We start from the raw sequence: 106,276 nt of genomic DNA, 5'->3' as shown, positions 1-106,276 counted from the left end.
CTTAGAATTTTCAGGGTTTTACATACTGTTCAGTTTTCAAGGTTCTTTGTTGTCTCAGCGACAGCTCATATATTTTATCATAAGCATTCTTGCTTGTCAACAACTTTTTTTAATTTATTTTTTGTTTTTCTTTTTCAAAAGCGCCGTTTCTTCAACAGCTCAGCTAGTTTATCACGAAAACTCATCAGTGTCAAGCACTTTTTTGTTTTTATTTTTTCTAGCTTTTTTAAAAAAAGAAACGGAGAAAGAGGGATTTGAACCCTCGCGCCGGTTGCCCGACCTACACCCTTAGCAGGGGCGCCTCTTCGGCCTCTTGAGTATTTCTCCGCAGTAATAAAAAAAATATTCAATTGCATCTTAACGCATTTCTTTGTCAGACGCGTATCTCATTGTATCAAAGAAAATTTAAAATGTCAAGCAAATTTATCCAAGTTTTTTCTTTTTTTTTATTTCCTTTAAACCACCATTTTTCAATATATTTTATGATATGATACTATAGATGTTTTGGCGGATTGCAGGAGTGCACCGCATCGCACGCAGCAATCCAGATTAGGATTCAGAAAGGAGTTTTTTTATGAATTTAAAATATATGATCCTGGGAGCCGGCGGTACTGGTGGAATTCTTGGCTCTGCTCTTACAAAAGCTGGAAAGGATGTTACATTCATTGCCCGTGGTTCCAACCTTGATGCTATGCGTAATAACGGTCTCATCATTCGTCATCTCTGGGATCAGACGGAAGAACATCTTGAGGTTCGTGCATTATCCATGGAAAAATCCTGTGCTCTTTCCCTGGCTCCGGAGGTTATCTTTATATGCGTAAAAGAATATTCCCTTGATTCCGTCCTTCCTTTTATCCGACAGACCGCTGGTCCCCGCACAATTATTATTCCCATCTTAAATATATATGGAACCGGTGCCAGGGTGCAGAAAGAATTACCGGATTGTACCGTTCTGGATGGATGCATCTATGTTTCTGCATCCTTAGAACATCCCGGTGTTCTGGTTCAGCACGGTCCTATCTTAAGGGTTGTCTTCGGTCCCAGGGATCCTTCCTATATTTCTCCGATTTTATCAGCCATTCAATCGGATCTTTGCGAAAGCGGTATCGATGGAGTTTTATCCACCCATATCCAAAGGGATGCTTTGGAGAAATTTTCCTATGTCTCCCCTATCGGAGCTGCTGGAGTCTACCTTCATGCCGTGGCCGGAGATTTTCAAAAGGAAGGACCTGCCCGTGAATTATTTAAATCCATGATTCGTGAAATCAGCGCTCTGGCTGCTGCCATGGGATATCCCTTTGAAAAAGACTATGTAAAAATAAATCTGGAGATTCTTTCCAACTTATCTGCCGATGCCACCACTTCCATGCAGCGTGACATAATGGAAGGAAAACCATCGGAACTGGACGGACTTGTCATGGAGCCACTCCGACTTGCAAAAAAATATTCTGTCTCTATGCCCTGTTATGAGGAGGTAGCAAAAGTATTATGTCCATTGGAATTTTAGTTGGTAAAATTGCGGCATTATTTATCATCATGTTTTTAGGCTTTGTTTTGGTAAAGACTGGCATTTGCCGCTCAGATGACAGCCGCATTCTTTCACGCCTGTCTGTCTATATCGTAGTCCCCTGTTCGATTTTATCTGCTTTTCAGGTCAGCTGCAGCCCTTCCATCCTAAATGGGCTTCTTTTGGCGGTGGCTGCTGCTGTATTGATCCATCTCATCCTGATTGTCCTTTTTTACTTTATAGGACCTCTTCTTCATCTTAACGGAGTCGAAAAAGCCTCTATCATCTACTCTAATGCAGGAAATCTTGTTATACCGCTTGTTTCCTCTATTCTAGGACCAGACTGGGTTATTTATTCCAGCGCCTACGTCTCTGTACAGCTTTTTCTTCTCTGGAGTCATGGCAAAATGATGATCTGTGAAGAAAAAAAGCCTGATTTTAAAAAAATCATAACAAATACAAATATGATTGCCATTTTATTCGGTATTTTTCTATTCTTGGCACAGATTTCACTTCCCGGTCCAGTGGACAGCGCTGTCCGCTCCCTGGGAAGCATGATTGGTCCTTTGGCCATGCTGATCTCAGGAATGCTGATTGCCGGAACCACGCCCCAGGAAATTCTGTCTTTTCCCCATATTGGACTTGTCACGATTCTGCGGCTCATCGGTGTACCGTTTTTGACAATTTTACTTCTTAAATTCAGCGGCCTTGCTTCTTTTGCTGAGAATGGTTCACAAATTCTGCTTGTCACCCTGTTAGCCACAATCACCCCATCCGCCTCCACAATCACGCAGATGGCCCAGGTATATGGAAAAGATGCCCGCTATGCTGGTGCCATTAACGTAATTACCACTCTGCTTTGTATGATAACCATGCCAATCATGGTTTATCTCTATCAATTATAACTTTATTCTTCACGACAAAAGAGAGGTTATTTGCAAAACAGCCAATAACCTCTCTTCATAAAACTCTAAAATGCATCTGCATTCTTGCTGCGGGATGGGAGTTATCTCACATCTGATATCTTATTATTCTATCTCTGATATTCCTTTACTGCGGTCTCGTAAAGATTGTTTCCTTCGGAATCAATTACCACGATCATAGGCATATTTTCTACCGTCAATTTTCGGATCGCCTCTGTTCCCAGATCGTCGTATGCAATCACTTCCGATTCCTTAATGCACTTTGAAAGAATTGCTCCGGCTCCGCCCACTGCCGCAAAATAAACGGCACCATTGCGAACGATGGCATCGATGACTGCCTGGCTTCTCTTTCCTTTTCCGATCATGGCTCCCATGCCGAGATCCAGAAGTCTTGGAGTATATTTATCCATACGGCTGGCTGTGGTCGGACCTGCAGAACCAATCGGACGGCCCTCTCTGGCCGGTGACGGTCCCATATAATAAATTACATTATCTTTCAGATCAAGGGGAAGTTCTCTTCCTTCATCCAGTGTCTCTATCATGCGCTTATGAGCTGCATCACGTGCCGTATAGATGGTTCCGCTTATATATACATAATCACCTGCATGCAGGCTTTTTAATGTCTCCCTGTCAATTGGAGCTGTGATTGTTCTATCCATATTTTCCTCCAAATCTATCTTATGTGCTCTCGGTATCCTTTTGTGCAGGAAAGACTCCGAGAGTACATTCTTTATACTATCAAACGATGTTTGGGTCACAAGAGATTTTTCCCCTTTTGATACCGGATTGCTATGTGCTTCGCACTTTCGCAATCCTAAAAATATTCATCAAATCACTCTGTGCGCATGACGGTTTACATGACAGCAGATATTGATGCCTACCGGCAGCCCTGCAATATGGGTCGGGTAGGTTTCAATATTGACAGCCAGGGCGGTTGTCCGTCCGCCTAAACCGCCAGGACCGATCCCAAGGTTATTGATCGTTTCAAGCATTTCTTTTTCCAGATCACGCACATACTCAACCGGTGATTCCTCTTCCAGATTTCTGGTCAGCGCGTGCTTCGCCATCTCTGCACACTTTTCAAAGGTTCCACCGATTCCAACGCCTACTACCATCGGAGGACAGGCATTCGGTCCCGCATCCCGCACCGCTGTCAGAATAGCATCCTTGACTCCTTCGATTCCATCTGCCGGTTTCAGCATGAACACACGGCTCATATTTTCACTTCCAAATCCCTTCGGAGCCACCGTGATCTCTACCTGCTCACCCTCTACGATCTCATAATGAATGATAGCCGGTGTATTATCCTTCGTATTCTCACGGTAAATCGGATCCTTAACCACGGATTTACGGAGATATCCGTCTACATATCCCTGGCGCACGCCCTCATTGATAGCATCAGTCAGAGAACCGCCGATCAGATGTACATCCTGTCCTACCTTGATAAACACAACTGCCATTCCGGTATCCTGGCAGATCGGAATCATCTCCTCACCAGCGATACATAAGTTTTCTTCCAGCTGGCCTAAAATCTGACGTCCCAATGGAGATTCTTCACTCGCTGCCGCCTCATCAAACACCTTTTTCATATCCGGTGACAGAAAATGGTTGGCCTCAATGCACATTTCTTTGATATTCTGTGTAATGGTTTCAACATTGATTCTTCTCATTTGAAAACTACCCTTCTTCCATGAAATTTTTATCTGCCCCTGCTGACAGAACCGCATCTATTAATTATTAATGACTCTTATATCATCATAATAGAAATTAAATAATCTTGCAATCATTTCTGAATAGATGTAATAAAAATACCCCCTGAATAGATTTTGATCTCATGCGCAGTGATTCTGATAGGAATATGCCAGCTTTGCTGACCAGAATCACGCGCCAAGTCTCACGGACGTTCGACTTGAATTTATCTCTATCTGTTCAGGAGGTATTATATTGTTACAGTTCAGCCATGACATCTTCTTGTTTCCATATTCATTCAAACCAGCGCATGGCTGAACTGTAACATCATATTATCTTGAAATTTCTCTTGTCACATGTTTTAACCACTCTTTTTCTTCTTCATTCATGTACGGAGAAATGGTTTCGTATACGTCTTTATGGTATGTATTTAAGCGCTCGATATCCGCGTCATCCATGAAACGTGTATCCAGTGCCTCTAAGTCGATGGGAGCCTTGGTCAGGAATTCGAACTTCAGGAACTGTCCGTACTCATTTTTCTCATCCTCGACACATAAGATCAGGTTCTCTGTTCTGGTTCCGAAATCGCCAGCAAAGTACAGACCCGGCTCATCGGAGCAGATCATGCCCGGCTCGATCACAGCGCTGTCCTGACGCTCCGGAACAACCTTCCAGCGCAGTCCGTTCGGTCTCTCATGTACGTTAGAAAGATATCCAACACCATGTCCGGTACCATGTGCAAAATCAAGACCACGTTTCCAGAATGCTTCACGAATGGTGTAGTCTAAGTTGATTCCCCGGCAGCCGTGAAGGAACTTCATGGTTGATACCTTCAGCATAGCGGCTGCTACGATTGTGTAGTACTCTTTTTCCTTCTCGGTCAGAGATCCTAACGCATAGGTTCTTGTGATATCAGTAGTTCCCTCTAAATACTGTCCTCCGGAATCTACCAGCAGAAGACCTTCCGGTTTTAATTTCTTGCATACCTCATCGCTTGGATGATAATGGCACATTGCTGCATTTTCCTTGTAAGCTGCAATGGTTACGAAACTTGGCTCGATATAATTGCCCTGCTCTGCTCGCAGTTCTTCAATTTTATGAGCCGCTGTCATCTCTGTCATATCGCAGGTTCCGATGGTATGCTTCAGCCAGTACATAAACTTGGTAACAGCTATACCATCTTTTAAATGGGCCTTACGCATATTTTCGATCTCGGTTGCATTCTTAACAGCCTTCATGGTCGCACAAGGATTCATCTCATCTATGATACGGCAGGAAGCATCAATGCTCTCGCATACAGCAAAGCTTGCTTTCTTGCGTTCCAGAAGAATCTTCTCATTCTTCAGGGCTGCCACATCCTGTAAGAATTCCGCATACTCTTTTACCTGAACCTTTGCCTCAGCTAAAGCCGCACAAACCTCTTTTCCCATCTTAGTATCTTCTTTGATGGCTTCTTTCTGTACGTATAAATAAGCTTCATCCTGTGTAATAAGTGCGTAGGACAGAAATACCGGGTTATTTACAATATCGTTTCCACGGAGATTGAATAACCATGCGATTTCATCCAGGGCCGTCATCAGATGAATCTGTGCTTTATTTTTCTTCATGGCATCACGAAGATCAGAAAGTTTCTCTACGGTACTCTTTCCGGCATATTTTACATCCAGGCTCCAGATAGGCTCGCAGGACATAGCCGGACGGGAAGTCCAGATCTCACCTACCAGATCCTTGCTGCAGTTGATTGTTACATTTTTTTCCTGCAGTAAGTTCTGAAGACCATACCCCAGCTCAGAGTTTACAACACGGCCGTCAAATCCAAGGCATCCATCAACCGGAAGCTCCTCCTCTAAAAACTCGTCCAGAGTCGGGAATTCAGGTTCACCCATGCGGTATAATTTGATCTCACTGCCTGAAAGCTGCTCTTCTGCCTGTACAAAGTATCTTCCGTCTGTCCAGAGTCCGGCTTTGTCCATAGTGATAACAGCCGTTCCAGCGGTTCCGTTGAAACCGGTCAGGAAGTGACGGCATTTAAAGAATTCGCCTACATACTCAGATTCATGAAAATCCGCAGTCGGAACCAGGTATGCATCGATTCCCAGTTCTTTCATGCGATCTCTTAATTGTCCAATTTTTACATTTGTCTGGTTCATTATTTCCTCCTTCATACGATTTTTTTGAAAAAATATGTACTCCTGGAATGTCTATGCATTCCGCATAAAACATTCCCAGAGTACATCTTAATTCTAGTTATTTAAATTATCGTAACGATTCAACCCCATTAGCCAAGAAACATTCCAACGCCCGGTCCTAACGGAAGGTTAAGTACGATCCATAATACTAACAGGATACTCCATCCAATCAGGAAGCATATACTGTACGGAAGCATGGTGGAAACCAGAGTTCCAATACCAGCCTCTTTATCGTATTTCTTCATGAATACGATAATCATTGCGAAATAGGACATCATCGGAGTGATAACGTTTGTACAGGAGTCACCGATACGGTAAGCAACCTGAGCGAACTCCGGTGTATAACCTAACAGCATGAACATCGGTACGAATACCGGAGCGATCAGAGCCCATTTTGCAGATGCAGAACCCATGAACAGGTTGATGAATGCTGCAAAAAGAACGAATAAGATCATGGTCGGGATAGTTCCAATACCAGAGTTTCTAAAGAACTCAGCTCCCTTTAATGCAAGGATCGTTCCTAATTTGGTATAACCAAAGAAGTTAATAAACTGTGCTGCCACAAAGGTCAGAGCGATGTAGGAGCTCATGGTTCCCATGGCACGTCCCATAGCGTTGCAGACATCCTTCTCTCCGTGGTATACACCAGTCATATGACCATATACAACAGACGGTACGAAGAAAAGTACAGTGATAATCGGGATGATGCCCTCCATAAACGGAGAGTTTCCTAACAGTGTTCCATCCTCAGCTCTCATAACAGAGTTAGCCGGGAGACAGAAAGCTACCAGAACCAGAATCATAACCAGTAAGGTTAAACCAGCTACTTTCAGAGCTTTTCTTTCCTGGTCGTTTAATTTATATTCAGAGCTTGTTTCATTCTCTTCCCCATTGCCGTGATACTCACCAAAACGCGGTGCAACGACTTTCTCAGTGATGATAGTACCTAAAATTGTGATCAGGAAGGTAGACACCATCATGAAGTACCAGTTTCCGGTCGGCTCAACTACATAAGTCGGGTCTACCATCTTTACAGCCTCGTTGGTAATACCGCAAAGAAGCGGATCCAGAGTACCGATTAATAAGTTTGCAGAGAAACCACCGGATACACCTGCAAATGCTGCAGCCATACCAACTACCGGATGACGATTGTATGCCATGAACATCAGTGCTGCGATCGGAATCAGAACGATGTATCCAACTGCATCGGCCAGGTTGGACATAACGCCTAAGAATACGATCATCGGAGTAATTAACTTAGCCGGAGTAACCTCTACAGCAGACTTTAATGCGCCTCCGATTAAACCACTGTCCTCCAGAAGTCCGATACCAAACATAGCTACCAGGACAACTCCCAAAGGAGCGAATCCTGTAAAGTTAGTGATTGCATGTGTCAGCATATACACAAGCCCCTCACCATTCAAAAGGCTGACAGCCTGAACCGTCTGAGTCTCTACGACTCCCTTAGAACGGTTAACCAGTTCACCTGTTGCCGAAACTCCAGCCATCTCACAGACAGCAGAAAGAACGATAACAAAGAGAACTAAAATTGCAAAAATAGAAATCGGATGCGGAAGTTTATTTCCGACTTTCTCAATTCCGTTCAGCCAGCGGTTTAATAACGAAGGCTTATCTTTTGCTTGTTCGTTTGCTTTTCCCATTTTTTCCTCCATTCCTAGCTTATACGTATAAGTTAATTTTATGTTGTTAGAATATCACAAAAGGATCGGCATTTCAATTATTTTTTTAGCAATATTAAATTATTGTGTATTTTAGTGAATTTCTATAGACATTTTTAGAGAAATTTAATAAACTGTAAAAGTGTTATAAGGAGTCTACAAAATTATGAAAAAAAATGTTACTGCAAAAGACATCGCAAAACTCTGCGGAGTCTCTCAGGCGACTGTATCTTATGTGATCAATAATCGCCAGAATCAGAAGATCAGTGAGGAAACCAGACGCAAGGTTTTAGATGCCGTTGAAGCACTTCACTACTATCCCAATGCTTCCGCCAAAAGCATGCGGACCAAAAACTGTACATCCATCGGAATTGTATGTGCAAAGGATTACAGCCGCCAGGCTTTCTTAAATGCTTTTACTGGAATCAGCCAGTACCTGTCCCAGATCGACTATACCATCACGATTTTCAATGAAATGGATGATATAGATTCTTCTCCGGATTATGTCAAAAGCTATTATTCCAACGTGATCGATGGACTCATTTTTATTTCCAACGATGATCACGCTGCTTTTACAAAACCGGCCGATGAAAATCATATTCCTTATGTGGTTATCTGTATGGACGGGGTTTTCTCAAAAAAAACACCGTTCCCCCATGCATTTGAATATGCCCTGCAGGAATGTGCCTCCTTCTGTCTGGAAAAGGGAATCCACGAAGTGCGGTATTTTTCCATCAGCAATGACGGTCTTTTAGTTAATAATAAATATCCGCTTTTTGAATCCCTGCTTCGCCGGACGGCACCGAACTGCCATCTGGAGCACGTGATCTGCCCTATCAAGGATCGTGATCTGATTCATTTGCAGCAATTTTTAGCTAAATACATGGAAAACCGCAGTTTTGATCTTGCCATTTCTCAAAACTACGACATTGGACTGCTGCTGCAGCGTGAAATATTAAAAACAGGCTTTTCCATCCCTCAGAGAATTCGCCATATCTTCCTGAACGAGGTGAATTTCTATGAAATGGACTATCCTTCTATCAGCGGCATTGATATTCCCTACGATCAAATGGGCGAGTATGCTGCCAAACTTCTTCTTGCTATAATCGAAAACCGTGAATCTGAATTTACCTACCAGGAATTCAAGTGCCGCCTTATTCAGAGAGAAACGACGCTGTGACACTGTTAAAATACTGCGCCTCATAAAGATCAAAAAGAGAACACCCGCTAATTCCAGTTTATGAATTGCCGGATGTTCTCTTTTTTATGATTTTCTTTTCAAAGATCAAGGATATCTGATCTTTTTTACTTTTTATTCGTTACAGTTCAGCCATGACATCTTCTTGTTTCCATATTCATGAAAACAAGAAGCATGGTGGGTCCACCATATGCTGATTTGGATGAAAAAGTGCTTATGCAAGCAAGCTTGCAACACTCTTTCTCATTCAAACCAGCGCATGGCTGAACTGTAACTTTTATTCTTCCGTATTCTCAGATTCGGTTTCTTCTCCGTCCTGTTCCTCCAGAAATTCGTCTTCTTCATCCTCATCCTTGTCGCTCTCCCGCACCTTGGCGATGCTTGCAACTGCTATGCCGGATTCAGCATCAATACTCATCAGCTTCACACCGGAGGTATTGCGTCCGATAATCGAGATGTCGCTGACTGCCATCTTGATGATGATGCCTTCATTGGTAATCAGCATGATCTTGCGCTCATTATCTACCAGCTTTGCACCCACCAAATCACCGGTTTTGTCGATGATCTTATAGCAGCGCACGCCCTTGCCGCCTCGGTTCTGGGCTGTAAATTCATCAATCGGAGTGCGTTTTCCATAACCATTTTCCGATACTACCAGCAGGCATTCTCCCTGGCTGGCCATCTGCATACCGATGACTTCATCGCCTTCATCAAACTTCATGCCGATAACCCCCATGGAAACACGGCCTGTCACGCGGACATCGGTCTCATGGAATCGGATACACATACCTTTCTTTGTGATCAGGAAAATATCTTCGGTATTATCGGTAGCCTTAACTTCGATCAATTCATCGTCATCACGAAGTACAATCGCCTGAAGACCGTTCTTGCGGACATTGCTGTATTCCTTCATCGGAGTCTTCTTAACCATACCATTGCGGGTTGCCATGAAGAGATATTTCTCATCATCGATCTCCTTCATAGGAACGATGGATGTGATCTTCTCGCCTGGCATCAGCGGAAGCAGATTCACGATGGCAGTACCTCTGGCAGTGCGTCCTGCCTCCGGAATCTCGTATCCCTTCAGACGGTATACGCGTCCCTTGTTGGTAAAGAACATCACATAATGATGGGTTGTGGTCATCAGCAGATCTTCGATATAATCTTCCTCAATAGTCTGCATGCCCTTGATTCCCTTGCCTCCGCGGTTCTGGCTCTTGAAATTATCGCTGGACATTCTCTTAATATAGCCAAAATTGGTCATGGTCACAACGATATCGTCATCCGGGATCAAATCCTCCGCAGACATATCGTATTCATCATATCCGATGGCGGTACGGCGGTCATCTCCGTATTTATCAGCGATGAGGGAGATCTCCTCCTTGATAACACACAAAAGTTTCTTCTCATCTGCCAGAATCGCTTTCAACTCTGCAATCTTTGCCTCCAGCTCTTTATATTCATTTTCCAGTTTCTCGCGTTCCAGACCGGTCAGAGCACGCAGACGCATATCTACGATGGCCTGTGCCTGTGCATCCGAAAGATCAAAACGCTCCATTAACTGAGCTTTCGCCGCCTGAACATTGGCAGAACCGCGGATGATCTTAATAACCTCATCGATATGATCCAGTGCCTTTAAAAGACCTTCCAAAATATGGGCTCTCTCTTCTGCCTTGTTCAGATCATATTTGGTTCTTCTGGTTACCACATCCTCCTGGTGCTTTAAGTAATATTCCAGGATCTGCTGCAGATTTAAGATACGCGGCTCATTATTAACCAGCGCCAGCATAATCACACCAAAGGTGTCCTGCAGCTGTGTATGCTTCAGCAGACGGTTCATGATGACATTGGCATTCACATCACGGCGCAGTTCAATGCAGATCCGAAGTCCCTCACGGTTGGATTCATCACGCAGATCCGTGATTCCATCAAGCTTTTTATCCTTTACAAGCTCTGCGATCTTTTCGATCAAACGAGCCTTATTCACTGCATAAGGAAGCTCTGTCACGATGATACGGCTCTTGCCATTTGCCATGGCCTCGATATTGTATACAGCCCGTACACGGATCTTGCCGCGTCCGGTTCTGTACGCTTCTTCGATGCCTGCTTTTCCAAGGATGGTTGCTCCTGTCGGGAAATCAGGTCCCTTTACGATCTCCATCAGTTCTTCGATGGTAGTCGGGCGGTCTTCCTCCACCCGGTTGTCTATGATCTTGACAACGGCAGCAATCACCTCACGCAGGTTGTGAGGCGGAATATTCGTTGCCATACCAACGGCGATACCGGTGCCGCCATTTACCAGAATATTGGGAAAACGAGCCGGAAGAACCGTCGGTTCTTTCTCAGTCTCATCAAAGTTCGGCATGAAATCAACGGTATTCTTGCCAATATCCGCCAGCATCTCCATGGAAATACGGCTCAGTCTTGCCTCGGTGTATCGCATCGCTGCGGCGCCGTCGCCGTCCATGGAACCGAAGTTTCCATGTCCATCTACAAGCGGGTAACGGGTAGCCCATTTCTGAGCCATATTTACCAACGCACCATAGATTGAACTGTCACCATGTGGGTGGTATTTACCCATTGTATCACCGACGATACGGGCTGACTTACGGTGGGGCTTATCCGGTCCATTATTCAGCTCAACCATCGAATAAAGCACTCGTCTCTGCACCGGTTTCAAGCCATCCCGCACATCCGGAAGTGCACGGGCAGCAATAACGCTCATCGCATAATCGATGTAAGACGTTTCCATTGTCTTTTTCAGATCAATGTCATGAATTTTGTCAAATATATTTGGTTCCATCTATACTCCTTTCGTCCTCAAAAGGATTTAAGTGACTTAAATTTAATTAAATATCCAGGTTCTTTACGTACTTCGCATTTGCCTCGATAAACTCACGGCGCGGCTCAACCTGATCCCCCATCAGGGTAGCAAATGTCAGATCAACCTCCGAAGCAGTCTCACTGTCGATCTGGACACGGAGAAGAATTCGGCGCTCCGGATCCATGGTAGTCTCCCAAAGCTGTTCCGCGTCCATCTCACCCAGACCTTTATAACGCTGGATCTTATTGTTGTTGTCACGGCCAATCTCAGTCAGAATCGAATTCAGCTCATCATCGCTGTATGCATACCAGACACGCTTATTCTTCTCGATCTTATAAAGCGGCGGCTGTGCCAGATATACATGTCCTTCCCGGATCAAATCCGGCATAAAACGATACAGGAACGTCAGAAGCAGGGTACTGATATGTGCACCATCCACATCGGCATCGGTCATGATAATGATCTTGTTGTAACGAAGTTTTGAAATATCAAAATCTTCATGAATACCGGTACCAAATGCCGTGATCATCGCACGGATCTCCGCATTGCCGTAAATTCGATCCAGTCTTGCTTTTTCTACGTTTAAGATCTTGCCTCGAAGAGGCAGAATAGCCTGATTGGATTTATTTCTAGCCTCTTTCGCAGAACCACCCGCGGAATCTCCCTCTACGATGTAGATCTCGCAGTTTTCCGGATTCTTGTCGGAACAATCGGCTAATTTTCCTGGAAGCGCCATGCCGTCAAGCGCTGATTTACGTCTCGTCATCTCGCGGGCCTTGCGGGCTGCGTCGCGGGCTCTCTTGGCAAGAATTGATTTCTCACAGATGATCTTGGCAACCGTTGGATTCTGCTCCAGGAAATATGTCAGCTGCTCGCTCACGATCGCATCGACCGCCGCGCGGGCCTCGCTGTTGCCGAGTTTCTGCTTCGTCTGTCCCTCAAACTGCGGCTCCTCGATCTTAACGCTGATGATCGCTGTAAGGCCCTCGCGGATATCCTCACCGCTGAGTGCCGGCTCATTTTCCTTCAGAAGCTTATTTTTCTTCGCATAGTCATTAAAAGTCTTCGTCAGAGCACTCTTAAAGCCGGCCAGATGGGTACCGCCCTCCGGTGTATTGATATTATTGACGAAGGTGTAGATATTTTCCGTGTAGGAATCGTTATGCTGCATCGCCACCTCGACAAATACCTTGTCCTTGATGCCCTCGCAGTAGATAACCGGTTCATAGAGCTTCTCATTGCTCCGGTTCAAGTAGGTGACAAATTCCTTGATACCGCCCTCATAGTGAAAGGTCTTCTCATGCTTCACTTCTCTGTCATCCCGCAGGGTGATCTTTAAGTTTTTCGTCAGGAATGCCGTCTCACGCAGGCGTACTTTTAACGTATCATAGTCGTAGACCGTTTCCTCGAAAATCTCCTTATCCGGCAGGAATACGACCCGTGTGCCGTGCTTATCCGGAGCACACTCACCGACTACTTTCAGCGGATACATCGTTTTGCCGCGCTCATAGCGCTGTTTATATACCTTTCCATCGCGGCAGATCTCAACCTCCAGCCACTCGGAAAGAGCATTTACAACCGATGCGCCTACGCCGTGCAGACCGCCGGATACCTTGTATCCGCCGCCGCCGAACTTGCCGCCCGCATGCAGGATCGTAAATACGACCTCAACCGCCGGAAGTCCGGCTTTTTTCTGAGTATCAACCGGGATACCACGACCGTCATCCTGTACCGTGATGGAATTGTCCGCATTGATCTGCACCTCGATGTGACTGCAGAATCCGGCTAACGCCTCATCCACGGAGTTGTCTACTATCTCATACACCAGGTGATGGAGGCCTCTTACAGATGTGCTGCCTATATACATACCAGGACGCTTTCTGACCGCCTCCAATCCCTCCAATATCTGTATTTGATCTGCACTGTATTCTGAACCCATAGTTCCTCCTTCACTTGCTGTTTTATGTCTGACTAGTTGTCTTGTTTGGACGTTCACAGGTGACCGTCCCGCTCACGACCCGAAAGGTCTTATCTATCTGGAAGCTGTGGCTGATAAAATCATCCAAGCCCGTACAGGTAATGATCGTCTGTATGTGGCGGATGCTGGCGAGCAGATGATCCTGCCGTTTTCCATCTAACTCCGACAAAACATCGTCGAGAAGCAGGATCGGATACTCCTTTTTGATCTTTTTAACCAGCTCAATCTCCGCCAGTTTGAGCGATAATGCCGCCGTTCTCTGCTGTCCCTGTGAACCGAAGCGCCGGATGTCAATTCCGTTGACATAGAAACTTAAGTCATCCCGGTGTGGTCCGACCAGCGTCGTCTTCTGCTTCCGGTCCGCCTCGCGGCTCTTTTTGACTGCCGCTTCCAACTGATCCGCCTCCGTGTTCGGCTCATACTGGATGACGAGTTCTTCCTTTCCACCCGACAATTTCTGATGGATCGGACGGATCAATTCGTTTAATTCACCGATAAATTCCCGCCGGTACTGGCTCACCTCCCGCCCATAGGAAGCAAGCTGCATATCCCATATATCCAGCATCTCCTCGTACTCGGGATGGAAAAACAGCTCCTTTAAGAGCTTATTTCTCTGTATCACCACCCGGTTGTACTGCACCAGCGAATGGACGTAGAGCCGGTTTAACTGGCATAATTCCAGATCAATAAAACGGCGCCGATCCGCCGGTCCGTTCTTAATGAGATTCAGATCTTCCGGCGAAAAAAACACCACGTTAACAATGCCGAAAAGCTCGCTCGCCCGCCGGATCGGAATCCCGTTGACCGCCACGCCCTTCGTCTTATTTTTCTTTAGATGCATGTCAATCCGGTACGGCACATCGTCCTTGCGAAGCTGCATCTTGATGTGGGACTCGTCCTCTCCGAATTCGATGATCTCCCTGTCCTTGCTGCCGCGGTGGGACTTGGTCGTCGCACACACGTAGACCGCTTCAAGGATATTGGTTTTACCCTGCGCGTTGTCCCCGTAGAGAACATTCGTCCCCGGATCAAAATCCATATGTAATTCCCCGTAATTGCGGTAATTTTTGAGTTCGATCGATTCGATAAACATGAAACCATCCTTTATTTGGTGATTGTTACGGTCTCTCCGTCATACTCGACTTTGTCCCCGTCGTAAAGCTTCTTGCCGCGCTGCATTTCCACCGCGCCATTGACCTTCACAAGCCCGTCCTGAATCGCAAATTTAGCATCCACGCCGGACTCTACCAGACCAGCTGCCTTAAGCGCCTGACCCAGTTTTATAAATTCATCTCTCAGTTTTATCTCCATCTTATTTCAGATCCTTTCTGTCACTGTCTGCCTGCACCTGCCATGTCTAAAAATGGCAGGTTAGATCGCTGCCGCATTGAAATTGACCGGCAGGATCAGATAGATGTAAGTCTCCTCCTCGTCCCGGATAAAGCACGGGGATTTCGGATTCATCATGTACAGAGTCACTTCCTCATCATCGATGATTCGCAGCGCATCACCCAAAAACTTCGGGTTGAAGCCGATCATCAGGTCTTTTCCAAACTTGGTAATCGCCAGACGGGCATCCATCGTACCGAAGGCGGAATGCATCTTTAACTCCATTTCTTCATCGGTAAAGTTTAAGATCAAAGGTTTCTTATCATTTTCACGGACGAGAATGCTCGCACGGTCGATCGCATCCATGAAATCGCGGCGGTTCAAGGTAACTTTCGTCTCATAATCGGAGGAAAGCATCTGATTGATCCGGAAATACTCGCCCTCAATCAGGCGGGATAACACGATCGTGTCGTCAAATTCAAACATGATGTGGTTGGTGCTGAAGAAAATCTGTACCTCAGAGTCGTTGTCACCGTTTAAGATCTTGCTGATCTCACCTAAAGTCTTGCCAGGAACGATGACTTTTATATCACTGTACTGTTCTTTTAATGCAACTTTGCGGATCGACATGCGGTGTCCGTCGAGGGAAACGAGCTTAAGTTCATTGCCGGTGACCTCCATCAGCTCACCGGTCATCATCTTGTTGCTGTCGTTCGGCGAGATCGAGAAGATCGTCTGGCGAATGATCTCTTTTAAGGTAAACTGGGAAAGTGTGATGAATTTATCCCGCTCAATGTGGGGAATATAGGAAAATTCATCGCCGTCCTTGCCCTGAATCTGGAAAATAGCCTTGTCACAGGTGATCGTCGTGTTGTATTTTTCATCCGATTCGATCGTGATCGTAGAATTTTCGCCGGAGAGCTTGCGGATAATATCGGAAAAAAGCTTGGCATCAAGAGCGATTTTTCCACGTTCCAGGATCGTTCCTTCGACCTTCGTCTCAATTCCCAGCTCCATATCGTTGCCGGTCAGTTTGATCTCATCCGAAACAGCATCGATCAGGATGCATTCGAGAATCGGCATGGTGGTTTTGGAAGGAACGGCCTTTAGAACAATGTTGATGCCGTTCATTAAATGATCTTTTTCAAATGAAAGCTTCATGTTTGTTGATAACTCCTTTGCTAAAAATAACGTGGAACGGAAAGAAAAGATATATATAAATTTCGTCGCAATCGTAGTAGGGGCTGTGAATATGTGGAATTCTCCGGACAGTCTTGAAAATACAGGGGTTCAGACTCCTTTTGAATGGTTAAAAAGGCTGTGTAAAACTGTCCGGAACCGGCTGGATAACTTTTGAATTATCCACAGCCCTGAAATGGAGCAAAATGTGGGAAAAGTTATCCACAGGTTTTCAACCACTTTTCCACGCGAAATTGTGGAAGAAACCTACTGTGGGCTGATCTTTTTCATTAAGATTTCCACGGTATTGCGAAGCGATTCGTTTTTCTCCATATCGGCAGCGATCTTGTCGTGACCGTGGATGATCGTCGTGTGATCCCGACCGCCTAAATATTTGCCGATATTCTGCAGGGAAGTTCCGAGCATCGAACGGCAGATATACATCACGATCTGGCGCGGGAATACGATCTCCTTGTTGCGCTTCTGGGAGGAAATGTCAAGCGGAGTGATACCGAAATGATCGGCAACGACCTGGATGATCAGCTCCGGGGTCACTTCCTTCTCCGCGTTCGGGGAAATGAGATCCTTGAGCGCTTCCTCCGCCAGCTCCGTCGTGATCTCCTTGTTATTTAACTTGGAAAGGGCGACGATCTTGGTGAGGGCGCCCTCGAGCTCACGGATGTTGGACTTGACGTTGGTGGCGATGTACTTGATCACTTCATTATCTATATTGTAGCCCTCGAGTTCCTCTTTTTTGCGGAGGATCGCCATACGGGTTTCATAATCCGGCGACTGGATATCGACGGTCAAGCCCCATTCGAAACGGGAACGAAGCCGTTCTTCCAGCGTCTCGATCTCTTTCGGCGGCTTATCTGAGGAGATAATGATCTGTTTTTTCGCTTCATAGAGTGCGTTGAAGGTATGGAAAAATTCTTCCTGTGTCGATTCCTTACCGATAATAAACTGGATATCATCGATGAGGAGGACGTCGTTGTTTCTGTATTTTTCACGGAACTCCGTGGTGGAAATATTGTTTTTGTTCCGGATCGCATCGATCAGTTCGTTCGTAAACTTCTCACTTGTAACGTAGAGAACCTTCGCTTTTGGATTGTTTTTTAAGATAAAATGTCCGATCGAGTGCATAAGATGCGTTTTTCCCAGACCTACACCCCCGTAAATGAAGAGAGGGTTGTAGATCTCACCCGGAGATTCTGCCACGGCGAGGGAAGCGGCGTGCGCTAAGTTATTGTTTGCGCCGACGACGAAGGTGTCGAATGTGTAGCGCGGATTTAAGTTCGCATCCTGGATGAGCTGGCGGCTGACTTCGGACGGGCGGTTGATCAGATGGCTTTTGTCCGTCTCTTTTTGCGGCTCATCGACCTGTTCGATGGTGACAAAATCGACCTCACACTCGATTCCGGTTAGTTCTTCGATGGTAATCTGGATCAAAAGTCCGTATTTTTTTTTGATATAGCCGAGAAACTGCACATCCGGAACCAGGATCTGAAGGGTGCCGTCTTTCATGGAATAAGGCTGCGTCGGAAGCAGCCATGTTTTGAAAGAAACGTCCGTCAGTTCGTGTTCTTCTTTAATATGGAGGAGAATTTCATCCCATTTTTCCTTAATTTTCTCTATCATACTGTGTCTCCTAAACGTAAAAAGCAGCCAAAACTGCAAAATAACCCAATCTAAGTTCTATTCTACATGATTTGTCCACATTTTTCAATAAAAACCCGCAATGTGAATAAGTGAAATTCAGTTATCCACGTGGAAAAAACGCCGAAAAATAAGGCTTTTTGGTGAATGGGTGTGAACAATCAGAAGCTTATCCAGATCGTATTCCACGGCTTTTCCACAAGTTATCCCCAAAATGTGGATAAGTGGAGGATAAGCTGTGAATAGGTGGCTGGAATGCTGATAAAATAAGGATTTTTTTATCCACAAAATGGAAATGTCCCGGTGTGTATACTGTATATAATAAGGTGCCTCGACAGCAATCGACGATCGATCTGTGGGGACGCAGGATCGAAATGGTGGAAAAACCACAGAAATTCCTTGTTCTATGGGGATTAAAAAGATCAAAATAGTGGTTGACGAATGCGGAATTCTTCTATATAATGGAGAAGATGTTTAATTACAATAGTCTAACTATGTTGAGAAGAATACGGATTTCGGCGTGAGCCGGAGGAAGCGTGGATTTCTCTTACTATATTATGGATGAGGAGGTGTATGCAGACATGAAGATGACATTTCAGCCGAAGAAAAGACAGAGAGCAAAAGTTCATGGATTCCGTGCGAGAATGAGCAGCGCAGGTGGAAGAAAAGTTCTGGCTGCCAGAAGAGCAAAAGGTAGAGCAAAATTATCTGCTTAATGAACGAGGCCGCAATCGAGTTATAGATTGTGGCCTTTCTTAATATTCATAGAAAAAGTTCTATGAAATTAAGAAAAGCTCTGCGATGCACACTCGGTGCAGGGGAAAATGATTGCTAATGCAATCGCACCTCGGTGCGTGAATCCGGCGAGCCGGATTCTATTTTATATTATTTATCATTGGTGATTTTAATGAAGCGTTTTAATTCAATTAAGAAGAACAGCGAATTTCAAAAGGTTTACAAGACAGGGAAATCCTATGCCAATAAGCTTCTGGTTATGTACGTGAAGCGGGTGGATGACGGGAAGGAGCCTCGGATCGGTATCTCCGTCAGCAAAAAGGTTGGAAACAGCGTGGTCCGCCATCATGTGACAAGGTTGGTACGGGAGAGCTATCGGTTAAATAAGGACAGAGTCAGACTCGGATTAGACATCGTAGTCGTTGCCAGACCGGCAGCGAAAGAAGCAGACTTCAAAAAAATTGAGAGTGCATACCTGCACTTATGCGGACTGCATAACATTCTGGAGAATCGAAGTGAGAATATTGATTAAGAAGATCTTGATAAAGATGATTCGGGAATATCAGCTCTATATTTCCCCTATGACAGGACCTCACTGCAAGTACACGCCGACGTGCTCGGAGTACGCCATCCAGGCACTTAAAAAGTACGGCGCTGTAAAAGGTATGATTTTGGCATGTAAGCGGATTCTTCGCTGTAATCCATTTGCAGAAGGCGGTTATGATCCAGTTCCGTAAAGGATGAGGAGGTAGTTCATTGGACGTTAGCGTTTTAGTTGCGACAAAGGCAGGTTCGATCATGGGACCGATCGCCAGCGTGTTTGGTTATATCATGGACTTTTTATTCCGGATTACCAGCAGCATGGGGATCATGAATATCGGTCTGTGTATCATCCTGTTTACCATTATCACAAAGTTACTGTTATTTCCTCTGACGATCAAACAGCAGGAATCGTCAAAACTTATGTCGCTTATGAACCCTGAAATCAAGGCGGTTCAGAATAGGTATAAGGGAAAAACCGATCAGGCATCGATGGCTAAACAACAGGTCGAGATGCAGGCAGTCTATGAGAAATATGGCTCGAATCCGATGGCAGGATGTCTGCCGATGGCGATTCAGCTTCCGATTATCTTCGCTTTGTACCGGGTTATCTACAACATTCCGGCATACGTACCGTCAGTACGTGTCTTTTTTGACAACGTAGCGAACCCGCTGATGGAGCAGCCGGATTACGTCAACAAGATTTCCGAGCTGGCAAGCGGTGTCGGCATGGCGGTGGACAAGGTAGACTACACCGTGGCAAACAAAGTCGTAGATATGTTATATAAGTTGACACCGGCTGGATGGGATACGCTGGAAAGTTTATTCCCGCAGATCTCTTCGACGATCGCAGAAAATGCGGGCAAGATTGAGCAGATGAACTATTTCTTCGGCATCAATCTGGCAACTCCGCCGTTTACCGGTTTTAACCACATCACGATCGCATGGATCATCCCGATCCTCGCAGGTCTGACCCAGTGGCTCTCCACCAAGCTGATTTCCAATTTACAGCAGGTGGATCAGGACGCGCCGGGCGCGAGCATGATGAACAGCATGATGATCACGATGCCGCTGATGTCCGTATTCTTCTGTTTCTCCCTGCCGTCCGCGATCGGTATCTACTGGGTCGTTCAGGGTGCATTCCAGCTCGTTCAGCAGCTGATCGTAAATGCACATATGAACAAGATCGATGTCGATGATCTGATCCGCCGCAACGTGGAGAAGATGAACAAGAAGAGAGCGAGAAAAGGTCTGCCGCCGGCCAATGTCAGCGAGAAGGCAAGCGTGAATTTAAAGGCGCTTCAGGCACGCGAGGATGCGGAAAGCAAGGCGAAAGAGGACAAGATCTCCCGCAATAAAAAGCAGATGGAGGCGTCTGAAGCATTTTACAATTCCGATCCGAAGCCGGGCAGTCTGGCTTCCAAGGCCAAGATGGTGCAGAAGTACAACGATAAGCACGCGAAAAAATAGAAGGAGGGCGCAGGATGGATATGATTACGGTTACCGCTAAGACAGTCGATGAGGCAGTAACAAAGGCACTGATTGAACTGGAAACCACCAGTGATAAATTAGAGTACGAAGTGGTCGAAAAAGGAAGCGCCGGATTTCTGGGGATCGGCGCGAAACCGGCGATCATCCGTGCTAAGAAAAAAGAGACGCTCGAGGATCGTGCGATCGACTTTTTAAGCCAGGTATTTGATGCGATGAACTTAGATGTGAAGATCGCAGCGGCTTTCAATGAGGAAGAGTGCGAGATGAACATTGACCTCTCCGGCGAGGACATGGGTATTTTGATCGGTAAGAGAGGTCAGACCCTGGATTCTCTCCAGTATCTGGTCAGCCTGGTTGTCAACAAGAAGAGCGAGAATTACGTCCGCGTGAAGCTCGATACCGAGAATTACCGCGAGAGACGGAAAGAGACGCTTGAGACACTGGCAAAGAACATTGCTTACAAGGTAAAGAGAACGAAACGTTCCGTATCTTTGGAGCCGATGAACCCGTATGAGAGACGGATCATTCATGCAGCGCTGCAGAATGACAAGTATGTCACCACCCGCAGCGAGGGCGAGGATCCGTTCCGGCATGTGATTATTTCGCTGAAGCGTGAGGGCAGACGCGAGAGAAGTGACGGGTATGGGAGATATGAGAAGTAAATAAGTATGACGAAGAAGGTCTGGAGGTATCTAGACCTTCTTTTTTGTGGGGGATCGAGCGCGAGAGGTTTATCGTGAAAACATAAAAAAAGAAATAAATATTAGACTAGATTTGTAAATAAAGATGGGAAAATGCTTCCATATGGTATAGAATAAGAAGATAAAAAGCAAGGAAGGATTTATATATATATGGTATATACAGATACAATCGCCGCGATCGCGACGGCGCTTTCGAGTTCGGGGATTGGGATTATCCGGATTAGCGGTTCGGACGCTGTGGCGGTGGCGGAGCGGATGTTTGAACCGGCGGTGGCGGGGAAGAGGCTTTCAGAGCAGAAAACGTATACGATTCATTATGGATATATTCGGGATGGAGAGGAACGGATCGATGAAGTGCTGCTTCTTTTGATGCGCGGTCCGCACAGTTATACGGCGGAGGACACGGTAGAGATTGACTGTCACGGAGGCGTGCTGGTGATGAAGCGGATTCTGGAGCTGGCGGTAAAATGTGGGGCGCGGCTGGCGGAACCAGGCGAATTTACGAAGCGGGCGTTTTTAAATGGCAGAATTGATCTTTCGCAGGCGGAAGCCGTGATCGATGTGATCCAGTCGAAAAATGAGTATGCGCTGCAGTCTTCGGTCAGCCAGTTGAGCGGTTCAATGTCGCGGAAAGTGCGGGAACTTCGCGAAAAACTAATCTATGAGATTGCCTTTATTGAGTCCGCACTTGATGATCCGGAGCATATTTCTCTGGACGGATATCCGGAGCGCCTTCGGGAGACGCTGCAGCCGATAGAGATGGAACTGGAGGCGTCGATCGGGACGTTTGACAACGGGCGTATCATGACGGAGGGGATCAAAACCGTGATCTTAGGTAAGCCGAATGCAGGAAAATCGTCCCTGATGAATGTACTGTTGGGAGAGGAGCGCGCGATTGTGACAGAGATCGCCGGTACGACACGCGATACGCTGGAGGAAAATATCCGTCTGCGCGGGCTTAGCTTAAATTTGATCGATACGGCGGGCATCCGGGAAACGGAGGATATCGTTGAAAAGATTGGCGTGGAACGGGCGAGAAAGATTGCGGATGAGGCAGATTTGATCTTGTATGTGGTCGATGGATCAAGGGAGCTGGATGAAAATGACCGTCAGATCCTCGATTTGATCCGGGGACGGAAGGTGATCGTCCTCTTAAATAAGACAGATCTGGAACCGGTTCTCACAGAAGAAGCGCTTCGCGAAGCGTGCGGGCAGGAAGTGATTCCGGTATCGGCGAAGGAACAGCAGGGAATTGATCGATTGGAGGAAAAAATTCAGACGATGTTCTTGCAGGGAAACCTGAATTTCAACGATCAGGTCATGCTGACAAACGTCCGTCACAAGACGGCGATGGAGCAGGCGCTGAAAAGCCTGCGTCTGGTCGAGACAAGCATCGACAATGCGATGCCGGAGGATTTTTTCTCGATTGATCTGATGGATGCCTATGAACATCTTGGAACGATCCTTGGGGAATCACTGGAAGAGGATCTGGTGAATGAGATTTTCAGCCATTTTTGTATGGGGAAATAGATCAATTTTTTTGCAAGGTTTCTTTCCTTGTGGTATGATAGGGTGGATCTGAAAACAAGAAAGAATATAAGGCGTTTGATCGAATTGAAATGTGCAGCTGCAGTAAAATCGGCTGCGAAACATACGGCGCATGAGCCGCAGCGTTTATCTCAGTCGAGAAGACTCCCACCTCTTCAGGTGGTGAGTAATAGCAAATTTGTCTCAGAGGAAGCCTTGTCTCCGACTGAGATAAACGCTCCGCGAGGATGCGCAGTGATGCTGTAAAGAATATGTCAGCTTACGCTGACCAGAATCACGCGCCAAGTCTCACGGACGTTCGACTTGAATAGAACGCAGAGATAGAGAGGAAAGAGGAAACATGCCCTGTTTAACAGAAAATTATGATGTAGCGGTCGTCGGGGCGGGACACGCCGGCTGTGAGGCGGCGCTGGCAAGCGCGAGACTGGGACTCGAGACGATCGTGTTTACCGTCAGCGTGGACAGCATCGCCCTGATGCCGTGCAACCCGAATGTCGGCGGAAGCTCGAAGGGCCACTTGGTGCGCGAGCTGGATGCGCTCGGCGGCGAGATGGGAAAAAATATAGATAAAACCTTTATACAGTCCAAGATGCTCAACCAGTCTAAGGGACCGGCGGTGCATTCGCTCCGCGCGCAGGCGGACAAGCAGGAATATACCCGCCAGATGCGCCGTACCATGGAAAATACCGATCACCTGACGATCCGTCAGGGAGAGGTGGCAGAGCTGATCGTGGAAGAAGGTCAGATCAAAGGACTGAAAACGTACTCCGGCGCGACGTATTACTGCAAGGCGGTGGTGCTGGCAACGGGAACGTACCTGAAAGCGAGATGTATCTATGGCGATGTGAGCAATCCGACCGGACCGAATGGTCTGCAGGCGGCAAACCATCTGACAGACTCCCTGAAAAAGCTGGGAATCGAGATGTTCCGTTTCAAGACGGGCACACCGGCGCGTGTCGATAAGCGCAGCATCGATTTTTCTAAGATGGAAGAGCAGTTCGGCGATGAGAGGATTGTGCCATTTTCTTTTTCCACCGATCCGGAGTCGGTGCAGAAGGAGCAGGTGTCCTGCTGGCTGACCTATACCAATGAGAAAACACATGAGATCATCCGCAACAACCTGGATCGATCGCCCCTCTTTTCGGGCGCGATCGAGGGAACAGGTCCGCGTTACTGTCCATCGATCGAGGATAAGGTGGTAAAATTTCCAGATAAGAACCGTCATCAGGTTTTTGTCGAGCCGGAGGGAATTTATACGAATGAAATGTATCTGGGCGGTATGTCCAGTTCCCTGCCGGAGGATGTGCAGTACGCGATGTACCGTACCGTTCCGGGACTCGAAAATGTAAAAATTGTTCGAAATGCATATGCAATTGAGTACGATTGTATCAATGCACGCCAGTTAAAGGCATCGCTGGAATTTAAGGCGATCCGGGGATTGTTCAGCGGCGGTCAGTTTAACGGAAGCTCCGGTTATGAGGAAGCGGCGGTACAGGGCTTTATGGCGGGTGTCAATGCGGCGCGCGAAGTGCTGGGAAAAGAACCGATCATCCTCGACCGTTCCCAGGCGTATATCGGTGTCTTGATCGACGATCTGGTTACCAAAGAAAACCATGAACCGTACCGGATGATGACGTCGCGTGCGGAATACCGCCTGCTTTTGCGTCAGGACAACGCGGATCTGCGTCTTTCCCCGATCGGGCATGAGATTGGACTGGTCAGTGATGCGATGTATGAGCGTGTTCTCTGGAAAGAAAACATAATCGAGGAAGAGGCAAAGCGTCTGGAGAAGATCAACATTGGCGCTGGAAAAGAAGTGCAGGAATTTTTAGAGCGCCACGGAAGCACCCCGCTCAAGACCGCGGCAACGCTGGCAGAGCTGGTACGCCGTCCGGAGTTAAGCTATGAAGCACTGGCAGAACTGGATCCGAACCGTCCGGAACTTCCGGAAGATGTGATCGAGCAGATCAACATCAACATCAAGTATGACGGCTATATCCGCCGCCAGCTGCAGCAGGTTGCACAGTTCAAGAAGATGGAGAGCCGGAAGCTGGATGAAAACTTCGACTATTCCACGGTCGGAAGCCTGCGCCGTGAGGCAGTACAGAAATTAAATCTCTATAAACCGGCAAATATCGGTCAGGCATCCCGAATCGCGGGCGTGTCACCGGCGGACATTTCGGTGCTGCTGGTACACTTAGAGCAGAGCCGCCATGCGGGACATGGGGAAGAGAAGAAAGAACTGTAAATATAGAAACGAGCGGATTCAGAGACTGCATGGAAACAGGTAAACGCATTGCAGAAACTCAAAATGTAAGATAGATAAGAACCTGAGAAAAAATAGAACATATCATAAAGGATATATTTATGGCAGAAGAAAATAAAGTAGAAAGCGGTGTGGTTCTGCCTCCGGCAGACTTTACCGAGCAGCTTCAGAAAGAAGCGCAGGAGATGGGCGTCACGTTAAATGAACACCAGATCAAGCAGTTCTACGATTACTATGAACTGTTGATTCATTGGAATACGATGGTGAATCTGACAGCGATCACGGAACAGAAGGAAGTTGTGACCAAACATTTTTCGGATAGTCTGGCACTTGTGAAAGCGGTGCCGGATCTGGCAGAGAAAGAGTATACGTTGATCGATGTTGGAACGGGAGCTGGATTTCCGGGTATCCCGTTAAAGATTGCATTTCCAAATTTAAAGGTCACGCTTCTCGATTCTTTAAATAAGCGGATCAACTTTCTGAACGAGGTAATTCAGGCATTGGAACTGGAAAAAATTCAGGCGGTTCACGGACGGGCGGAAGATGCGGCACATGATAATGTTTCACGTGAAACATTTGATTTCTGCGTTTCACGCGCGGTGGCAAATCTGTCCACGCTGTCGGAATACTGCCTGCCATTTGTCAAGGTGGGAGGCTGGTTTGTACCGTACAAATCAGGCAAACTGGAGGAAGAGATGAAGACGGGAAAAGGTGCGATCCGCAAGCTGGGCGGCGAGCTGGAGGATGTGATTTCCTTCCACCTTGCCAATGAGGATGAGCGTAACCTGGTCCGGATTCATAAGACAGAGAGGACGGGAAAGAAGTATCCGAGAAAAGCGGGAACGCCATCGCGGGAGCCGCTGAAATAAAGCAATCAAAAGGTAGAAAGAGAAAGACTGTATATGGAACACGTAGGGTATGCAGTCTTTCTTTTTCATATAGGCGGGGTTTAAACAAAAATGTATGACTGAATATTTGTCCTGGAAGATTGTGTTCCAGAAGCCGTATCAGGCATATGACAGAGGAAATCTGGAGAAACAGGTAGAGGCGATGGCAGAGCTGAAGATAATAGGAAAAATTTATAAAATTTGAGTTTTCGTTACAGAATATAGTTTTTTGTGCGAAAGCCGAGGAGATCGAGTGGGAATAATGTAGAATAAAGAGGAGCATTCCGGGGGTTTTGTTTGTATATAGATAGTGCGGCGGGACCTGGATGAAACATTAGGACCGTTCCTATCAAGAAGAAACAAACAAGGCGCACGGAAGGATGACGCTGTGAATATGAAAGATACTGGAAAATGGTATCTGCATCATGGTATGAGTATGAAAAAGCAATTTTTATGGAGATGTGGGAAAGAGAGAGTAACTGTTCGCGGGTAGGCACTGTTGGAACCGAAAGTGCCGTAAGAAAACGTGGTGGCAGCAGGAATTTGCCGTATTTAAATGCGAAGCCACGGCAAATTCCGTTACTGGGCACGTATGCATGAACAGTAATAAGCTTCGTCCTATGACGAAAAAACGCTCCGCGGTATGCATACGCATTATCCTTTTTTAAGAAAAAAACATATGGATCGCATCCATCACGGCATCCGGCTGTTCTAACTGCGGCAGATGTTTGGTCTTTGGGATGATAGAGGACTCGATTGCGGAATTATAAATCTTGTAATCCTGAATCGTCGCCTCGATCATCGGTTCCTCGGAACCGCCGATGATGAAGATGCTGTTGTCGATCTTCCTGAGAGCATTGGAAATATTGCACTTGGTATAGCGGCATTCAATACTGGAGAAGATCGCTTTCGGACATTCGCCGAGATGTGCGGCTTCGTGGCTGCGGTCGATCTGAACCGGTTTTACGGTATACGGATTGTAAAAATATTTGGTGCGGAATGCCTCTTCGATCATAGAGCGGCTGCACGCAATGTGGTAAATGAGCGTTCCAGCCAGCGGGAGATCCAGAAGAAGCTTATAAAGCTTGGCATTTTTACCCGGAAGCTGACAACAGTCGGTAAGGCTGCTCGGGTTGATGAGCATGATCTGATCAAACAGTTCTGGAGAGTTGCTGCACGCCATGATAGACAGTGCCGCTGAATCACCGGTGGAGAGAATGTTGGTCCGATGTCCGATCTCAGATTTGATAAAATCACAGATCAGCTGGACAAACAGGTAATTTGTGTAGGTCAGGTTCGGCTTCTCGGAACGTCCGCAGCCGAGAAGGTCGAGCGTGTAGACGGTGTAGGAGTGGCTGAGCTGTTCGCGGATGGATTCCCACTCATAGCCGCTCGATGCAAAGTGCAGATCGTGAATCAACAGAAGCGGTTTGCCGGAACCGCATTTTGTATAGTAGATATTTCCCAGCCGCCATTTGTAGCAGAGAGAATTCTCTTCCCGGGTCAGACCGCGGGAGGTGGCAGAAAATTGAATATATTTATTTAAAAGTGCCAGTGAAACTGCGCCGCCGGCGGACAGCATCAGGCAGGTCATGATCTTGTTTTTTGTGTTCATATAGAAAGCTCCTTTTGAATCGAAAAATTAAACTTGAAAATATCTCATCAAGTAATTCTATTATACCATAAATACTAAATTCAGCTATCGCCTTTGGCTTGGCTTCATTAAGTATTTAGGTATGACTCGCACTAGGATCGAAAACACCTCGCTAAGTGCTCATATTATATCATATTTTCCTGTATTCCAGTTCAGCTATTTCCAGCGTTTTTTCACAGAATATCTGTTCACAGATGTGTGCCCAAGTAACGGGATTTTGCCGATGCTTCGCATTTCAAATCGGAAAAATCTGCAACCAGAATTGTAGCGTTCGGAATTTTCAGTTCAGAAAATTTCTACCTGTGAACAGTTATGAACATGCCATTTTATGTAAACAAAATTTCATTGAAAATCGATATTAAATTCATTATAATGTTCACGTATCAAAAAATCAATCGATGGGGAAAGAAATGCGCGATATGATAAAGAAGGAAAATAAGTTATGCTTTCGGCATCGTATGGAACGGAAGACAGAGAAATCTTTTCAGTTGTCGGCGGGCAGGCAGCGGCTGCTGGCGGAAACGATACGCGAACTGAAGCAGGAAGGGCGCTTAGACGAGGAGAAGCTGGCGATGCAGCATGGTACGACATCCATTTACCGCCACAGCCTCAATGTTGCCTACACAAGCCTTTGGATGATGGAACGGTGGCAGATTCGCTTGGAACCAAAATCACTTGTGAGAGGGGCACTGCTGCACGATTATTTTTTGTATGACTGGCATCAGAAGGATTCCTCGCACCGCCTGCACGGCTTCCGTCACCCGAAAACAGCGCTTGGAAATGCACAGAGAGATTACCATTTAAATTGGAAGGAAAAAAATATCATCGCACGTCATATGTTTCCGCTGATACCGGTGCCGCCTCAGTGCCGCGAGGCATGGATTGTGTGTCTGGCAGATAAATGGTGTGCTCTAGGGGAGACGGTGGAGCCGATGTTTCACGTGAAACATTTTAAATGAAATTTTTCTAAAAAAGTAGGAAATGAGTTTTAAGTGTGTTATACTATTAGGCAAGACAAGAACGGGAAAAAGCTGGAAATCGCTGTGCGTATGCCTGCGGGAAGGCTTTTTCCTGTCTTTCATGTGAGATAAAACCGAGGAAATGGAAGGAATACGGTATGGGACGAACGATTGCGATTGCAAATCAGAAGGGCGGCGTAGGTAAAACGACAACGGCGATCAACCTGTCGGCATGCCTGGCAGAGGCGGGACAGAGGGTTCTGACGATCGATTTTGATCCGCAGGGAAATGCAACCACTGGTTTGGGATTGGAAAAAGAACAGATTGAAGATACAGTCTATGAGCTGCTTTTGGGCGATTGCACACTGGAGGACTGTCTGATGCGCGATGTTCAGGAAAATCTGGATGTTCTTCCTTCGGATTCGAATCTGGCAGGAGCTGAGATTGAACTTCTGGATGTGGAAAATAAAGAGTCGGTGTTAAACGGTTATCTGGAGACAATCCGCGATCAGTATGATTTTATTATCATCGACTGCCCGCCGTCGCTGAGTCTTTTGACGATCAATGCGCTGGTAGCGGCAGATACGGTGCTGGTGCCAATCCAGTGCGAATATTATGCGCTGGAAGGACTGAGCCAGGTACTCCGGACGATCGGTTTGGTCCGGAAAAAGATGAATCCGTCGCTGGAGCTGGAGGGCGTGGTATTTACCATGTATGATGCGAGAACGAATCTCTCCCTGCAGGTCGTAGAGAATGTAAAACAGAACTTAAATGAGCGGATTTACAAGACGATCATACCGAGAAATGTGCGACTGGCGGAGGCGCCGAGCCACGGAATGCCGATCAACCTGTACGACAGCCGTTCGACTGGTGCAGAGAGCTACCGTCTGCTGGCAGCAGAGGTGATCAGCCGGGGAGAAGAGCTGTAGGCAGGAAAATAACGGTGAAGTGAAATTCAGAAAGGATGCCTGCCGGGGCGTCGGGAGGTTCGTGAGGAGGAAGGAAATGTCAAAGAGAACGGGGCTTGGCAGAGGACTGGGAGCTTTTTTTGGAAATGATTACGAGAATGCAGAAGCGGGAAAAAGCAGCGCAAAGCCATCGGATGAAGCCGGAAAAAAGACTTCCGTTCGTGAGACGGAACAGGAGATAGAGAAAAAGAGCCTGGAAGAGCTGGATATGGTGCTTCCGGGATCTAAAAAACAGAAAAAATCGGCGTCTGCCGGAAAGACAGCTGCGAAAACAGTGGGAAAAGGAAGCCGCGTGGGAGTTGCAAAGGCATCCGGAAAGACGACGGCAGAAGGAAAAACCCGCACAGCCGGGGAGACGGCGGCAAAATCGAAGACACAGACGGCAAAAGCGGAGCCGGTCGTAAGGATCGTCGAGGTGGAAAAAGAGAAATTTCTAAATATTTCGGAGATTGAGCCAAATGTCAGCCAGCCGCGTAAGATGTTTGATGAAGAACAGCTCGGAGAGCTGGCAGAATCCATCCGCCGTTACGGCGTGCTGCAGCCGCTTCTGGTTCAGAAAAAGGGCGATCGTTATGAGCTGATTGCCGGAGAGCGCCGGTGGAGAGCTGCCAAACTGGCAGGATTTCGGGAAGTTCCGGTGATCGTGCGCGAGTATACGAGACAGCAGACGATGGAGATCGCCCTGATCGAGAATGTACAGCGTGCAGATTTAAATCCGATTGAGGAGGCGAAAGCCTACCAGATGCTGATTCAGGAGTTTGGGCTGCGTCAGGAGGACGTGGCAGAGCGCGTAGCGAAGAACCGTGCGACGATCACGAACAGCATGCGTCTTTTGAAACTGGATGAGAGAGTGCAGGAGATGCTGATTCAGGACCGGCTTACCGGAGGTCATGCGAGAGCGCTTCTTTCGCTGGAAGATGGTGAAAAACAGTACCAGTTGGCGCTTAAAACAGTAGAAAATCATTTGAGCGTCCGCGAGGTCGAGCGTCTGGTGAAAGAGCTTTTGAAGCCGAAAAAGGCGAAAAAGAAAGCAGAGCCGGAACGCGATATGGAGGTCTTTTTCAAGGATGTGGAAGAGAAGCTGAAAGGAGTTATGGGAACGAAGGTTTCGATCAACCGCAAGGATAAGAATAAAGGCAGAATCGAGATCGAATACTATTCATCAGCGGAACTGGAACGTCTGATTGAGCTTTTGGAGTCATTAAGACAGTAATCACACAAAATTCGTCCCAGGGGACGGATGATGGGAAATGAGGAATGAAAGATGGAGAGCAGTATTTTTAGCGGGATTGGCATCGATCCGGGGGTTATCGTGATCGTTCTGGCGATCCTGACACTCATATCATTTATTGCGTCCGTCATCTGTTTTTCGCAGTATAGGAAGTTGTATCGCAGATATGATATGTTTATGCGGGGAAAAGATGCGGAGACGCTCGAAGACACGATCATGGAACTGGTGGATGAGACCGAGTATCTGCGGGCAAAGGACGGAGATACAAAACGCCTGGTGGATTCGGTTGTCTCCAAGGCGCAGGCTGGATACCAGAAAACCGGTATTGTCAAGTACAATGCGTTTAAGGGCATGGGCGGCAATCTGAGTTTTGTCATTGCCATGCTGGATGATAACAACACGGGATTTGTGCTGAATTCTGTTCACAGCCGTGAAGGCTGTTACCTGTATCTGAAGGATGTCGTAGAGGGCAAGACCGAGGTGCTTTTAGGAAGTGAAGAGAAGGAAGCACTGGAGCGTGCGCTTGGGTATAAGTAAAGAAAATAAAGGATAGAAATGAGGCGGCTGTATGTGTTGGCAGCAGCTGCGGATTGTAGTTAGAAGGAGTCAATATGCATCGTTTTTTGCGAGCTGCCGGATTTAGTATGTATCAGAAGAAGAAGGACATCCGTGCCCTGCTTCGCTGTCTGGCGAGAGAGGCGGGAACCTCCAGCTGTCTTCAGCTTGACAGGGAGACCGAATTATATGAGATCAAGACAGAAGTTGCGCCGGGGATCGGCGTGGCGATGTATGGGGAGCTGAATGAGCAGGATGAGATGGAGATAGAGTATTATTATCCCTATATCCTGAACGAGGAGGTAACCTCGCGGGCAGAATGTTCCATTCAGCGTCATACGGAGAAGGAAACCTATGCGGGGCTTCTGGATGAGTATAAGGTAGGGCTTTCGCTGATCTTTTATCTCTTGAATCCGATCGAATACAGGGAGTGTTACCGGAAAGAGCGCGAGCGCTTACAGGTGAATTCGGTTAGCCTGGCAGGATTTGCCAATCGGGGCAAGGTGCTTCTTCCGATCAAAAAGACGGCGCTGCAGATTGAAAAAGCCAAAGTGGCGGCGAAAAACCGGGATGAACTTTTGGAAGCGGCAAAAAATGGCGACGAGGATGCGATGGAGTCCTTAACAATCGAGGATCTGGATCTCTATTCGATGGCATCGCGCCGGGCGACGAGAGAGGATATTTATTCGATCGTCGATACAACTTTTATGCCAAGCGGGATCGAGTGCGATCAGTATTCGATTTTAGGCGAGATCAAAGAGGTTATATGTAAGAAAAACCGGTTTACCGGCGAGGAAATCTATGATCTCAAGGTGGAATGCAACGATCTGTATTTCCGCGTGGGTATCAATAAGATGGACCTGCTTGGAGAACCGCTTCCGGGACGTCGGTTTAAAGGAAAAATATGGATGATGGGAACGGCTCATTTTGCGTAAAGGTCTATAAAAAATCATCGGTTCCAAAAGTGCCTACCCGTGAACAGCTACACAGAAATTGCATACGGAGCATGTGAGAAGAGAAAATAGTTGCGGAACACATGAAAATGAATTATAATAAAATGCAGTATGAAAATACGATATATGTTTCACGTGAAACATATAAATCTCTGTAGCTCAGTAGGATAGAGTGTTCGCCTCCTAAGGTAGAACCATGGCGGAACCCTTTTGAAGAAAAAGGGTAGCGTTTGAGGATCACTTAAGGAAGCGAAATCTGAAAAATCAGAAGAGATAAGAAAGAGATAATTCATCACGAAAGTGATTGAGTTCATAAAGTTGGTCGCCGTGACCGAAAAGGCTGAAAAAGCCCGAAAATACGGCATTTGTTCCCATAGTTAAATGGATATAACAAGCGCCTCCTAAGGTTGTGCTCTACCAGCTGCCTTACGGGGAAAAGTGATCGTTGCCAGTCTCAATTTAATATAAGTCTCTGTAGCTCAGCAGGATAGAGCGTTCGCCTCCTAAGCGAAAGGCCGTGGGTTCGAATCCCGCCAGGGACGCCAGCAAACACGCCGAAAACCTTTGATTTATCAGGGTTTTCGGCTTTTCTTATTTCTGCGGCTTTTGTGGCTTTTTTGCAAAAAACCTTGGTTTGCTAACATTTGCTAACGAGATTTGGCCTTTTGCTAAGAAAGGCGGTAAGTCAGAGGTTCGATTTTTACCAAAGGAACTTGCAAACATTTGTTAGCAGAAATTAGAGGAAGTTGCAAACAAAATCGCGAATTTGCTAACATCGCTCAAAAATGCTTTCAGAACCTTGCTAACAAAAAAAGTGTTTGGTCACTGTGCAAAGTGGTTCAAACGAAGAAAACCTCTCACAAAGTGAGAGGCGTTCTTCTGAGGGAGGGACTTTATAAAGCTTTTGCCAGCTGCTTGAGCAGTGCGGCAGTTTCGGGATTTTTAAGCAGTTCCAGTATCTTCGCTGCATCACTTTCATCACTTTCAGTGACGGCAGTATCCGCAGTTTTAGGCTCTGTATCTTCAACAGGGTCAGGAGTCTTGGATGAGTAAAATGCTTCCTCCAATCGCTGAGCGTTTATGCAGCGATCCTCGTCGATGATGTGAGAGTAGACATCTGCAACCATTTTTACCTGAGCATGACCAGAGTCGCCCTGGACGGATTTCATATCGCCACCATTGAGTTTCAGCTTGTAGGTGATACTGGAGTGACGGAGAGAATGGAATACAACATGAGGCAGTCCGTTTTCTTTGATAAGTTTATTGAAAGCACGGTTAATCACCTGGCTTTCCATCGGACGGCCATTGCTGGAGCAAAAGACCAGGTTATTGTCGATGTATTCATCTCCAAACAGATCCATCAGCTCATCAATTTCTTTTTTTCTCTCTACCAGCATATAGGCAACTGTTTTCGGCAGGTACACGCGGCGAATACTGGTTTTGGTTTTAGGCTCTTTCAGGACCAGAGCAGTATGGGTACTGGCTATGCAAGGTGGAAACTTCTTAATAACACCTTTGTCGCTCAAATCGTCCAATGCACCTCGTGTAACCCGTTGCAGCTCTTTGTTGACGAATATATAAGCTGAACCATTTTCTATGCTCTGTGGTGCAATATCAATGCAGTCCCAGGTAAGGCCCAGCATTTCACCAATGCGTAAAGAGCAGGAGAACGCCAGATTTAAGGCAAGGGAGAGGATAGGATCATCACAGACTTCCATAGCCTTGCTCAGCGTTTCGGCAGTCCATATATCCCGTTCTTTATGTTCTTCTTTGGGAAGTGTCGCATTCAGGACAGGGTTACGGCTGATTAGTTCCCAACGCACCGCCTGATTAAAGGCACTGCGAAGTAGCTTGTGAATTTCTCTTACTGTATGCGGGGTCAGATATTCGCTTGTGGGTTTGCGGTTGTTGACGCTTACCGTTTTCACAGAGAGCAGATCACGGTAATACTTATCCATCATCCTTGGAGTGATGTCGGATAGTAACATATCTCCGATAATAGGAGTTATGTAGTTTCTCGCCAGACCACGGCGGCTTTCATATGTTGACATTGCCCAGGTATTTACACCATAGATGGACATATATTCATCGAGCAGATCGTTCAGGGTCTTTGCCGTAGGAATAAAGAAGGTTCCAGAGTCCTGCTCATACTCAATTTGCTTTTTTCGTTTTTTTGCTTCTGCATTTGTGCTGAAGGTTTCCCAACGCTGTCTGCGTTTTCCGTTTTCATCTGTGTAATCATACACCACAGAATATTTGCTTTTACGCTTCACGATAGATGCCATTTTCATTGCTCCTTTCTGAGATTTTCACATAATGAGTTTGCTTTTGATACCAGGCTTCAAAACTGCTGGTAATGATACGAATTCTTCGATCAATCAAGATCGTCTCAAAATAGCCCCTTTTAACAAGGTCATAAGCTGTGCCAGATTTCAGCCCCAAAAGATCCGCCATTTCCGGAACTGACATCGTAGTATGCCTCCATTTCTCTCCGGGCGGTGTACCATCCACTTTTTTATAGTGGAACTGGCCGGCATACCAATCTTCAAAGCTATCCAGCATAACTCTCATTCGTCCGGCCACTTGAATTGTTTTGAAATAGTTCTTTTTAACCAACCAGTAGGATTCTACTTTACCAAGCCCAAGCATTTTGCCCATCTCTGGTACAGACATACTGGTCTTTACTCTTTGTTTTTGCATGGCTTTTGCCTCCTCTATAAAGTTTTTCTTGCTATGGCCTCATTGTAAGAGAAAGCAGAAAAAAAGTTAAGGATGTCGATTTGGAGAGCGGCATCCTTGACAAATCATTCATCTGCGTGATCCAGCCAGTCATCAAAGCTCTTTTTGGAAATGCGGATATGACCGCCGACTCTGACGCTGTGGAATACACCCTGTTTTACCAGATTATATGCTGTGGGACGACTGATACCCAGAATGTCCTGAATCTCATCGACCGTATAGGTTCTTTTGTCATAGCTGACAGGATTTTGTTCATTAAAGCGGTTCAATTCCGCAATTCTTGCTTCAAACATAAAAACGCCTCCTTTATCCGGTAAGTGGCCTTACGGAGCCTCCATTTCCTCCGGAATATGAATATCTAAACTAACTTGCAGAGCATCATCAATCGCTCTCATTTCTTCGCGAGATACGCGCCCAATGTACGATAAAACACGCCTTTTATCAATCGTTTTAATTTGCTCCAGCAGAACAACAGATTTCAGTCCAAGCTCTGGAACGCTCTCCAGTGCATAGTGTGTGGGCAGCTCCTTTTTCTTAATCCATTTACTGGTGAGTGGAGCTACGATCAAAGTGGGGCAGAAAAAATTCCCCACATTGTTTTGAAGAACCAGGACAGGACGGGTGCCGCCTTGCTCTGATCCAAAATAAGGGTTCAAATTGGCATAATATAAATCCCCACGCTTATAAATCCAATCTTCTTTCATGTTCATCCTCCTATGTTTTGAGATTTGATTATGTAAGAAGGAGGCTCTGCAAATTACAGAGTCTCCTTCAATTTAGCGCCTGTTTTATCCCTTACTTGTCCACGACACCCCAGGGATTTGGGTAATCATTAAGCCGCAGGTGGCTGGCCTGCTTCTCAGGAGTTTCACCTCCACTTCGTTTGGTCTTACCCATGGCCTGCGACGGTTATTATCACGCTCGGACTATGGCTGTAAGAGAGCTTTCCTCCTTGTTATGCCATGACCGGATGCCATCCGATGTATTCCAGCCTGATATATTTCTGATAAACCGAAAACTCATCTATACAGCAAAAATGGGTTGGCCTGTTATGCGAGTGGCAGCTCTCAGAAAATATACCGCTGATGTAGCGGCTATTACGCCCAAAGAGGATCAAACTTAATGATTCGTATATGAGGTTGTCAAGGTGCAAGTGAAAGGATTTCCCTCTCACTTGCTACTGCCACTTTTTTAGAAAATCGCAACCAACTTTTTTATTTTTTCTTCGATTTTTTTCAATCGCTTATCTGCGGCTTGCCGAGTAATACCATATCGTTGGGCTAAACAAGTTGCATTTGGTATCTTCATTTCATAATAGGACAATATAAAATCTCGTTCTGCCGGACTCAGTTTCAATAGAGCTTGGTGTAAATCCTCAAGAAGTAAATTCTGAATAGCTTGTTCCGCAGTATCAACAGATTCATCCACAAACAAATCTGTATCCTGATAACCTTCCTCTGTGCCGTCACGATCTCCCACATGAGAAGCCGGGAATATAGAGCAACTTTTCTCATGTTCCTGGAGATAGCGGCTGTGGCGGTCCTCCTGCTGGTATTTTTCAAAATCTTTGCGAGAACATTCCATGATAATGCGGTCATCTTCATCACGGAACATTTTGACTGTTTCAACAAAAAAGCGCCCAGTAAAGCAACCATTGCGGCGTGCCTTACTGAACGCTGAAAAACTGATTTCCTCCCATTCCTGTGGGCTGTTATTTTTCCAAATGAATACTCTCGTCATATCCTTTCCTCCGTTCAAATTCTTGGTAGGCAGCGAATTTGAACGGTGTCATGGATATTTTGCTATGTACGCCTCCCAGCGCATACCGGCCTCCTAATACCGGGCAAAGAAAAAGGCCGGAAGTGTTTTCACCTCCAGCCATGTTCCTGCCGCCATATTGCAGCAGGAATGAAAAAAGCCCGGTTAATGCCGGGCCTTATGTAGAAAAGTATTCAATTTAGCGCATTCCTGCCACTATACCAAGTATAGCAGGTCGGAAGTCGGAAGGGAGTAGGGATTAGGTCGGGGACTTGTCGGGATTTAGTCGGAATTTAGTCGGGGCAGCTCCTCCAGGACTTCTGGAATAGAATATCCAAACAAGCAAACAGAAAATAAATAGATGGCTTCTCGTTTTCGGTCATAAAAGACACTGCGTTCTATATTTAGTTCTTCCAGCAATTCTTTCTCTGTACTGTTAAACCGATAGATGAATTGCTTAGTCAAAATTTCATAGTAAAGTTCTCCTCGATCCGGATACCGTTTCAGACGAAGGAGTGCACGGTCAATAATATTGACCAGCATTTGATTTTGAACAAGGCAGCAAACTTTTTCTTCAAAGGCTTGCAGTTCAATATCTGGTGCAAAATTTTCAAGATAGCAGAGGCCGGACTCTATATCTTGTTCTCCCATTATCCAAGCGGTTTCTTGTAATTCTTCTGCCCGCTCACTCAGAACCCAGACTACATCACGGTAAATCTTTAGAATCAGCTTACTTCTATGAAACGCAGCGTCGCTGTTAAGCCCCAAAGCTGTTAGCCTGCTGTTACATTTTTGGATTGTTGTGCTTTCTTTTCTCATAGAACATCCCTCCTTGTTCGCAATATTGCGAACATATTAGGTACAAAATAGCATAGCAGAGGAGCGTGAGAGAGGGCAGTGCCTCTCTCTATTCCCCCATTTGGTTATATCAGGTTTCTGGATTTTAGACGAATCTGCATTGCTTGCTTGGAAACCTCAAAAATATTTGCCATTTCAGCAATGAGCTGTTCATCTGTCCGGCCTATTCTAAGCCGGTAAAAACATTTTTTGATCTGCGGTAAAGGCATCAGCAGAGCAGAGGCCAGGGTATCCGCCTGACGCTCAATTATGCCATGACTTTCGTCGGAAGAAACATTTCCGTTATAAGCAGCAACATCTCCAGTACCGGAGTATAACTTCTTATGTAGTACCCAATGAGCCAGCTCATGGGCACAGGTAAAACGGAGCCGCCCTAATTTTGATGGATCACAAAGCCGTTCATCAATTAAGATTGTACCGGCTCTTACTGCAATCATTCGATACTGTCTCTGTATCTGGTCATATAAAACAACGGCACCGTCATCGAAAATTGTTTCCCCTAATATCTTGGGGTTTTTTCTTAGTGTATGAAACTCCAGGATTAGATCAAACTTTGTCTCGATAATGGTTTCGATTGGCACAGAACATGGTTGCCCGGATAGCAGAGAGGGATCATATTCCATCAGGATTTTTCGCCCTACCGCCTCGATTGCTTCTGTACGGATTTGTGGAATTGACAAAGCTATCCCCCCTATCGTTTACGCTCCTTTAGCATTTTCATAAATGTCTGCCATTCTTCATCGGTAGCGTCTACTTCTTTTGCCACACGCAAGGCTGCCCGAACAATATCTTTTTCCATGATATAGTCTGGCAAATCAGCAGATACTGTATTGCGTGATTTTGCAGCCAGATCCAAAAGCAACTCATGTTCTGATTTATCCAAATTCAGAAAGGCGGAGATGCGTTCCACAAAATCTCCATTGGGTGCAGGACGGCGGCTTTGTTCAATATCACACAGATAGCCGTAAGCAATATTCAAATGCTTGGCTGTATCGCGTAAATTGAATTTGTGCGCCTTGCGTTTCTCGGCTATAAATGATCCAAAAGTTATATTGCCCACAGCATTCACCTCTCATTTGTTCGACGAACTGCGAACATCTTGCTTATATTGTATATCGAACATCTGTTCACTTCAAGGATAAAAATTTCATTTGAAAAGAGGTGTTAAAAATCAATAACACCTCTTTTGCGCTATATAAATTCCTGAGCGATTTGCTGTATTTCTGTAATGCACTCTTTTGGGGATAGAATCTTTATTTTCCCCTTGAATTTGAATATCCAGCCATAAAAAGTTCCACTGGGGTTCACTTCAATTTTGGCTGTGAAGTGCCCGTCATCATACCTCTCAACAGGGACATCTTCTCCGTAATGGTCTATGATTACACGCATCAGTTCGTTTTCACATAACAGGGTTACTTCCTTCGATGACTCTGATGTAAACATATCAACCATTTTGTTTGTATAGGAGGCTACATCAAATCCCTCTACTGGCATAAAGCAAGTTTCAAGGTTTTCTACGCTTGTTAGCCGATCTACACGGAAGTGAGCAATTTTCTGATGCTTCAGAGAATATCCAATTAAATAATAGTGGTCATTTTTCCATTCCAGCGCATAAGGATTTACGACATAATAATATCCATCATGCTTCAAGATTTTCTTTTTTTCCTGAGTATATTCATAGTATTGGAACCGAATTTGCTGATGGTTTCCAATCGCTGTTTGGATATTGTCAATGATGTAGTAAACCTTTTCATTATGCGGTTTGACACGGCTGGATAAAGCAGCAAATTTTTGAAGCTGCTTTGCCTGATGTAGACTGGTCAGACGGCATAATTTCTGCACCAACTCCTCAGACTTCTTGGCAGAAATGATCTTCGAGGATGCTACTGCGTCTGTCAGCATTTTCAGTTCTGGATACTCAAACAGGCGGTTTCCCATAAAATATTGGTTTTGGGTACTCTTAACCACCACAATATCAATCCCCGCATCGATCAGCGCATTGGTATCTGCGTAAACAGTCTGCCGCACTGCCTGAATTCCTTTTCCATTCAGATGGGCAATGATGTCAGATACTGTGGCGGGATGGTTTTCATCGGTCCGCTCATAGAGAAACCGGAGTAATTCCAGTATCCGCATATTTGTTGAATTCTGCATACTTCACCTCCTCGATTCTTAAAATGGCCTATTTTGTATGGTGTCCAGCCCCAAAGACCAGAAGCAGGGCGACAGCACAGAGAAGCAGGCCGATCCAATTTCGATCTATAATCAGCTTGATCACCGCCACAAGCAGAAGTCCGCCTACCAGGAGCACAACGCCATTCATTCAGCGTCCTCCCGAAGCATAGTTTCCCATGTTGATGTCCAGCACCCCTCTGGGCGGCTGGATCAAGGCATCTTCATATTGGCACTTCCACTGGATCTCCCGGCACATCTGGCCATCCGCCACGCCGTCTATGGTTTCCCCATCCTCAATGGGGTTATCATGCTCCAGAATATAGGACGCTGCATTATAGGCGTGGTTTACCACCCAGTTGGGGTCCATGCCGTGGAAGTGGTACTGGAGATCCGGCAAAAACAGGGTGCTCATGCCCACCGTGTCGATGAGCATATCCTCCGTGCCCTCGATGTTGAAGAAACGGACATTGACGCCAAAGCGGATGAACCGATCCGGCCCCTCAATCTGATGGGAGCGCACATCCTCTGCCAGAAACAGCTTACCGCAGTTCTGGAAATAGAACGCCTCACAGGTGGGGTACAGCTCTGCCAGAGCCTCCAGAAAGTCGGCATCCAGGTTGGCACGCTCCAGCGCTGGAAGCGCCGCAGTCAGCATATCGGTGGCCACCACCTGATATTTGCACTCCCGGAAGATCCGGTCACGGTCCTCCTGGCAGTCCCACATCTGGCTCATCAGAAAGGCATCAAAGCCTTTGCCCTTGAACTTGTCGCATTTCATCACCATCAGCTGTACCGGGCACTTGCCGTCCTGAAATTCCGCGACATGATCCAGGGCGGCAAAGCCGGCCATTTTCTTATCATAACAGAAGCACTCTGTTGATCCGATGTGCTTCTCCATTATGGCAGTCATTTTTTCTTTATCCGGCATTTCTACCGGCTCTTTGAACAGCATCTGAATGAGATAGGGACCTCCGGGCTGGGGGCCTTTTTTGTCGTCCAGATTTTGCTGGAAAGCTTTATTGCTCATTTGGTTTCCTCCTTAATAATCAAGCAGGATAGGCACCTGCTGTTCCTCGGCAAACCGCATGGCCCGCCAGAACATGGAGAAGGCGAACTTGGCCAGGGATTGGGTGTCATACTGGGTGTGTTCCGGGATGTCTGCCTTGCTGTACTGTCCATCTGAGTCTACGGTTCCATCTACCGGGTATCCCTCCGTGTCTGCCCAGCCAAGGATGGTGTCCTCATCGGCCTGCCATGCCAGCTGGTTCAGCTTTTCCAGCTCCTTCCGCAGTCCGCCCAAGGTGGCGATAGCGGCGGTGTCATCGGTAGGCAAGGACCCTTGGAACAGAAAGCTGTCAGAAAGAGGGAGCCACCAGGTAGCCCCACGAAACAAGGACCACACCCGCTCCTCATCTGATGCAAGGCGGGCGACCAGAGGATGCTCCCCGAAGATCCAGTCCTTCTCCACGGTGGAAGGCACCGGTTCCTCGTATGTACGACAGGCGGCCACCAGCAGCATAGCGCCGAAGGCATCCCAATCCGGCTTGTCGGTGTAATAAGGTTTCTCATTATCTTCAAGCCAGGGAGCGTAGGGGGGCTGGCCCGGCTGAGAAATGGCGCTCAAGATCTGATCCCGCCAGTTCTCCACCGCCGCCTGGACCTCAGCCGGGGACATTTCTTCCTCGTTATCAGCAGGTTCCCCGTCCGGGGTGATGCGGTTGAAAGAGTATCCGTTTTCCTCCGCCCACTGCTGCACAACAGTTTTCCAGTTGTGAGAATAGTACCGGGTCAGCGTCCCGGCGTAGATGTCAAGTCCCATAGTAATGTCTCCTTTTCAATCAAAATCCATCCAGACCAGGTGTTTTCCGCAGTGGAGGCACTGGAACAGATAGCATTGCAGATGCCCGCCATTGACAGATTCCCGGATCATTTCTTTTTGCTCATCGTCCCACATCGGATCGTCCAGTACCTCCTCCAGCACACCCAGGGCCCGCAGTTCTCTGGCACCCACATGGCCCAGGTAGGCGCAGTAGTCGCCACAGTGGGCGCGCCAGTATTCCTGCTGCCAACCGGAGTAGCCGGGAGTTCGGTGGATGAGCTCGTCCAGCTTCTTCGGATCGTCTACACCATTATCCAGAGAGCAATCGTCCTGGAAGCAGCCGTCATATTTCCGGGCTGCTTCGCCACTGGAGATACACTCCGGGCACAGATACTCAATATCCTCCACAGCGTAAAAGGGGCCTGTATAGAAAATATGGGTCGTCTTGCCGCAGCAGTCGCAGACAACGCCGTCTGCGGATTCCTCAAAAGCCCCAGTTTCCAGAGGGTTTGGGTGATACCGGAAGGCGGGCAGGCCCAGCTGGGCCTGCCGTTCCTTTTCTTTCTGCTTTTCCTCCGGCGTTTTGGGCTTGGGGAGAGCATAATGATTGCCCCAGTTTTCCGCATAGTCCTTCAGCGTGCCCAGCCGCTTGAGGGTCTTTTTATCGGAACGATTTCCGATTTGGCAGAGCAGTTCGTAGGCGTCCTTCTTAAAGTCCAGCAGGTCATATACATCCACCAGCACTTCCTTGGCCTGCTGATCCTCACTCTGCTCAAGTTCTTCCTTGAAGGTATATAGAGCGCGGACACTGTCCGGACCTTCATTGGTCGCAACAAACTGTTTTTTTAGTTCGATATAGGTTTTCTGATATTCTGTCATTGGTCGCACCTCCCATCAATCCCACCAGAAATACCAGACAGTGGACTGCCACAGGACATCTGCCAAGGAGCCAATGCTTCCATCCTCATTCTGATTCAGATCTGGGCAGAAGCCATATTGCTCCACAGCCACTTCCATAGCTCTTTCCTTGGAGATCGGAGTCGGAAGTTCAAACTCCAATTCATCGTGGCTCATGGCGGCAGGGATGGCACCATGCTGCTCGAACCAGTATTTCGCCACTGCCATCAGGTCCGGCGTGTCGGGGCACTCATTCCAATTTCCAAAGGGCAGGTAGGCGAAGATCTCCCAGGGATTCTTTACCGGAATTTTAGCCAGAATGAGCGGATATGTCATTCCGGTATCATCGTTCCAATAGTTTGCGAAGCGGTCGTTGGGTTCTCCGCCCTCCATCTCGCCCAGGACTTCCTCATCCCAGTCCAGATCATCGTCCTCGGCTTCTTCCTTGCGCTGGCCGGTCAATTCCTCCAAAATCGCCTTTCCGTCCTTGATGGGAGCGGAGAGCACCTTCTTCCGGTACTCCGTTACGGTTTTGAGGTCAAATTCATAGAAGTCCGCGTCATGCTCCGAATCGGCGTTCATTACCAGACACTCCAACAGCGTTTCATCATCCGCCTGGATAAGCACGGGAACAAAGCCCTCCCGTACCCCCAGCCGCTGGGCGTAGCTGTATGCCGACATGATGGGGTCATCATCTGCCATGGATGGGAAATAGGTACACTCGCAGTCCAGATACTCCATGATGGCCTGAGCCACCTCGGAAGGCTCCAGCGTGTCCCCGTCGAAGTCCTGTCCTTGCCAGTTGGTGAAGCGTTCCTCGATCACCTCTGCCATAGCCTGATAGTAGTCCTCGTCAAAGGGGATGAACAGGTAGGCTTCATCCTGGAACTCATCGGAGTGATACCGCTCCGGGCCGAAGAAGCGGAGGGCGTTGTCGTCAACATCGGCAGGATAGTAGGGGCTGTCGCCCTCTCCGTAGTAATAGCCTGCAAAGGCACGGCCTTGCTGATTGAACAGCACAGAGAACAGACAGCCGTCCAGCTCATCCCGGATAAACTCCCTCAGATCCACATTGGCAGGATCAGCTTTGACCTGTTTGGTCACTTCGCTGTATTCTTTCAAGAAGTCCTCGCCCATCAGGTCGTGCTCCATACACCAGCGCAGGTAGATGGCCATGTGGTTATAAGCATTGATGGGGTCAATAGGCAGTTCCTTCTCCTCAATGCTCTCGATATGATAGGAAGCATCGTCCATCTCACCGTCAAAATCATCATTGGAAAGGGTGCCACGGGTGATTGCATCCTGGCGATCAGGCTCCACCACAAAGCTGATGCCGTTCATTTTGCCCAGCAGGGCGTCCGCGTCATGGGCCAGCTTATATTCCAATTCATCCCGGTAGAGAGGAATCACCTGATAGAAGTTGACCTCCTCGCCACTCGGCAGGATGCAGACCTCGCTGCCATCTTCGGTATCCTGGGGACCAGTCAGAATGGCGGCGCACAGCTTTGTGTCCTTTGCAAAATCCTCCTCATTGTCCATGGTATGGCCGAAGCCCAGCCAGGTATCGCTGGCAATGGGAAGGCGGGCCAAGGATTTCAGCAGGCGGATGGGCCAGTACCACTTTTCGTCTTTCATGGACTCCTGATCCAGCTTCCAGTCCGCAGGCAGGGCAATGGCCAGCTCCGCCCGCTCCAGCTTATATTCCGCCAGTTCCTCCGGCACATTCATCCGGTGAGCGCCCATGCCCATGGTGACCAGGGTGCAGTAGTCCCGCTCCTCAGAGGGCGGCACCACGCAGATGTCCACATGGATGTCGGGAGAAACCAGCTCATGGAACACATTCTCGAACTTGCCGAAATACTGCTCAATGTGCCCCTCGACGGCTTCCATCTCCTCCTCGGTGTAGACTTCGGGATTACTGAATTCTTCCTCATCCTGCGTGTCATCATTGTCTGAGTGGTCGCAGCTGTCATCCTCCGGATCTCCCTTTATAGGCTCGTAACCGATCTTCAGGGTCATCTGTTCCTCCGGCAGGGAGACGCCGGGGCTGCGGGTGATGGTGTGCTTATCGTCCGCAGAAAAACCGATGGTCTCGCCGTCTTGCAGTGTCACATCACACGCCAGCACATAGGAGGCAAGGCTGGCCAAAAAGTCCCGCAGTTCCTCCGGCTCAGCGTCGGTGTTCAACACCTCCATTTCCTCCTTGCCAAACACATCCATGCCGTAGGTGTAGCCGTTTAGGCCCCCCTCGCTCCGGTACAGGCCGAACCAAACCCAGTTGAAGATGGGCAGTTCGTCCTCTTTGAGCATATCGGCAAGGCCCTCATAGAAACGAGGCTCAAATACCACGCCGCTGGTGTAGACACCGGTGGCATATTTCTGCTTGCAGCACACTGCCATCGCCTTAGTGAACAGCTTACCCCGTTCCAGCAGTTTTTCCTCCTCGCCCAATACAGCCACCACGATATGGGCCTTGTGCGCTTTGGCCACCTCTACGGCCTCTGGCCACATATAGTTGTTTTCGGCGTTGATCTCCGCTTCATTGTCCGGGATGTGACCGTGGAAGAGTGTCACGATCAGCATCATGCCGCCGACCCGCATTACCACAGCGTCATCGCTGTTCTCATCATCTTCGTCGCCCTCATCCGGCTCCTCATCTACGATGCCCCATTCTTCCCGTAGATTCCGGATCAACTGCTCCTTGTTCCATTCCGCTTTGGAGAGGAGCACAGACCCGGCAAAGGAGCCCTTACGGTCAGTTTTCTCCTCGTCGGCATCATCCTCAAGATCCTCTACATCTTCATCCGGATCATAGAGGGATTCATGCTCCAGTCCGCGGACAAATTCCTCAAAGCTGTCTGCCAGATGGGTAATCTTGTAGTCGTTTTCCTGATCCACATGGACTACCGCAGGCTCTCCCTGGGGGCCACAAACCCGGTAGTCCAGGAAGATCATATCGTGTCCGGCGCTGGGACAGTCGCAGATGGCCACTCCGATGGCAGGATACTCCCACTCATCGATCATAAACTGGCTTCCCAGCTCTCCGCAGAGGGAGCAGCTCTTTTCCCGCCCGATGCCGAAAATGCCGGTGATGGCCACATGGTCTTCTGCCCAACAGGTCGGCTCATCGCAGGGATAGCAGGTATTCACCGGAATGCCGCCGTTGTGCTGCTTCATCAGCCAGATATAGGCGGCGGGCAGCTTATAGCCCAGTTCCTCCTCCACGCTGGCGATCAGCTCATCGGAAGGCGGATCGCTGACATACTCTTTCAGCGCATACCAATTATCATCCCAGAAGTTGGTGAGGTCGAAGCCCTCAAATGGAGTATCACCGGGCACGAATTTGGCCTTCTTCCGGCTGCGCTGGCGTTTCCGGATCTCCGCCTTACACTCCTGAATCACCGCCGAGGCATTTTCGTCCTCCGGGTCCAACTCTGCCCACCGCTGGGCGTAGGGAATGGCCTTTTCCTCCTGACCATAGAGATACTGATAGCCGTAGGCCATCCGCATATTCCACTCCGCCTTGTCCTGGCCTTCCTCCCGGACGGACTCCAGCACCTCGATGGCGCGGCACAGGGCCTTGTCTCCCTTATAGCGAGGGGTGCCCTCGTCATGGTCCCCGATAATGGCGTAGTTTTCTAGCGCCCGTGCCAAGGCGTAGGCGGTGCGATAGTTCCTCCAGTCCTCCGGGATGGCATTCAGTGCCTGGATACAGCGGGTGTACTCGTCTTCGTCGTTCCACTGCTCCAACTGAGCGAAGAATGCTTCGGCGTTCTGTTGGGTATAAGGAATATAGTCCATGCCCGTCAGCGCCTCGTCCAACTCGTCATCCTGATTCTCAGTTTCTGACCCAGCATCTTGTTGCTTTAGGGGTACAGAACCGGCTTCACGGCGGAAGGTGTGGAAGATGGCCCATGGGATGTCCGTGCCTTCAAAGAACTCTTTCGCCATGTTCAGCGCCTCTTGGATGTCCCAGGCGATGAAGTCCACATAGCCACAGTAGAGGCCGGTAGCCCCGCCGGTGAGAGTGAGCACTTCCGAACCATCCCCGCCGGTGAGCACTTCCTCCAGTTTGTCCCGGAAGTCGAAAATTTTCTGACTGCCTTCCTCCTCCCGCAGGGTATCCAGGGGATAGCAGAAGAAGCCCGCCACCGCGCCGTCGGCATGGAGATCGTCCATAAAATCATTGTCGGCATTCAGATAGCCGTTGATGAGCGGCACACAGCAGGTGGAACCGGCCATTACATCCAGCCGCCAATCGGCGTCCGGGTCCTGTTTGGGTTCCATTTTGTAACCAAGGTAGCTCTCCAGATAGGCTTCCGGGTCGGTGGAGAGCTCCAGGCCCTGCTCCCGCAGTTTGTCGGGCAGCTGGGACAGGAGGAAGGACGGCTCTGCCTTGGGTTCCTCCAGCACATCAAAGCTGTCTATGTATCTCATGTGGGAGATCTCGCCCAGCACTTGGTCGGTGAGGGTAGTGAGCATCCACCAGGCCCGGCCTTCTTCCTCTTGAAGCTTAGGCAGCAGCTTTTCACAGTAAGCGGAGATGGCGAAGCTGTTTTCACCCTGTTCCTCCAGCCAGATCTGCACATCCTCCCCGGAGATGTCCCAGCCATCCTCAGTACGCAGGCCGATGTTCTGGAAAGGCTGACGGCCCACAAGAATATTCCAGTGCTCCAGCACCTCCTTGGGGGCGTGCTTCTGGAAGTAGACCAGCTCAAACAGTTTGACCTTATCCCCCTCCGGGGTGAGGATCAGCTCATGCTTTTCGCCGTTGAAGCCCATCTCGAAGGAAATCTCGTCAAAAACCAAATTCAGGGTTTCCTCCATTTGGGCCACGAGTTCGGCACCGCGGGTGTGATCTTTGTCCTCATCCATCATCTGGCGCAATTCTGCTTCCATTTCCGCAAAGGTTTCCCACCAGTCCTCTGTCCGCTCCCGGAAGCACTCCCAGAACTGCGGCAGAGAAATACCCTTCTTGCACGAGTCAATTAGTTCCTCCATGTCCTGTCGGGTGTTGAGCTTCGGATCATCACCGGGATGCAGTTCCAGAGCTTTTTCAAAATGCCGCAGAGCGCGGCCCTCCTGATCCAGATAATAATAGGCATACCCCATACGGAAATTCCAGGAATAAGTATCTCCCAGTTCCTCCTCATGGGACTGCATCAGTTCCAGTGCCTGGTGAAGCAGCTTCCTTCCCTCCGGCTCGCTGGAGTCCGCCAGATTGTTGTAGGCGCGGGCCAGCTCCATATCCATTTCCGGGGTACGCTCCTCGGCAGAGATTGCCTCCAGTGCGTCAACGATTTTCTGGTGTTTGTCCTCCTCATGCCACTTCTGGCACTGCTTCAAAATATCCATATCAGGGTCCTCCTCGTCCTCATCTGGTTTCCAGTCTTTGATCTGCTGGAACACGCCATTTTCATCCCGCTCAAAGGCGCAGGGAGCGGGGGTGTTCAGCAAAGGGATGATGTCGGGATCGTCATTGCAGATCGTGTTCAGCTTGTAGATCCCGGCGTTGTTAGGGTCGTCCATGTACTCGTCGCTCTCATCACCGGCGGTAAAGCGCCAGCCGCTGTCCCAGCCGCCGTCCGGCTCCTCCCTGTAGCAGTAGCCCACCTTGCGGCCCTCTACTGTGATGCGGTTGGTGGCGATGCAGCCATCGGCACCCTTCCAGTCAGGGAGCAGAGATTTCACATCCTCCGCTTTCACATGGTAGTCCCGGTTGCGGCCAGCGGCCTCGTACAGTTCCTTCCGCAGCGCCTCCACATCCCGAGCCATCTCCTGGATCTCCTCGTTGTCCATCATCTCACTGAGGTCATATTCCAGCGGATTCTGGGCAAAATCCGCCAGTGCCTTGTTCATGGCGTCATGCTCCTCTGGCGTGACGGTGATGCGGATGCGGCGGGCAGGGGTGTTGTACTCGTCCAGATCCTGAAGGTTTACACTGCCGCTGACGCTGCACTCCAGCAGGATGGCGGCCAGATCAGTGACCACATCAATGGCGAAGTGGAAGTCCATCTCCACGCCATCGGAGTGTGTAAACTCCAGATACTCCACGGTCTGGCGGAAGTCCCAGTTTTGTTTGTCCAGCCCAATCTTGGCAAATATCTCGCTGAGGGGGATCTCCTCTTTCTTCTGGTCTTCCAAAAATGCCACAAGGTTCAGACTGTCATCGGAACCGCCAATAAAGTTGCCCCAGTATTTTTTGATATACATTTGTCGTGCCTCCTGTTCTGAATCCAGTCGATCAATGAGCTGATTCAAGTGTTCCAACCACGCAGGAGCGATCTCACCGCTGTCCTCGTTCTTCCAAAGATCCACAATCTCACGGATGCCGTCCTCGTCCGGCACCTCGTTTTTGATGTCGGTGAGCTGCCGCAGCAGGAAAGCAAGGGCTTCTTTGGATGCTGTGAAACCGGTGACTTTATCCCATATAGCTTCTTCATGATCGTAGTCCAGTTTGCTGTTATCCTTCCATTGGAAATACAGCTCCGCCAGAGCCATCGCAGTATTGTCAAAGAGGAAGTCGATTTGTGAGAAGTCAGATCCCAGCATGACTTCCTCTTTCATCAGTTCGATCATCTCGCCCAGATCCATTACCGGATGCTCCGGTACATATTCATTTTTGAGGATGTCCAGTACATCCAACCCTTCGTCACGCTCTAATGCTTTTATGCCCCATGCTCCCATGTCGGCACCTCTCTTTCTTTATTTCGTATCAAGCTTCTATTGTCAATCATAGTTCTCCAACCGAATGATAGGCCGATAAAAGTCATAATCTCCGTTTAGTTCATTGTCCTCCTGCACTTCTGGCTTACAGTGGGGCGAACAGGGTAGGAAACCGAGAAATGGGCCCAGCCCACCGCAGATATTGCATCCGCCGTCACCGCCGCAGGTGGTAAGCCTATCAGCCTGCACCACTTCCCGCATATAGGGATCGTAGGCGATGGACAGGCCGAAGAAGTTGGGCTCCTCCATGTCATAGGGCCGGTTCTCATCCTCATCCATGTTCTCAAACCAGTGCAGACGCATGGAGTAGTCTAACCCATCTCCCCATGGAAACAGGGTCCGACACCCGCCGCCACACAGGTAGGCCCACTCGTCCGCCGTGGGCAGGGAGAAGCCCCTGTTTTCCAGCATGGCAAGAAGCGCATCGTAGTCTGTGTGGTTATAGATACAGATCTGAAAGCCCTTTTCCGTCCGCTCAATGCGGGCCGACTGATGCAAGGTAAGACTGCTGCTGTCACTCCAGGCAAAATCACGGAATTCCTTCAGCCAGTCAGGGTGGACAGTCAGTCTGGGATCATCCATTTTGACTGGCTCCCAGTTAATTTCCTCCAGCTCCCGGCCCACCAGCATGGGTCCAATGGCCGCCTGCCGAACAGGAGCCATGCTTTCCCGAATCATCTCCTCCGGGTCCCGCTCCATTTCCCATTCTCGGAACAGATACTCCAATTCCTCCCGGCTCTCCTGATTCAATCCCACGGCAAACTGCTCCCAGCCCAGGGTGACGGTATCGCCGGGGACAAAGACGAACTCCCGACCATCTTTCTTGAAGATGCCGGTGGTGCAGCTCTGGCCCCAGCGGTCAAAAGTATGTAGACCGAGAAAGGTCATATCATAACGGGCAGCCAGGCTCTCCATCAGCACCTGCTTCTCGATGTTTTCCATTTGATTGAATTGGGTGCGGAATAGTCTTTTGTTCATAACAAGTCCTCCTACAGCCTATCCAGGTTTTCCTGTAAATCGCCCTGCATCAAGTGCTGGGCAATGGCTTGGTTCAGTGCCTTATGGGGGTGATAGGCTGCCTGCTCTACATCGTGCAGGCACTCCTCCATCAATGCCTCCGGAGAAATGCCTTCCCGTTTGCCATAAAGATGGCCGAAGGCATAGCACACGGACTTGAGAAAGTCGAAAATATAGTCGTGATTTCCACGCATACTGGGCAGGTCGTTGAACGAGCCCATACCTCCGTATGCCCGAAGATGGTGGGCAACCTCCCGCCGCTGGTTCCAGTCCTGAATGTCCCGCTCCAACCAGTCGATCCAGTTTTGGAACTCTGGATGGTCTGCCAGAAGGATGGAGCGCAGACAGGTCAGAGCCTCGGTATAAATATCAGACTGTTTCATTGGCCATCGCTCCCCCAAATACCTCCATAGAGCACACCATCTTTTCCAAGGAACAACATCCGGCTGCGAAGCAGGCTGCACTGCTCCACAGCGACCTTGTTTCCGTCACAGGTGGGAATAGCCTCCTGTTTTTTCCCAAGGTGATCACCATGAGCGGTAAGGAAGTAGAATTTATCCCGTTGCTGGAATCCGCCTTGAAACAGGAAGGTATTGCCGGACGGGGCAACAGAAAAAGCTCCGCTTCCTTCGATTGGCAGTTCAAATACAAAGTCCTCTTTGAAGTTCGTCCGCACCAGCCGGAATTCATCGTAATAATAAAACCACAGGTTTTCTTCTTCGTCCAGGCTGATGGCGTAGCAGTCATAGATGGAATAGTTCTCATTCTTCCAGAGAGGAGTTCCCTCCGATGTCCATGCAATCAGGCCGCAAGCACCCAGAGGTTCATCCCAACCGTAATTACCAAATACACCTTCGTCAAAGTAGCTGGTAATGATGGTGCCATCTTTTTTTACCACACAGTCTTGAATGCCATCCCCCAGGCAGAAACGGGACAGCACAGCTCCGTCCCGGCTGACGATCCAGGCGTTCTGGTCGGGGCCGTTTTCCCGATAGGCGCATCTTGCCCCCAGCAGGAGGAAGTGATCACCTGCGGGCCGCAAATAATGAAACTGGAACTTCAAGAGGCCAAGAGGAAACAGCGTCGTTTCCAGCACCCGCTGTTCCGCCCAATCCAGCTGGATTTCCACTGCGGTATAGGTGGAAGGAGTGCTGAGCCAGTCCTTACCCTGTGTTTCGGACGGCTGTTCCATGAGAAGATAGACTTTTCCATCCCTTGCCGTGAAAAAGTCTGTCACTTCTGTGCCCTCCAGATGGTTTTCCCGGCGCAGCTGGTTCAGGTCAATGATGGAGAACAACGGCAGATTTTTGGCTTTTATAGGTTTGTTCATAGTGTCTCCTCCTGGCTACTTTAACGCTCCATCATAGGTGTGGCTTTCCCAGATGGCCTCAAATTCCGCTTTCTCTATGACGCAGGCGTGGAATTCCTCGCCCCAGACATGGGCGTTCAGTTCCTCCACAGTGGGGACGGGCGTGATTTCAATAGCTCCATCGTAAAGGTCGGGTATGTTGCGGGTGCGGCCGTCCCTAAAGATGTCAATGGAGCGGAGGGCCAGCCGCTCATTTCCGGTATCCACTTCATAGAGGATCACCAATGGTTCTCCCTCCGGTGCGCCCTCCCAAAAAAGTTTGATGTACTCGATCATCTCGATTCCCTCATCGTATCATTTGAAATAATAATACCAATTCCCGCCAAATTCCCGGTCACATTCCTCCTGGGAGGCAAAGGTGCAGTCCTTGATTCCCTCAATGGGGTAATGATGCTTTATCAGCTGCCCTCTGTGATAGGAATTGATCTGTTCCGTCAGTCCGCTCCGCCGCGCCGTCTCTAATTGCGCATCGGTGGCAAAGATGTAGGACACAAAGTAGTTGTCCGGCTGGATGTAGCAGCCAAACTCAATGGCCTGCTGGATGTCATCGAAGTGGTGTTTCACATTCTCCATGCAGGCTTCTATTACTTTTTGCCATACGAACTCCTGCTCCTTATTTCTCATGTTCCACCTCTCCTTTGCCCAGATAAGTCCGCATCGTTTTTTCATTGTCACAGGCCGCTCGGATCATTTTGGACAACAGCATCAGGTCATCGATGTATTGGGAGTATACGCAGAACACATCTTCGTCGGAGTCGAAGTGAAACAGATCCACGCCGCTGTTATTTTCCTCGAACTCCTGGATCACGCCCCGGGCAAGCCGCTCCCAGTCCTCGCTGTTGCCAATCAGTCCCAGCCGACGGAATACTTCCGTCCGGAATCCATTGTTGATTTTCAGCAGAAGGGAGAGCGCATAGGGGTGGTGGGGAATGAGAAAGAATGGCGCAATCTGCTCCGGCTTCACCCAGATTTTGAAGGGCGGACGCGGGTCAGGTATCCAGGGCAAGATTTCCCATTCGTCCTTCGGCCGGTTTCCGTATTGGCAAAGGTCTTTCATAGTGTTCTCCTTTGTTCTGTCACATTTTTAATCCTGCTCTCGATAACTGGCTTCAATGTCAATGAACCGCACATACACGGCGCAGATTTTGCCCTTGGCGTCATACCCGAAGTAGACAGGATAGTAACCATCCCCCCAGCCGGAGGCAAAGATGGGCAGGTTGCAGTCCGTGCCCGGCACTGTCCAGTTGAGCCAGTCGCCGCAGTCCCCCTGATATTTGGGGTAGGCTTTGGCGTTTTCTTCCATAAGATCGCAGAACAGGTCGTTGTAGGGGTCGATGTCCGGGTCTTCTTCTAAACGCTTGGCCCAGTATGCCTTGAAGGCCGCCTGGGTCTGGATGTCCGCGACACAGCCCATCCCGGCGTCTACGCCAAAGCCAAAATACTCGTCCTCTCCCAGTTCCTCGTCCAGATCCTCGTTGCCCACCATTCCCAGCTCATAGCGGACAGGCTTTTCCTGAGAAACCTCCACCTTGACGCAGGCATAGCGGTCGCCGTATTGTTCGCTGGGCACCACGCAGATTTTTACGGGATAAGTTCCGGCGGGGATCGTTTGAAGGAACGGCAGAGTGTCCTCCAGTTCCACCAGCGGATCACAGGCGAAAATCTGCCCGGTGGGGAAATGGACGGTGCCGATGTCCAGCACATCCACCGCCATGTTCCCAATCACTTTCTCTGTGAAATGGGCCTCCAAGTCATCTTTACAGGTCAATTTATCCTTGATTGCTTCGTATTTGTTCAGCCATTCAGTTGTAGGCATATCAGTTTCCTCCTGTTGATTTGGTTTGAGCATAGGTCAGCTCTCTACGATGCGAACCTGTTTTCCTCCAATTTCAAATTCCAGCTTTACGCCATAGTCCGCCGCCCAAGCAGGGCACTTGCTGAGCAGGGCCAGGATGTGCTCATCCGGCTCCCGGCCAAGGGTCACACGCAAGATTACGGGCCAGCCACCATATTCCTTTTGAAACTCCTCACTCTGGGTGTGGTTCAGATAGCCCTCCATCTTGTCGAGCAGGGCCTTCTGCGTTTCCGGGGAGCCGTCAATAAAGCCATTGCAGACCAAAACCATTACCACTTCTCCCGTTTTGGTTTCTGCCAGAATGTCGATCTTATCCAGGTCGCCAAACATATTTTCAATGGACATTGTTTTCACCAGTCCCTTTCTCGGATGGCCTCCTCCATATCAATGGGAATGCCAAACCACTCCAGAATGTAGGCCACGGTTGCCGCGATACATTCCCGTGCCACCGTTTCGATCTCGCTGTCGTGCTCGTCAAACTCCTCCTGGAGATCATTGATGCCGCAGACCGCCTCATCCAGCGTTTCCTGCACCACTTCGGTATCGGTTTCGCCGTTCTCCAGCAGGTCGATGACCTTCTGAAGCTCGTCCTTTACCTTGTCTACCAAAAAAGCAGGATAGTAATTGTCCTGATACATCTCGTCCAGCAGTTTGTAATTGGGGTCAAATGCTTTCATAGGGATTGCTCCTTTCTTCGTGCTCGGCAGTCATGCTCAACTCGATCTCATCGTCGCTGTAAACTAAGTAGAGCCCATGAGGGGTCTTTCTATCGAAATGCAGTTCAATGTCACAATATTTGAGGATCAAAGGTTTCCCGTTGCTTCTCATGGTGGAAACAGCATCGGGATTCCCGAAGATTTCTATGACCTCATCCTGCGATATTCCGAATTTCAGCGGTGAAATGTCCCGAGGATTCTGCAATATTTGATTGCGCCAAATCGTAAAGTCCTGTTTCATAGTTTTCCGTCCAGTGCCTCAACCGTTTTCATGGCAGCGGAATCAAATTTGCACTGCCGCAGTTCCCGTTCGATCAGGGCAAACACATCCGGAAAGCACTCAATCTCATCCTGGTACTCATATTTCGCATACAATTTCCCGTACTCGGAGATCCAGACCTCCGCCGGGTAGTAGTAGCCAATATGACCGATAGGCTGGCATTTTTCACCGGCAGCCTGTTCGATCTCTGCCAGTTCACAGCCGGACATATCCCGAAAATAGGCTTCTTCCAAATGGTTTTTGATCCCGTTGACCAGGTAAGGAAACAGAGCGAATTGGAAGTCAGCCGCCCAGTTCAGTTTTTTCTGCTCCAGATACCACTCACAGCACAGGCCGAAATACTTGCGGTAAAACCGCTGGGTAGTCTTCATCATAGGGACACCATGATCGGCGTAATACTTCTCCGCAATGGAAATGTCCACTTTTCGCCCTTCCTGCCATCCGGCGTACTCCATCAGCTGCTTGACCTTGCTTTTGAGATCACCGGAGATGGGGATGCGTTCTTTGATCATGGTGGTTACCTCCATTACCAGATTTCAGACATTTACAACTCTGCCACAAACTCATAGGAAACCGCAATGATGTTGTAAACATCATCGTATGTAAACAGCCGGTAGTGCCGATAGATGTCTTTATTAAAGTCCTCCCGCACCGGCAAAGACTTCAGCCAGGTGCTATCCTCGATTAAATCAAAAGAACTGCCATCCAGATGCCCCGTTTCAGCCAGATTTTCATAGGTGTCCAATTCACAGGCAAAATAGGTCAGCACCCGCCGGAAGGTGAGTGTGTAGGGAAACCAGTCTTTTTCGTCCCTGTGCTGAGAGATCAGATGGCCATTGATGTCCCCCGTAAAGGTCAGGTTGTTCAGACCATCCTGTTTCACCTGATCCAGATAGATGCAGTCCCGTCCCTTCAAAACACCTAAGCAGGTATTAACAGCAGTCGCTTTTTCCATAGGTAACTCTCTTTCCTCAGCTCTCATAAGTAATACAGAAAATTTCCTTGTTCAAATCAAAGTAAATCACCATCAGTTCGTCGGTAATCTCCGAGTTAAAGGACAGATCCAGAATGAAAACTTGCTGGTTCATCTCGCTATCCACCAGGCTGCCAAACCGCTTGAGCCGCAAAAAGTCCACCATCTCAGTAAAGGACAGCTTGGCCGGGTCGGTTCCCGGAAAGAGTTCCGCCGCAATATCCGGGCCTACCTCGTCTCGGTGGAACTCCATGAAAAAGGTCACAACGCTATGGTAGCGGCTGTCCTCGTCCGCCAGCGCCGCTTTGATGGCGGCTTTGGCCTTTTCTGCCAGTTTTTCCGCCTCATCCAGCATTTTTCCCACCGCATCCATGGCAGCAGGATCGCCGGTCAGTTCTTCCTCTACATCGAAGATAAAGGGTAGTCCCGATTCATCGGGAAAGGCGAAGATCTCCTCGCCGGGGGTATATGTAAAATCAATGCGTTTACAGTTCAGTTTCATCTCTGCACCTCCTTATTGGTTTTCCAAATGGGGTAATGGAATTGGCGAATAGACTACGGTGTCTCCGTCATTATCCATTTTGAGAATGACAGCAAAATCCGCTACATTGCTCTCCTGTCCCCTTGGGAGAGGAAAAATCATTGGGGGGCAACGCAGGGCAGCATGGTTCGTGGTCTTATTCCAATCCTCCATGGCCGCAGATAAAATGGCGTCAATGTGTGCCAATACCTTCTCAATAGAACCCGCTGATATATTGTAAAAAGCGGGGTTTTTATGATACTGCTCTGTGATGAAGTTTTTATAGGTTTGCACTGGCATAAAGCAAAATTCCCAATCAAGGGGATGCAGCCCAAGCCAGTACTCATGCAGTTTCATAGGCGTCTCCTTACCCCTCAATCCCTCAATATTGGCAGTTTTGAGGCCCTTTTTCAAGGAGCCGTAGACAGTCACCGCATGGTCGGTGAACATCTCATCGCAGTCAAACCAGGCGGTGAAGCTGCCGCCAGAGGTGACGGACAGGCTCGTCATGCTGATTCGTCGGGCAAGTTCTTCCTCTGTGATAGGGTCTGTTTCCGGATTGCGGGGATTTTCCTCATCCTGAGAAAGCCAGTTGTTGGCCAACTCGGTCAGGTCCTTTGCTGCAAGCTCCCGCATGGCTTTGTCCCAGTTTTCGCAATCAGCCAACATCTTCTTGGCGGCACTGCGGGCACGGGTCCAGGAGGGCTTGCTTTCAGCATTGACCTCCAGAGAAAGGAGCACATCCTTTCCGCACCACTGGATTTCTCCCTCGAAGGTATCATAGTCCTTGTCCAGCTTCAGTTCACCCAGCACCTGGTCCTGGATCACCACCGGCTTGTGGTACTCGTCCAGAACGGCTTGAAGTTCCGGACAGTCCTCGTGGGCCTTGACCACCTGGGAGATACACCAGGGCCACGACACCAGATCCTTTGCCCATTCTTCTTTCATCCGGCGGATCTTCAGGCGGCAGATCTGCTCGTTTTGAAAGCGTTCCCAGCCCTTTTCGCTGTGACGCTCCTCATCGGTGACCGGCCACTCCAGCCGCTCCTCTTTGGTGCTGACCTTGCCGGTGTCACAAAATACCACGCCCAGCGTCACAACGGTCATTTCCCAAAAGTTGCCCCTGTTGTTATATCCGCCCCCGATGCAGCGATTGATCAAAGCGACCACTTCCTGCTCCTCGGACTCGTACATCTCATAAAATTCTTCAAACATAGATCATTCTCCTTATTCCTCAAACTCGCCCTCAATCATCCCGTTCAGATACCGGCCGGGATCTGCGATGAAGTCATCCCATTTGGCCAGAGAGTGGAATTCCTCATGCTCGATGTCCAGATACCACAGCTTTTTGTCCCTGGGGCTCCACAGCAGCAGGTAGTCGCTGTAATTGTCCATGGCCGCCATGAGGGAGAGCAGCTTCTTCCGTTTCCAGGTCATCTCCTGCACATCCATGTAGGCGTACAGCTCCGCCCATTTCACCCATTCCTGCTCCGGGAATTCCAAACGCAGGGGGCCGGTTTTCAAGTATTCCACCAACTTGGCGGGCAGTTTATATGGCATGAGCTGCCGGGCCTTTTCCTGTTCGTTGTGCCAGTCCTCCGGTTCCAGGGCTTTTAAGTAGTCGGCCAGCTCCTGATTTTTGTTCTGCACCGCCACGGTGTAAGGCCGGTCGCCGTATTTGTCGGCAATGGTGATGTCGGCTCCCTGTTCCACCAGCCAGCGCACCATGGAGAAATTGTTGGAGCGGGCGGCCTCGGTGACAGGGGTGGAGGCGTAAGGGAACACCATGTCCGGCTTGTGGTAATTGATGTCTGCCCCTTTTTCCAGAAGCAGTCGGGCAAGTTTGGCATTGCCCTCGGACACAGCGGCCCGGAATGCCTCGCCGCCAAACTTATCCACTGTGATCCCAGCCTGCTCCAGCACCGGGATATTCTCCGGGCGCTTGCCCCAGCGTACTTCCTGAAAGGCCCGCTCTTTCTGCTTCGGGCTGAGTTTTGCGGCCTGTCCAGCAAAGAGCGCCACCACCTCCGGCCCACAACAGCGGGCGGCAGTGAGCAGCAGGGGCTGTTCCTCTGCCAGACCGGGATCAGCTCCATGCTCCAGCAGGAAGTGGATCATGGGCACATCATTCCGAAAAACCGCGATCTCCAGTGGTGTGAGTTTGATATACTCGCTGAGCTGAATGGGGTCATCTAAATCCAGACCGCCCTGGAGCAGTACCTCCAGCTTGGAAGTGTCATAGTCACAAATGGCGGCAGCCGTTTCCGGGAGGGTCTCCCAGCGGCCAATATATGCAATTTGGTACATAAGGCACCTACTTTCGTTGTTGTTTCACTTTATAGGGAACGGTTCGGCCCAGCACCCGGCCCTTGCCAACGGCATTGGCTCCCTCATAGATCAAAAATTCCGCATTGTTTTCCAGCGGGGCATAGTCAATGGTATCTGGATATAGGGGTTGGGCATTTCCCAAAGCTGGTGTATCAAATGTACACTCGGTTCCGTCCAGAAAGCATACACCCAAATATTCTGTAGTTCCTGTGACCACAAAATGGGGACAATACTTTCCGCTGACCAGGCTGGGTGGTATTTTTCGTTTGCCGCTCCAGAAGATGACCTCCACATGGAGCACCGCCCGGTTTTCATCTGTCCCGATCACGCTGTCGCCCTCCTTTATCCCGTCATCTGGCTGCGGTATACTCAGGCCAGCTCTGCGTCCAGGATCTGGACTGGTTTTCCTTTCTCGTTCACATAGTAAAGGGCGATATAGTCGATGCCGTCCCGCTTGGCCTGCTCCCACGGCATCCGTTCACCGTTGATCAGTTCCACGGTATCCGCCTCATCCGGTTCAAAGTTCTCTTTTTCGTCCTCATAGTCAATGCTGTACCCCAGCTCCAGCACCAACTTGGAGGCGGGGATCTCATACCGCTTGAGGGGGCGGTGCTCCAGCTCGGATGGATCATGTTCATCGCAGAACATATTGTCGTAGCCATGCCGTCCACCGTCAAAGATGACGAACTCCTCGCCGCTCTCCGGGTCACGGGCTGTCACCAGTCCGGGGGCCTCGTCGCTATCTATGATATAGGATTGGGGTTCTCCTTTCACCGTGAGCAGATCTCCGTAATACCAAACCTCCAGCAGTTCATTGCCGGTGGTGGAACAAAGTATCACGGTGGGCAAACGCTTCTCCGCCCATTCTTTCACATGGCCGATGAGCCAGGTGGGATATTTCTCAGTCATCATAGTCTTTCTCCTCCTATTTCAATTTCAGCACAAATCCCCAGATACTCACCACAATCAAGAGGACACCCAGCAGAAAGAAAACCACACGCCGGTATCCTCTGCTGTGTCGATGCGCATCCCGCGTACCAGTGGGGTCGCAGAGCCAGTTCCAGTTGCGGATCGCTCCAAACAAAATCACGGCCCCGATGAGCACCGAGGCAATGTACCAATGCTCTTGTAAAAATGCTGTGATCTGTTCGCTGTTCATTTACAGATCCCCCCCTTTACATCATCGGGAGTTTCCTTTCGGATGATTTCCTCCCGCTCTTTTAAATCCAGCTCCAGAGCTTTTTCCTCCTCCAGATATTCCTCGCAGTCCCGAACCAGTTTTTGGGCGGCTGGGTCATCCGGGACCAGGGCCAGCCAGTGCTTGGCGTATTCATAGGCGGAGGCGGCGGAACGGTATGCCATCAGGCAGGAATAGCCCATCCGGGCGTTCCAGTAGGGATCGTTCTCACCCTGGGCGCGGACGGACTCCAGCAGCTCAATGGCGTGTCGGATGAGATCCCCGCCCACTTCACCGTCGGTCCCATGCTCTCCATGATCTCCCAGCACCGCCAGATTGCTGTAAGCCCGACTCAGCTTGACGGTCAGCAGATAGCCCCGCTCCTGTTCCGGGATGGCTTCGATGGCCCGGATACACCGGGAATACTCGTCCTTCTTATTCCATTGCTCAAGCTGCTCCAGCAGCTCTGCTTTTTCTGCCTGATTCATCATTTCACCGCCTTTTCCGTGTCATCCTTTGCCTTTTTTGAAGTGTCCGCTGCCTCGCCAGGTGTTGACCACACAGGTGAAGATCTGGCCGCAGTGCTTGCACCGGATCATGTGGGCCATGATTTCATCCGCCCAGCCATCCTCTGTCTTTACCTTCTCCAGTAGGCAGGTGGATTCCTCTTGCATCAGTTCAAATTCCCCCTCCGACACCAACTGCTGAATGTAAGCAATACAGGCCAGATAGTCCTTTGGGGCGTCAAATTTTCTCCATGTTTGAATGTTTCGGCAGTGCTCGCACATAGTGGACGCCTCCTTACGCAAATACCTGCTGGTATTTCTCTTTCAGTTCCTTCGGCGCCGTCTTGATGACTTTGCTGCCTCCGTTTTCGGAGGTCGTGCCCCAGATGGCCCAGAGAACATCATGCCATAGGTAGGCCAGCGCCCTTTTGTTGCTGCCGGATTCTTCCGACAGGTAATATTCCAGATGCCCCTTGATCTCCAGTAGCGCATCCAGGCTCTCCTCATTGGCGATCAGGGTGCGGAACTCCTTTGCGGGCTTCAGATTCTGCATGGACTGGACACCGTGGACCAGCACCGGCAGGGACTGAGCAGTGAACCCGTACTTCTTAAAAAAGGTGTGAATAAACTTTTCTTGCAAAGAGGAGTGCTCGTCATCACAGCGATCCAGGTAATCGCACACCAGCCGCCACCACTTCGGCCCGTCCAGTCCTAGGGCAAACACGGCAAAGGTGCCAGGCATGGCGCAGGACTCATCAGAGAGGTTGTTGTACCACTCGTCCTCCTGCATGGCCAGCCGAGCATAATTCTCCATCCGGACATGGAGACGGGGATACCGCACCGCACAGGCAAAAAGCTGATGGACACCCTTCTTGGGCAGGCCGGGGATGGGCAGGTGGATCTTCTCCGGTCCGCGAAACTCGATGGAGTAGCTGCGGGGGAACTCCGGCTGCTCCAAAATCTCAATCAGATAGCTGAGAGCCTCCTCACAGGCCCCCTCGCCGCAGTCTCTGGCGGTAATGCGGATGGTGGCGAAAGCGTCGTTAGCCGAGGCGGTCAGGTGCTTTGTTTTCCGCTTTTGGATATTAGGCGGCAATTTGCCGCTGCCATTGGTTTTCAGTTCCTTTACCATATCAGGACGAATCTGGGAAACCAGGCCAAGGATGTGTTCAGTGGTGAGGGATTCAAAACTCTGCCCATACACCGTATGGCAGATCGCCACATAGCAGGCAAAGCGCAGCAGGCCTTCATCCACATCCTCCGGCCGCAGCTCCGGCCACACAGTACAAGGCGGGTAAGGCGTAAAATCATCCTCTTTTTCTCCAGCCTCAAAATACCTTTCCTGCACCTGCTTTTCTATGTATTTCTCCAATGTATAGCAGATCTCCTGCCAGCCCACCAACCGCCGCAGGGCATCGCAGAATGTAACAGCTTCCTCATAGGGAAATCCCTTCAAAGGCAGTTTGGACAGATACCGCTCCAGGAGCTGGTTGGGAAGAAAGGGTGTCCCGTTGTGATTTCGCACCACGGTCGGGTAGGCGGAGTGATTTTCACGAGCGGTTCCGTTCAGCACATCCTGAATGCAGAGATCCGCCTCCGCCAGCACCTCCGGGGAAGTGTCCGGCTTGTGGATCAGATAGTAGCGGTCATGTACGCCATCACGCTTTGGCAAACTCATGCTTGATCACCTCTTTTCAGACAATAAAAAAGCCCCACGCCGCACTGTCATAAAGACAGGCTGACGCAGGACATGAAGAAGCCGCGTTGAAGGAGCCGCATCCACCAGCAGATGTAGTTTCTTCAACAACCAAAATATTTTTTTCGTATCTTAAAGCAGCAAATTGCTGTCCAATATATTTGTTCATAGCGGCACCATTTGTTCTGAGCGTAGTTTTATATTTTATTATATCACAGCACCCCTTCAATGAAAATATTTTGTTGGAAATGCTAATGAAAAATTTTTGTGAATTTGTTAAGGCGCAGGGGCTGTTATCTCCATAGTGTCTGGATGGATCAGAGTGATTACTTTTCCCTGATGCAAGGCATAGTTGACTGTCTGTGCTGTACCTGAGCGCAGCTTTTTCTGATTATCAAACACACCGATGATGTACTCTGCATGATCGACCATATAGTAATTCCTTTTTTTATAACTGGAAACATCCGCAGAATGTGAAATAACAATGGAATCGTTTGCGTTTTGGATCAGCTTTTTCAATCTATGTCTACTCTGATCCGGCCATTTAGAGTCATAACCGATGAAGGGAACTACAACGACAATTTTAATATCTTCGTATCCCGTTTGTGCCCTCAATGTCAGCAGCTGTTCTCCAGCCCACATATCCACACCAAGAGCACCGCCGACAAAAAAAGTACGGACAAATTTCTCGTCATGAAGTATCCGAAACTGCTCCAGGAGACATTCTTTTAATTTTTGGCATAGGGGATCTTCCTCATTATATCCAAAGCAAAATCTTGTTGGTCGGTGGCCGGTAATGGCGCAGGCATACTGATTCATATAAATCGCCCTTGATAACTGCCTTGATTACGCATATAAAGCAAAAATAACGCAAATAATAATGCGTATAAAGGTTGTATTATAAAATTATAACACAATACATACGAAGTATCAAGAATTGCTTTCTGCTATGCTAAAAGAGCAGAGAGGTGAGCGTATGGACGAAGAATTTATCCGCAATCGGATCACAGAATTGCGATTGAAAAAAGGTGTTTCAGAATATCAGATGAGCATGGAGTTAGGGCAGAACAGAAGCTATATTCAGGCGATTTCCTCTGGGCGTTCTATGCCGTCTATGAAGCAGTTCCTCAACATCTGTGAGTATTTTGAAATCACACCGCTTCAATTTTTTGATGCACAGGAAAATAACCCTCAGCTTATCAAGAAGGCTTTGGACGGAATGAGAAAGATGTCAGATGACGATTTGATTATGCTGATTGGTTTTATAAGTCGCTTAAACACAGAAAACTAACGATAGGAGGCAGTAAGCGTCCCGTCGTTAGTTTTTCATTTTATGCGCAGCATATTGTGGCAAGCAATGCTTGTGGCTATCCATTTCGCCACAAACTGCTTGTTGAGGGCAGTGCCCCCAAGCCCCTTTGAACACAGAATTTCATTCTGTGGCTGCGCGTTCTACGAACGCTTTTGACCGGGACCAGCTTATCGCTGGCCGTGGTCTTTTTCTTTTTCAACATCCTGTTCTACCTCCATTTTCAGCACTCGATCCACATTGGCCTTTGCCGTTAAAAGCTCCCGCATTTCCTCACGGGAACGCCGGTACTCGGCATAGGTCTTTTTCTTTTCTTCCAGCAATTTCGCGTACTCCGTCTGTAACTCTTTGACCTTGGGCAGCTTCTTGACGCCCATCTCATCAAAGGCATTCTTAGCAGCCTGGTGGAGCAGAATTTCTTCCTCATGTTCCTCCCGGAATTTCTTAGAGTAGCCTGCCTTGCGGTATGCCACATAGACCTCACGGGTCTTGGCATAATTTACAATGTGAGTACGCAGAACAGCAATCTCTGCCATGCGCTTTTCAGCCGCTTTGATCTGCGCCGAAAGCTCATTGTGATGTGCCGTGGCAGCCGCAGCCTTTTCTTCCAAAACCGCATACTCCAGCAGGTTATTCTCTGACAAGTAATTCATGGTCTGCGCCATCTGCTTGAGGTTGAACACCTTGGCCCATCGAGCATAGCCAGCACCTTTTCCAGCCTGCAATTTTGCCTGAATGTCCACCAGCAGATTGACCTTCTGCGTCTCTGCCTGTGTAACTATTTTCTTTCGTGGGGTATGCGCTTTCTTCCCGGAGAGAACCGCCTGCAAATCATCTAATCCATATCCTTCGCCCAGGCTGTCCATTCGGGCGGCTTTCTCCCAACCGGGGAGCTTCAGGCGATATGATTTTCCGCGCTTTGATACCTCACAGCCGGACTCTTGCAGCAGCCTCAGCAGCTCTTCAAAGTCAGCAGGACTTTGTGATAATGCATTGTCAATCGCCACACGAAGCAGCTCTCGGTGAGAGGGCTTTGCCTGATCGCCCAGCCATTTGTTATAGCTCTTTCCGTGAGGTTTCGGGTTCTCTACAATAGACAGTCCGTTTTCGATGCAGATGGTGTCGCTCAACTGACGGACCGCCTTGGTGCTGCCCCAAAAGTTTCGGAATTTCCGGTCATATTCTAAGCTGACCGATGACCAGATAATGTGATTATGAATGTGCGATTTGTCTATATGAGTGCAGACCACAAAGGCATGATTGCCCTTGGTAAAACGCTTGGCAAATTCCACACCCAGCCAGTTCGCTTCTTCCGGAGTGATCTCACCGGGGCGGAAGGACTGGCGCACATGATAGGCGATCACATCATCCGCGCCGCGCACTCGTCCGGTAGCGGCAATGTACTGCCGCTTTGCCAGAAGGAACTCCGCATCCACAGTCCTGCTGTCACACGCATAGCCGGTAATGAGCCTGCCATTATCTGTTTTTTTGGGATTGGCCACATAGTCGATGATGTCACTGATCGCCCGACTTTCTGTGCGGCCCTTGCCGACATGAAGCGGCATGATTCTTGTGGTTGCCATAGGTCAGACCTCCTTCCCGAAAAGAAAACGGCCTGCCATAGCAGACCGCTTTCACTATTCTATAAAACTTTCTTCATCGAAAAAATTGAACTCATCATCTTCTAAGTGTCTTGGTGGAAATCTCATTTCATATTGCTCTTGCGCCAATGCACGGACATCAGGCCGCCTATCCTTTAGTCGATTTTTCAGCCAGGACAACTGCTCTTTCGATAGCCTCCATGGAAGATTCAAAAGACGATTCAGTGTCATCAGTTCAGCCTGCGTTTCTGCTGGTAGCGAAGCACAGGATTTACAAATGTGGGATGCATGACCTTTGCCTGAAAATTTTTCGTTGGCTTTGTATTCACCACAAACTTTACAATAGTGTCCATGCTTTTTCATAAGCTGATGCCCTTCTCGCAAAGAACATATAACCTGCGAATTACTTTCATAATCACATCCCATTCCAAATCAGAAGCATAAGAAAACTTTTTACGGTATGCCTCCCAAAGTTTTTGCATAACCGAATCATTTTCCACTTCGTCAAAAACTTCTTCAGCCTGGTTAAGATACTTCTCCGATCCCCGTTTATGAGCAGTTGCCAGAAGCGCATCATGTAAAATTTTCGGGTTCAGCGTGGTTCCATGCAGCTGTTCTAAAATGTAAATATCGTAGAAATCTCTCATGCGGGTATTGGTTGTGGTTCTGGTAATAATGGTTTCCAGTTTTTCTGCCAGCACAGTTTCTAAATTATAAGCCCAAATATCAATGGAGCGATCTTCCAGCATAAGTTTGAATGAATACCGAACCTCTCTTGGAGTGATTGCATCTCCCGTAGAAATATCAATTTTCAAAGGGGTCACTACACCATCGAATGTTGTACTCATGCTGACACGAATCCCCGGATACTCTGCTTCATCCATAATCTCCGAAATACTTTTCAGCTGAAATTTAACACCATCATCAATCGGAACAGTTACGATTGATGAAATTAGATTCTCAATATCCTCCACATTAACATTAGCTCCTTTTATGGTTGCATCCAAATCCATCGTAGAGCGGGCATCCAATCCAACCATAGCCGCTACCAACATACCACCCTTCAAGATAAACTTATCACGATACTCAGAAAGAGAAATACGCTCCAAAAAACGCTCCATCATGTAGTTCCTCATTAAAATCTGAGCATCTGCGGATTTTTCTCTGGAAAGGTTTCGTATTAAATCTTTAAGCTGCCTTGCTGTTTTTATCATAAAAGTACCTCCAAATACTGTCGTAAAATTTTTTCCACCTTGAACATCCCAGCATATTGCATTAAAGCTCGCAGGTTCTTATCTTTTCTACGGGCATACGCTTTCAGTGCTCCCTGAAAGGTCTGAATTTCAATTCTGCTACGGCTTCTGAGCAAATCACAGATCGTTCGCTCCATATCATAAACCGGCACAGTATGCCCGAACGGAGTTTTCGCTGTTGTAAGTCCTACATCATGTAAGTCTGCTTTAATCGTAAAAACTTGAATGCCTTCTGCTTTCATTTTGCTTGGATTGCATCCAGTTTTGACCGTAACTGTATATTCTATTGGTTCACGGTCTGTCAGATCGTGAAAAAATAAAGCTGTTTCATGTGAAAATACTGCTTGTTCAAATCGCAAATGAAGCAGATACATGGCATCCACCCAGGAATCTTTGGACAGATAAATCCCATGTGCAACTCTATCCAAATCTCGTGAACGCACATAATCATAAAATACCGGCTTTGAAATTCCAGAGGATACGACCTGTGATGTTCGCAGCATTCCTTCTTGTGCTGTTAGCATCTGATCCAGCTGTTCAAATTGTCCCATCATGTCACTTCCTTTCGTACTAATATTATATTCAATATTAGTTCAAAAGTAAAGTTGTGGATATATAGTTTCTCTTTCCAAATTTAACAGACGGTGTTTGGCATTTTGTGGCTTTGCGTATTTTTTATCCATAAACCCAATCCTGAATGGCAAATTTCAAACTCTGCACCTTACCCATCAGCCAGATTGCAGCCAACGGCAGCCCCATAGGGCTAATCAAAAATGCCATAACCAGCAAAATCACACCATTCTGCGGGGAATAGGTAATAAGCACAGCCACGCCAAGCAGAGCAATTACAGTGCTGAGCAGACCAAGCACCAGACCGGATATGTAGATCAGCCCCGTGCAGAGCCAGACAAAAAGCGTCAGCACCAAAATGACCGGTGCAGTTATAATCATCAAAAGCCCTTTCAAAATCTTCATGTCATTTCCTCCTTGCAGCGTTCTTGGTATCTTTTCTAATCATATTATCCGGCATGGGCAGGCAAAAGACAAGGATACCGATAAAAAGAAAAAGCGGAGAGAGGAGCAGCGAAGTAATGCCGTTCCTCCCTCCGCAAATGGAGTATCTATCCCTGTTATAAAAGTTTGGAAAGCTGAGTAAGGATTTCCTCTACGCCCTCCCATAACTGTTCCTGCCGCTGGGATATATCCTCCAAGTCAGCATCATAAACCCGCCCAGTCTCATGCACTTTACGGGTCAGCTGGTTTAAGTTGTTGCTGCTTCGGCGCATCAGGGAAACAAGCTCCTTCAGCTCCGGCAGCTCCAGCTTGACTACATACCCATCCAGCGCCATTTTTCTTAGATAGGCTTCACGGTTGGAGGTTCCAAACTGAGACATTTTTTGCTCAATCACAGCAAGCTCCTCCGCTGAAACTCTAAAGTTTAATTGCATATCCCGCTTACGCTTTGCCATAGTTATCGCTCCGGCTCCCGTTTCTTCGGGGCGGCAGGCTTATGGGCAGGCAGCTCCTGTTTGAGCTTATCCCGTACTGAGGGGCGGGACGGTTGCAGTTTTTCTCCCTGAGTACGGCTACGCTGCTGTTCTTCTCGCACCAGATCAATAAAGCCATCCAGCACAGCAGGGTGGCTGTTCAGGACATAACCACAACGGACGGTTTCGGGGTTCTCGTTGGGAATGGTCTTAGCCCATTCCTTATTGCGTCGGGAGTAGCGCCCATCCCAGTCCTGAAGCTGAACGGTGTTAGCCAGAACCATAGCCACACGCTCCATGCCATAGGTCTCGATCACACCCTTTGCCGCATCGTGACTGAGATACATTCCGTCGAAGTGTTCCCGCACCGCCGCTTCAATGGACTCCTTGCATTGGAGATTTGCATTGTTGGAAGCCCGGTACTGCTCCAGCTCCCCATGTTCTCTCGCATAGGCGGCAGAGTGGGGATAGACCGGTGTTGTTCGCAGTTCCTCTTTAGCTCTGCACACATCGTCGGCACGGTTCTCAATACTGTCCCGGATCACATCCATGTAGCCGGTCTCCAGCTTTTCAAAATAGCGGTACACATCCGCCAATGGAGAGGGAGATTCCAAAAGTGCCTTGGCCTGGGCGTCGGTCAGCTCCAGCTCCTCCATCGCCATCACAATATCCTCACGGACAGTATATTCATAGGTGTGGTGCAGGATTTCTTCCGGGGGCTGGCTTTTCAGCCAGTCCCGGAACTTATCCTGTTCGGCAGCCATCTTTTCATAAAGGGCTGTATTCAGATCGTTAGTATTCATGTTATCGCACCTCCTCATGCTGTTTTGGTTTCTTGTCTGTACTGCGGGGTGGCACCGGGCGTTTTAGGTTATCCAGCACCGAAGGCCGTGTGCTTTTGGCAACAACAGACTCGGTGTGTGCCGGTCCCTTTCCGTCGATGTTGAGCAGGGTATCCAGCTCCACCAGACGGGCGTTTTTGCTTCTCAGTTCTTCTTCATAAAGAAATGGCTTTCCGACTTCCTCCTTTGCGGCAGCCTGTTGCTGATAGAGGTTATCCAGCTGGGCCTTTGCCGCCTCCAGACGCTGGGGCATCTGAGCAAGGGCATTGTCGATACGGGTAAGATTTCCGCGAGGGTCTGTACCAAGGGTTGCCCGGTGGGTCATCTGTCCTTTCAGCAGGAGCGTATACTCCTGTTTCCAAGCGGAAAATTCCACGGACATGGCATACCCCCGGTAGTTGCCGATCTGCACCGGATCGGAGGTTTTAACCTCCTTGCAGGCATCCAAAAGGGCTGCACCGGCGTTCTCCTTATCGGTCAGCAGGTCTCCACGAATCTCCATACCGGCAAAGCCGTCCTCCGGGTGCGGGTGAGCTGCCAAAACCTCCAGGTCAGATTCAAAGCCCTTGATAAAGCCCTTGTGCTTTTCAATCTCCTCTGGGAAGTATTTGAGCAGCTGGTCCTCCAGACGGTACTGCTTGCTCTGGTGGTCAGCTTTCATCAGCTTCAGGCGGGATACCTCCACATCCAAATCCATACGCTCCTTGATACGGGGATCTCCGGCACACAGAGCCTTGATCTCGGCAAAACTCAGGGCGGTTTCATCCACATCATCGCAGGAGCGAACCGGACTTTTGCTGGTCATGATCTGGCTGATAAATTTCTGCTTGTTCTCCACCGTCTGCCAGAGGTATGCGTCAAAAGTTCCTTCTGTCACATAGCGGTACACATGGACAAGGGGGTTCTGGTTGCCCTGGCGCTCGATACGGCCCTTGCGCTGGGCAAGGTCTCCCGGTCTCCACGGACAGTCCAGGTCATGAAGTGCCACCAGACGGTCCTGCACATTGGTGCCTGCGCCCATCTTGGCGGTGCTGCCCAAAAGGACACGAACCTGACCGGTACGGACTTTAGAGAACAGCTCCTTTTTCCGCACTTCGGTATTGGCTTCATGGATAAAAGCGATCTGGTCGGCAGGCATCCCCTGGGCAATGAGTTTCTGACGAATATCGTCATATACCGTAAAGACCGGTTCCTGCTCCGGCAGAGGCACAGCGCCTTCCAGTGCGTGAAGCAGTGGATTATCCAGCGTTTTCGCCGCCTTGCTTACAGGAGCTTTTGCCTGCGGGGTAGAAATGTCGCAGAACACCAGCTGGGTCAGCTTGTCAGCTTTGCCGTCCCGCCAGATCTGCATGATGTTGTCCACGCACTGATTGACCTTTGTGCCAGGTTCATCCGGCAGCATCTGGTTGACGATTCTCTGGTCAAGCCCCAGCTTGCGGCCATCCGAGGTAATCTTGAGCATATTGTCCTGAGACGGGTCAACGGTTCCGCTGTGTACCAGCGATGCACGCTCCGAAAGAGCTTTGACCATTTCCTGCTGATGTTCGGTGGGCTGCGCCACAACATTGTGGTATTCCACCTCCGGGGTAGGCAGATTCAGTTGGTCGGCGGTCTTGATGTCCGCCACTTCTTTGAACAGGTTCATCAGCTCTGGGAGGTTGAAAAACTTGCTGAATCTCGTTCTTGCCCGGTAGCCGGTTCCCTCCGGTGCCAGCTCCAATGCTGTGACGGTCTCCCCAAATCGGGAAGCCCAGCAGTCGAAGTGGGTCATGTTCAGTTCTTGCAGGCGTTCATACTGAAGATAACGCTGCATGGTGTAAAGCTCGGTCATGGAGTTGCTGACCGGCGTTCCGGTGGCAAAGATCACGCCACGGTTTCCGGTAATCTCATCCATATAGCGGCACTTGGCAAACATATCGCTGGACTTTTGGGCATCGCTGGTGGAGAGACCAGCCACATTCCGCATTTTTGTGTATAAAAACAGGTTCTTGTAGTTGTGGGCCTCGTCCACAAACAGCCGGTCCACACCCAGCTGCTCAAAAGTTACCACATCATCTTTTCGCCCCTCGGCTTGCAGCTTTTCCAGTCTGGCTTCCAGAGACTTTCTGGTACGCTCCAGCTGCTTGACGGTAAAACGCTCGCCGCCGCTGGCCTGCACCTCTGCGATGCCCTCGGTGATCTCGTCGATCTGCTCATAGAGAAGCCTTTCCTGACGCTCCCGGCTGATGGGGATACGCTCAAACTGACTGTGTCCCATGATGATGGCGTCGTAGTCACCGGTCGCAATACGGGCGCAGAACTTTTTGCGGTTATGGGTCTCAAAGTCCTTTTTGGTTGTGACTAAGATGTTGGCAGAAGGATAGAGGCGCAGAAACTCTGATGCCCACTGCTCAGTCAGGTGGTTGGGAACCACAAAGAGAGATTTCTGGCACAAGCCCAGGCGTTTGGCTTCCATCGCAGCGGCCACCATCTCAAAGGTTTTGCCCGCGCCTACTTCGTGTGCCAGCAGGGTATTTCCGCCATACAGCACATGGGCGATGGCACTTTTCTGGTGTTCCCGCAGGGTAATGGCCGGGTTCATGCCGCCAAAAGTGATATGGCTGCCATCATACTCGCGGGGACGGGTAGAGTTCATTTCTTCGTTATACTGGCGCACCAAAGTCTGGCGGCGCTCCGGGTCTCTCCAGATCCAGTCCCTAAAGGCTTCCCGGATAGCCTGCTGTTTTTGGGCAGCCAGAGTGGTCTCCTTGGCGTTTAGTACGCGGCGCTCTTTTCCGTCTGCGTCCTCTATGGTGTCATAGATACGGACATCCCGCAGGTTCAGGCTGTCCTCCAAAATCTTATAAGCATTGGCACGGCTGGTTCCATAGGTAGTGTAAGCTGCCACATCGTTGTAGGATACAGAAGATTTCCCCTTGATCTGCCATTCAGCAGTAAAGGAGGAATAGTTGACCTCAATGCTGCGCTGGAGATAAAACGGGGTGTTGAAGGTCTCGTACATAAACTGCTGGATGTACTCCTTGTCAATCCAGGTAGCGCCCAGACGCACCTCAATTTCCGACGCATCCAGGTCTTTGGGCTGGGCGGCGTTAAGAGCTTCCACATTGACTGCAAAAGAAGGGTCCTGCTGTGCCGCCCGCTGCGCCTGACGCAGTTTGCGGCGTACATTGCCGGAAAGGTATTCATCAGCAGTCACATAATGGGGTGTGCCGTCCTGTTCCAGCTGTCCCGGCACACGGAAGATCACGCCTTGCAGTTCTCCGGCCAGTGCTTCTTTTGTTTTTCCGGTAAGCCGACTCATATAGCTCATATCTACGCAGGCTTTTTCCGAGATGGACACCGCCAGTGCTTCGCTTGCCGTATCCACAGTAGCCACTGCCTGATGGGGCTTGATGGTTCGTTTGGTGAACATATCCGCCTTACGTTCCAGTTTCCCGTCCTCGTCGATGACTTCCAGCGCACAGAGCAGGTAATAGGAAGAATCATCTGCATAGGCCAGTCGGTTTGCACGGTCATTGATAAGGCCATATTTTGCAGAAAAGCTGTCATAGAGGCTGTTCAGTTCCGCCTGCTTTTGGGTAATGGTGCTGTCTGGAACCGCTGCATCCATCTGAAGGTCGATCAGTTCCTGCACACAATCACGCAGTCCCACAAGACCTTTCACACGGGCTTCGGCGGTGGCGTTGAGGTCAGGGCGCACCATGCGGCTGTTTTCCCGATAGTACACCTGCCCGTCTACAATGGCATAGGAATAGTTCTTCACATTTGGGTCGGCAGGAATGGAGGTGTCAATGGCTTCGCCTTCGCCCAGCTCCGGCAGCTCTGCCTCCTGATAAGTGCCATGAATGTACTTCACAGCATCATGCAGCTGGTCGGAAAGCTCCAGTCCCTCGATAGGGTTCACGGTGTAATCCATACCATGAGCAGTGCTTACCGGCTCCTGTCTGCCCAGCACCATTTCCGGGTGGTCGATAAAATACCGGTTGATGACAAACCCATCCTCCGTTTGTCCGGTCTGCGTCCACTCTGGTGCAATGTCCAGCGGACGGTCCCGCTTTTGGAGAAAGATGATGTCCGATACAACCTCGGCACCGGCATTCTTTTTGAACGCATCATTAGGCAGACGGATCGCTCCCAGCAGCTCGGCACGCTGGGCAAGATAGCGGCGCACGGTGGAATCCTTGGCATCCATGGTATAGCGGGAGGTCACAAAAGCTACCACACCGCCGGGACGCACCTGATCCAATGCTTTGGCGAAAAAGTAATTATGAATGTTGAAATTCAGCTTGTTGTAGGCTTTGTCATTGACCTGATACTGACCAAAAGGCACATTGCCGATGGCAAGGTCAAAGAAGTCACGCCTGTCGGTGGTCTCAAAGCCGCCTACTGTGATGTCCGCCTTGGGATAGAGTTGCTTTGCGATGCGCCCGGAAACCGGGTCCAGCTCCACGCCGTACAGACGGCTGTTTCGCATTTCCTCCGGCAGCATACCGAAGAAATTGCCTACACCCATAGATGGCTCCAGAATATTTCCGGTCTCAAATCCCATACGGCTCACCGCTTCATAGATGGCCTGAATGACCGTAGGACTGGTGTAATGGGCGTTGAGGGTGGAGCTTCTGGCGGCAGCGTATTCCGACCGGGTCAGCAGCTCTTTCAGCTGGGTATACTCGGAAGCCCATGCCGGTTTCTCCGGGTCAAACGCATCAGAGAGACCGCCCCAGCCCACATACCGGGAAAGAATCTCCTGTTGTTCGGGGCTTGCCTGCTGTCCGGCAGATTCCAGCTCTTTCAGCAAACGAATGGCATTAACATTTGCCTGGAACTTGGCTTTTGGACCGCCTTCACCCAAATACTCATCGGTAATGCGGAAGTTCTGTGCATTGCGGCGCAGGTTGTCCTTGTATTCCTTATAGGAGGCTTCCTCGGCAGCTTTGGCATTGGGGAAGGTCTGCCACTGGCCGTTGACCTGAATGGAAACCGGGTGTTCATCCAGCACTTCCTCAAAGGTTTTCTCCGGCTCTGTTACAGGGGCTGGCGGCTCCGGCTCCTCAATATGCAACCGTTCCACCACCACATCATAAGGTAGATGGTTCTTATCGCCCGGATAGACGGCCACGGTCTCGGAATGAAAGGCCGGGGATTCGGCAGACGGTTGGGGCTGTTCTTGTCCAAAGCCATCCAGCTGACGGGCATACATCCCGCGCAGCAAAGGCGCAACCTCATCCCAGCGGAAATACAGCACAGCCAGACGCTTTTCCTCTGCATCCATGACTTCCAGCTCCATGCCCTGTGTCGTGGTACGGTAATCGGCAATATCGCCGGTCTCCAGATTCAGGGTCTCAATCTCATGAGGGTAGGCTCTGCTCAGCCAGTAGGCGATCTCACTGTTGCTCCTGCCGGATTGCAGCAGCGTGGAAAGCTGCTTTTTATCCGCTTCATCCATCAGTCCATGGGCCAATACATCCCGCAGATCCTGATCTGCCTTGTCCGGGTCAATGGGAAGAAACTCGGTATAGTAAGCATTGCGGCGGTCTGCCCGAAGCAGCTGCTCGAACTGTTCTTTGCGCTCTGCCCGATAGATGGGATATACCATCCCGGTAGGCAGAAGCTGCACGGTGTCATCCCGCAGCTCGGTGATCTGATAGGCGTCATCCTCGATATACACGGTATCACCCACGGCATAAACCGGGGCGGCAGGATCATAGGAGGTTCTTTGCGGAGTCGGGCGGCGAACTGCATCATATTCCTCATCGGAAATGAAAACATCGGAAGTCTGTTCTGTCTCGGCAGCTGCGATCTGCTCTACATCCGACATTACCTGCTGGATAAATGAGGAATTGTCCAGTTTTTCCGGGTCTGCCACCTGTCCGTTGACGATCCCTCTTTCTTCCAGAGCTTCCCGGATGGCGATTGGGTCGATGTCGTCAAAACGGTCCTGTTCTTCTTCGGTATAGAACCGGTCCTCCTGAATGAGCTGGGCAAGCCTGCGCTGTACCTTCGGCCAGGGCAGCTGCGTTTCCTCCGGGCTGCCGGCACGGACAACAAACAGGCTGTTGCTGTTACTGCCGCCGTATTCCTGAGCCAGCCATGCGGCGGTATCTTTTTCTCTTGCATGGTCTTTCATATAACGGACGACAGCGTGTTTACTCTCGATATTGCCGTTCCATGCACAAAGGGCAGTATCAATATCTTCCTGAGAAAGAGGGCGCAGAAGCTCATGGAGCTTTGGATAGGTTTCGTCGATCACTTCCCGGTGCAGGCGCTGGCGGAACTCCGGCACATCCGAATAAAGGCGGATCAGCTCCATATCCTTAGAGCCAAGAATCGCACGGCGCACAGCGGCATTGCCCTCGATGACAGCATTTTCACGGTCGGAATGACCGCAGGCATTGCGATATGCGGTATCCTCGGAAATGGCGGCAGTCACCACAGGCTTATACTGCTCAAACTGCTCCCCAAGGGTAGGCTTTGGTGTTCCTTTCTCCATCTCCGGCTGCTGGGCTTGAATAGCATCTTCTTCGGCCAGTTCCTGTTCAGACTGGATCTTGTCATACTGTGCCTGTTCCTGTTCGGTAAGATAGCGGTCTTTCTGGACAAGTGAGGTAATGCGCTTGGCAACCTTTTCCCAGTTCAAGTGAACATCCGGGCAGTCCTGCTTTTTATAGTGCAGTCCTTTCCCATCGTGATCTTCGCCGCTGTGTGTTGCGCCGGACAGGGCATGAGAGCGTCCGCCAATGCCATACTCGTCTTTGAGGAATCTCACTTTCTCCTTATCCGTATGGTTTGCCATGAAGAACGCATAGATACGGCCTTTTCCGCCGGCGAAACTGCTGCCGCCGGTCATAGCGGCGTCGATCTCATCCTCGGTAATGAAGTGCTGAACGGTTGGCACTTGAGAAAGATCCGAAGAAAAAGTCCTGCGGGGCAGGTCAAGGTCCTTCAGGTTCTCCCAGATTTCCTTTGGTCTGTGGTAGTGAAAGCGCAACAGGTCACGGTCCTGCTGATAGGCAGTCCAGAAGGCGGCATATTCTTCCTTGAGGGTCTGGCGGAAAGCCGGGTCACTCAGCTGCTCCGTCAGGCGGCGAGTCTCCTCCGGGAAACCATTGCCTTTGATCTCTGACAGGCAGGACAAATATCCGGCTTCTCTGGCACCCTCACTAAGATCGTGATACAGATACCAGAGTTTTTCTGCAAGGAGGGAGCGTTCATAGCCTGCCACTTCTGCAAGCTCCACATTGGAGGCAAACTGGCCGCTCTCCAAAAGCTCCCCGATACGCTCTGCGGCGCTCTCCCAGGAAATGACCTGGGCAGACCTGTCATAACGGACAGACTTCCCATGTGAAAGATGGATACCATCCTCGGCATACCATGCGCTCACACTGCCAAGGCCATTGCCGCCGTGGTACAGCGTTTTCAGTATCTCGGCAATCTCAGCGGTGGTTTTCTGCTTTTCAAAGGCTGCAACCACACGCTCCCTTTGACGGTCTGTATTGCCGCCCAAACGCAGCACATGGTCGATGTCATTTTGGGCAAAAGAAAAAGCAGAGGATGTATGCGCTACATTCTCTGCTTCATCTATGGATTGGATCTGTTCCGCTTCGGAGAGGAACAGGTTTAGGGTCAGCTGTTGATAAGCTCCGCCATCAGGATTTCCTCGGCCTGAGCTTTGCAGGTGTTCATCAGCCCCACCCACTTCATGGGATCGCTGGCTTTCAGTTCCTCGGTGGCTCCCGCTTCCTTCGCCAGCTGGGGCATCATCTGCTCCAGTCTGCGCTGGGCGGTCTCGTCGATCTCCAGAAGGTGCGGGTACAGCTTCTCGCTCAGCAGCATCTGGTTGTAGAGGATGGGACGGTGTTCCTTCAGATAGGTTTTCCTCATCCTGCCGTACTTGCCCAGGGATTTCTCCGGCTGCTGGCTCAGCTTCAGGTCGGGAATCAGATAGTCTCCGTTCTGGATATAGGTCATGGGATTGTTCATCTTGTTTGCTCCTTTCTTGGTTGGCTTCGCGCTCTGCATTTCGGACGGTGACGCCGATCTGCCGCAGCACCTGCTGGTTGATCTGACTGACCGCTGTTCCCAGCGCCCCGATGGTGGACGGGGTGTTGAAATCAAAGATCGCCATGAAATCTTCGTGGTCGAAGTAGCGTTCCGGCTCCAGTCCACAGCGGGACATCAAAGCGTAAGTGATGCTGACGGTGGCGGCTGCCTTGAACTGCACTCCGATGTTATACTCATCATATTCCTCCAAAAAGGAACCGTCAACGATATAGAAGAAGTCCTGCTGATGCTCCGTCCAGTATTCCTCAGCCAGTTTTCCGGCTACCTCAGTGAGCTGTCCGGCAAGGTCATCACCGGAAACATCATAGATGCGCTCCAGCATGGCCTGCACCGAATCCAGATGGCGCTCCTCCAGCTGCCACAGCCAGGGAGTGCGGGAATGTTCACGGGTTCCGGTGTCGGAAATGTCAAAGACATAACGCAGGCGAGGTCTGTCCCCGGAATCATCCACCAGAGCGATTCCCTTGGAACCGCGCCTTACATAACGGCCCATCTTTTCATTCCACAAATCGTACTCCGCACAGGCGGTGGCGTCCGGTCGCTGGGCATAGATCATCAGCTGCTCATGGAACGGGTACTTGTAAAGGCGGGAAGCAGTAGTGAGAAACCCTGCCCATTCCTGCCAGCTCCCCGTGAGCCGTGTTGCCACTTTGTCCGCCATCTGTGCATATAGTTCAGCTTTGGTTGGCATAGTGTTCTGTCCTCCTTTCAGTTTTGGGGTAAAAAGGTGGGGTGGCAGATCGCCGCCCCATCCCTGCGGTTATGTTGTTTACTGGTCAAAATCCGGGTACAGCTCCAGCTGGGCAAAGTCCTCATCGGTCATCGCACAGAGCTTCGTAAGGGCGCTGTCGGTTAGCTCCCTCAGTTCCGTTTCCTCCGGCGAAAGCTCGCCGCGCATTTCACGCAGGCTGTCGATCAGCCCGGTGCGGCTGCCGGTATTGTAAATGCACATCAGGTTCATTTCCTCAAAAGTAAAGTTTCCCATATCAAATCTCCCTTTCTGCGCTCTTTTTTTGCGCTGTCTTTTTGTGTTCTGCTTTGGGCTGGCTTTTCAGCTGCTCCATGACGGACTTTTTCTTTTCCCGTTCCTTCCGATGAATGGCGTCAGTCAAGTCCATCAGGGAAATGGGCTGACCGCTTCGGGCCTGCTGTTCCAGCTCTGCCACCGTAGGCTCTTTTGCGCCATTGTTGATGATACCGTCGATCATGCCGTAATCGTCCTCCACGGCCATCTCCGCATTTTTCAGCGGATTTTCCGGCAGGAATCCGGAGATCTGGGTAAAACCAACGCTGTCGCAGTAATGACAGGATACCTTACTGTCCTGCTTGATCGCAACGATGTCGCTGACACTCATGGAGGGACTGTGAAAGTCCACGGGTTTTTCCAGATTGAATTGCTGATAGAGTTTTTCCAGCTGCTCCGGCACAGTGCCAGACTCACTCAGCGGAGCGGTGTAAATGAGGTCATAATTGCTGCGGTCTATGGAAATGTTATGGGACTTTAACCAGTCCAGATTCATAAAGCGCACATTCTGCGGATCGTCACGGCTCACCTGGTAGATGGCAAAGCAGTTTCTGTTCTGGGAGAGAAATGCCTGTTCTCGTTCCTGCTGATGTTCCTGACGCTCCATGACCTTTTCGTGGAACTGAGGGCTTTTCTCCCATTCATCACGGCCTACGCCGAAAAGACCGCCATGATCCATGATTTCCTGCGGGTCAAACACCATGCTCTCCGTATTGTCCTCATGCAGCACATAGACAGTCAAACCGGCGGCATCCAGTTCCAGCGCCCGTTCTCTGGTAACAGGGAGCATCCCATCATAGGAGTAGCCGTATTCCTGCATATCCGGTGTGGAGACCTGCTCATCCGGCGTTGGGTATTCATCCAGCGCCTGCTCCTGTGCCTCCGGCAGCTGGGAAGAAGCAGCCATCTGACTGACCTCTGCCTGCATCTGCTGATAGGCAGCTTCCTGCAAGGTCTCGATCATGGACAGGGGTGCGTATTTTACCGAGTCTCTGCCAAAATCGTTGTCATCACAAATCTGGAGAACTGCCTTCATGCGGGAAAGCTCCGGCATATCCAGCTGACCACCATCCAGCTCTTTCATGGATGCAGCATCGTAAAGGGTATAGTCCCAACCGCTGTCACAGGGCTGGACATGAAGATAGGTGGCATCGTCAATTAGAAACAAAGCCTCCTGCTGGTTTGCCTCCGCATCAAGAACCGCCATTTCCGGCTCTTTTTTTGCATTGGGGTCAATTCCACGCTCTTTGCAGATTTCCTTATAGTGGCGCTCAATGTCAGAGATCAAAGTGCCGGAGGTCTTGTTGATGGTTTCCAAACTGGCTCTCAGCTCTTTCAGTTCCTTGCCCTGACTCCAGCTTGCAATATAGCCGAAGCTGTTTTCTCCGGTCTCGATGCCAAAATACTTGCAGACTGCATAGGAGATGCTTTCAGCCTCCACTTCCTCCGTGTGGCGGTCTTTCCTCTGTTCTTGCAAAAACTGGGCGAGGGTAGAAAAGCCGCCAACAAAATTCAGCCCTTCTTCCTCGGTCAGCATCAGGCGTCCATCTTCCGCCAGCTCCAACGGCTCTGTCAGCAGAACGGAACCTGCATGGTTTACAACCACTCGTTCTTCTACACAGACCTGCTCTCCGGGGTCGTAGTCAGAACCGCGCAGGTCATAGCAATAAACGCCCTCCGGCAGATTATCACGGACAATCCGCCCATTGGAGAACAGACCGGGTTTATCAAACAGCTCGATCTCCTGATATTGCTCGTCATTGGCAATCTGAATCTTTTTCTGATTGTGGAGCTTGCTGTGGGCAATCTCATGAACCGTGGCCGAAACCGTCTGCACCTCGCTCATGCCCTGGCGAATGGCAATTTTCTGATGATCGGCAGAAAAATAGCCGTCCGTATCGGCGGCCATTGCTTCAAAAGTGATCGGCACCGGCGCGCTGCGGCGCAGGGCCTCCATGAATGCCTCATAATTTGGCACATTGCCGGAAAGGGAGGAAGCAAGCTCCGGCAAAGGTTTCCCGTCAGTCTGGCTCACATCAAAGACCTTGACCGGGCGAAACATGGGGATTTCGATTTCCTTTTCCTCTGTAACGATCTTTCCGTCTTTATCCAGAATCGGAGCCTTGGTATCCGGGTCCAGTTTCTGCTCCTCGATTTTCTTCTTATACGGTGTGGGGGCGATGATGGTAATGCCATGCTCGCCCTTTTTTACATGACGCTCAAACTGGTCTTTCCACTTATTGTATCCGGCTACCAAAGTGGCGTCCGGCTTCTGCATATAGATGAGCATGGTGTTGTTTACCGAATAGCGGTGGAAGCGGGACATAACGGACAGATAGCGCATATACTTTTCACTCTCAAACAGTTCCTTGATGCCCTGCTCGATGCCATCTGTGATTTCCCTTAGTCGCTCTCGGTTGGTGGGTTTGTTCTCAGCCATGATTTTCAATCTCCTTTCCAAGTGTGTGATTTCTGCTGTGTGTTCTGCAATCCATGCCTTTTGTTCTTCTTCACTTTCATAAAGAAAAAGATCCAGCAGGTACTCCACATAGGTTTTCTTATGGATTGCTTCCACAAAGCGGGGGTGCGGTTCTTCCTCCGGTGTCTGGGGAGAATTGTCGGCCTCCCATTTTTTCAGCAGATAGTAGTAATCGGACAGTATGCGATAACACCTCTGCCGGTCCTCCCGAAACTGCTGTGCCTCGGTTTTCTGCCGGACATACCTCCTGCGGGGAGGGGCCTGACTGTCATAGATCAGGCCAAAGTCCTGTGCCAGTTTCTCCGCCGCTTCTTTTGGGGAGAGGTCAAAGAGTTTTGCGGTAAAGTCGATCACATCCCCATCTGCACCGCATCCAAAGCAGTGGTAACGCTGGTCTACCTTCATACTGGGGTTCTTATCATCGTGAAATGGACAGCAGGCCATGCCAGTTCGACTGACTTTTATCCCGTAAAACTCTGCCGCTTCTCTGGTGCTGACCGACTGCTTGACTGCTTCAAATACATTCTCTGCCATGTGCCTTTAACTGCCGGCCTTTCTCACAGGGGGCTGGTATCCGGCAGCTTTCGCACGCTCACTGGCAGCTTTGCGGCGTTCTGCGCTGTATGGCTCCCTGACTGATACACACCGCTTGGGGACGGTAAAGTTATGGGCATCCTTTCGGGTAATCTGGTCGGGGTGCTTTTTTGCCAGCAGTTCCAGCTTCTCCATCAGACGGGGATCATGGGTGTAGACCTCAGCCATTGGTTCTGCCTGGTTATAGAGGAGAATGGTTTCCCGTTCCGCTAAAGAGAGCTTCATCGGCTGCCTCCTTTCCGCTGGTCAAATTCCAGCTTGAAGTTAGCGTACTGTCCATCATCCTCCAAAACCACAGTGGCATCGTAGGTCTTTCCAGTTTTCTCCGAATATAGGCCCGTCACACGGACACGGCCATCTTTCAGCAGTGCAGACACCACAGCCTTGGTGGGCTGTTTTTTCTTGGCAGCCCACCATTTGTTGTTTTTCCAGATTGCAAATTTGCAATCTTTGTTCTGACAGAAGAAGCCTTTTTGCAATTCTGCAACTTCACCGCCGCAGCGGGGGCATTTGCCCACCACCTCACGGGGCGGAGTGAACAGGTACTCGGTTCCCTTGATGACCTGATAAGTCCCCACCAGATCTTTCAGCATGGTGCTGATCCCGTCCAGAAACTCCTCCGGGGCAAGCTGCCCGCGCTCGATCTCTCCCAGGCGGTACTCCCACTCGGCAGTCAGAAGCGGCGATTGCAGCTGTTCCGGCAAGACTGTGATCAGGGAGACTGCATCGTGGGAAGGGAGAAGCTGCACCGTTTTCCTGCTCTTTTTTCGTTCCAGAAAACCGGCAGATACCAGCTTTTCCAAAATACCGGCACGGGTGGCCGGTGTCCCCAGACCTTTTCGTTCGGCATCCTCCGGCATATCCTCTTTTCCGGCAGTCTCCATCGCGGACAACAGGGTGTCCTCCGTAAAGTGCTGAGGCGGACTGCTTTTGCCTTCTTTGACGATTGCCGCAGAAACCGAAAGGGTCTGTCCTTCGGTCAGCTCCGGCAGGGCTTTCTCTACGCCCTCTTTTTTCGGCTCTGTATCCTTCATTTTGGCACGATAAGCGTCCTCCAGGGCTTTCCATCCGGGGTGCTTCACCGTTTTTCCTTTTGTGGTAAACTCCCCACCGGCACACGCTGCAATCACAACGGTTTCCGAATAGATATGGGGTTGGGCTACGGCGCACATCAGACGCAGGGCCACCAGCTCCAGCACCGCTTTTTCTCCCGCAGGAAGGGCAGAAAGGTCTGCATCCTTGAGATTTCTGGTAGGGATTACTGCGTGGTGGTCGGTTACTTTCTTATCGTTGATTACCGTCTGCGGATCACAGGTAATGGCGATTCCTTTGCGAAACGGCATGGCATTGGCAACCAGATTCACCAACACCGGCAGGCTGTCTGCCATATCGCCAGTCAGATAGCGGCTGTCAGTACGGGGATAGGTGCAGAGCTTCTTTTCATACAGGCTTTGCAGATAGTCCAGGGTCTGCTGGGCCGTAAATCCAAGCATACGGTTGGCATCTCTTTGCAGGGTAGTCAGGTCATAGAGGGCAGGCGGCTTTTCGGACTTTTCCTTGCGCTCCACCTTTTTGATTGTGACATTTGCACCCTGACAGGCTTCTTTCAGCTGTTCGGCAGCAGCTTTATCCGCCATGCGCTCCCCGGATACGGTAAGACCGGGCAGCTCCAGCGCCACGGTATAAAAGGGAACCGGCTTAAAGGTGTCGATCTCAGCTTCTCGCTGGACAATCAGTGCCAGCGTTGGGGACATCACACGCCCGATGTTGAGGGTGCGGTGGTACAGCACGGAAAAAAGCCTTGTGGCATTGATCCCCACCAGCCAGTCGGCCTTGGCACGGCAGAGAGCAGCATCCCGAAGTCCGTCATAGTCCGCACCGGGGCGCAGGTTTGCAAAGCCTTCCCTTATGGCGGAGTCCTCCATCGAAGAAATCCAGAGGCGTTTCATGGGCTTTTGGCAGCCTGCCAGCTCGTAGACGCTGCGGAAGATCAGCTCGCCCTCGCGTCCGGCATCACAGGCATTTACCACTTCCGTCACATCCGGGGCGTTCATCAGCTTTTTGAGAATATCAAACTGCTTCTTTTTATCTTTGCCCACCACCATCTGCCAATGCTCCGGCAGGATAGGCAGGTCATCATATCGCCACTTGGCGTACTTGGGGTCATAACTGTCTGCATCCGCAAGCCCGGCCAGATGGCCCACGCACCAGCTGACACGCCAGCCGCTGCCCTCCAGATACCCGTCCTTACGGGCGGTTGCACCAATCACCGCCGACAGACTTTGTGCAACCGATGGTTTTTCAGCAATCACCAGCTTCATAATCTTCAACCTCCCATTCATTCTGCCAATTATCAGACAGTTTTTTTGCAATGCTGTGTTCTGAGGCAAGTGTAATGTCATAGCCAAAGCGATAATCATATCGGTACAACCTGCCAATCAAATCATTGATTATGATATTGCAGGCCATAATCACACGCTCTTTATCCACCTGCATCAGTTGATAGCGTTGATAATTGTTGTAATATTCTCGATGTCTGTGGGTTCTGCTGACCGTATCTTCCATCAGACAATCTATGGCATCTTTTTCACCATCTTCTTTGCTGCCCTGTGTATAAGACAACAGTTCCTTAACCATGGGAAAACTTTGTTCATCTACCGTTGCTTCTTCGCTCAAAAAACCGATATAAGCTTTTAGTAACAGGCTAACTGCTGTTTTTTCAGCTTCAGATAAAGCGTTCATGGTCTCCGCTGCATCAGGCAACAGTTCCTTTTCCACAAATTCATCTATCTCACCAGAATAAAGCATTCGGATTGAGTCCACACATAAAGAGCGTTTTTGGGGTGCGGTCTCAATTTCAAAATCATAAAGATCCAAGTCATCGTTCTTCTTTGACTTTTTTTGAACTTTGCTTATAGCAGTGAAAAGAATGTCTCCTCCAAAGTAAATTCCGAAGGCGACCAGATCAAAAATAATCAGAAAGTGTAATAACCAGTTCCAGGTGTTCATTGTGAGGTCCTCCTTTCTTTGACCATGTGCTGATTTTGGGTGTGGATTTACAGTAAGAGAGTGAGTAGAGCAGCAGAGGACAGGAATTTCTCCCTGTCCTCTGTCCCTTATCCCGCAATAATTTGAAATACGCTACGCTCAAATGGTTCAATCTGCTCTATCGCGTTCCTCATTAGGGTCAGAACCCTCAAAACTATCCTCAAGGACTTCCTCATCTTCGGTTTCCCATTCCTCGGAATCTTCCTCACCATAATCATAATCGTCCAGACTGTCATTGCCCTTGGTCTTAGGCTTATTCTTAACGAGCTTCAAGTAGGCAAATACGCCACCGCCGCCCAGCAGAGCCAGCAGAAGGATCAGCGCAGCCGGGTTCAGTCCGGCAGGCTTCTCTTTTTCCGGCTCCGATGTTTCTGCCGGAGGTTCCGGTGCTTTTCCCGTACATTTACTCTTATCAGTTACACAGACCGGACAGGCCGTATTGACTGCCCCTGCTTCACATTTCTTCGTGCAACTGCACACCGCAGGCGGCTCCTCTTTGGGTTTTCCATCCTCCATCAGCGCCATCAGGTCCGCTTCATCCACCTGGTTCAGAAAGTGAACAGCAGTCTTTTTATCCTCATTGGCCCTGTCGATCAGGATATAAAAATAGTTGCCTGCCTTGGTGGTAACGGTAATGAGCTGCTTGTTGCCACCAAAATCATCCACCAGAGCGGCGTTGCCATCCGGGGTCAGCGGAGGTGCTTTTTCCGTTTCTTCCACCACCACATTGCTGTCATTGGTGGTATCCTCTGCCGGGGGCGGCGCTGCGCCCTGGGCAAAAGCGGGAACAGTAAAGCCCGATGCCAGCACCAGCGTCAGGCAAAGGGCGGAAAGTGTTCGGAGCAATCGTTTATTCCTCATAGCTGTTTTCCTCCTGTTCGTTGTTGTCATCAGCCAATCTGCCGGGAACTGTGCCGCCGGACAGCATGGCGCTCAGCTGAGCCGGGGTCATACGCAGTGCGCGCACCATCTGGACGATCTCCAGATTTTCTGCCTCGGTTTTCTGTGCCTCCAGCGCCTTGAGCTTTTCCTGATATTCTGCGATCTTCTCGCGGACCTTTGTAATCTCCTGGTCAATGCGTTCAATTTTGTTCTTTGCCATCGTCTATCACTCCTTCTAAAAAATCTCTGTTACCAGTTCATTAGGCCGTAGCCTTTGATACTCTGATAATTCAGGTCATAACTTTTGATCTTGCAGGCATCGCCGGAATTTCCCTCCACGGTATAAACTCGGCTGCCGTCGGTGCCGACAACAATTCCCACATGGTCTGCGGAACCATCCAGATCCCAATCGAAGAAAATGGCATCACCGGGGGCAATGTTTTCATATCCTCGTGCGCCCCACTGTCCATGAGACTGGAACCACGGAACACCCTGAGACTGACAACCAGCAAAGCGTGGTTCCGTTCGACCGGATTGACCATAGCACCATGATACAAAGCAGGCACACCATTCCACACGGGAGTCAAAGCCGTACCAGCTCCAATAAGGTTGTCCTCCCACATTGCCCACCTGACTTTTCGCCAGTTCCACCAGCTGCGGATTGCCGGGGCGGGAGCCATTGATAAATTCAACACCAGTCAAATCTTCAGAAACACCTGTATCGGGAGAACCGCCACCAAACAACAGCGGCTTATTGCCCATAGTCTGTCGGTAGACCTGGTACATCTCCATCTGCTCCGGAGTCAGTAGTTCTGGCGCAAGAGAGGCAATGGAACGGCTTGTTAAAGTTACATGGAGAATACGATATTCATATTCATGCTCATCCCCATCTTCGTCAGTGTAAGTGCGAATCTGAATTTCTTCTCTCAGCGTGAGCTGATACTGTGCATCAAACACACGACTCAACTCTGCCTGTGCGCTGTGGCGTGTATAGCCTTGCAAGACAGCAGAGAGAACTGCCGCCAGCTCATGGGGGTCATGGCCAATCATATCCAGGTTATAGCGATACTCGTCATACCCTGGGTGGCTGCTTTCGATGTTGTCGATTTTCTCCTGCAACCGAGCTTCTCTGTCTGCATAATCTGCCTCCACCGCCAGCATTTCCGGGTCATCCGATGGATAGGTAGTGCCGGAAATTACAGAACCAATACTCTGTGCCATCATAGAGCAGGAGGACATGGTATTCATCAGCATACAGGCGATGAGGAACAAAACCCCTGCGATCAGGAAGCCCTTCTTGTGGCGCATGACGAATGCCCCTGCCTGCTGTGCCTTTTCTTTTACCGTCCTTGCGGCTTTTCCGGTTTTGGACGCAGCCTGGGCGGTATTTCCGGCAGTCTGACCGGTGCGCTTGGCGACGGCATACTGCTTTTTGATACTCTGTTTTTGCTGCCAGCGGGAGAGAGGGTTGCTGGCAAACTGAGGATTTTCCCGTAGGGACTTCTGGTACAGGGCATTTACATTTGCCTTTTCCAGCTTCTGCTCGGCCTGGGCTGCTTTGCGGTACGGCTTCAGCTTGTGGCTGCGATAGCCCTCCCGCACCAGATAAGCGCTGGTCTCCACCGCCTCCTCGGACTTGTGGGCGCTTTCCACACCCACATTGTCCTGTTCTGTTTCCCGGATCTCTTTGTGAAACTTGCCCGCGACCAGATGGACGGGAGCTTCCTTAACCCCTTGAGAAAGTTTGGAAGGTGGTTTTTTCTTGTCCTCAAAGGTCAGCTTCGAGGTCTTTTTCCCGGTGTCCGGGTCAATGACCGTCTGTCTGACTTTTTTCTTTGGAATATTGGCCTGCGCCTTATCTGCTCTGGCCGTAGCTTTCTCCGTTTTGCGGATCGGCTTTTCCAGTGCAGGGTCAGCCCGTTCCTCATCAGTAAAGCGCAGGCGCGGCTCTTTATTCAAACCAATCACCCATTAGGATAGCATCCATCATGTGGTGCAGCTCCACATAGAGGGCCAAACCTTCCGGATCATATAGCGGATGCACGGTGAGATACGCATGGACTTGCGCCAGAATCTCAGAGAGCATTGTGATAGGTCTGCACCCTACAATGGTTGCTGCACCAGGGGCACACATCATATTCGCCCAAATCGAAAAGAGACGGGCAAGACCAATTTCGCCATCCTCATTCAAGGTTTTGAGTTCTTTGTCAGCGGTACGACACTCAACAACAGCGGAGGCCATTACCGGAAGCAACATGAATTCGTGAGCCTCCAATGCCTCACGGAAAAAAATCATGGTATCAAGTTCGCAAATATTCTGTTTCATAGTTATTCATCCTCCTTTTTCAGTTCCTGGGGTTTGGTGGTCATAATGCGGTAAAGCTCAGTATTCTTCGGGAAGTGGTCAACGAAGGGCAGGATGGTGGAGCCATAGAACAGCAGGCCCTCGCCCTCACCGGAGTGGGTCACATAGCTAAGCTGGTGCGTGGAAATGCCCAGCTGCTTGGCGAGAATCTGACGGTCTCCGCCTGCCTGGTTGAGCATATACACGAAGTCGGAGTTTTCAAAGATGTTCTCCACCTCGCGGCTGCTCAAAAGGTCTTTGACATTCTGGGTGATACCTGTCGGAATACCGCCCCATTTGCGGAATCGCTTCCAGATTTCCACCGTATAAGCGGCGGTCTGCTCCTCCTTCAAAAGCAGGTGCATCTCGTCGATGTAATAACGGGTGGACTTGTGGGCAGCGCGGTTAATGGTAACGCGGTTCCACACCTGATCCTGGACCACCAACATACCGATTTTCTTGAGTTGCTTGCCCAGCTCCTTAATGTCATAGCAGACAATGCGGTTATTGATGTCCACATTGCTCTGGTGATTGAACACATTGAGGGAGCCGGTTACATAGATTTCAAGGGCCGTGGCGATATACTGGGCTTCCTTTTCCTCCTGTGAACGGAGCAGGTTATATAGGTCCTCCAGTATGGGCATATTCTCCGGGCGCGGGTCATTGAGGTAGGTCTGATAGACCAGACGCACACAACGGTCGATGATGGTTTTCTGCACCGGCTGCAATCCGTCCTTACCGCCCACGATCAGCTCACACAAGCTGAGGATAAAGTCAGACTTGAGGGACAGCGGGCTTTCATCATCCGAATAGTCCAGGTTCAGATCCATCGGATTGATGTAGTTGGTTGAGGTAGGCGAGATATTGATGACCTGCCCATGCAGACGATCCACCAGAGGTGCGTACTCCGCTTCCGGGTCACAGATGATGACATCATCATTGGTAAGCAAAAAGCAGTTGGCAATCTCACGCTTGGCGCTGAAAGACTTACCGGAACCCGGCGTACCCAAAATCAAGCCGTTGGGGTTTTTCAGCAGCTTTCTATCCACCATGATGAGGTTGTTGGACAGGGCATTGATGCCGTAGTACAGGGCTTCCTTGCCGTTCTGGAATAATTCCTGTGTGGTGAATGGTACAAAGATAGCCGTAGAACTGGTGGTCAGCCCTCGCTGAATCTCGATCTGATTGAGTCCCAGGGGCAGACAGCTCATCAGCCCTTCTTCCTGCTGGAAGTCCAGTCTGGTCAGCTGGCAGTTATACTTCTGGGCAATAGAGCCTGCCTGAAAGATGTTGTTGCCAAGCTGACGGGGGGTGTCCGCTGTGTTCAGCACCAAAAAGGAGACCAGGAACATTCTCTCGTTTCGGCTCTGCAAATCCTGCAACAGCTTTTTCGCTTCGCTGCCGTAGGTGGCAAGGTCAGAAGGAATGATGTCCATGTCGTATCCGGCGCGGACTGCTTTTTTCTGTTCCTCAATCTTACTGCGGTCCAGATCGGTAATCTTACGCTTTACCGTTTTGATGGCTTTCACCTGATCCACCGACTGAATGTGCATACTCACAATGAGCGAGCTTTCCATATCCAGAAAATCAGCCAGCAGACGGTCATTCAGCTCTGGGGCTAAAATCTGCAAAAAAGAAACAGCCCCGTATTTCTTGCCCATACGGAACTGCTTGCCGGTGCGGAACTCAAAGGAGCTTGGTGCAATAAAATCTTTCGTGGACAGGCCGGAAGGAGCCAGCCAGTCCCATTCAAACTGAAACGGGAGCTGTTCATCCATGTGGAATACCGCATGAAGCTGGGAAAGCCTTTCCTTACCGTCCAATGTTCTGGCGGCTACACCAAGACGCTTGAAGTTATTGAGTATATCGGTCTCAATACGCTCCAGACGGGGCTTGGCGGCTTTGATGCTGTCAGCGTTGATACCAAAGGTCAGGTATTTGGTCTTGATGAGACCGTTGTTGCCTCTGACCAGCTGATTTTGCAGCATCGTGGTATATTCCTCACGGATACTGTCAAAGGCATCCCCCTGGGGCGGAATGGAAATGGAGTTGGCAAAGGTCTCCTCCGATGCCGCAAGGTTCAAAAAAGACAGCTGGAAGTGAATCGAGCTGTCGAAATAATTGAGGAAATCACACCAGCCCTCAAAGATCGCGGTCTTATCTTCATTTTGGGAGAGCTGATAGTTGATGTCCTGAAACTGAATGGTCTTTGTGTAGTGGCTGTCCGATACGCGGCAGATCCCGTCCGGCCACATTCGTTCATAGGGGATACTGTCCTGTGCCGATTTTCCTTTTTTGTCCGTGCGGTTGGCGCGGGCAATGGCCGCTTCGATCTGCTTCTTATCGGCGCGGGACAGCTTTTTCTTTGTCTTTACCGGATGCACGGTCTTTTCTTCCGGTTTTCCCAGCAGACGGCGCAGCCAGCTTTTCATTGCGGTGAACAATGTCATACACCTCCTTATCGAGCATTTCCTGCCGCTTTAATACGGCATAAAAGTTATTGGTCTGGTAGGGACGCTGCTTGGGACGGATCACAGCTACTTTGAGGATGTTGCCGACGATCTTTTCCAGGGGCTGTCCATGCTTTTCATACATTGCCAGCAGGAAGAAGGGCATCATGACCAGCATCATACACATGGCAGCCATGCTGTTTCCCGCAGGCTCACGGAGCCACAAGAACAGCGGTACACCTACAAGCGCCCCGGCGGTAAAGCAGACCAGCTGCCTTCGTGTCAGATTGAACATGACCTTGGTTTTGACTTTGGTTAAATCTTTGGGTACGGGTACATAAGCCATATTATCCACCTCCTTTATGGGAATGAAATAGAGCTGTCCACTTCATTTCCCCACACATCCCAACCGGGTGTGGATTGACGAGCAAACAGTTCTATGCGCGGGAGATCACCCATCAATGAGACAATGCGTTCTCTGGCTTCCTGCGGTTTTTTTGAATGTTCTTCAATGTGAGAGACAATGACCTGATGAACAGCTGCGTTTATACGCTTGGGATGTCCTTTCGTTGCGAGGATACAAAGTTCCACATTGGAGCGCGTCCAATATCCCATTCCCCAGAACAAGCTATCTGCCTTTCGATTTTGCTTTACCCAAACAAAGCCGACGGTTTTATAGGTAAATCCCCATGCCTTCAGAACTGAGAGACCTTCCAGTAAACATGGAATCGTGACCCATAAAAACAAGGCACAGTCTTTATCCGCCAAGTTGCCTACTGGCAGCGCACAAATATCCTCGATACTCATGGTCGGATAGTGACTTTCTGCACTGCGTCCCAATCCTTTCTTGGAATATACTTTGTAGTTCCATGGCGGGTCTGCGTAAATGATTTGATATTTTTTCATACAGAACCCTCCTTTAGTGCGCCTGAAAGACTGATTTTGCGAGACTGCCGGTTTTGAACAGCGTAAAGCACAGCAGTACGGTGTAGCCCACGCAGCTCCAGATTGCCATGATGATGTCATCTTCCAGAGCGATGTTCTGCACCAGAACAGCATAAATTGCCACGCAGACGATAATGAGAAACGCCTGAAAGCCCAGCGCCAGCAGGGATCGGAGGTAATTCTGTCCCATACCGCCCCATTCTTTACCCATCATTGCAGCCATTGGAACGGGAGCCACCGAAGTCACAAGGTAGATTTCGATCATACGGCCATAAATAACGATAAAGATACAGATATATAACGCCCACATAGTAATGCCAATAAAGAGGGATTGGAACCACAGTCCGAACAGCGGTCCCAGATCCATTTCCATCAGCCTCGGTTCCAGATCGGTCATAACTGAGGAAATGTCAATGGACGCATCCGAATTGATAACCCCTGCCGCCTGCGCCACTACGCTCTGCGCCATATCAAAGACGCCCATCACGATATTCCATGTATTTGTGACAATGAGGATGGCAGCGGCTGATTTGAACACCCACTTGAAAATCATCCAGGTGTCCACATCATGCAGGTTGTTCTTGTCTGCGATCATCTGGATCAGGTCTACGGTCATCACGATAGCCAGGATCACGCCTGCAATCGGCACCATGATGGAGTTGGACAGATTCTCAATCATGCTGAAAATACTGCCATTCCATCCCTGTGGGGTCTGGCCTACCTGTACGGATATATCCGCGACCTGCTGGTTTACACTGTCAAACATCCCCGAAAGGTTGCTCATAATGCCGCCCACCAGCATTTCTTTCAGCCAATTTGTCAGGGCTTCAAGTAAGAAATCCATACGGTGTCAACCTCCTTTCCGCCGCCCCCGCAAAACTGCGGGAGCGGCAAGGATTTCATACGGAGACGCTTAGACAGAGAAAAGCCCGGAGAGCAGAGGTACAAGGACCATGCCTACCACGGCTACACCAGCACCGGCCATGAGCTGCTTCATGCCCTGGCTCTTGGCGCCGGGGTTGTCGTTGCCGTAACCTTCCAGCAGGTTGATAACGCCCCAGATACCGAGACCGGCACCGAGCGCGATAACGAGGGTCTGAAGAACGGTGATTGCCTGTTCAAAAAATGCCATATAGTTTGTTAGCCGGAATCTGATTAAAAAATAGGTTTGTCATGTTTCATAGGCATACAAAAGCCGGAACAATCTGCCGCCCGGTTTCCGGGGGCATGATTCCGGCTGTCCTCCTTTTTCATTATTTTTTCTCGCGATTGTCCGCTTTGTACGCCAATGGCCCATAGAGGGCAGATGCGGCGAATAGATAAGATCACTCCCTTCTAAAGCGGAACGAAATTAAGCGCCCTTTGTGTCTACTTCATATACATCGCAGACCTCATTGGGCTTGAGTTTCAGCCTTGCGGACAAGAATGCTTCAATATCAAAAGCGTTCTTGTCATCCGCGTCGGCAGTGTACTTGAAATTGGGGTGCTTGGTGATGTCGTACTTATCCGAAAGGAAAGGACGCACACCGCGCAGCTGGAGGATACACTTGCCGCCATCCATAACAGCAAGCTCATCCTGGCTCATCAGCTCTTTGCCACAATGTCAAGTGATGAATTCAAAAAAGACAAGCACTATCCAAAGAAAAACTTCTTTTATGGTATCTGCCTATTTTGTTTTCGATAGTTTTAGCTGTGATACATTTAATTTAGGGTGCAAAAAAGCAGGAGACCTTTCGGATCTCCTGCTTAGTAAAGCTGTGAAGATTTAATTGTGGTTGGGCTGCCTGCTATGCAAACTGAATTTTGTTTTACTAAGTTCTACAAACTGGAAACTGTTAGCTAATCTGTGCCTTGATTTTTATCCCTATCCGTCCTAATTGATCTTGAACTACTTGCAAAAATTTCTGGCAGTTATCTGTTATATCATACTTGAAATGGATTTCTATCATAGCCATCTTAAAATCAGCATTGGGGTATATTTCATCGTACTGTTCGCTTTCGATAAAAGCCACATACGCATTGATTTTATCTTGTAAAATCTTCAAGTGTTCAAACTCATTGTCCCAATTCAAATGGTCGGTAATAAGGAGTACCAAACAAGCATTTTCTTTATCGTTTGCGATTGCATCAATCTGACTTGCGTTATCAACAGCCATAATATTTCTCCTTCCTAGTTCTTTATAACCATAACTCTTTCTCCCAATACATCTGTGACATTTCAATTACACAACTTCAAATTTCTGGTTTTACTTAACTTTAGTGTAGCTCTCCATACTAAAAGTTTCTAAATCAAACACTACCGCAGCAACACTGTCCTCATTTTCTTCAATAAGCCATAAGCGAGTCCATAAGGTTTGGTCGTTCATATTGGTAGCAGTTTTATCCTCACCATCGGTAATGATTTTTTCGGGATCTAATTTTGTTACAAAAATGTTTTCAGGTTTAAGACCTGGCAGGCTGCTCTTAAGTTCCTCCTCTGTTAGTCCTGCTATTTCCATTGCTTCAGCACCTTTATAATACTCAACATCTCCGTACCAGTAGTTATCGTTAACATTCTCGATGGATTTTAACCACATAAACTTATCGTCAACGAATTTATAACCAGCACCAGAGCCGGTATCTATTTCCCATGTCCCTTGTATCAGTGCATTATCATCGTTATTATCTTTGCTGTCAGTAGTACCGGCGCAAGCGGTAAGCCAAAGTAGTGTAAAACAGATCATCAGAATAGCTGCTGCAATTCTGAAAAACCCACTTTTGCGGTATTTAATCATATTCATATCATAGTTCATAGGTAACCTCCAAGTTATATCCTCTTTATTTTCGTAAGCCTTTCTCCATTGAAAAATGAAGAAAATCTTTTATTCCCGTTCCCGTCTACTCCGTTTTTTCTTTCGGGGATCTGGCGGCGGAGAGAAGGTCTGAATGTAATCCTGCCAGATCAGCGTCACATCCTGAGAAAGAAAAGCAGCGACACGATCTTGTTCGGAAGTTTGCTCTGGGAAAAAGGACGCAAATTTCTGTGCCAGCTGTTCTTCTTTTTCATACAGTTTAAGTGTGCCTTCGTATCCAATCAATTCTTTCAGCACAGCAGTAAACTCCGTGTACCGGTCCCCTCGAATATCCAGATCGACCTTTGCTTTGGCAGTCATGCCGTTAAGGTAAAGTACCTTCAGGGAAGTATGGTTCCTGAACCGATTCATTGTGAACCATAAAGCCAGCTTTTTTGAGAGTAGCTTACCGCCAATCAGCATCCAGTTCTGGCTTTGGTATATTTCCAGATACTTTTTCATGCCCTCATCTTCAAACTCTATTGGTTCAAAATGTTCTCCATCCAGCAGCTGTTCCAGCTGATTTTTGCTGAGAATCTGATTCAGTACCGGTATGTTCCGGTAAGGCGTGCAGATATAGCGTCTCATTTTCTGAAACAGCGCTACAACCAGAACTGCTGTGCCAAGTAAAAACAGAAAAAGCTCTCCATCCATTTCGATTTTCCCGGTTGCCGTTACCCAGATGCCACGCAGAACCAGTACAACGCCAAAGCCCCACAGCCCGAAAACCAGCAACTTTCTCAGTGGATGAAAATGAATCCACTCAATGATCCGCACTTGCTGTTTGCCACTCATAGGTTTGCCACGCAAAAGTAGATGGGTGATCCATTTTCTTAGGATCAGTGGAATCCATGCAGTCGCACACATGAAGATTGCAACACTGGCATAAATGCCAATCCCAAGCCAGCCATTATCCAGAAAAGCTTCCAGAAGCAGAAGGAGGATAATCGGAAAAATCATAGTGAAAAACAAGGGTAGAAATGACTCCTTGCGTATCCTCTTGAGATTTAAGTCATTAAGCGCAGAGTTGATACATATACCAAGAATCATGGCTGCTGTCATACCACCTGCCACCCATTTTTTACGATCTCCGTATCGCATGATATGTACAGTTTCGTGCATATAAGGAAGTTTTCCTGTAATACCTACATAAAAATAGAATCCCAAATAAGCCAGAGCCAAAAGTGCCCCTGCCAGCTTCAAAATTGTTTTTCCTGAAAGTTTTCGTTTCTCCATCTTCGTCGTTTTCCTATAAAATCACTGTTCCTGTATCAATTTATCCTTCTGTATCCCAAACAAAGCTATCTACCATGTCCCTGGCGGCCTGTTCAGTGGTTTCTGATCCGCTGAAATTTGTAAGCTGGATCAGGCAGAACCCGTAATCCTTTACAATATAGTATTGCGTGGTGACAATATCGCCCTCGTCGATGGTAAAGATATAAAGCAGATCCCCCTGCTCGGTATAGGTTCCATCCCCGTTCAGTTGTGCTTCAATACCATCCAGCTGCATCAAAATCTGTTGGACGATCGCATCCCGAAACTGCTCATGCTCATCCAGACTATATTTGTTCTTTCCTACATGGATGGAGATGTTGTCCGGCTTTTCATCATTTTCGTGGCCTTCCTCTATATAGAAAATCTGCGAATCAGTAGAATGCTTCTCAGATTTCTCCCATCCATCCGGGACGGTATAACTTCCGGGAATCGCGTGATCTTCAGATGATATTTCGGTTTCGGAAGAAGAAGGTTCCTGCTGATCCGCCACAGATTCATCAGAGGGAGATTGCGGCGATGAAGCCCCATTTTTGCCGCATCCAGCAAGGAGCAGCACCATAGTTAATAACACAATTAAGATTTTTTTCATACTCTGATTCCTCTCACTTTATAATACTGGTTATCCGAGTTTGGAAACAATCTGGCAGAACATCTCAACATTTTCTTTCTGCCCCTGAATATCAGAGCCAATCGCATTGTTCATCAAAGAAATTTTCATTTTTTCTTTTCCAAAATGCAGCATTACGACTTTTCTTCCGGGCAGCAGCCCACCCTTGACTTCTGCCTTTGTTATGCTGCTTAAGGGCAGAGAAAGCCGGTTTTCAATTTTTGAGACATTGACGGAATTTACAATGACCATATTCAGGTGTTTCTCGGTAACTCCCAGATAGCAGTAAGCATTGCTCAGTGCGCCTAATGCAGCGGCAGCACCCCCCGTCAGTGTAGAAAGTCCTCCAATCAGTGCATAGGTATCAGCTCCGGCCATGATGACCGCCCATAACTTGCACTGATAGGCTTCGTTTTCCTTCAAAATGGCTTCCAGCATTTCATTTTTATCTTTTTCATTCATTGTAAGCATAATTGTTCCTCCTAATTATTGTTTTAAGTTGAGAACGCCGGATGCAATCCTTTGATAGATGCACCCGGCGTTCAAAAGCATTAGTCTGCTTTCAAATTTTTGTCCAGGATCACCAGTTCGCCGTTGCGTTCAATGATACCAGGCTGAACCACGACGATTTTCAGACCTTCCTGCAATTCCAGATACTGTGAAGCATAACCCCAAACCTTGACCTGATCGCCTTCCTCAAGCTCAATGGCAGTGCTTACAGTACCATCTTCATTCAAAATCTGGTTAGCAATACAGTAGAGCTGGCCGGTTGTATCCTCTGCGATGTAGAGAGACACATCCGAAGCGAGCGGCGTTCCGGCAATAGATTTATATTCACCGACTTCTTCGCCCCAAATAGTACCTTCACTGTAAAATCCAACGACCATATTTTCTTCATATCCCTCGATGATCGCATTGAAATCCTGAGCATACGGCTCCATCTCGGCTTTTGTAGTATCCTTGTAAGCGGCAATCTTTTCATTAGATGCCTGTTCTTTTACCTCTTGCGGCTGATAATCCTTGTATTCAAAAACATTGTCCGAAGCAAGCGTGATTGCTGTGTAGTCATCATCCAGAATGACTTTATAAACAGCAATTTCATCATCATCATCAGTACGATTGATGTCGATATTTCCTGCGGAATTCAGTTTATATCCGTCTACACCTTCCAGCGCCTTTTGTAAAGCTGCGTTGGACATCGCACAGTTGATCCCATTGAGCGTTACAAAGAAATCAGGATTTGGTTGATCCTTATCGGCAGAGTATTCCAGTTCTACCACCGTTCCGCCCTCAGCAGGCTTGCATGGCTCTGTCCCGGCATTTACGATTGCAACATCTATTTCCTGATCGTCTTTGGAAAGTTCCCCATAAATACGCTCGCCGGGTTGCAGAGAAACCTCTGCTGCATCATATTCTTCCGTTTCCAAACTCCAGCCGGCTTGTATCAGCTGGGAAGTTTCCAAAGGAAGCGTATAGTAAGTACCATCCAGTACGAACTCAGGTGTCCCGTCATTTTTCAGCTGAGACAGAATGGCCTCATCCGTACAGCCTTTATCGCTGCCCGCAGCTGCCGGAGCTGATGTCTGAGGTTTTGAGCCGCATCCGGCCAGCATACTGCATACCAGCACACATCCTGTCAGTAAAGCAATCCATTGTTTTTTCATAAGCGTAAATCCTTTCTGCGATTCTATCAAATTTGTTTTATGTATGAACAACTCATATCCTATATAAAGGTCGATTATGCCCCTATCAGCGTCATGACCACATAGAGTACGATAAGCAGGAGCGCAAGACACATTGCACAGAAAACGGCAATCGTCGTTTTGACCCTGTGCCGCTCCTTTAATGTCAGAACCATCATTGCAAGTACATCAAAGGAAAAGAAGAACTGGCAGATTCCAGCTAAAACCGCCAACCATTTCGGATGTATGCCGTCTTTGCATGACTTTATCAGATAAGCGATAGCATAGGGAGCTGCCCCTAATAGAATCCCGTATCCCAAAATCAAAAAAACAATGGTTACCAGTCCGAACAACGCCATCAGCGGCAATGGGAAGAATGCCATCAGCGTTACATATACAGTGATGCTCCCTCCGATCAGGTAGAACGGGATTAGTCCATACTTGATGATCAAAGTGCAGTTCAGCAATGTTTTTCTCGACCACTTTCTTCCTACGGTCAGCACAACAATCAAATTGACGATCCCCATAATAAAGGGCAGAAGGATCGATACTATCTGCAATGTGATTGCATTGCCAAAATGAACTGCCAAAAGAAAGAATGTATAAGACACAATTACATAGAGTACCGGGAGGATATAAGTCATTTAGCAGCCTCCTTTCTGCGCCGGATCAACCAGAGAATCAGCCAGATCAAGCAGACTGGGAACGAGAACAAGCCCAAAATAAAAACTCCGGCTCCAAACGATCCAAGGATTGAGTCCCCGGTGGCGATATTGCTGATGATTCCGAACAGTGCCAGACCAACGCTGAAAGAGAGCCAGCAAAAGAAAGCATATTTACTCTCTTTGGCGCTTGCGGGTATTCTTGATTCTCCCTTTTTATTTCCAAGCTGGGTTTTTAGCTGTTCGCTTAGAAGTCGTTCCTGCTTCTCTAATTCAGTGTCTCCGATCGCCCTTGCGTAATCTTCACGAAGTAGGTGATACCCCAGTTTATCCTGCGTATTTTTTGCTCGGTGCAAAAACTGCTCCAAAGTTTCTTCCGCTTCTGTCCAGCGCTGTTGTTCCAGCAGAGCGGAGAACCAGTTCGCTGTAATGATGTTTTTGGAATGCTTGCTGAGTGCCCAAGGACGCCAGCGATCCAATCCATGTTTCAAATTCTCAAGGTTGTGATCGCTTTGATATGCCACCACATAGGGGTTAAGTTTCTTTGCCAGCCAGTGTTCATATTTGCAATATGCGAAAAAGCATAGAGCCAGCAGCACAAGGAACACTACAACAGCAATCCACATAGTCTCGTAAGAAAAAAAGTGATCATAAATCAAGCACGCAGCTCCGGAGAGAGCCGCAATGCTGAAAATTGGCCATGGATTTCTCATAATAGCAATATCTCCAATCATCTGTTTGAATAAAGATTCCGATATGGTCAAATTGTCATATCTATATGCAAACATTATAGCATTTGCATGATCTTTCGTCATCATTTTTCTGCTGTACGGCTAGGAATTTAATTGTAAATAAATTATGAATATATCTATTGCAATTTTACAAAAAGAAAAGCCTCATCCCTCGCTGATTGAAAGATGAGGCGAAATGATTATGCTGTAATCTCCGGGATTTCTCCGACAAAGTTATAAACGATTCTGACTTCCTGCACCTTCTGTCCGTCAATCTTCTTGACTTCGCCCACCAAAATTTTGCTGATGAGCCGGTTCAGCACCGCTTCATCCAGTTCTTCAATGGCTGCATAACGCCGGATTTCTTTGATAAAGGTGCGGACTTCATTTTCCTGTTCGTCAGAGTGGCGCATCATCAACAGCAGGTCTCGCAGGCGCTTCTGGTTAGCTTCCTGCTCCTGCTCCAGTGTTGCTGTCAGCTTCATAAAACGCTGCTCAGTCAAGATTCCTTTTGCCTTATCGGTATATAGGCTCAGAAACATCTCATCAATTTCACGATTCCTGCTTTCCAGTCGTTGACATTCCTTCTGTGTCTGGGAAGCGTCCAGAAGATACCGGCGCTCCATCCGGTTGCTCAGCCGCTGATAAAAAGCATCGGCATCTTTGAGAGCAGTCTTTGCCAGCTCCTGAATATCTTTCAGCACAAGATTGTATAAATCTCTGGCTTCGATCTTGTGGCTGGTACAGGCGTTCTTGCCCAGCCTGTTATAGGTCTGGCAGATATAATACGCCTTATCAATCGGTTCCCGCTGTTCGCCGGTAAAACGGTTCTTTCCGGTTCTGCCAACCTTTTCATACCGCACCTGCATGGACTTTCCGCAAGTCGCACAATAAATGATACCGTGGAACAGGTTATAAAAGGGGCAGGAGTTGCCCTTCATAATGGTTGGTCTGCGGTCAATGATTTCCTGCACCTGCTCCCATTCTTCCGGGGAGATGATTGCTTCATGGCAATCCTCGATAATTTCCCAGTCCTCACGAGGGATAATATCATAGGTGTTGGAGCGAATCCCTTTCTGATGTGTCCGGCAGACCAGATGTGCGCCCTTATAAAAGGGATTCCGCAGGATATGGCTGATTCTTGCACTTCCCCATGAATAGTAATTTACATCACATTCTGTGTTACTTTTTACTCTGGTGATTGGGACTTTATCATCCATGAGCTGCTTTGCAATCCGCATACATCCCCAGCCATCCAGCGCCATATCATAGATTTTTCGGATTACCGGTGCTGTCTCAGGGTCACGGATCAAATGCCCCTTATCCTCCGGGTCACGCATCAAACCGAGGGGCGGCTGCCCACCACAAAACTTCCCCTGCCGGGAACGGGTCATACGCCCTGCCAGCACCTTTTTGGAAATATCCCGGCTGTACATATCGTTCAGGATATTCTTAAACGGCGTAATGTCCATTTCCTGACGGGTCAGGCTGTCCACTCCGTCTGTAATGGCGATATAGCGTACATTGTGTTTTGGGAAAAAGATTTCGATATAGCTGCCAGCTTCGATATAATTCCTGCCCAGTCTGGACAGGTCTTTGGTGATAACGCAGCCGATCTTTCCCGCCTCAATATCGGCAATCATGCGCTGAAAAGAAGGGCGGTTGAAATTGCGGCCTGTATAACCGTCATCCACATAATACTCATACTGGAACATTCCGTTTTTTTCGGCAAAGTCCCGGAGCATAAGTTTCTGGTTGCTGATGCTCATGCTCTCATTATCGCCGCCATCCTCCAGAGAGATACGGCAATAAAGGGCTGTGATTTTCTGATTCACTTGTTTTTTCCTGCTCATAGTGTTCTCCTTCTATGAACAGGGACACGATACCATTATAATACCATGCCCCTGTCCATGATTCAACTGCTTTACGCCGCTTTTCGTGCCATTTCCTGATGCTCTAACCATTCCTCGAAGTGTTCGCAGGTCTGACGCTCGATCAGCTGCTCAAAGGCTTCCCGCATGGTTTTGTCCCCAGAAAACTCACGAACCACTACAAACTGGACTTTTTTATTCTGCTTCTTGTTTTTCTCCATAGGCTACCTCCATAGAATAGGGGATCAGACGGTAGCTGTGGCAACGAAGTCCGGCAACGGACATCAAAAAACCTGTAAACTATCGTCTGACCCTGATTTCTTACTTTTCAAATTTTCTTGTAAAATCTCGTTGCTTTCGTTGCCGGAAACATAGATAGATAATAAAAATCCTTTATTTACGGGCTTTTTCCATATCAAAACCATAAATTTATCAGCAACGAACCCGGCAACCAACTGGCAACTATCCCGGCAACAGACCGTCCTTGTCAGGCGATCCACTCCTGCGGAAGTTCCAGCTGACGGCATTCTTCTTCACTCAGTTCTACAAATCCACCTTCGTTGCTGGGTAGTTCGTTGCCGGAAGTGTCCCGTTCCCAGCCCTTTTGTCTGCCATATCCGGCAAACATCCGGGGATTGGAAAAAGGCTTCCAACCGGTCACGACCGTGTTCATGATCTCATTGATATTGTGGAGCTGCCACCGCTTCGGCTCATCAAAGGTATGTCCCAGCGCCTCCTTGAACAGCTGTTTTGAGCAGACCATGTTTCCGGTGTAGTGTTCCAGAAATCCCTGTATCTGTCCAGCTTCGGTGTCCTCCGGCATGAAGTCTTTCTGCACCTCCACCAGTTGACGCTGGATGGACTTGCTGAATTTCATGGAATACTTGCCGCTGTGGTAAATGCTCATAGCTTCTGCCCATACCTGCAACAGATACGCTCTGGAAGCGTCCTCGTCCTCCAAAATGTGAACCTCTGCCTTCTCCGGGTAAATCATGATTGGGAGAAAGCGCCGGTTCCCGGCTCGATCCAGCGGCAGAAAGTCCAGGGTATTCGAGGAACCACCGAACACGCACTGCCGAAGCCGGTCTTTAGGCTGAGATTCATAAGGTGTCCGGTAGGTTTCCTTCTGTCGGCTAATAAAGGAACGGATTTCTTCAATGCTCTTTGCGCTGCTGGTGGCAAGCATCTCTGACATCTCAATGATCCAGTGACCTTGTAGCTTTTGGAATACCCGGTCGTCATCCAACTTCTTCAGGTCATCAGAGAACCATTCGTCCCGGATCGCCAGCAGTCGGAAGAATGTGGACTTCCCGGCACCCTGACCGCCCACCAAACAAAGCATTTCTTCATATTTGGAACCGGGACGGAATACCCGGCGTATAGCACCCAGCAGGAAATGTTTCAGCATTTCTTCCACATAGTCACTTTCATCAGCACCAAGAAAATGGTGCAGACAGGATCGGATGCGTGGTGTACCGTCCCAGACAAGACTGTTCAGCACATCCTGAATTGGATGGTAACAATTTTCGTTTGCTACGATAGAAAGGGCAGCCGTGATCTTTTTCTCACTGGTCAGCTCATAGTTTCTCTCAAAATAGAGGAGAAGATATTTCACATCAGTATCCGTCAGAGCGCTGGTATTCCTGCGCCAGCCCAAGTCCTGTACAATGTCTACCCGGTCTGTCAGGAGATTAAGCCGGATGGCATCCCGCAGGAGTGGATCGCAGCAGAACACAATCCGGCAGTTGTCGATGGTGTTGGCTGTTTTTCCCTTGTCGGTAACAGAAAGGCTCTGCCGCACCTTATCAACGCTCTGTTCCGGCGCTATGGCTTCGGCTGCGCTCATCACAGCCTGCTGGGTGGCTGGCGATAAACTCTGATATTCGCTGTTCAATTTTCCTCACCTCTTTTCCATACTCCGCAACTACAAAAGCTCGTTCTTCTATGCTGTCAGACAGAAGAAGATCCAACAGATATTCGATATATGGCTGCCTGTGCAGAGCCTCCACAAACAAAGGATTCCAGTCATCCTCCGGTTGTTTGGGCGCATATTCTTCTTTCCATCGTTCCAGCAAACGCAGGTAGTCGCACAGCACCCGAAAGCATTTCTGCTCTGCCTGCCGGTATCGCATTTCCTCGCTGATTTTTCTTTTGATTACTCTCTTTTGTGGCGGATCGTGGCCTTTGCGGTCAAAGCTGATTGAGAAGTCCTCTGCCAGCTTTAAGGCAGCTTCTTTACTGCTTAGTCCAAAAAGACGGGAAGTGAAATCAATCACATCTCCATCTGCCTGACAGGCAAAACAATGGAACCGTCTGTCCACCTTCATGCTGGGATGCCTGTCATCGTGAAACGGGCAACAAGCCATCCCGTTGCGTCCTACTGAAATTCCATAAACCAAAGCAGCCTGCCTTGTGGTAACAGACTGTTTTACTGCTTCAAATACATTCGTTTCTTCCACCTCCAAACAATGCAAAAGGCATCCGGTTTCCATAGAAAATCAGATGCCTCACAATTCCATATCCTGTTTTCTTGTTGGAGCAATCCGTCCTTCACGCTCCCAGCGCTCCCGGTTCTCCCGATCAGCGTCCAGTTTGCCTTGTGCCAGCTTCTCCTTAATGGATTTTCTGGCTTTATTTTTGATCTGCTCTTTGCCAGCCTGTTTGACCTCCGGTTTTAACAGCACCGCCTGTACCTTTTTGAGAACTTTTTCAGCAGACTGCTGTAATTTTTCTCGCACCCTACTCAGCAGAGTGTTCGCTATCTTCACAACTTCTGGCGAATTTTTGGCATTGGGCGATACCACGCTCTTTCGATATTTCTCAATTACTTCCATATCTTCAAGCTGGGTTTGTTCCCGAACCTTGTCGGTCACAACCTCCACCGCCTTGTCATAGGCTGCACCGGAAACATCTTCCAGCAAGGTTTCTACATCCTCAATTTTTAGCGTCAGTTCCTCCAGCTTTTGTTCCTGTGTCGCCAGCTGCTCCTTCTGCTTCATCAGGATATAATCCTGCTTTTCCAAATAGTCACGCCCACCATAAGACGGCTCCTGTTCCAGATGCAGCCCATGCCGTTTGGCAACGTCAAATAAGATTATCCGACAGACTGCATCAAAAGTCTGTTTCCGGTTATTGTGCTTTCCTTTTGGCTGTTCCGGTTTAGGGAGAGGGATACCCAGTTCCTCCAACGCCTTTTCCTGCTGGGGGCACAGCTCTCCATACCGATTTTCACAGTCAAATACATGGCGCTCATGGATGTGCGGAGTTCCTTCATCCAGATGGAGCGCCCAGTCTAAAATGTGGATATGAGAACCGAAACGGTTTTCAAATTCCTCATAAAATTCACTGACAATGAGCGCTAAAGTCTCTGGCGGAACGGATTCTTCCATAGTGCCGATCTGGTAGATGCTTTCTTCTGGACAGGTCTTGTTATTTTTCAAAAGATCATCCACAGTGCGATTGCGCTCAATGTGCCGGGTTTTCTCGTTCCGGGCGTTCTGAGCATTGACATGGTCGGCATAATGCTCGTAGTAATACATCCGTTCAATTTCCTCAAAGCTGAAATCCGGCTGCTCTGGGTTTTCCCGAAAGTCGTGGGTGGTAAAGCCCCGGTAACAATCCCAGTACACATTTTGTCTGGCACGCTCAGCGTCAATGTGTTCGCTATTTTCTACATCGAACCGACGGTCATTGTGCCGGGGATTGTAAGTGCCATGCTTCCCAGATCGTCCATTGTGTCTTGTTAATTTCAAACATTTTTCCTCCTTCCTGCAAAGATGTTCTGGGCTGGGGAGGGCGGCAAAGCCGCCAGACCTGCGAAGTTTTGCGTCAGGTAATACCCAGTATAAGTTGACGCAGGCATCAACTTTCCCTGGGCAAGGCGTTTCACCCTTGACCCGATGAGGCTGGCTGCCCTCAACCCGCCAATGGGCATTGCCCCTTGACCCCAGCAGTGCGCTGCCGCCCCTGCACCCCGGCACAAAGGGCTGGCTGCCCTCTGTACTCCCGCACCGGCGAAGCTGGCCTTCACCGCAGAAGCGGTTTTTGCCAGTTTCACCGGCTCCGTATCCGTACATTTACGCCCATAGGCGAGAAGTGGATACAGAATACGCCTGCGGAAATTGCCGATCAAAACAGCGGGTGCAGACCCGATATTTTTTCGTAAATCGCCCTCATTTTAAGCGATTTTTTCTTCTGTCTGTATGACCTGAAAGCCATGCTCTTTTGCGTACTCCCTTGCAGCTGCCAGCCGTTCTTCGCTGTACGGCGGCACCAGCCGGATCGAAAGTCGTGACTTGTCCATCACATAGGTCACGCTACCTTCCGGCGTACTGCGTTCCAAGCGGCACAGCAGAGGGTACTTCCGGCTGAAATCCTCCAGTCTGCGTTTCAAGCTGGCATTGAAGGTGTAGATACTGGCAATCGTCTCGCCCTCATTCCAGTTGATGATGGTTTCTTTTTCATATTTAGACAGCTTCCTCATACAGTTCCTCCTCATAATCGGTGTTTGCTTTCAGCGCACGCAGACTGCGTCTAATCCGGCGGTATTCGTCCATCTCCATACGCAGATGATGGTAAAAGGCTTCGTACCACCTTTCCTCTGTCTCTGTCTCAATTTTACGAGCAAGATGAAGCATCTGGCTTTTCGCCTCCGGGTCAACAGTCAATGCTGTCAGCCATTTCAGCCTTGTCACTGTGTTGTGATGGCTGGGGCAGGCGTAAGCGTAAAGAATTTTCTTTTCCTTCATATTCAGTTTCATAATGATCTACCTCCATTCATTTGATGCGGTATGTTCCGCATCGTTTATTTTTCTGTCTGCCGGTCTGTCTGCAAAATATTCCTGCCCGGATTCTCTCCCAGCGTATTGTCCTCTTTGGTGCGCTCTTATCGTGGCGTCACTTCCCCGGAGGTCGTCCCCCTTGCAGTCGGTCATTCATTTTTCAAGGTTCTATGTCTCCTGACAAGAACCAGTTTACCGAAAAAAGAGGGCTGCTCCCGTATGTCCAAGACGCAGGAAAAGCACATGAAAACCGCATATTTCCACGCTCTCGGAAATGTGCTATAATGAAAAACAAAAACCGATGGCAAGGAGGTGCTTTGATGTACACAAAACTGTCAATCCCGGAACGGCTCAAAGACCTGCGAGTGGTGGATAAGCACCTGACGCTGGAACAGCTGGCAGAACAGACCGGCCTGTCTAAGTCGGCACTGGGGAAATATGAGAGCGATGACTACAAAGACATCAGCCCATTTGCGATTGCGACACTGGCAAAGTTTTACGGAGTGTCCACTGATTATCTGATGGGCGTGTCAGAAAATAAAAATCACCCAAACACGGAGCTTCAAGCTCTGCATCTGAGTGACGCTATGGTGGAACTTTTGAGCAGCGGAAAGATCAACAACCGCCTGCTTTGTGAACTGGCGACTCATCCAAATTTTTTGCGGCTGATGGTTGATATGGAAATCTTTATTGACCAGATCGCTGATATGCGGGTGAACCAGATGAATCTGATTCTGGAAGCTACCCGGCAGACCATTCTTAAAGAACACGCACCTGGAGAAAATGATCTGTATATGCGGACGCTGGAATTGGGTCAGGTACAGGAGAACGATTTTTACAGCCATATCCTTCATGATGATCTGGACAGCATTGTCCGGGATATACGGGAAGCCCATTTGAAAGACAAGACCACAGCCGACCCACAGCCAACACTGGATGAGGTCAAAGAGAATTTTGAACAGGCCATACAGATGGGAACCGACACAGAAGCTATGATCCATGAGTTCTGTGATAAAATGCAGATTCCTTTTGAAAAAATTTCATCCGAGGACTTTTCGGCTTTTCTGCGGATACTGAGCCTGTCCAAACTGCTTAAAAACCCAAACAATATGCGGGGAAAAGCCAAGTCACAGCCGTATTATATGCCAAAAAAGAAAAAGCGCAGGTAGCAAAAAGGCCATCCACTATAAAAGTGAATGGCCTCAGTTTTTCCACCTTCTCAGACGAAAATCATCTCAGACCGAATGACTTCCTCTGCCCGGTGGCGTATGCTGTTCATGTGACCGACCCATGCAAGCTGGTCTTTTGCTTTCAATTCCTCCGTGACTCCCTCTGTTTCTTTTATCTGGGCAATGATACAATCCAGACGGTTCTGTGCCTGCTCATCCAGATCGGCAAGATATGTCCACAGCTTTCCAGACAGAAGCAATTCATTGTACCGGTCGGGACAATACTCTTGCAGATATTCC

General features: G+C 49.0%; 106 protein-coding genes, 2 tRNA genes and 2 pseudogenes (1 of these 110 only partly in view). 21 read left to right on the top strand and 89 right to left on the bottom strand.

The window, feature by feature from the left end; genetic code table 11:
• Window positions 1–239: 239 nt before the first annotated feature.
• A tRNA-Ser gene (locus DWZ76_RS03045) sits at window positions 240–327 on the bottom strand.
• Window positions 328–574: 247 nt separating this feature from the next.
• On the opposite strand from DWZ76_RS03045, the gene DWZ76_RS03040 reads away from it, so the two are divergent.
• A complete protein-coding gene (locus DWZ76_RS03040) occupies window positions 575–1,507 on the top strand; it encodes a 2-dehydropantoate 2-reductase (protein WP_118471755.1) in 933 nt (310 codons plus the stop codon).
• Window positions 1,489–2,412 carry an AEC family transporter gene (locus DWZ76_RS03035; protein ID WP_118471753.1) on the top strand — a complete coding sequence of 308 codons (924 nt, stop codon included), beginning with the start codon at window positions 1,489–1,491 and terminating at the stop codon, window positions 2,410–2,412. Before DWZ76_RS03040 ends, DWZ76_RS03035 begins: the two co-directional genes overlap by 19 nt.
• Before the next feature lie 128 nt (window positions 2,413–2,540).
• Here DWZ76_RS03035 and DWZ76_RS03030 read toward each other — a convergent pair whose 3' ends face one another.
• The 4 genes from DWZ76_RS03030 to DWZ76_RS03015 form a co-directional block, all read right to left on the bottom strand.
• Window positions 2,541–3,107 (bottom strand): Fe-S-containing hydro-lyase, encoded by a 567-nt coding sequence (locus tag DWZ76_RS03030; RefSeq protein ID WP_333549073.1) that lies wholly within the window; start codon window positions 3,105–3,107, stop codon window positions 2,541–2,543.
• Between the two features lie 150 nt (window positions 3,108–3,257).
• Window positions 3,258–4,100: a fumarate hydratase gene (locus tag DWZ76_RS03025; RefSeq protein ID WP_022358414.1), complete on the bottom strand. Its 843-nt coding sequence runs from the start codon at window positions 4,098–4,100 to the stop codon at window positions 3,258–3,260.
• A gap of 351 nt (window positions 4,101–4,451) precedes the next feature.
• A complete protein-coding gene (locus DWZ76_RS03020; protein WP_118471751.1) occupies window positions 4,452–6,269 on the bottom strand; it encodes an aminopeptidase P family N-terminal domain-containing protein in 1,818 nt (605 codons plus the stop codon).
• 128 nt (window positions 6,270–6,397) lie between these two features.
• Window positions 6,398–7,969, bottom strand: coding sequence for an AbgT family transporter (locus DWZ76_RS03015; protein WP_107000965.1), 1,572 nt, complete (start codon window positions 7,967–7,969; stop codon window positions 6,398–6,400).
• A 184-nt stretch (window positions 7,970–8,153) separates the two neighbouring features.
• Between DWZ76_RS03015 and DWZ76_RS03010 the strand changes: the two genes are divergently transcribed.
• Window positions 8,154–9,167: a LacI family DNA-binding transcriptional regulator gene (locus DWZ76_RS03010; protein ID WP_118471749.1), complete on the top strand. Its 1,014-nt coding sequence runs from the start codon at window positions 8,154–8,156 to the stop codon at window positions 9,165–9,167.
• Window positions 9,168–9,462: 295 nt separating this feature from the next.
• On the opposite strand, the gene gyrA is transcribed toward DWZ76_RS03010, so the two are convergent.
• The 6 genes from gyrA to dnaA form a co-directional block, all read right to left on the bottom strand.
• Window positions 9,463–11,988: a DNA gyrase subunit A gene (gyrA, locus tag DWZ76_RS03005; RefSeq protein ID WP_117796769.1), complete on the bottom strand. Its 2,526-nt coding sequence runs from the start codon at window positions 11,986–11,988 to the stop codon at window positions 9,463–9,465.
• A gap of 46 nt (window positions 11,989–12,034) precedes the next feature.
• On the bottom strand, window positions 12,035–13,948 hold the full coding sequence (gyrB, locus tag DWZ76_RS03000) for a DNA topoisomerase (ATP-hydrolyzing) subunit B (protein WP_107000962.1): 1,914 nt from the start codon (window positions 13,946–13,948) through the stop codon (window positions 12,035–12,037).
• Between the two features lie 22 nt (window positions 13,949–13,970).
• The gene (gene recF, locus DWZ76_RS02995) at window positions 13,971–15,080 is read right to left on the bottom strand and encodes a DNA replication/repair protein RecF (RefSeq protein ID WP_117796771.1); all 1,110 of its coding nucleotides are present in this window, start codon (window positions 15,078–15,080) and stop codon (window positions 13,971–13,973) included.
• An 11-nt stretch (window positions 15,081–15,091) separates the two neighbouring features.
• A complete protein-coding gene (locus tag DWZ76_RS02990; RefSeq protein ID WP_107000960.1) occupies window positions 15,092–15,298 on the bottom strand; it encodes an RNA-binding S4 domain-containing protein in 207 nt (68 codons plus the stop codon).
• A gap of 60 nt (window positions 15,299–15,358) precedes the next feature.
• Window positions 15,359–16,477 carry a DNA polymerase III subunit beta gene (dnaN, locus tag DWZ76_RS02985; protein ID WP_022358494.1) on the bottom strand — a complete coding sequence of 373 codons (1,119 nt, stop codon included), beginning with the start codon at window positions 16,475–16,477 and terminating at the stop codon, window positions 15,359–15,361.
• Window positions 16,478–16,762: 285 nt separating this feature from the next.
• Window positions 16,763–18,133, bottom strand: a complete 1,371-nt coding sequence (gene dnaA, locus DWZ76_RS02975; RefSeq protein ID WP_022358493.1) for a chromosomal replication initiator protein DnaA — start codon at window positions 18,131–18,133, stop codon at window positions 16,763–16,765.
• 599 nt (window positions 18,134–18,732) lie between these two features.
• Between dnaA and rpmH the strand changes: the two genes are divergently transcribed.
• The 9 genes from rpmH to DWZ76_RS15390 all read left to right on the top strand — a co-directional run bounded on the left by rpmH (window position 18,733) and on the right by DWZ76_RS15390 (window position 26,524).
• Entirely contained in the window at window positions 18,733–18,867 is a 135-nt protein-coding gene (gene rpmH, locus DWZ76_RS02970) for a 50S ribosomal protein L34 (protein ID WP_087225913.1), read from the top strand.
• A gap of 191 nt (window positions 18,868–19,058) precedes the next feature.
• Complete coding sequence (gene rnpA / locus DWZ76_RS02965; protein ID WP_107000958.1) at window positions 19,059–19,418, top strand: ribonuclease P protein component; 360 nt, start codon at window positions 19,059–19,061, stop codon at window positions 19,416–19,418.
• Window positions 19,414–19,623 carry a membrane protein insertion efficiency factor YidD gene (yidD, locus tag DWZ76_RS02960; protein WP_347560916.1) on the top strand — a complete coding sequence of 70 codons (210 nt, stop codon included), beginning with the start codon at window positions 19,414–19,416 and terminating at the stop codon, window positions 19,621–19,623. Before rnpA ends, yidD begins: the two co-directional genes overlap by 5 nt.
• 19 nt (window positions 19,624–19,642) lie before the next feature.
• Window positions 19,643–20,896: a YidC/Oxa1 family membrane protein insertase gene (locus tag DWZ76_RS02955; protein ID WP_333489788.1), complete on the top strand. Its 1,254-nt coding sequence runs from the start codon at window positions 19,643–19,645 to the stop codon at window positions 20,894–20,896.
• A gap of 14 nt (window positions 20,897–20,910) precedes the next feature.
• A complete protein-coding gene (gene jag / locus DWZ76_RS02950) occupies window positions 20,911–21,579 on the top strand; it encodes an RNA-binding cell elongation regulator Jag/EloR (RefSeq protein WP_107000956.1) in 669 nt (222 codons plus the stop codon).
• Between the two features lie 189 nt (window positions 21,580–21,768).
• Entirely contained in the window at window positions 21,769–23,148 is a 1,380-nt protein-coding gene (gene mnmE / locus DWZ76_RS02945) for a tRNA uridine-5-carboxymethylaminomethyl(34) synthesis GTPase MnmE (RefSeq protein ID WP_107000955.1), read from the top strand.
• 358 nt (window positions 23,149–23,506) lie between these two features.
• The gene (gene mnmG / locus DWZ76_RS02940) at window positions 23,507–25,414 is read left to right on the top strand and encodes a tRNA uridine-5-carboxymethylaminomethyl(34) synthesis enzyme MnmG (protein WP_118471743.1); all 1,908 of its coding nucleotides are present in this window, start codon (window positions 23,507–23,509) and stop codon (window positions 25,412–25,414) included.
• Window positions 25,415–25,533: 119 nt separating this feature from the next.
• Window positions 25,534–26,301 carry a 16S rRNA (guanine(527)-N(7))-methyltransferase RsmG gene (gene rsmG / locus DWZ76_RS02935; RefSeq protein WP_118471741.1) on the top strand — a complete coding sequence of 256 codons (768 nt, stop codon included), beginning with the start codon at window positions 25,534–25,536 and terminating at the stop codon, window positions 26,299–26,301.
• A gap of 94 nt (window positions 26,302–26,395) precedes the next feature.
• On the top strand, window positions 26,396–26,524 hold the full coding sequence (locus tag DWZ76_RS15390) for a hypothetical protein (RefSeq protein WP_270224374.1): 129 nt from the start codon (window positions 26,396–26,398) through the stop codon (window positions 26,522–26,524).
• Between the two features lie 459 nt (window positions 26,525–26,983).
• Here DWZ76_RS15390 and DWZ76_RS02930 read toward each other — a convergent pair whose 3' ends face one another.
• Window positions 26,984–27,934 carry an alpha/beta hydrolase gene (locus DWZ76_RS02930; RefSeq protein WP_117796780.1) on the bottom strand — a complete coding sequence of 317 codons (951 nt, stop codon included), beginning with the start codon at window positions 27,932–27,934 and terminating at the stop codon, window positions 26,984–26,986.
• Window positions 27,935–28,392: 458 nt separating this feature from the next.
• Between DWZ76_RS02930 and DWZ76_RS02925 the strand changes: the two genes are divergently transcribed.
• The 6 genes from DWZ76_RS02925 to DWZ76_RS02900 all read left to right on the top strand — a co-directional run bounded on the left by DWZ76_RS02925 (window position 28,393) and on the right by DWZ76_RS02900 (window position 33,184).
• On the top strand, window positions 28,393–28,932 hold the full coding sequence (locus DWZ76_RS02925; RefSeq protein WP_243017758.1) for an HD domain-containing protein: 540 nt from the start codon (window positions 28,393–28,395) through the stop codon (window positions 28,930–28,932).
• A gap of 158 nt (window positions 28,933–29,090) precedes the next feature.
• Window positions 29,091–29,861, top strand: a complete 771-nt coding sequence (locus DWZ76_RS02920) for an AAA family ATPase (protein ID WP_107000951.1) — start codon at window positions 29,091–29,093, stop codon at window positions 29,859–29,861.
• Between the two features lie 76 nt (window positions 29,862–29,937).
• Window positions 29,938–31,113, top strand: coding sequence for a ParB/RepB/Spo0J family partition protein (locus tag DWZ76_RS02915; protein ID WP_227589454.1), 1,176 nt, complete (start codon window positions 29,938–29,940; stop codon window positions 31,111–31,113).
• A 51-nt stretch (window positions 31,114–31,164) separates the two neighbouring features.
• The gene (locus tag DWZ76_RS02910; RefSeq protein WP_107000950.1) at window positions 31,165–31,668 is read left to right on the top strand and encodes a DUF4446 family protein; all 504 of its coding nucleotides are present in this window, start codon (window positions 31,165–31,167) and stop codon (window positions 31,666–31,668) included.
• Window positions 31,669–31,742: 74 nt separating this feature from the next.
• Window positions 31,743–32,621, top strand: coding sequence for a DUF3881 family protein (locus DWZ76_RS02905; protein WP_118471739.1), 879 nt, complete (start codon window positions 31,743–31,745; stop codon window positions 32,619–32,621).
• A gap of 486 nt (window positions 32,622–33,107) precedes the next feature.
• Window positions 33,108–33,184 (top strand) — tRNA-Arg (locus tag DWZ76_RS02900).
• 348 nt (window positions 33,185–33,532) lie between these two features.
• On the opposite strand, the gene DWZ76_RS02895 is transcribed toward DWZ76_RS02900, so the two are convergent.
• The 37 genes and pseudogenes from DWZ76_RS02895 to DWZ76_RS02715 form a co-directional block, all read right to left on the bottom strand.
• Window positions 33,533–34,924 carry a tyrosine-type recombinase/integrase gene (locus tag DWZ76_RS02895; protein ID WP_007862346.1) on the bottom strand — a complete coding sequence of 464 codons (1,392 nt, stop codon included), beginning with the start codon at window positions 34,922–34,924 and terminating at the stop codon, window positions 33,533–33,535.
• Window positions 34,902–35,339, bottom strand: a complete 438-nt coding sequence (locus tag DWZ76_RS02890; RefSeq protein WP_117440306.1) for a helix-turn-helix domain-containing protein — start codon at window positions 35,337–35,339, stop codon at window positions 34,902–34,904. Before DWZ76_RS02890 ends, DWZ76_RS02895 begins: the two co-directional genes overlap by 23 nt.
• Window positions 35,340–35,443: 104 nt before the next feature.
• Window positions 35,444–35,671: a helix-turn-helix domain-containing protein gene (locus DWZ76_RS02885; RefSeq protein WP_002569114.1), complete on the bottom strand. Its 228-nt coding sequence runs from the start codon at window positions 35,669–35,671 to the stop codon at window positions 35,444–35,446.
• Between the two features lie 30 nt (window positions 35,672–35,701).
• Window positions 35,702–36,082 (bottom strand): type II toxin-antitoxin system PemK/MazF family toxin, encoded by a 381-nt coding sequence (locus DWZ76_RS02880; RefSeq protein WP_002569115.1) that lies wholly within the window; start codon window positions 36,080–36,082, stop codon window positions 35,702–35,704.
• A 487-nt stretch (window positions 36,083–36,569) separates the two neighbouring features.
• On the bottom strand, window positions 36,570–37,118 hold the full coding sequence (locus tag DWZ76_RS02870; protein WP_024739394.1) for a sigma-70 family RNA polymerase sigma factor: 549 nt from the start codon (window positions 37,116–37,118) through the stop codon (window positions 36,570–36,572).
• Window positions 37,119–37,418: 300 nt separating this feature from the next.
• Window positions 37,419–37,955: a hypothetical protein gene (locus tag DWZ76_RS02865; protein WP_002569117.1), complete on the bottom strand. Its 537-nt coding sequence runs from the start codon at window positions 37,953–37,955 to the stop codon at window positions 37,419–37,421.
• A gap of 104 nt (window positions 37,956–38,059) precedes the next feature.
• Complete coding sequence (locus DWZ76_RS02860) at window positions 38,060–38,674, bottom strand: ImmA/IrrE family metallo-endopeptidase (RefSeq protein WP_024739395.1); 615 nt, start codon at window positions 38,672–38,674, stop codon at window positions 38,060–38,062.
• A gap of 11 nt (window positions 38,675–38,685) precedes the next feature.
• Window positions 38,686–39,054, bottom strand: coding sequence for a helix-turn-helix transcriptional regulator (locus DWZ76_RS02855; RefSeq protein ID WP_002569119.1), 369 nt, complete (start codon window positions 39,052–39,054; stop codon window positions 38,686–38,688).
• A 131-nt stretch (window positions 39,055–39,185) separates the two neighbouring features.
• Window positions 39,186–40,148: a WYL domain-containing protein gene (locus DWZ76_RS02850; protein ID WP_117499825.1), complete on the bottom strand. Its 963-nt coding sequence runs from the start codon at window positions 40,146–40,148 to the stop codon at window positions 39,186–39,188.
• A 28-nt stretch (window positions 40,149–40,176) separates the two neighbouring features.
• A complete protein-coding gene (locus DWZ76_RS15015) occupies window positions 40,177–40,317 on the bottom strand; it encodes a hypothetical protein (protein ID WP_006059618.1) in 141 nt (46 codons plus the stop codon).
• On the bottom strand, window positions 40,318–41,196 hold the full coding sequence (locus DWZ76_RS02845; RefSeq protein ID WP_008723407.1) for a DUF4261 domain-containing protein: 879 nt from the start codon (window positions 41,194–41,196) through the stop codon (window positions 40,318–40,320).
• 12 nt (window positions 41,197–41,208) lie between these two features.
• Window positions 41,209–41,988, bottom strand: coding sequence for a hypothetical protein (locus DWZ76_RS02840; RefSeq protein ID WP_002576912.1), 780 nt, complete (start codon window positions 41,986–41,988; stop codon window positions 41,209–41,211).
• Window positions 41,989–42,003: 15 nt separating this feature from the next.
• Window positions 42,004–42,867, bottom strand: coding sequence for a CbrC family protein (locus tag DWZ76_RS02835; RefSeq protein WP_118471737.1), 864 nt, complete (start codon window positions 42,865–42,867; stop codon window positions 42,004–42,006).
• A gap of 15 nt (window positions 42,868–42,882) precedes the next feature.
• Complete coding sequence (locus DWZ76_RS02830) at window positions 42,883–49,572, bottom strand: DUF2185 domain-containing protein (protein ID WP_118471735.1); 6,690 nt, start codon at window positions 49,570–49,572, stop codon at window positions 42,883–42,885.
• Between the two features lie 42 nt (window positions 49,573–49,614).
• Window positions 49,615–50,589 (bottom strand): hypothetical protein, encoded by a 975-nt coding sequence (locus tag DWZ76_RS02825; RefSeq protein ID WP_002588993.1) that lies wholly within the window; start codon window positions 50,587–50,589, stop codon window positions 49,615–49,617.
• A gap of 11 nt (window positions 50,590–50,600) precedes the next feature.
• Window positions 50,601–51,011 carry a hypothetical protein gene (locus tag DWZ76_RS02820; protein ID WP_002588992.1) on the bottom strand — a complete coding sequence of 137 codons (411 nt, stop codon included), beginning with the start codon at window positions 51,009–51,011 and terminating at the stop codon, window positions 50,601–50,603.
• On the bottom strand, window positions 51,008–51,958 hold the full coding sequence (locus tag DWZ76_RS02815; protein WP_118471733.1) for a hypothetical protein: 951 nt from the start codon (window positions 51,956–51,958) through the stop codon (window positions 51,008–51,010). The genes DWZ76_RS02820 and DWZ76_RS02815 overlap by 4 nt, the downstream gene beginning before the upstream one ends.
• 15 nt (window positions 51,959–51,973) lie before the next feature.
• Window positions 51,974–52,273 (bottom strand): hypothetical protein, encoded by a 300-nt coding sequence (locus DWZ76_RS02810; RefSeq protein ID WP_117484459.1) that lies wholly within the window; start codon window positions 52,271–52,273, stop codon window positions 51,974–51,976.
• A gap of 18 nt (window positions 52,274–52,291) precedes the next feature.
• The gene (locus tag DWZ76_RS02805; protein WP_117484458.1) at window positions 52,292–52,621 is read right to left on the bottom strand and encodes a hypothetical protein; all 330 of its coding nucleotides are present in this window, start codon (window positions 52,619–52,621) and stop codon (window positions 52,292–52,294) included.
• Complete coding sequence (locus DWZ76_RS02800; RefSeq protein WP_117484457.1) at window positions 52,611–53,054, bottom strand: Imm51 family immunity protein; 444 nt, start codon at window positions 53,052–53,054, stop codon at window positions 52,611–52,613. Before DWZ76_RS02800 ends, DWZ76_RS02805 begins: the two co-directional genes overlap by 11 nt.
• A 27-nt stretch (window positions 53,055–53,081) precedes the next feature.
• The gene (locus DWZ76_RS02795) at window positions 53,082–53,846 is read right to left on the bottom strand and encodes a DUF4241 domain-containing protein (RefSeq protein WP_243017757.1); all 765 of its coding nucleotides are present in this window, start codon (window positions 53,844–53,846) and stop codon (window positions 53,082–53,084) included.
• Window positions 53,847–53,849: 3 nt separating this feature from the next.
• A complete protein-coding gene (locus tag DWZ76_RS02790) occupies window positions 53,850–54,206 on the bottom strand; it encodes a hypothetical protein (protein ID WP_147353122.1) in 357 nt (118 codons plus the stop codon).
• Window positions 54,203–54,529 (bottom strand): DUF5713 family protein, encoded by a 327-nt coding sequence (locus DWZ76_RS02785; RefSeq protein ID WP_117484455.1) that lies wholly within the window; start codon window positions 54,527–54,529, stop codon window positions 54,203–54,205. Before DWZ76_RS02785 ends, DWZ76_RS02790 begins: the two co-directional genes overlap by 4 nt.
• Window positions 54,516–54,809 (bottom strand): hypothetical protein, encoded by a 294-nt coding sequence (locus tag DWZ76_RS02780; RefSeq protein WP_117484454.1) that lies wholly within the window; start codon window positions 54,807–54,809, stop codon window positions 54,516–54,518. Before DWZ76_RS02780 ends, DWZ76_RS02785 begins: the two co-directional genes overlap by 14 nt.
• The gene (locus DWZ76_RS02775) at window positions 54,806–55,360 is read right to left on the bottom strand and encodes an SUKH-3 domain-containing protein (protein WP_117451334.1); all 555 of its coding nucleotides are present in this window, start codon (window positions 55,358–55,360) and stop codon (window positions 54,806–54,808) included. The genes DWZ76_RS02780 and DWZ76_RS02775 overlap by 4 nt, the downstream gene beginning before the upstream one ends.
• 32 nt (window positions 55,361–55,392) lie before the next feature.
• On the bottom strand, window positions 55,393–55,803 hold the full coding sequence (locus DWZ76_RS02770; RefSeq protein ID WP_243017756.1) for a hypothetical protein: 411 nt from the start codon (window positions 55,801–55,803) through the stop codon (window positions 55,393–55,395).
• 16 nt (window positions 55,804–55,819) lie between these two features.
• Window positions 55,820–56,323: a DUF2004 domain-containing protein gene (locus DWZ76_RS02765; RefSeq protein WP_118471731.1), complete on the bottom strand. Its 504-nt coding sequence runs from the start codon at window positions 56,321–56,323 to the stop codon at window positions 55,820–55,822.
• Between the two features lie 396 nt (window positions 56,324–56,719).
• Window positions 56,720–57,556, bottom strand: a pseudogene (locus tag DWZ76_RS02755) (DUF2262 domain-containing protein); the annotation flags it as partial.
• 12 nt (window positions 57,557–57,568) lie between these two features.
• A complete protein-coding gene (locus tag DWZ76_RS02750; RefSeq protein ID WP_117484449.1) occupies window positions 57,569–58,648 on the bottom strand; it encodes an ankyrin repeat domain-containing protein in 1,080 nt (359 codons plus the stop codon).
• Between the two features lie 7 nt (window positions 58,649–58,655).
• On the bottom strand, window positions 58,656–58,997 hold the full coding sequence (locus DWZ76_RS02745) for a hypothetical protein (RefSeq protein WP_006773019.1): 342 nt from the start codon (window positions 58,995–58,997) through the stop codon (window positions 58,656–58,658).
• Between the two features lie 41 nt (window positions 58,998–59,038).
• Complete coding sequence (locus DWZ76_RS02740; protein ID WP_006773020.1) at window positions 59,039–59,581, bottom strand: hypothetical protein; 543 nt, start codon at window positions 59,579–59,581, stop codon at window positions 59,039–59,041.
• 13 nt (window positions 59,582–59,594) lie between these two features.
• The gene (locus tag DWZ76_RS02735) at window positions 59,595–59,828 is read right to left on the bottom strand and encodes an immunity 17 family protein (RefSeq protein WP_006773021.1); all 234 of its coding nucleotides are present in this window, start codon (window positions 59,826–59,828) and stop codon (window positions 59,595–59,597) included.
• Window positions 59,825–60,337 (bottom strand): hypothetical protein, encoded by a 513-nt coding sequence (locus tag DWZ76_RS02730; protein WP_243017755.1) that lies wholly within the window; start codon window positions 60,335–60,337, stop codon window positions 59,825–59,827. The genes DWZ76_RS02735 and DWZ76_RS02730 overlap by 4 nt, the downstream gene beginning before the upstream one ends.
• 18 nt (window positions 60,338–60,355) lie before the next feature.
• Window positions 60,356–60,634: a hypothetical protein gene (locus DWZ76_RS02725; RefSeq protein WP_117451345.1), complete on the bottom strand. Its 279-nt coding sequence runs from the start codon at window positions 60,632–60,634 to the stop codon at window positions 60,356–60,358.
• Between the two features lie 13 nt (window positions 60,635–60,647).
• Complete coding sequence (locus DWZ76_RS02720; RefSeq protein ID WP_117451347.1) at window positions 60,648–62,030, bottom strand: DUF6138 family protein; 1,383 nt, start codon at window positions 62,028–62,030, stop codon at window positions 60,648–60,650.
• A gap of 16 nt (window positions 62,031–62,046) precedes the next feature.
• A complete protein-coding gene (locus DWZ76_RS15010; RefSeq protein WP_166434156.1) occupies window positions 62,047–62,217 on the bottom strand; it encodes a hypothetical protein in 171 nt (56 codons plus the stop codon).
• A 107-nt stretch (window positions 62,218–62,324) separates the two neighbouring features.
• Entirely contained in the window at window positions 62,325–62,867 is a 543-nt protein-coding gene (locus DWZ76_RS02715) for an SLOG family protein (protein ID WP_118471729.1), read from the bottom strand.
• Window positions 62,868–63,024: 157 nt separating this feature from the next.
• Between DWZ76_RS02715 and DWZ76_RS02710 the strand changes: the two genes are divergently transcribed.
• Complete coding sequence (locus DWZ76_RS02710) at window positions 63,025–63,339, top strand: helix-turn-helix transcriptional regulator (RefSeq protein WP_002576937.1); 315 nt, start codon at window positions 63,025–63,027, stop codon at window positions 63,337–63,339.
• Window positions 63,340–63,527: 188 nt separating this feature from the next.
• On the opposite strand, the gene DWZ76_RS02705 is transcribed toward DWZ76_RS02710, so the two are convergent.
• The 9 genes from DWZ76_RS02705 to DWZ76_RS15230 form a co-directional block, all read right to left on the bottom strand.
• Window positions 63,528–64,940 (bottom strand): relaxase/mobilization nuclease domain-containing protein, encoded by a 1,413-nt coding sequence (locus tag DWZ76_RS02705; RefSeq protein ID WP_118471727.1) that lies wholly within the window; start codon window positions 64,938–64,940, stop codon window positions 63,528–63,530.
• A 54-nt stretch (window positions 64,941–64,994) separates the two neighbouring features.
• Window positions 64,995–65,321, bottom strand: a complete 327-nt coding sequence (locus DWZ76_RS02700) for a hypothetical protein (RefSeq protein ID WP_006059593.1) — start codon at window positions 65,319–65,321, stop codon at window positions 64,995–64,997.
• Complete coding sequence (locus DWZ76_RS02695) at window positions 65,318–66,172, bottom strand: nucleotidyl transferase AbiEii/AbiGii toxin family protein (RefSeq protein ID WP_006059592.1); 855 nt, start codon at window positions 66,170–66,172, stop codon at window positions 65,318–65,320. The genes DWZ76_RS02700 and DWZ76_RS02695 overlap by 4 nt, the downstream gene beginning before the upstream one ends.
• Window positions 66,169–66,765 carry a type IV toxin-antitoxin system AbiEi family antitoxin domain-containing protein gene (locus DWZ76_RS02690; RefSeq protein ID WP_002595843.1) on the bottom strand — a complete coding sequence of 199 codons (597 nt, stop codon included), beginning with the start codon at window positions 66,763–66,765 and terminating at the stop codon, window positions 66,169–66,171. Before DWZ76_RS02690 ends, DWZ76_RS02695 begins: the two co-directional genes overlap by 4 nt.
• 121 nt (window positions 66,766–66,886) lie before the next feature.
• Entirely contained in the window at window positions 66,887–67,186 is a 300-nt protein-coding gene (locus tag DWZ76_RS02685; protein WP_008816745.1) for a CD1845 family protein, read from the bottom strand.
• Between the two features lie 155 nt (window positions 67,187–67,341).
• Window positions 67,342–67,680 carry a plasmid mobilization relaxosome protein MobC gene (gene mobC, locus DWZ76_RS02680; RefSeq protein WP_006773030.1) on the bottom strand — a complete coding sequence of 113 codons (339 nt, stop codon included), beginning with the start codon at window positions 67,678–67,680 and terminating at the stop codon, window positions 67,342–67,344.
• 2 nt (window positions 67,681–67,682) lie between these two features.
• Window positions 67,683–68,501, bottom strand: a complete 819-nt coding sequence (locus DWZ76_RS02675; protein ID WP_117440284.1) for a DUF3849 domain-containing protein — start codon at window positions 68,499–68,501, stop codon at window positions 67,683–67,685.
• Window position 68,502: 1 nt separating this feature from the next.
• Window positions 68,503–74,667 carry an SNF2-related protein gene (locus DWZ76_RS02670; RefSeq protein WP_347561271.1) on the bottom strand — a complete coding sequence of 2,055 codons (6,165 nt, stop codon included), beginning with the start codon at window positions 74,665–74,667 and terminating at the stop codon, window positions 68,503–68,505.
• 1,496 nt (window positions 74,668–76,163) lie between these two features.
• Complete coding sequence (locus tag DWZ76_RS15230) at window positions 76,164–76,520, bottom strand: TnpV protein (protein ID WP_243017754.1); 357 nt, start codon at window positions 76,518–76,520, stop codon at window positions 76,164–76,166.
• Between DWZ76_RS15230 and DWZ76_RS15225 the strand changes: the two genes are divergently transcribed.
• Entirely contained in the window at window positions 76,507–77,274 is a 768-nt protein-coding gene (locus DWZ76_RS15225; protein WP_243017753.1) for a hypothetical protein, read from the top strand. The two genes, DWZ76_RS15230 and DWZ76_RS15225, sit on opposite strands and share 14 nt — an antisense overlap.
• Window positions 77,275–77,370: 96 nt before the next feature.
• On the opposite strand, the gene DWZ76_RS02665 is transcribed toward DWZ76_RS15225, so the two are convergent.
• The 30 genes and pseudogenes from DWZ76_RS02665 to DWZ76_RS02515 form a co-directional block, all read right to left on the bottom strand.
• On the bottom strand, window positions 77,371–77,586 hold the full coding sequence (locus tag DWZ76_RS02665) for a transposon-transfer assisting family protein (RefSeq protein ID WP_002570996.1): 216 nt from the start codon (window positions 77,584–77,586) through the stop codon (window positions 77,371–77,373).
• Between the two features lies 1 nt (window position 77,587).
• Entirely contained in the window at window positions 77,588–80,638 is a 3,051-nt protein-coding gene (locus DWZ76_RS02660) for an LPD28 domain-containing protein (RefSeq protein WP_118471723.1), read from the bottom strand.
• A 6-nt stretch (window positions 80,639–80,644) separates the two neighbouring features.
• The gene (locus tag DWZ76_RS02655; protein ID WP_062807350.1) at window positions 80,645–80,923 is read right to left on the bottom strand and encodes a hypothetical protein; all 279 of its coding nucleotides are present in this window, start codon (window positions 80,921–80,923) and stop codon (window positions 80,645–80,647) included.
• Window positions 80,920–83,019 (bottom strand): type IA DNA topoisomerase, encoded by a 2,100-nt coding sequence (locus DWZ76_RS02650; protein WP_182431254.1) that lies wholly within the window; start codon window positions 83,017–83,019, stop codon window positions 80,920–80,922. The genes DWZ76_RS02655 and DWZ76_RS02650 overlap by 4 nt, the downstream gene beginning before the upstream one ends.
• Window positions 83,000–83,707: a hypothetical protein gene (locus DWZ76_RS02645; protein ID WP_050005933.1), complete on the bottom strand. Its 708-nt coding sequence runs from the start codon at window positions 83,705–83,707 to the stop codon at window positions 83,000–83,002. Before DWZ76_RS02645 ends, DWZ76_RS02650 begins: the two co-directional genes overlap by 20 nt.
• Before the next feature lie 147 nt (window positions 83,708–83,854).
• Window positions 83,855–84,607, bottom strand: coding sequence for a DUF4366 domain-containing protein (locus DWZ76_RS02635; RefSeq protein ID WP_118471719.1), 753 nt, complete (start codon window positions 84,605–84,607; stop codon window positions 83,855–83,857).
• Window positions 84,597–84,848: a DUF4315 family protein gene (locus DWZ76_RS02630; protein WP_008981166.1), complete on the bottom strand. Its 252-nt coding sequence runs from the start codon at window positions 84,846–84,848 to the stop codon at window positions 84,597–84,599. Before DWZ76_RS02630 ends, DWZ76_RS02635 begins: the two co-directional genes overlap by 11 nt.
• 29 nt (window positions 84,849–84,877) lie before the next feature.
• On the bottom strand, window positions 84,878–86,587 hold the full coding sequence (locus DWZ76_RS02625) for a CHAP domain-containing protein (RefSeq protein WP_040649653.1): 1,710 nt from the start codon (window positions 86,585–86,587) through the stop codon (window positions 84,878–84,880).
• Entirely contained in the window at window positions 86,580–86,954 is a 375-nt protein-coding gene (locus DWZ76_RS02620) for a DUF3851 family protein (RefSeq protein WP_002569211.1), read from the bottom strand. Before DWZ76_RS02620 ends, DWZ76_RS02625 begins: the two co-directional genes overlap by 8 nt.
• Window positions 86,955–86,956: 2 nt before the next feature.
• Window positions 86,957–89,356: a VirB4-like conjugal transfer ATPase, CD1110 family gene (locus DWZ76_RS02615; RefSeq protein ID WP_118471797.1), complete on the bottom strand. Its 2,400-nt coding sequence runs from the start codon at window positions 89,354–89,356 to the stop codon at window positions 86,957–86,959.
• A complete protein-coding gene (locus tag DWZ76_RS02610; protein WP_002589059.1) occupies window positions 89,313–89,768 on the bottom strand; it encodes a PrgI family protein in 456 nt (151 codons plus the stop codon). Before DWZ76_RS02610 ends, DWZ76_RS02615 begins: the two co-directional genes overlap by 44 nt.
• A 14-nt stretch (window positions 89,769–89,782) precedes the next feature.
• A complete protein-coding gene (locus DWZ76_RS02605) occupies window positions 89,783–90,328 on the bottom strand; it encodes an MT-A70 family methyltransferase (RefSeq protein ID WP_002589060.1) in 546 nt (181 codons plus the stop codon).
• A gap of 13 nt (window positions 90,329–90,341) precedes the next feature.
• On the bottom strand, window positions 90,342–91,211 hold the full coding sequence (locus tag DWZ76_RS02600; RefSeq protein ID WP_024724981.1) for a VirB6/TrbL-like conjugal transfer protein, CD1112 family: 870 nt from the start codon (window positions 91,209–91,211) through the stop codon (window positions 90,342–90,344).
• A 69-nt stretch (window positions 91,212–91,280) separates the two neighbouring features.
• A complete protein-coding gene (locus tag DWZ76_RS02595; protein ID WP_003525154.1) occupies window positions 91,281–91,499 on the bottom strand; it encodes a Maff2 family mobile element protein in 219 nt (72 codons plus the stop codon).
• Between the two features lie 219 nt (window positions 91,500–91,718).
• Window positions 91,719–91,964 (bottom strand): annotated as a pseudogene (locus DWZ76_RS02590) (hypothetical protein); the annotation flags it as partial.
• Between the two features lie 238 nt (window positions 91,965–92,202).
• Window positions 92,203–92,523: a DUF6572 domain-containing protein gene (locus DWZ76_RS02585; protein ID WP_025489039.1), complete on the bottom strand. Its 321-nt coding sequence runs from the start codon at window positions 92,521–92,523 to the stop codon at window positions 92,203–92,205.
• Window positions 92,524–92,613: 90 nt separating this feature from the next.
• A complete protein-coding gene (locus DWZ76_RS02580) occupies window positions 92,614–93,159 on the bottom strand; it encodes a hypothetical protein (protein WP_118365215.1) in 546 nt (181 codons plus the stop codon).
• 69 nt (window positions 93,160–93,228) lie between these two features.
• The gene (locus DWZ76_RS02575) at window positions 93,229–94,434 is read right to left on the bottom strand and encodes a hypothetical protein (RefSeq protein ID WP_118437746.1); all 1,206 of its coding nucleotides are present in this window, start codon (window positions 94,432–94,434) and stop codon (window positions 93,229–93,231) included.
• Between the two features lie 40 nt (window positions 94,435–94,474).
• Window positions 94,475–95,062, bottom strand: coding sequence for a hypothetical protein (locus tag DWZ76_RS02570; protein ID WP_118365216.1), 588 nt, complete (start codon window positions 95,060–95,062; stop codon window positions 94,475–94,477).
• Window positions 95,063–95,092: 30 nt separating this feature from the next.
• Window positions 95,093–95,551, bottom strand: coding sequence for a hypothetical protein (locus tag DWZ76_RS02565; protein WP_002592082.1), 459 nt, complete (start codon window positions 95,549–95,551; stop codon window positions 95,093–95,095).
• A gap of 80 nt (window positions 95,552–95,631) precedes the next feature.
• Window positions 95,632–96,744, bottom strand: a complete 1,113-nt coding sequence (locus DWZ76_RS02560) for a hypothetical protein (protein WP_118365217.1) — start codon at window positions 96,742–96,744, stop codon at window positions 95,632–95,634.
• 74 nt (window positions 96,745–96,818) lie between these two features.
• Window positions 96,819–97,406 carry a hypothetical protein gene (locus tag DWZ76_RS02555; RefSeq protein WP_004613375.1) on the bottom strand — a complete coding sequence of 196 codons (588 nt, stop codon included), beginning with the start codon at window positions 97,404–97,406 and terminating at the stop codon, window positions 96,819–96,821.
• Window positions 97,403–98,137, bottom strand: coding sequence for a ribonuclease III (locus DWZ76_RS02550; protein ID WP_227123712.1), 735 nt, complete (start codon window positions 98,135–98,137; stop codon window positions 97,403–97,405). The genes DWZ76_RS02555 and DWZ76_RS02550 overlap by 4 nt, the downstream gene beginning before the upstream one ends.
• A gap of 218 nt (window positions 98,138–98,355) precedes the next feature.
• Complete coding sequence (locus DWZ76_RS02545; RefSeq protein WP_118437748.1) at window positions 98,356–100,008, bottom strand: recombinase family protein; 1,653 nt, start codon at window positions 100,006–100,008, stop codon at window positions 98,356–98,358.
• A gap of 71 nt (window positions 100,009–100,079) precedes the next feature.
• Window positions 100,080–100,247 carry a hypothetical protein gene (locus tag DWZ76_RS15005; RefSeq protein ID WP_004612784.1) on the bottom strand — a complete coding sequence of 56 codons (168 nt, stop codon included), beginning with the start codon at window positions 100,245–100,247 and terminating at the stop codon, window positions 100,080–100,082.
• A gap of 266 nt (window positions 100,248–100,513) precedes the next feature.
• Window positions 100,514–101,872, bottom strand: coding sequence for a virulence-associated E family protein (locus DWZ76_RS02540; RefSeq protein ID WP_118359278.1), 1,359 nt, complete (start codon window positions 101,870–101,872; stop codon window positions 100,514–100,516).
• On the bottom strand, window positions 101,832–102,518 hold the full coding sequence (locus tag DWZ76_RS02535; RefSeq protein ID WP_004612786.1) for a CHC2 zinc finger domain-containing protein: 687 nt from the start codon (window positions 102,516–102,518) through the stop codon (window positions 101,832–101,834). Before DWZ76_RS02535 ends, DWZ76_RS02540 begins: the two co-directional genes overlap by 41 nt.
• 15 nt (window positions 102,519–102,533) lie before the next feature.
• Entirely contained in the window at window positions 102,534–103,778 is a 1,245-nt protein-coding gene (locus DWZ76_RS02530) for a serine/arginine repetitive matrix protein 2 (protein WP_118437749.1), read from the bottom strand.
• Between the two features lie 425 nt (window positions 103,779–104,203).
• The gene (locus DWZ76_RS02520; RefSeq protein ID WP_055271589.1) at window positions 104,204–104,509 is read right to left on the bottom strand and encodes a hypothetical protein; all 306 of its coding nucleotides are present in this window, start codon (window positions 104,507–104,509) and stop codon (window positions 104,204–104,206) included.
• The gene (locus DWZ76_RS02515) at window positions 104,493–104,786 is read right to left on the bottom strand and encodes a hypothetical protein (protein WP_002594258.1); all 294 of its coding nucleotides are present in this window, start codon (window positions 104,784–104,786) and stop codon (window positions 104,493–104,495) included. The genes DWZ76_RS02520 and DWZ76_RS02515 overlap by 17 nt, the downstream gene beginning before the upstream one ends.
• Window positions 104,787–105,127: 341 nt before the next feature.
• On the opposite strand from DWZ76_RS02515, the gene DWZ76_RS02510 reads away from it, so the two are divergent.
• The gene (locus DWZ76_RS02510; protein ID WP_002594259.1) at window positions 105,128–105,976 is read left to right on the top strand and encodes a helix-turn-helix transcriptional regulator; all 849 of its coding nucleotides are present in this window, start codon (window positions 105,128–105,130) and stop codon (window positions 105,974–105,976) included.
• A 50-nt stretch (window positions 105,977–106,026) separates the two neighbouring features.
• Here the strand turns inward: DWZ76_RS02510 and DWZ76_RS02505 are convergent, their stop codons facing one another.
• Window positions 106,027–106,276: the 3' portion of a TnpV protein gene (locus DWZ76_RS02505; RefSeq protein WP_002593334.1), read on the bottom strand. Its footprint extends 134 nt past the window's final position; 250 of the gene's 384 nt are visible here — the last part of the coding sequence; the start codon falls outside the window, past its right edge — the gene reads right to left on this strand; the stop codon is at window positions 106,027–106,029.

Source organism: Clostridium sp. AF35-15, assembly GCF_003477745.1.
Classification (GTDB): Bacteria; Bacillota; Clostridia; order Lachnospirales; family Lachnospiraceae; genus Otoolea; species Otoolea fessa.
This window is presented reverse-complemented; position numbering and strand designations above follow the sequence as displayed.

Excerpts from the sequence above, each read along its gene's own strand:
- DWZ76_RS03040 (WP_118471755.1), top strand. The coding sequence starts at position 575 with ATGAATTTAAAATATATGATCCTGGGAGCCGGCGGTACTGGTGGAATT.
- DWZ76_RS03035 (WP_118471753.1), top strand. The coding sequence starts at position 1,489 with ATGTCCATTGGAATTTTAGTTGGTAAAATTGCGGCATTATTTATCATC.
- DWZ76_RS03025 (WP_022358414.1), bottom strand. The coding sequence starts at position 4,100 with ATGAGAAGAATCAATGTTGAAACCATTACACAGAATATCAAAGAAATG.
- DWZ76_RS03020 (WP_118471751.1), bottom strand. The coding sequence starts at position 6,269 with ATGAACCAGACAAATGTAAAAATTGGACAATTAAGAGATCGCATGAAA.
- DWZ76_RS03015 (WP_107000965.1), bottom strand. The coding sequence starts at position 7,969 with ATGGGAAAAGCAAACGAACAAGCAAAAGATAAGCCTTCGTTATTAAAC.
- DWZ76_RS03010 (WP_118471749.1), top strand. The coding sequence starts at position 8,154 with ATGAAAAAAAATGTTACTGCAAAAGACATCGCAAAACTCTGCGGAGTC.
- gyrA (WP_117796769.1), bottom strand. The coding sequence starts at position 11,988 with ATGGAACCAAATATATTTGACAAAATTCATGACATTGATCTGAAAAAG.
- gyrB (WP_107000962.1), bottom strand. The coding sequence starts at position 13,948 with ATGGGTTCAGAATACAGTGCAGATCAAATACAGATATTGGAGGGATTG.
- recF (WP_117796771.1), bottom strand. The coding sequence starts at position 15,080 with ATGTTTATCGAATCGATCGAACTCAAAAATTACCGCAATTACGGGGAA.
- DWZ76_RS02990 (WP_107000960.1), bottom strand. The coding sequence starts at position 15,298 with ATGGAGATAAAACTGAGAGATGAATTTATAAAACTGGGTCAGGCGCTT.
- dnaN (WP_022358494.1), bottom strand. The coding sequence starts at position 16,477 with ATGAAGCTTTCATTTGAAAAAGATCATTTAATGAACGGCATCAACATT.
- dnaA (WP_022358493.1), bottom strand. The coding sequence starts at position 18,133 with ATGATAGAGAAAATTAAGGAAAAATGGGATGAAATTCTCCTCCATATT.
- rpmH (WP_087225913.1), top strand. The coding sequence starts at position 18,733 with ATGAAGATGACATTTCAGCCGAAGAAAAGACAGAGAGCAAAAGTTCAT.
- rnpA (WP_107000958.1), top strand. The coding sequence starts at position 19,059 with ATGAAGCGTTTTAATTCAATTAAGAAGAACAGCGAATTTCAAAAGGTT.
- jag (WP_107000956.1), top strand. The coding sequence starts at position 20,911 with ATGGATATGATTACGGTTACCGCTAAGACAGTCGATGAGGCAGTAACA.
- mnmE (WP_107000955.1), top strand. The coding sequence starts at position 21,769 with ATGGTATATACAGATACAATCGCCGCGATCGCGACGGCGCTTTCGAGT.
- mnmG (WP_118471743.1), top strand. The coding sequence starts at position 23,507 with ATGCCCTGTTTAACAGAAAATTATGATGTAGCGGTCGTCGGGGCGGGA.
- rsmG (WP_118471741.1), top strand. The coding sequence starts at position 25,534 with ATGGCAGAAGAAAATAAAGTAGAAAGCGGTGTGGTTCTGCCTCCGGCA.
- DWZ76_RS15390 (WP_270224374.1), top strand. The coding sequence starts at position 26,396 with ATGACTGAATATTTGTCCTGGAAGATTGTGTTCCAGAAGCCGTATCAG.
- DWZ76_RS02930 (WP_117796780.1), bottom strand. The coding sequence starts at position 27,934 with ATGAACACAAAAAACAAGATCATGACCTGCCTGATGCTGTCCGCCGGC.
- DWZ76_RS02925 (WP_243017758.1), top strand. The coding sequence starts at position 28,393 with ATGATAAAGAAGGAAAATAAGTTATGCTTTCGGCATCGTATGGAACGG.
- DWZ76_RS02920 (WP_107000951.1), top strand. The coding sequence starts at position 29,091 with ATGGGACGAACGATTGCGATTGCAAATCAGAAGGGCGGCGTAGGTAAA.
- DWZ76_RS02915 (WP_227589454.1), top strand. The coding sequence starts at position 29,938 with ATGTCAAAGAGAACGGGGCTTGGCAGAGGACTGGGAGCTTTTTTTGGA.
- DWZ76_RS02910 (WP_107000950.1), top strand. The coding sequence starts at position 31,165 with ATGGAGAGCAGTATTTTTAGCGGGATTGGCATCGATCCGGGGGTTATC.
- DWZ76_RS02905 (WP_118471739.1), top strand. The coding sequence starts at position 31,743 with ATGCATCGTTTTTTGCGAGCTGCCGGATTTAGTATGTATCAGAAGAAG.
- DWZ76_RS02895 (WP_007862346.1), bottom strand. The coding sequence starts at position 34,924 with ATGGCATCTATCGTGAAGCGTAAAAGCAAATATTCTGTGGTGTATGAT.
- DWZ76_RS02890 (WP_117440306.1), bottom strand. The coding sequence starts at position 35,339 with ATGCAAAAACAAAGAGTAAAGACCAGTATGTCTGTACCAGAGATGGGC.
- DWZ76_RS02885 (WP_002569114.1), bottom strand. The coding sequence starts at position 35,671 with ATGTTTGAAGCAAGAATTGCGGAATTGAACCGCTTTAATGAACAAAAT.
- DWZ76_RS02880 (WP_002569115.1), bottom strand. The coding sequence starts at position 36,082 with ATGAAAGAAGATTGGATTTATAAGCGTGGGGATTTATATTATGCCAAT.
- DWZ76_RS02870 (WP_024739394.1), bottom strand. The coding sequence starts at position 37,118 with ATGACGAGAGTATTCATTTGGAAAAATAACAGCCCACAGGAATGGGAG.
- DWZ76_RS02865 (WP_002569117.1), bottom strand. The coding sequence starts at position 37,955 with ATGAGAAAAGAAAGCACAACAATCCAAAAATGTAACAGCAGGCTAACA.
- DWZ76_RS02850 (WP_117499825.1), bottom strand. The coding sequence starts at position 40,148 with ATGCAGAATTCAACAAATATGCGGATACTGGAATTACTCCGGTTTCTC.
- DWZ76_RS15015 (WP_006059618.1), bottom strand. The coding sequence starts at position 40,317 with ATGAATGGCGTTGTGCTCCTGGTAGGCGGACTTCTGCTTGTGGCGGTG.
- DWZ76_RS02845 (WP_008723407.1), bottom strand. The coding sequence starts at position 41,196 with ATGAGCAATAAAGCTTTCCAGCAAAATCTGGACGACAAAAAAGGCCCC.
- DWZ76_RS02840 (WP_002576912.1), bottom strand. The coding sequence starts at position 41,988 with ATGGGACTTGACATCTACGCCGGGACGCTGACCCGGTACTATTCTCAC.
- DWZ76_RS02835 (WP_118471737.1), bottom strand. The coding sequence starts at position 42,867 with ATGACAGAATATCAGAAAACCTATATCGAACTAAAAAAACAGTTTGTT.
- DWZ76_RS02830 (WP_118471735.1), bottom strand. The coding sequence starts at position 49,572 with ATGGGAGCATGGGGCATAAAAGCATTAGAGCGTGACGAAGGGTTGGAT.
- DWZ76_RS02825 (WP_002588993.1), bottom strand. The coding sequence starts at position 50,589 with ATGAACAAAAGACTATTCCGCACCCAATTCAATCAAATGGAAAACATC.
- DWZ76_RS02820 (WP_002588992.1), bottom strand. The coding sequence starts at position 51,011 with ATGAAACAGTCTGATATTTATACCGAGGCTCTGACCTGTCTGCGCTCC.
- DWZ76_RS02815 (WP_118471733.1), bottom strand. The coding sequence starts at position 51,958 with ATGAACAAACCTATAAAAGCCAAAAATCTGCCGTTGTTCTCCATCATT.
- DWZ76_RS02810 (WP_117484459.1), bottom strand. The coding sequence starts at position 52,273 with ATGATCGAGTACATCAAACTTTTTTGGGAGGGCGCACCGGAGGGAGAA.
- DWZ76_RS02805 (WP_117484458.1), bottom strand. The coding sequence starts at position 52,621 with ATGAGAAATAAGGAGCAGGAGTTCGTATGGCAAAAAGTAATAGAAGCC.
- DWZ76_RS02800 (WP_117484457.1), bottom strand. The coding sequence starts at position 53,054 with ATGAAAGACCTTTGCCAATACGGAAACCGGCCGAAGGACGAATGGGAA.
- DWZ76_RS02795 (WP_243017757.1), bottom strand. The coding sequence starts at position 53,846 with ATGCTCAAACCAAATCAACAGGAGGAAACTGATATGCCTACAACTGAA.
- DWZ76_RS02785 (WP_117484455.1), bottom strand. The coding sequence starts at position 54,529 with ATGAAAGCATTTGACCCCAATTACAAACTGCTGGACGAGATGTATCAG.
- DWZ76_RS02780 (WP_117484454.1), bottom strand. The coding sequence starts at position 54,809 with ATGAAACAGGACTTTACGATTTGGCGCAATCAAATATTGCAGAATCCT.
- DWZ76_RS02775 (WP_117451334.1), bottom strand. The coding sequence starts at position 55,360 with ATGATCAAAGAACGCATCCCCATCTCCGGTGATCTCAAAAGCAAGGTC.
- DWZ76_RS02770 (WP_243017756.1), bottom strand. The coding sequence starts at position 55,803 with ATGGAAAAAGCGACTGCTGTTAATACCTGCTTAGGTGTTTTGAAGGGA.
- DWZ76_RS02765 (WP_118471731.1), bottom strand. The coding sequence starts at position 56,323 with ATGAAACTGAACTGTAAACGCATTGATTTTACATATACCCCCGGCGAG.
- DWZ76_RS02750 (WP_117484449.1), bottom strand. The coding sequence starts at position 58,648 with ATGTACCAAATTGCATATATTGGCCGCTGGGAGACCCTCCCGGAAACG.
- DWZ76_RS02740 (WP_006773020.1), bottom strand. The coding sequence starts at position 59,581 with ATGATGACTGAGAAATATCCCACCTGGCTCATCGGCCATGTGAAAGAA.
- DWZ76_RS02735 (WP_006773021.1), bottom strand. The coding sequence starts at position 59,828 with ATGAACAGCGAACAGATCACAGCATTTTTACAAGAGCATTGGTACATT.
- DWZ76_RS02730 (WP_243017755.1), bottom strand. The coding sequence starts at position 60,337 with ATGATGAATCAGGCAGAAAAAGCAGAGCTGCTGGAGCAGCTTGAGCAA.
- DWZ76_RS02725 (WP_117451345.1), bottom strand. The coding sequence starts at position 60,634 with ATGTGCGAGCACTGCCGAAACATTCAAACATGGAGAAAATTTGACGCC.
- DWZ76_RS02720 (WP_117451347.1), bottom strand. The coding sequence starts at position 62,030 with ATGAGTTTGCCAAAGCGTGATGGCGTACATGACCGCTACTATCTGATC.
- DWZ76_RS15010 (WP_166434156.1), bottom strand. The coding sequence starts at position 62,217 with ATGAACAAATATATTGGACAGCAATTTGCTGCTTTAAGATACGAAAAA.
- DWZ76_RS02715 (WP_118471729.1), bottom strand. The coding sequence starts at position 62,867 with ATGAATCAGTATGCCTGCGCCATTACCGGCCACCGACCAACAAGATTT.
- DWZ76_RS02710 (WP_002576937.1), top strand. The coding sequence starts at position 63,025 with ATGGACGAAGAATTTATCCGCAATCGGATCACAGAATTGCGATTGAAA.
- DWZ76_RS02705 (WP_118471727.1), bottom strand. The coding sequence starts at position 64,940 with ATGGCAACCACAAGAATCATGCCGCTTCATGTCGGCAAGGGCCGCACA.
- DWZ76_RS02700 (WP_006059593.1), bottom strand. The coding sequence starts at position 65,321 with ATGAAAAAGCATGGACACTATTGTAAAGTTTGTGGTGAATACAAAGCC.
- DWZ76_RS02695 (WP_006059592.1), bottom strand. The coding sequence starts at position 66,172 with ATGATAAAAACAGCAAGGCAGCTTAAAGATTTAATACGAAACCTTTCC.
- DWZ76_RS02690 (WP_002595843.1), bottom strand. The coding sequence starts at position 66,765 with ATGATGGGACAATTTGAACAGCTGGATCAGATGCTAACAGCACAAGAA.
- DWZ76_RS02685 (WP_008816745.1), bottom strand. The coding sequence starts at position 67,186 with ATGAAGATTTTGAAAGGGCTTTTGATGATTATAACTGCACCGGTCATT.
- mobC (WP_006773030.1), bottom strand. The coding sequence starts at position 67,680 with ATGGCAAAGCGTAAGCGGGATATGCAATTAAACTTTAGAGTTTCAGCG.
- DWZ76_RS02675 (WP_117440284.1), bottom strand. The coding sequence starts at position 68,501 with ATGAATACTAACGATCTGAATACAGCCCTTTATGAAAAGATGGCTGCC.
- DWZ76_RS02670 (WP_347561271.1), bottom strand. The coding sequence starts at position 74,667 with ATGAAAGACCATGCAAGAGAAAAAGATACCGCCGCATGGCTGGCTCAG.
- DWZ76_RS15225 (WP_243017753.1), top strand. The coding sequence starts at position 76,507 with ATGGGATTGTTCATCTTGTTTGCTCCTTTCTTGGTTGGCTTCGCGCTC.
- DWZ76_RS15230 (WP_243017754.1), bottom strand. The coding sequence starts at position 76,520 with ATGAACAATCCCATGACCTATATCCAGAACGGAGACTATCTGATTCCC.
- DWZ76_RS02665 (WP_002570996.1), bottom strand. The coding sequence starts at position 77,586 with ATGGGAAACTTTACTTTTGAGGAAATGAACCTGATGTGCATTTACAAT.
- DWZ76_RS02660 (WP_118471723.1), bottom strand. The coding sequence starts at position 80,638 with ATGGCAGAGAATGTATTTGAAGCAGTCAAGCAGTCGGTCAGCACCAGA.
- DWZ76_RS02655 (WP_062807350.1), bottom strand. The coding sequence starts at position 80,923 with ATGAAGCTCTCTTTAGCGGAACGGGAAACCATTCTCCTCTATAACCAG.
- DWZ76_RS02650 (WP_182431254.1), bottom strand. The coding sequence starts at position 83,019 with ATGAAGCTGGTGATTGCTGAAAAACCATCGGTTGCACAAAGTCTGTCG.
- DWZ76_RS02645 (WP_050005933.1), bottom strand. The coding sequence starts at position 83,707 with ATGAACACCTGGAACTGGTTATTACACTTTCTGATTATTTTTGATCTG.
- DWZ76_RS02635 (WP_118471719.1), bottom strand. The coding sequence starts at position 84,607 with ATGAGGAATAAACGATTGCTCCGAACACTTTCCGCCCTTTGCCTGACG.
- DWZ76_RS02630 (WP_008981166.1), bottom strand. The coding sequence starts at position 84,848 with ATGGCAAAGAACAAAATTGAACGCATTGACCAGGAGATTACAAAGGTC.
- DWZ76_RS02620 (WP_002569211.1), bottom strand. The coding sequence starts at position 86,954 with ATGAAACAGAATATTTGCGAACTTGATACCATGATTTTTTTCCGTGAG.
- DWZ76_RS02610 (WP_002589059.1), bottom strand. The coding sequence starts at position 89,768 with ATGGCTTATGTACCCGTACCCAAAGATTTAACCAAAGTCAAAACCAAG.
- DWZ76_RS02605 (WP_002589060.1), bottom strand. The coding sequence starts at position 90,328 with ATGAAAAAATATCAAATCATTTACGCAGACCCGCCATGGAACTACAAA.
- DWZ76_RS02600 (WP_024724981.1), bottom strand. The coding sequence starts at position 91,211 with ATGGATTTCTTACTTGAAGCCCTGACAAATTGGCTGAAAGAAATGCTG.
- DWZ76_RS02595 (WP_003525154.1), bottom strand. The coding sequence starts at position 91,499 with ATGGCATTTTTTGAACAGGCAATCACCGTTCTTCAGACCCTCGTTATC.
- DWZ76_RS02585 (WP_025489039.1), bottom strand. The coding sequence starts at position 92,523 with ATGGCTGTTGATAACGCAAGTCAGATTGATGCAATCGCAAACGATAAA.
- DWZ76_RS02580 (WP_118365215.1), bottom strand. The coding sequence starts at position 93,159 with ATGAACTATGATATGAATATGATTAAATACCGCAAAAGTGGGTTTTTC.
- DWZ76_RS02575 (WP_118437746.1), bottom strand. The coding sequence starts at position 94,434 with ATGGAGAAACGAAAACTTTCAGGAAAAACAATTTTGAAGCTGGCAGGG.
- DWZ76_RS02570 (WP_118365216.1), bottom strand. The coding sequence starts at position 95,062 with ATGAAAAAAATCTTAATTGTGTTATTAACTATGGTGCTGCTCCTTGCT.
- DWZ76_RS02565 (WP_002592082.1), bottom strand. The coding sequence starts at position 95,551 with ATGCTTACAATGAATGAAAAAGATAAAAATGAAATGCTGGAAGCCATT.
- DWZ76_RS02560 (WP_118365217.1), bottom strand. The coding sequence starts at position 96,744 with ATGAAAAAACAATGGATTGCTTTACTGACAGGATGTGTGCTGGTATGC.
- DWZ76_RS02555 (WP_004613375.1), bottom strand. The coding sequence starts at position 97,406 with ATGACTTATATCCTCCCGGTACTCTATGTAATTGTGTCTTATACATTC.
- DWZ76_RS02550 (WP_227123712.1), bottom strand. The coding sequence starts at position 98,137 with ATGAGAAATCCATGGCCAATTTTCAGCATTGCGGCTCTCTCCGGAGCT.
- DWZ76_RS02545 (WP_118437748.1), bottom strand. The coding sequence starts at position 100,008 with ATGAGCAGGAAAAAACAAGTGAATCAGAAAATCACAGCCCTTTATTGC.
- DWZ76_RS15005 (WP_004612784.1), bottom strand. The coding sequence starts at position 100,247 with ATGGAGAAAAACAAGAAGCAGAATAAAAAAGTCCAGTTTGTAGTGGTT.
- DWZ76_RS02540 (WP_118359278.1), bottom strand. The coding sequence starts at position 101,872 with ATGAGCGCAGCCGAAGCCATAGCGCCGGAACAGAGCGTTGATAAGGTG.
- DWZ76_RS02535 (WP_004612786.1), bottom strand. The coding sequence starts at position 102,518 with ATGGAAACCGGATGCCTTTTGCATTGTTTGGAGGTGGAAGAAACGAAT.
- DWZ76_RS02520 (WP_055271589.1), bottom strand. The coding sequence starts at position 104,509 with ATGAGGAAGCTGTCTAAATATGAAAAAGAAACCATCATCAACTGGAAT.
- DWZ76_RS02515 (WP_002594258.1), bottom strand. The coding sequence starts at position 104,786 with ATGAAACTGAATATGAAGGAAAAGAAAATTCTTTACGCTTACGCCTGC.
- DWZ76_RS02510 (WP_002594259.1), top strand. The coding sequence starts at position 105,128 with ATGTACACAAAACTGTCAATCCCGGAACGGCTCAAAGACCTGCGAGTG.